This window comes from Streptomyces toxytricini, from assembly GCF_014649915.1.
Taxonomy (GTDB): Bacteria; Actinomycetota; Actinomycetes; order Streptomycetales; family Streptomycetaceae; genus Streptomyces; species Streptomyces toxytricini.
In genome coordinates this window covers 77,778-188,588 of the sequence record NZ_BMTY01000003.1, presented here as the reverse complement: position 1 = coordinate 188,588, position 110,811 = coordinate 77,778, and the positions used below count along the sequence as shown (strand labels likewise).

General features: G+C 71.1%; 119 protein-coding genes and 4 tRNA genes (1 of these 123 cut by a window edge). 30 read left to right on the top strand and 93 right to left on the bottom strand.

Annotated elements, in window-relative coordinates:
• A protein-coding gene (locus IE170_RS05005) for a nucleotide sugar dehydrogenase (RefSeq protein ID WP_189808223.1) crosses the window boundary here: on the top strand, positions 1 to 96 show its 3' portion. Its footprint begins 1,134 nt before the window's first position; only the last 96 of its 1,230 coding nucleotides appear in the window; its start codon lies off the left edge, out of view; it ends in the stop codon at positions 94 to 96.
• An 83-nt stretch (positions 97 to 179) separates the two neighbouring features.
• On the opposite strand, the gene IE170_RS05000 is transcribed toward IE170_RS05005, so the two are convergent.
• The 4 genes from IE170_RS05000 to IE170_RS04985 all read right to left on the bottom strand — a co-directional run bounded on the left by IE170_RS05000 (position 180) and on the right by IE170_RS04985 (position 4,758).
• Positions 180 to 1,304, bottom strand: a complete 1,125-nt coding sequence (locus IE170_RS05000; protein WP_189808048.1) for a GuaB3 family IMP dehydrogenase-related protein — start codon at positions 1,302 to 1,304, stop codon at positions 180 to 182.
• Positions 1,305 to 1,466: 162 nt separating this feature from the next.
• Positions 1,467 to 2,972, bottom strand: coding sequence for an IMP dehydrogenase (gene guaB, locus IE170_RS04995; RefSeq protein ID WP_189808047.1), 1,506 nt, complete (start codon positions 2,970 to 2,972; stop codon positions 1,467 to 1,469).
• A gap of 161 nt (positions 2,973 to 3,133) precedes the next feature.
• Entirely contained in the window at positions 3,134 to 3,763 is a 630-nt protein-coding gene (locus IE170_RS04990; RefSeq protein WP_189808046.1) for a sigma-70 family RNA polymerase sigma factor, read from the bottom strand.
• Positions 3,764 to 4,146: 383 nt separating this feature from the next.
• A complete protein-coding gene (locus tag IE170_RS04985) occupies positions 4,147 to 4,758 on the bottom strand; it encodes a response regulator transcription factor (RefSeq protein ID WP_003948568.1) in 612 nt (203 codons plus the stop codon).
• A gap of 381 nt (positions 4,759 to 5,139) precedes the next feature.
• Here IE170_RS04985 and IE170_RS04980 point away from each other — a divergent pair, with 381 nt between their 5' ends.
• On the top strand, positions 5,140 to 5,466 hold the full coding sequence (locus IE170_RS04980) for a WhiB family transcriptional regulator (RefSeq protein WP_114053777.1): 327 nt from the start codon (positions 5,140 to 5,142) through the stop codon (positions 5,464 to 5,466).
• A 78-nt stretch (positions 5,467 to 5,544) separates the two neighbouring features.
• Here the strand turns inward: IE170_RS04980 and IE170_RS04975 are convergent, their stop codons facing one another.
• A complete protein-coding gene (locus IE170_RS04975) occupies positions 5,545 to 6,477 on the bottom strand; it encodes a LysR family transcriptional regulator (RefSeq protein ID WP_189808045.1) in 933 nt (310 codons plus the stop codon).
• 89 nt (positions 6,478 to 6,566) lie between these two features.
• Between IE170_RS04975 and IE170_RS04970 the strand changes: the two genes are divergently transcribed.
• Genes IE170_RS04970 through IE170_RS04960 form a run of 3 tightly spaced genes read left to right on the top strand, consistent with a single transcriptional unit; the run spans position 6,567 to position 8,808 of the window.
• On the top strand, positions 6,567 to 7,247 hold the full coding sequence (locus IE170_RS04970) for an MOSC domain-containing protein (RefSeq protein ID WP_189808222.1): 681 nt from the start codon (positions 6,567 to 6,569) through the stop codon (positions 7,245 to 7,247).
• Positions 7,248 to 7,291: 44 nt separating this feature from the next.
• Entirely contained in the window at positions 7,292 to 8,065 is a 774-nt protein-coding gene (locus IE170_RS04965) for an SDR family NAD(P)-dependent oxidoreductase (protein WP_189808044.1), read from the top strand.
• A gap of 50 nt (positions 8,066 to 8,115) precedes the next feature.
• Positions 8,116 to 8,808: an ester cyclase gene (locus IE170_RS04960; RefSeq protein ID WP_189808043.1), complete on the top strand. Its 693-nt coding sequence runs from the start codon at positions 8,116 to 8,118 to the stop codon at positions 8,806 to 8,808.
• A gap of 129 nt (positions 8,809 to 8,937) precedes the next feature.
• On the opposite strand, the gene groL is transcribed toward IE170_RS04960, so the two are convergent.
• Both groL and groES read right to left on the bottom strand, forming a co-directional pair.
• On the bottom strand, positions 8,938 to 10,569 hold the full coding sequence (gene groL, locus IE170_RS04955; RefSeq protein ID WP_189808042.1) for a chaperonin GroEL: 1,632 nt from the start codon (positions 10,567 to 10,569) through the stop codon (positions 8,938 to 8,940).
• A gap of 113 nt (positions 10,570 to 10,682) precedes the next feature.
• Positions 10,683 to 10,991 carry a co-chaperone GroES gene (groES, locus tag IE170_RS04950; protein ID WP_114053772.1) on the bottom strand — a complete coding sequence of 103 codons (309 nt, stop codon included), beginning with the start codon at positions 10,989 to 10,991 and terminating at the stop codon, positions 10,683 to 10,685.
• Between the two features lie 373 nt (positions 10,992 to 11,364).
• Between groES and IE170_RS04945 the strand changes: the two genes are divergently transcribed.
• Complete coding sequence (locus IE170_RS04945) at positions 11,365 to 12,783, top strand: FtsW/RodA/SpoVE family cell cycle protein (protein WP_189808041.1); 1,419 nt, start codon at positions 11,365 to 11,367, stop codon at positions 12,781 to 12,783.
• Between the two features lie 11 nt (positions 12,784 to 12,794).
• On the opposite strand, the gene IE170_RS04940 is transcribed toward IE170_RS04945, so the two are convergent.
• A complete protein-coding gene (locus IE170_RS04940; protein WP_268255639.1) occupies positions 12,795 to 14,321 on the bottom strand; it encodes a DHA2 family efflux MFS transporter permease subunit in 1,527 nt (508 codons plus the stop codon).
• Positions 14,322 to 14,416: 95 nt separating this feature from the next.
• Here IE170_RS04940 and IE170_RS04935 point away from each other — a divergent pair, with 95 nt between their 5' ends.
• Complete coding sequence (locus IE170_RS04935; protein ID WP_229884597.1) at positions 14,417 to 15,040, top strand: helix-turn-helix domain-containing protein; 624 nt, start codon at positions 14,417 to 14,419, stop codon at positions 15,038 to 15,040.
• Here the strand turns inward: IE170_RS04935 and IE170_RS04930 are convergent.
• Positions 15,031 to 15,918 (bottom strand): polysaccharide deacetylase family protein, encoded by an 888-nt coding sequence (locus tag IE170_RS04930; protein WP_229884596.1) that lies wholly within the window; start codon positions 15,916 to 15,918, stop codon positions 15,031 to 15,033. The genes IE170_RS04935 and IE170_RS04930 overlap by 10 nt on opposite strands.
• Positions 15,915 to 16,868 (bottom strand): polysaccharide deacetylase family protein, encoded by a 954-nt coding sequence (locus IE170_RS04925; RefSeq protein ID WP_189808039.1) that lies wholly within the window; start codon positions 16,866 to 16,868, stop codon positions 15,915 to 15,917. Before IE170_RS04925 ends, IE170_RS04930 begins: the two co-directional genes overlap by 4 nt.
• Positions 16,869 to 16,969: 101 nt before the next feature.
• On the opposite strand from IE170_RS04925, the gene IE170_RS04920 reads away from it, so the two are divergent.
• Positions 16,970 to 18,172 carry a class I SAM-dependent methyltransferase gene (locus IE170_RS04920; RefSeq protein ID WP_229884595.1) on the top strand — a complete coding sequence of 401 codons (1,203 nt, stop codon included), beginning with the start codon at positions 16,970 to 16,972 and terminating at the stop codon, positions 18,170 to 18,172.
• Between the two features lie 885 nt (positions 18,173 to 19,057).
• Here the strand turns inward: IE170_RS04920 and IE170_RS04915 are convergent.
• The 4 genes from IE170_RS04915 to tsaB all read right to left on the bottom strand — a co-directional run bounded on the left by IE170_RS04915 (position 19,058) and on the right by tsaB (position 21,663).
• Positions 19,058 to 19,333 carry a hypothetical protein gene (locus IE170_RS04915; RefSeq protein WP_229884594.1) on the bottom strand — a complete coding sequence of 92 codons (276 nt, stop codon included), beginning with the start codon at positions 19,331 to 19,333 and terminating at the stop codon, positions 19,058 to 19,060.
• Complete coding sequence (gene tsaD, locus IE170_RS04910; protein WP_189808038.1) at positions 19,330 to 20,454, bottom strand: tRNA (adenosine(37)-N6)-threonylcarbamoyltransferase complex transferase subunit TsaD; 1,125 nt, start codon at positions 20,452 to 20,454, stop codon at positions 19,330 to 19,332. The genes IE170_RS04915 and tsaD overlap by 4 nt, the downstream gene beginning before the upstream one ends.
• Positions 20,447 to 20,938: a ribosomal protein S18-alanine N-acetyltransferase gene (gene rimI / locus IE170_RS04905; RefSeq protein WP_189808217.1), complete on the bottom strand. Its 492-nt coding sequence runs from the start codon at positions 20,936 to 20,938 to the stop codon at positions 20,447 to 20,449. The genes tsaD and rimI overlap by 8 nt, the downstream gene beginning before the upstream one ends.
• A 62-nt stretch (positions 20,939 to 21,000) precedes the next feature.
• Positions 21,001 to 21,663, bottom strand: a complete 663-nt coding sequence (gene tsaB / locus IE170_RS04900; protein WP_189808037.1) for a tRNA (adenosine(37)-N6)-threonylcarbamoyltransferase complex dimerization subunit type 1 TsaB — start codon at positions 21,661 to 21,663, stop codon at positions 21,001 to 21,003.
• Positions 21,664 to 21,820: 157 nt separating this feature from the next.
• On the opposite strand from tsaB, the gene IE170_RS04895 reads away from it, so the two are divergent.
• On the top strand, positions 21,821 to 22,375 hold the full coding sequence (locus tag IE170_RS04895) for a hypothetical protein (protein ID WP_189808036.1): 555 nt from the start codon (positions 21,821 to 21,823) through the stop codon (positions 22,373 to 22,375).
• Positions 22,376 to 22,430: 55 nt separating this feature from the next.
• Here the strand turns inward: IE170_RS04895 and IE170_RS04890 are convergent, their stop codons facing one another.
• The 8 genes from IE170_RS04890 to IE170_RS04855 all read right to left on the bottom strand — a co-directional run bounded on the left by IE170_RS04890 (position 22,431) and on the right by IE170_RS04855 (position 30,452).
• On the bottom strand, positions 22,431 to 22,637 hold the full coding sequence (locus tag IE170_RS04890) for a hypothetical protein (protein WP_189808035.1): 207 nt from the start codon (positions 22,635 to 22,637) through the stop codon (positions 22,431 to 22,433).
• Between the two features lie 153 nt (positions 22,638 to 22,790).
• Positions 22,791 to 23,351, bottom strand: coding sequence for a tRNA (adenosine(37)-N6)-threonylcarbamoyltransferase complex ATPase subunit type 1 TsaE (gene tsaE, locus IE170_RS04885; protein ID WP_373298948.1), 561 nt, complete (start codon positions 23,349 to 23,351; stop codon positions 22,791 to 22,793).
• Positions 23,296 to 24,453 carry an alpha/beta fold hydrolase gene (locus IE170_RS04880; RefSeq protein WP_189808215.1) on the bottom strand — a complete coding sequence of 386 codons (1,158 nt, stop codon included), beginning with the start codon at positions 24,451 to 24,453 and terminating at the stop codon, positions 23,296 to 23,298. The genes tsaE and IE170_RS04880 overlap by 56 nt, the downstream gene beginning before the upstream one ends.
• 62 nt (positions 24,454 to 24,515) lie before the next feature.
• Positions 24,516 to 25,664 (bottom strand): alanine racemase, encoded by a 1,149-nt coding sequence (gene alr / locus IE170_RS04875; protein WP_189808034.1) that lies wholly within the window; start codon positions 25,662 to 25,664, stop codon positions 24,516 to 24,518.
• 257 nt (positions 25,665 to 25,921) lie between these two features.
• Positions 25,922 to 27,325 (bottom strand): NAD(P)H-hydrate dehydratase, encoded by a 1,404-nt coding sequence (locus IE170_RS04870; RefSeq protein WP_189808033.1) that lies wholly within the window; start codon positions 27,323 to 27,325, stop codon positions 25,922 to 25,924.
• Positions 27,326 to 27,360: 35 nt separating this feature from the next.
• Entirely contained in the window at positions 27,361 to 27,729 is a 369-nt protein-coding gene (locus tag IE170_RS04865; RefSeq protein WP_114053760.1) for a holo-ACP synthase, read from the bottom strand.
• A gap of 24 nt (positions 27,730 to 27,753) precedes the next feature.
• Entirely contained in the window at positions 27,754 to 29,601 is a 1,848-nt protein-coding gene (glmS, locus tag IE170_RS04860) for a glutamine--fructose-6-phosphate transaminase (isomerizing) (RefSeq protein ID WP_189808032.1), read from the bottom strand.
• A gap of 113 nt (positions 29,602 to 29,714) precedes the next feature.
• Positions 29,715 to 30,452 carry a hypothetical protein gene (locus IE170_RS04855; RefSeq protein ID WP_189808031.1) on the bottom strand — a complete coding sequence of 246 codons (738 nt, stop codon included), beginning with the start codon at positions 30,450 to 30,452 and terminating at the stop codon, positions 29,715 to 29,717.
• 378 nt (positions 30,453 to 30,830) lie between these two features.
• Here IE170_RS04855 and coaA point away from each other — a divergent pair, with 378 nt between their 5' ends.
• Together coaA and IE170_RS04845 are read left to right on the top strand one after the other, a co-directional pair.
• The gene (coaA, locus tag IE170_RS04850) at positions 30,831 to 31,769 is read left to right on the top strand and encodes a type I pantothenate kinase (protein WP_229884607.1); all 939 of its coding nucleotides are present in this window, start codon (positions 30,831 to 30,833) and stop codon (positions 31,767 to 31,769) included.
• 15 nt (positions 31,770 to 31,784) lie between these two features.
• Positions 31,785 to 32,744 carry a DUF389 domain-containing protein gene (locus IE170_RS04845; RefSeq protein ID WP_189808029.1) on the top strand — a complete coding sequence of 320 codons (960 nt, stop codon included), beginning with the start codon at positions 31,785 to 31,787 and terminating at the stop codon, positions 32,742 to 32,744.
• 209 nt (positions 32,745 to 32,953) lie between these two features.
• Here the strand turns inward: IE170_RS04845 and glmM are convergent, their stop codons facing one another.
• From glmM to rfbB, 44 genes are all read right to left on the bottom strand, one after another.
• On the bottom strand, positions 32,954 to 34,312 hold the full coding sequence (glmM, locus tag IE170_RS04840) for a phosphoglucosamine mutase (protein ID WP_189808028.1): 1,359 nt from the start codon (positions 34,310 to 34,312) through the stop codon (positions 32,954 to 32,956).
• Between the two features lie 125 nt (positions 34,313 to 34,437).
• Entirely contained in the window at positions 34,438 to 34,953 is a 516-nt protein-coding gene (gene rpsI / locus IE170_RS04835; protein ID WP_114053755.1) for a 30S ribosomal protein S9, read from the bottom strand.
• A 42-nt stretch (positions 34,954 to 34,995) separates the two neighbouring features.
• The gene (rplM, locus tag IE170_RS04830) at positions 34,996 to 35,439 is read right to left on the bottom strand and encodes a 50S ribosomal protein L13 (protein WP_125540835.1); all 444 of its coding nucleotides are present in this window, start codon (positions 35,437 to 35,439) and stop codon (positions 34,996 to 34,998) included.
• 238 nt (positions 35,440 to 35,677) lie between these two features.
• The gene (locus IE170_RS04825) at positions 35,678 to 36,964 is read right to left on the bottom strand and encodes a glycosyltransferase family 87 protein (RefSeq protein ID WP_229884593.1); all 1,287 of its coding nucleotides are present in this window, start codon (positions 36,962 to 36,964) and stop codon (positions 35,678 to 35,680) included.
• 36 nt (positions 36,965 to 37,000) lie between these two features.
• The gene (locus IE170_RS04820) at positions 37,001 to 38,638 is read right to left on the bottom strand and encodes an ABC-F family ATP-binding cassette domain-containing protein (protein WP_189808027.1); all 1,638 of its coding nucleotides are present in this window, start codon (positions 38,636 to 38,638) and stop codon (positions 37,001 to 37,003) included.
• Positions 38,639 to 38,705: 67 nt separating this feature from the next.
• Complete coding sequence (truA, locus tag IE170_RS04815; RefSeq protein WP_189808026.1) at positions 38,706 to 39,557, bottom strand: tRNA pseudouridine(38-40) synthase TruA; 852 nt, start codon at positions 39,555 to 39,557, stop codon at positions 38,706 to 38,708.
• A 108-nt stretch (positions 39,558 to 39,665) separates the two neighbouring features.
• A complete protein-coding gene (gene rplQ, locus IE170_RS04810; protein WP_114053751.1) occupies positions 39,666 to 40,142 on the bottom strand; it encodes a 50S ribosomal protein L17 in 477 nt (158 codons plus the stop codon).
• A gap of 132 nt (positions 40,143 to 40,274) precedes the next feature.
• Entirely contained in the window at positions 40,275 to 41,297 is a 1,023-nt protein-coding gene (locus IE170_RS04805) for a DNA-directed RNA polymerase subunit alpha (RefSeq protein ID WP_003956430.1), read from the bottom strand.
• Positions 41,298 to 41,445: 148 nt separating this feature from the next.
• On the bottom strand, positions 41,446 to 41,850 hold the full coding sequence (rpsK, locus tag IE170_RS04800) for a 30S ribosomal protein S11 (protein WP_003956432.1): 405 nt from the start codon (positions 41,848 to 41,850) through the stop codon (positions 41,446 to 41,448).
• 54 nt (positions 41,851 to 41,904) lie between these two features.
• On the bottom strand, positions 41,905 to 42,285 hold the full coding sequence (gene rpsM, locus IE170_RS04795; RefSeq protein ID WP_079429308.1) for a 30S ribosomal protein S13: 381 nt from the start codon (positions 42,283 to 42,285) through the stop codon (positions 41,905 to 41,907).
• A gap of 194 nt (positions 42,286 to 42,479) precedes the next feature.
• On the bottom strand, positions 42,480 to 42,593 hold the full coding sequence (rpmJ, locus tag IE170_RS04790) for a 50S ribosomal protein L36 (protein WP_003956441.1): 114 nt from the start codon (positions 42,591 to 42,593) through the stop codon (positions 42,480 to 42,482).
• Between the two features lie 73 nt (positions 42,594 to 42,666).
• A complete protein-coding gene (gene infA, locus IE170_RS04785; protein WP_003956442.1) occupies positions 42,667 to 42,888 on the bottom strand; it encodes a translation initiation factor IF-1 in 222 nt (73 codons plus the stop codon).
• 127 nt (positions 42,889 to 43,015) lie between these two features.
• A complete protein-coding gene (gene map / locus IE170_RS04780; protein ID WP_189808025.1) occupies positions 43,016 to 43,852 on the bottom strand; it encodes a type I methionyl aminopeptidase in 837 nt (278 codons plus the stop codon).
• A 98-nt stretch (positions 43,853 to 43,950) separates the two neighbouring features.
• Positions 43,951 to 44,598 carry an adenylate kinase gene (locus tag IE170_RS04775; RefSeq protein ID WP_125540839.1) on the bottom strand — a complete coding sequence of 216 codons (648 nt, stop codon included), beginning with the start codon at positions 44,596 to 44,598 and terminating at the stop codon, positions 43,951 to 43,953.
• Complete coding sequence (gene secY / locus IE170_RS04770; RefSeq protein WP_189808024.1) at positions 44,598 to 45,911, bottom strand: preprotein translocase subunit SecY; 1,314 nt, start codon at positions 45,909 to 45,911, stop codon at positions 44,598 to 44,600. The genes IE170_RS04775 and secY overlap by 1 nt, the downstream gene beginning before the upstream one ends.
• A 188-nt stretch (positions 45,912 to 46,099) precedes the next feature.
• Entirely contained in the window at positions 46,100 to 46,555 is a 456-nt protein-coding gene (gene rplO / locus IE170_RS04765) for a 50S ribosomal protein L15 (protein ID WP_114053747.1), read from the bottom strand.
• Positions 46,556 to 46,557: 2 nt separating this feature from the next.
• Complete coding sequence (rpmD, locus tag IE170_RS04760) at positions 46,558 to 46,740, bottom strand: 50S ribosomal protein L30 (RefSeq protein ID WP_005313525.1); 183 nt, start codon at positions 46,738 to 46,740, stop codon at positions 46,558 to 46,560.
• Positions 46,740 to 47,342: a 30S ribosomal protein S5 gene (rpsE, locus tag IE170_RS04755; RefSeq protein WP_179173317.1), complete on the bottom strand. Its 603-nt coding sequence runs from the start codon at positions 47,340 to 47,342 to the stop codon at positions 46,740 to 46,742. The genes rpmD and rpsE overlap by 1 nt, the downstream gene beginning before the upstream one ends.
• 45 nt (positions 47,343 to 47,387) lie before the next feature.
• Entirely contained in the window at positions 47,388 to 47,771 is a 384-nt protein-coding gene (rplR, locus tag IE170_RS04750) for a 50S ribosomal protein L18 (RefSeq protein WP_114053745.1), read from the bottom strand.
• A 4-nt stretch (positions 47,772 to 47,775) separates the two neighbouring features.
• A complete protein-coding gene (gene rplF / locus IE170_RS04745) occupies positions 47,776 to 48,315 on the bottom strand; it encodes a 50S ribosomal protein L6 (protein ID WP_114053744.1) in 540 nt (179 codons plus the stop codon).
• A 20-nt stretch (positions 48,316 to 48,335) separates the two neighbouring features.
• Positions 48,336 to 48,734: a 30S ribosomal protein S8 gene (rpsH, locus tag IE170_RS04740; RefSeq protein ID WP_042812335.1), complete on the bottom strand. Its 399-nt coding sequence runs from the start codon at positions 48,732 to 48,734 to the stop codon at positions 48,336 to 48,338.
• A gap of 218 nt (positions 48,735 to 48,952) precedes the next feature.
• The gene (locus IE170_RS04735; protein ID WP_003956452.1) at positions 48,953 to 49,138 is read right to left on the bottom strand and encodes a type Z 30S ribosomal protein S14; all 186 of its coding nucleotides are present in this window, start codon (positions 49,136 to 49,138) and stop codon (positions 48,953 to 48,955) included.
• Between the two features lie 5 nt (positions 49,139 to 49,143).
• A complete protein-coding gene (gene rplE / locus IE170_RS04730) occupies positions 49,144 to 49,695 on the bottom strand; it encodes a 50S ribosomal protein L5 (protein ID WP_189808023.1) in 552 nt (183 codons plus the stop codon).
• Positions 49,695 to 50,006: a 50S ribosomal protein L24 gene (gene rplX / locus IE170_RS04725; RefSeq protein WP_114053742.1), complete on the bottom strand. Its 312-nt coding sequence runs from the start codon at positions 50,004 to 50,006 to the stop codon at positions 49,695 to 49,697. Before rplX ends, rplE begins: the two co-directional genes overlap by 1 nt.
• Positions 50,007 to 50,008: 2 nt before the next feature.
• On the bottom strand, positions 50,009 to 50,377 hold the full coding sequence (gene rplN, locus IE170_RS04720; RefSeq protein ID WP_003956455.1) for a 50S ribosomal protein L14: 369 nt from the start codon (positions 50,375 to 50,377) through the stop codon (positions 50,009 to 50,011).
• A gap of 103 nt (positions 50,378 to 50,480) precedes the next feature.
• A complete protein-coding gene (gene rpsQ, locus IE170_RS04715) occupies positions 50,481 to 50,762 on the bottom strand; it encodes a 30S ribosomal protein S17 (RefSeq protein ID WP_079429300.1) in 282 nt (93 codons plus the stop codon).
• Positions 50,762 to 50,986 carry a 50S ribosomal protein L29 gene (rpmC, locus tag IE170_RS04710; RefSeq protein ID WP_125540842.1) on the bottom strand — a complete coding sequence of 75 codons (225 nt, stop codon included), beginning with the start codon at positions 50,984 to 50,986 and terminating at the stop codon, positions 50,762 to 50,764. The genes rpsQ and rpmC overlap by 1 nt, the downstream gene beginning before the upstream one ends.
• Positions 50,986 to 51,405: a 50S ribosomal protein L16 gene (gene rplP, locus IE170_RS04705; RefSeq protein WP_125540843.1), complete on the bottom strand. Its 420-nt coding sequence runs from the start codon at positions 51,403 to 51,405 to the stop codon at positions 50,986 to 50,988. The genes rpmC and rplP overlap by 1 nt, the downstream gene beginning before the upstream one ends.
• A 5-nt stretch (positions 51,406 to 51,410) precedes the next feature.
• Positions 51,411 to 52,250, bottom strand: a complete 840-nt coding sequence (gene rpsC / locus IE170_RS04700) for a 30S ribosomal protein S3 (protein WP_114053739.1) — start codon at positions 52,248 to 52,250, stop codon at positions 51,411 to 51,413.
• A complete protein-coding gene (gene rplV / locus IE170_RS04695) occupies positions 52,250 to 52,597 on the bottom strand; it encodes a 50S ribosomal protein L22 (protein ID WP_030201575.1) in 348 nt (115 codons plus the stop codon). Before rplV ends, rpsC begins: the two co-directional genes overlap by 1 nt.
• A gap of 43 nt (positions 52,598 to 52,640) precedes the next feature.
• Positions 52,641 to 52,922 carry a 30S ribosomal protein S19 gene (gene rpsS / locus IE170_RS04690; protein WP_114053738.1) on the bottom strand — a complete coding sequence of 94 codons (282 nt, stop codon included), beginning with the start codon at positions 52,920 to 52,922 and terminating at the stop codon, positions 52,641 to 52,643.
• A gap of 12 nt (positions 52,923 to 52,934) precedes the next feature.
• Positions 52,935 to 53,771, bottom strand: coding sequence for a 50S ribosomal protein L2 (gene rplB, locus IE170_RS04685; RefSeq protein ID WP_114053737.1), 837 nt, complete (start codon positions 53,769 to 53,771; stop codon positions 52,935 to 52,937).
• A gap of 40 nt (positions 53,772 to 53,811) precedes the next feature.
• On the bottom strand, positions 53,812 to 54,135 hold the full coding sequence (rplW, locus tag IE170_RS04680; RefSeq protein WP_114053736.1) for a 50S ribosomal protein L23: 324 nt from the start codon (positions 54,133 to 54,135) through the stop codon (positions 53,812 to 53,814).
• Positions 54,135 to 54,785, bottom strand: coding sequence for a 50S ribosomal protein L4 (rplD, locus tag IE170_RS04675; protein ID WP_125540845.1), 651 nt, complete (start codon positions 54,783 to 54,785; stop codon positions 54,135 to 54,137). Before rplD ends, rplW begins: the two co-directional genes overlap by 1 nt.
• A gap of 4 nt (positions 54,786 to 54,789) precedes the next feature.
• Positions 54,790 to 55,434 carry a 50S ribosomal protein L3 gene (gene rplC / locus IE170_RS04670; RefSeq protein WP_114053734.1) on the bottom strand — a complete coding sequence of 215 codons (645 nt, stop codon included), beginning with the start codon at positions 55,432 to 55,434 and terminating at the stop codon, positions 54,790 to 54,792.
• Between the two features lie 14 nt (positions 55,435 to 55,448).
• On the bottom strand, positions 55,449 to 55,757 hold the full coding sequence (rpsJ, locus tag IE170_RS04665) for a 30S ribosomal protein S10 (protein WP_003948644.1): 309 nt from the start codon (positions 55,755 to 55,757) through the stop codon (positions 55,449 to 55,451).
• 555 nt (positions 55,758 to 56,312) lie between these two features.
• Positions 56,313 to 58,916, bottom strand: a complete 2,604-nt coding sequence (locus tag IE170_RS04660; RefSeq protein WP_189808022.1) for a peptidoglycan recognition protein family protein — start codon at positions 58,914 to 58,916, stop codon at positions 56,313 to 56,315.
• 197 nt (positions 58,917 to 59,113) lie between these two features.
• A complete protein-coding gene (locus tag IE170_RS04655) occupies positions 59,114 to 61,045 on the bottom strand; it encodes a hypothetical protein (RefSeq protein ID WP_189808021.1) in 1,932 nt (643 codons plus the stop codon).
• Positions 61,046 to 61,118: 73 nt separating this feature from the next.
• Positions 61,119 to 62,024: a glycosyltransferase family 2 protein gene (locus IE170_RS04650; RefSeq protein WP_189808020.1), complete on the bottom strand. Its 906-nt coding sequence runs from the start codon at positions 62,022 to 62,024 to the stop codon at positions 61,119 to 61,121.
• A gap of 4 nt (positions 62,025 to 62,028) precedes the next feature.
• A complete protein-coding gene (locus IE170_RS04645) occupies positions 62,029 to 62,430 on the bottom strand; it encodes a DUF2304 domain-containing protein (protein ID WP_189808019.1) in 402 nt (133 codons plus the stop codon).
• Positions 62,430 to 63,116 (bottom strand): glycosyltransferase family 2 protein, encoded by a 687-nt coding sequence (locus IE170_RS04640; RefSeq protein WP_229884592.1) that lies wholly within the window; start codon positions 63,114 to 63,116, stop codon positions 62,430 to 62,432. Before IE170_RS04640 ends, IE170_RS04645 begins: the two co-directional genes overlap by 1 nt.
• 68 nt (positions 63,117 to 63,184) lie before the next feature.
• Positions 63,185 to 64,513 carry a lipopolysaccharide biosynthesis protein gene (locus tag IE170_RS04635; RefSeq protein WP_189808017.1) on the bottom strand — a complete coding sequence of 443 codons (1,329 nt, stop codon included), beginning with the start codon at positions 64,511 to 64,513 and terminating at the stop codon, positions 63,185 to 63,187.
• Positions 64,510 to 65,379 (bottom strand): dTDP-4-dehydrorhamnose reductase, encoded by an 870-nt coding sequence (gene rfbD / locus IE170_RS04630; protein ID WP_189808213.1) that lies wholly within the window; start codon positions 65,377 to 65,379, stop codon positions 64,510 to 64,512. The genes IE170_RS04635 and rfbD overlap by 4 nt, the downstream gene beginning before the upstream one ends.
• A gap of 65 nt (positions 65,380 to 65,444) precedes the next feature.
• A complete protein-coding gene (rfbB, locus tag IE170_RS04625) occupies positions 65,445 to 66,422 on the bottom strand; it encodes a dTDP-glucose 4,6-dehydratase (RefSeq protein WP_189808016.1) in 978 nt (325 codons plus the stop codon).
• An 84-nt stretch (positions 66,423 to 66,506) separates the two neighbouring features.
• Between rfbB and rfbA the strand changes: the two genes are divergently transcribed.
• Both rfbA and rfbC read left to right on the top strand, forming a co-directional pair.
• Entirely contained in the window at positions 66,507 to 67,382 is an 876-nt protein-coding gene (rfbA, locus tag IE170_RS04620; RefSeq protein WP_125540851.1) for a glucose-1-phosphate thymidylyltransferase RfbA, read from the top strand.
• On the top strand, positions 67,379 to 67,978 hold the full coding sequence (gene rfbC / locus IE170_RS04615) for a dTDP-4-dehydrorhamnose 3,5-epimerase (RefSeq protein WP_189808015.1): 600 nt from the start codon (positions 67,379 to 67,381) through the stop codon (positions 67,976 to 67,978). Before rfbA ends, rfbC begins: the two co-directional genes overlap by 4 nt.
• Before the next feature lie 195 nt (positions 67,979 to 68,173).
• On the opposite strand, the gene tuf is transcribed toward rfbC, so the two are convergent.
• The 4 genes from tuf to rpsL form a co-directional block, all read right to left on the bottom strand.
• Complete coding sequence (gene tuf / locus IE170_RS04610) at positions 68,174 to 69,367, bottom strand: elongation factor Tu (RefSeq protein ID WP_114053726.1); 1,194 nt, start codon at positions 69,365 to 69,367, stop codon at positions 68,174 to 68,176.
• Between the two features lie 155 nt (positions 69,368 to 69,522).
• Positions 69,523 to 71,652, bottom strand: a complete 2,130-nt coding sequence (gene fusA / locus IE170_RS04605; RefSeq protein ID WP_189808014.1) for an elongation factor G — start codon at positions 71,650 to 71,652, stop codon at positions 69,523 to 69,525.
• 39 nt (positions 71,653 to 71,691) lie between these two features.
• Positions 71,692 to 72,162 carry a 30S ribosomal protein S7 gene (gene rpsG / locus IE170_RS04600; RefSeq protein WP_114053724.1) on the bottom strand — a complete coding sequence of 157 codons (471 nt, stop codon included), beginning with the start codon at positions 72,160 to 72,162 and terminating at the stop codon, positions 71,692 to 71,694.
• 2 nt (positions 72,163 to 72,164) lie between these two features.
• Positions 72,165 to 72,536: a 30S ribosomal protein S12 gene (rpsL, locus tag IE170_RS04595; protein ID WP_007265893.1), complete on the bottom strand. Its 372-nt coding sequence runs from the start codon at positions 72,534 to 72,536 to the stop codon at positions 72,165 to 72,167.
• Positions 72,537 to 72,998: 462 nt separating this feature from the next.
• Between rpsL and IE170_RS04590 the strand changes: the two genes are divergently transcribed.
• The 7 genes from IE170_RS04590 to IE170_RS04560 all read left to right on the top strand — a co-directional run bounded on the left by IE170_RS04590 (position 72,999) and on the right by IE170_RS04560 (position 81,856).
• Complete coding sequence (locus tag IE170_RS04590) at positions 72,999 to 75,509, top strand: YfhO family protein (protein ID WP_223856160.1); 2,511 nt, start codon at positions 72,999 to 73,001, stop codon at positions 75,507 to 75,509.
• A gap of 79 nt (positions 75,510 to 75,588) precedes the next feature.
• Complete coding sequence (locus IE170_RS04585) at positions 75,589 to 76,311, top strand: Crp/Fnr family transcriptional regulator (RefSeq protein ID WP_189808211.1); 723 nt, start codon at positions 75,589 to 75,591, stop codon at positions 76,309 to 76,311.
• Between the two features lie 97 nt (positions 76,312 to 76,408).
• Complete coding sequence (locus IE170_RS04580; RefSeq protein ID WP_189808013.1) at positions 76,409 to 77,137, top strand: hypothetical protein; 729 nt, start codon at positions 76,409 to 76,411, stop codon at positions 77,135 to 77,137.
• Entirely contained in the window at positions 77,134 to 79,242 is a 2,109-nt protein-coding gene (locus tag IE170_RS04575) for a hypothetical protein (protein ID WP_189808012.1), read from the top strand. Before IE170_RS04580 ends, IE170_RS04575 begins: the two co-directional genes overlap by 4 nt.
• Positions 79,243 to 79,254: 12 nt before the next feature.
• Entirely contained in the window at positions 79,255 to 80,385 is a 1,131-nt protein-coding gene (locus IE170_RS04570) for a hypothetical protein (RefSeq protein WP_189808011.1), read from the top strand.
• Complete coding sequence (locus IE170_RS04565) at positions 80,382 to 80,876, top strand: Pycsar system effector family protein (protein ID WP_189808010.1); 495 nt, start codon at positions 80,382 to 80,384, stop codon at positions 80,874 to 80,876. The genes IE170_RS04570 and IE170_RS04565 overlap by 4 nt, the downstream gene beginning before the upstream one ends.
• A 26-nt stretch (positions 80,877 to 80,902) precedes the next feature.
• Positions 80,903 to 81,856 carry a M48 family metalloprotease gene (locus tag IE170_RS04560; RefSeq protein ID WP_189808009.1) on the top strand — a complete coding sequence of 318 codons (954 nt, stop codon included), beginning with the start codon at positions 80,903 to 80,905 and terminating at the stop codon, positions 81,854 to 81,856.
• A 67-nt stretch (positions 81,857 to 81,923) separates the two neighbouring features.
• Here IE170_RS04560 and IE170_RS04555 read toward each other — a convergent pair whose 3' ends face one another.
• The 10 genes from IE170_RS04555 to IE170_RS04510 form a co-directional block, all read right to left on the bottom strand.
• Positions 81,924 to 85,823 (bottom strand): DNA-directed RNA polymerase subunit beta', encoded by a 3,900-nt coding sequence (locus tag IE170_RS04555; RefSeq protein WP_189808008.1) that lies wholly within the window; start codon positions 85,821 to 85,823, stop codon positions 81,924 to 81,926.
• A 96-nt stretch (positions 85,824 to 85,919) separates the two neighbouring features.
• Positions 85,920 to 89,402 carry a DNA-directed RNA polymerase subunit beta gene (rpoB, locus tag IE170_RS04550; RefSeq protein ID WP_189808007.1) on the bottom strand — a complete coding sequence of 1,161 codons (3,483 nt, stop codon included), beginning with the start codon at positions 89,400 to 89,402 and terminating at the stop codon, positions 85,920 to 85,922.
• A gap of 544 nt (positions 89,403 to 89,946) precedes the next feature.
• On the bottom strand, positions 89,947 to 90,333 hold the full coding sequence (gene rplL / locus IE170_RS04545; protein WP_189808006.1) for a 50S ribosomal protein L7/L12: 387 nt from the start codon (positions 90,331 to 90,333) through the stop codon (positions 89,947 to 89,949).
• A 111-nt stretch (positions 90,334 to 90,444) separates the two neighbouring features.
• On the bottom strand, positions 90,445 to 90,975 hold the full coding sequence (gene rplJ / locus IE170_RS04540; RefSeq protein WP_114053720.1) for a 50S ribosomal protein L10: 531 nt from the start codon (positions 90,973 to 90,975) through the stop codon (positions 90,445 to 90,447).
• Between the two features lie 337 nt (positions 90,976 to 91,312).
• Positions 91,313 to 92,170, bottom strand: a complete 858-nt coding sequence (locus IE170_RS04535) for an SCO4651 family lipoprotein (RefSeq protein WP_223856161.1) — start codon at positions 92,168 to 92,170, stop codon at positions 91,313 to 91,315.
• Between the two features lie 211 nt (positions 92,171 to 92,381).
• Positions 92,382 to 93,110 (bottom strand): 50S ribosomal protein L1, encoded by a 729-nt coding sequence (gene rplA, locus IE170_RS04530; protein ID WP_114053718.1) that lies wholly within the window; start codon positions 93,108 to 93,110, stop codon positions 92,382 to 92,384.
• Between the two features lie 89 nt (positions 93,111 to 93,199).
• Positions 93,200 to 93,634, bottom strand: coding sequence for a 50S ribosomal protein L11 (gene rplK / locus IE170_RS04525; protein WP_189808005.1), 435 nt, complete (start codon positions 93,632 to 93,634; stop codon positions 93,200 to 93,202).
• 165 nt (positions 93,635 to 93,799) lie between these two features.
• The gene (gene nusG, locus IE170_RS04520) at positions 93,800 to 94,672 is read right to left on the bottom strand and encodes a transcription termination/antitermination protein NusG (RefSeq protein WP_189808004.1); all 873 of its coding nucleotides are present in this window, start codon (positions 94,670 to 94,672) and stop codon (positions 93,800 to 93,802) included.
• Positions 94,673 to 94,756: 84 nt separating this feature from the next.
• Positions 94,757 to 95,038 carry a preprotein translocase subunit SecE gene (gene secE, locus IE170_RS04515; RefSeq protein ID WP_114053715.1) on the bottom strand — a complete coding sequence of 94 codons (282 nt, stop codon included), beginning with the start codon at positions 95,036 to 95,038 and terminating at the stop codon, positions 94,757 to 94,759.
• Between the two features lie 105 nt (positions 95,039 to 95,143).
• Positions 95,144 to 95,216: transfer RNA gene (locus IE170_RS04510), tRNA-Trp, on the bottom strand.
• Between the two features lie 192 nt (positions 95,217 to 95,408).
• On the opposite strand from IE170_RS04510, the gene IE170_RS04505 reads away from it, so the two are divergent.
• Entirely contained in the window at positions 95,409 to 96,635 is a 1,227-nt protein-coding gene (locus IE170_RS04505; protein ID WP_189808003.1) for a pyridoxal phosphate-dependent aminotransferase, read from the top strand.
• A 253-nt stretch (positions 96,636 to 96,888) separates the two neighbouring features.
• A complete protein-coding gene (locus IE170_RS04500; RefSeq protein WP_189808002.1) occupies positions 96,889 to 97,908 on the top strand; it encodes an adenosine deaminase in 1,020 nt (339 codons plus the stop codon).
• Between the two features lie 52 nt (positions 97,909 to 97,960).
• On the opposite strand, the gene IE170_RS04495 is transcribed toward IE170_RS04500, so the two are convergent.
• From IE170_RS04495 to IE170_RS04465, 7 genes are all read right to left on the bottom strand, one after another.
• Positions 97,961 to 98,383 carry a hypothetical protein gene (locus tag IE170_RS04495; protein ID WP_189808001.1) on the bottom strand — a complete coding sequence of 141 codons (423 nt, stop codon included), beginning with the start codon at positions 98,381 to 98,383 and terminating at the stop codon, positions 97,961 to 97,963.
• An 18-nt stretch (positions 98,384 to 98,401) separates the two neighbouring features.
• Positions 98,402 to 99,457, bottom strand: a complete 1,056-nt coding sequence (locus IE170_RS04490) for a UDP-N-acetylmuramate dehydrogenase (protein WP_189808000.1) — start codon at positions 99,455 to 99,457, stop codon at positions 98,402 to 98,404.
• Positions 99,458 to 99,545: 88 nt separating this feature from the next.
• Positions 99,546 to 99,974, bottom strand: a complete 429-nt coding sequence (locus tag IE170_RS04485; protein WP_114053710.1) for a MaoC family dehydratase — start codon at positions 99,972 to 99,974, stop codon at positions 99,546 to 99,548.
• A 2-nt stretch (positions 99,975 to 99,976) separates the two neighbouring features.
• Entirely contained in the window at positions 99,977 to 100,429 is a 453-nt protein-coding gene (locus IE170_RS04480; protein WP_189807999.1) for a MaoC family dehydratase N-terminal domain-containing protein, read from the bottom strand.
• A 114-nt stretch (positions 100,430 to 100,543) separates the two neighbouring features.
• Positions 100,544 to 100,708, bottom strand: coding sequence for a 50S ribosomal protein L33 (rpmG, locus tag IE170_RS04475; protein WP_003956487.1), 165 nt, complete (start codon positions 100,706 to 100,708; stop codon positions 100,544 to 100,546).
• 89 nt (positions 100,709 to 100,797) lie between these two features.
• A tRNA-Met gene (locus IE170_RS04470) sits at positions 100,798 to 100,870 on the bottom strand.
• Positions 100,871 to 100,918: 48 nt separating this feature from the next.
• Positions 100,919 to 100,991, bottom strand: a tRNA-Thr gene (locus IE170_RS04465).
• A gap of 481 nt (positions 100,992 to 101,472) precedes the next feature.
• Between IE170_RS04465 and IE170_RS04460 the strand changes: the two genes are divergently transcribed.
• Positions 101,473 to 102,840: an amidohydrolase family protein gene (locus tag IE170_RS04460; RefSeq protein ID WP_189807998.1), complete on the top strand. Its 1,368-nt coding sequence runs from the start codon at positions 101,473 to 101,475 to the stop codon at positions 102,838 to 102,840.
• 54 nt (positions 102,841 to 102,894) lie between these two features.
• Entirely contained in the window at positions 102,895 to 103,551 is a 657-nt protein-coding gene (locus IE170_RS04455) for an SDR family oxidoreductase (protein WP_189807997.1), read from the top strand.
• A gap of 28 nt (positions 103,552 to 103,579) precedes the next feature.
• On the opposite strand, the gene IE170_RS04450 is transcribed toward IE170_RS04455, so the two are convergent.
• Positions 103,580 to 104,020, bottom strand: coding sequence for a DUF3574 domain-containing protein (locus IE170_RS04450; protein ID WP_189807996.1), 441 nt, complete (start codon positions 104,018 to 104,020; stop codon positions 103,580 to 103,582).
• A gap of 5 nt (positions 104,021 to 104,025) precedes the next feature.
• Between IE170_RS04450 and IE170_RS04445 the strand changes: the two genes are divergently transcribed.
• Entirely contained in the window at positions 104,026 to 104,637 is a 612-nt protein-coding gene (locus tag IE170_RS04445) for a maleylpyruvate isomerase N-terminal domain-containing protein (protein WP_223856163.1), read from the top strand.
• A 9-nt stretch (positions 104,638 to 104,646) separates the two neighbouring features.
• A complete protein-coding gene (locus IE170_RS04440; RefSeq protein WP_189807995.1) occupies positions 104,647 to 104,802 on the top strand; it encodes a hypothetical protein in 156 nt (51 codons plus the stop codon).
• Between the two features lie 69 nt (positions 104,803 to 104,871).
• Here the strand turns inward: IE170_RS04440 and IE170_RS04435 are convergent.
• Positions 104,872 to 104,948 (bottom strand) — tRNA-Tyr (locus IE170_RS04435).
• Positions 104,949 to 105,016: 68 nt separating this feature from the next.
• Entirely contained in the window at positions 105,017 to 105,241 is a 225-nt protein-coding gene (locus IE170_RS04430; RefSeq protein WP_189807994.1) for a hypothetical protein, read from the bottom strand.
• A 296-nt stretch (positions 105,242 to 105,537) separates the two neighbouring features.
• On the opposite strand from IE170_RS04430, the gene IE170_RS04425 reads away from it, so the two are divergent.
• Positions 105,538 to 106,311 carry a hypothetical protein gene (locus IE170_RS04425; RefSeq protein WP_189807993.1) on the top strand — a complete coding sequence of 258 codons (774 nt, stop codon included), beginning with the start codon at positions 105,538 to 105,540 and terminating at the stop codon, positions 106,309 to 106,311.
• 129 nt (positions 106,312 to 106,440) lie between these two features.
• On the top strand, positions 106,441 to 107,244 hold the full coding sequence (locus tag IE170_RS04420) for a hypothetical protein (protein WP_189807992.1): 804 nt from the start codon (positions 106,441 to 106,443) through the stop codon (positions 107,242 to 107,244).
• Here IE170_RS04420 and IE170_RS04415 read toward each other — a convergent pair.
• The 3 genes from IE170_RS04415 to IE170_RS04405 all read right to left on the bottom strand — a co-directional run bounded on the left by IE170_RS04415 (position 107,241) and on the right by IE170_RS04405 (position 109,673).
• The gene (locus IE170_RS04415) at positions 107,241 to 107,966 is read right to left on the bottom strand and encodes a creatininase family protein (protein ID WP_189807991.1); all 726 of its coding nucleotides are present in this window, start codon (positions 107,964 to 107,966) and stop codon (positions 107,241 to 107,243) included. The genes IE170_RS04420 and IE170_RS04415 overlap by 4 nt on opposite strands.
• A gap of 18 nt (positions 107,967 to 107,984) precedes the next feature.
• Positions 107,985 to 109,166 carry a helix-turn-helix domain-containing protein gene (locus IE170_RS04410; protein WP_189807990.1) on the bottom strand — a complete coding sequence of 394 codons (1,182 nt, stop codon included), beginning with the start codon at positions 109,164 to 109,166 and terminating at the stop codon, positions 107,985 to 107,987.
• Positions 109,167 to 109,292: 126 nt separating this feature from the next.
• Complete coding sequence (locus tag IE170_RS04405) at positions 109,293 to 109,673, bottom strand: GntR family transcriptional regulator (protein WP_189807989.1); 381 nt, start codon at positions 109,671 to 109,673, stop codon at positions 109,293 to 109,295.
• Positions 109,674 to 110,258: 585 nt separating this feature from the next.
• On the opposite strand from IE170_RS04405, the gene IE170_RS04400 reads away from it, so the two are divergent.
• Both IE170_RS04400 and IE170_RS04395 read left to right on the top strand, forming a co-directional pair.
• Positions 110,259 to 110,522 carry a DUF6284 family protein gene (locus IE170_RS04400; RefSeq protein ID WP_189807988.1) on the top strand — a complete coding sequence of 88 codons (264 nt, stop codon included), beginning with the start codon at positions 110,259 to 110,261 and terminating at the stop codon, positions 110,520 to 110,522.
• Positions 110,522 to 110,794, top strand: coding sequence for a DUF6303 family protein (locus IE170_RS04395; protein ID WP_189807987.1), 273 nt, complete (start codon positions 110,522 to 110,524; stop codon positions 110,792 to 110,794). The genes IE170_RS04400 and IE170_RS04395 overlap by 1 nt, the downstream gene beginning before the upstream one ends.
• The last annotated feature ends 17 nt before the right edge of the window (positions 110,795 to 110,811 follow it).

Sequence of the window (110,811 nt, the reverse complement as noted above, 5' to 3'; positions counted from 1 at the left end):
CACCGCACCTACGACCTCCAGGGCCTGGCGGTCAAGGCGCAGCTGCTCCTGGACACCCGCGGGGCGAGCCCGGCCGGCGCCGCCCACCGGCTCTGACCGGGTACGCCGAAGGGCCGGCCCCCGTCGCGGGGAGCCGGCCCTTGCGCCGTGCCCGGCGTGCGCTGCGGCCGCGGGGCCGGTCAGCCGTGGTGGTGGCTGTCCGCGACGGTGACCTCGACGCGCTGGAACTCCTTCAGCTCGCTGTAGCCGGTGGTGGCCATCGAGCGGCGCAGGGCGCCGAACAGGTTCATCGAGCCGTCCGGGGTGTGCGACGGGCCGGTGAGGATCTCCTCGGTGGTGCCGACGGTGCCCAGGTGGACCTTCTTGCCGCGCGGCACGTCCTCGTGGACGGCCTCCATGCCCCAGTGGTGGCCCTTGCCGGGCGCGTCGGTGGCGCGGGCCAGCGGGGAGCCCATCATGACGGCGTCGGCGCCGCAGGCGATGGCCTTGGGCAGGTCGCCGGACCAGCCCACGCCGCCGTCGGCGATGACGTGCACGTAGCGGCCGCCGGACTCGTCCATGTAGTCGCGGCGGGCGGCGGCCACGTCCGCGACGGCCGTGGCCATCGGGACCTGGATGCCCAGCACGTTGCGGGTGGTGTGCGCGGCGCCGCCGCCGAAGCCGACGAGGACGCCGGCCGCGCCGGTGCGCATCAGGTGCAGGGCCGCCGTGTAGGTGGCGCAGCCGCCGACGATGACCGGGACGTCGAGCTCGTAGATGAACTGCTTCAGGTTCAGCGGCTCGGCGGCGCCGGAGACGTGCTCCGCGGAGACCGTCGTCCCCCGGATGACGAAGATGTCGACGCCGGCGTCGACGACGGCCTTGGAGAACTGGGCGGTGCGCTGCGGGGAGAGCGCGGCGGCGGTGACGACGCCGGAGTCGCGGACCTCCTTGATGCGCTGCCCGATCAGGTCGGCCTGGATCGGGGCCGCGTAGATCTCCTGGAGGCGGCGGGTCGCGGCCTCCTCCGGCAGCTCGGCGATCTCGTCGAGCAGAGGCTGCGGGTCCTCGTGGCGGGTCCACAGGCCTTCGAGGTTGAGGACGCCGAGGCCGCCGAGCTCACCGATGCGGATCGCGGTCTGCGGGGAGACGACGGAGTCCATGGGGGCGGCGAGGAACGGGAGCTCGAAGCGGTACGCGTCGATCTGCCAGGCGATGGAGACCTCCTTCGGGTCCCGCGTCCGCCGGCTCGGGACGATGGCGATGTCGTCGAACGCGTACGCCCTGCGGCCGCGCTTGCCGCGCCCGATCTCGATCTCAGTCACGTGTGGTGGCCTTTCCTCTGGGTCTGCCCGTCCAGTATCCCCGAAGGGCGGGGGCGCGCGTCCCGGCGACCGCTGTGCGGACGCACGCCCGAGGGGCGGGCCCGTTCCCGGACCCGCCCCTCGGCGGTGGCCGGCCCCTGCGGCTCGGCCCCTGCGTGTGTGTCAGCCCTTGCGCGAGTAGTTCGGCGCCTCGACCGTCATCTGGATGTCGTGCGGGTGGCTCTCCTTCAGGCCCGCGGAGGTGATCCGGACGAACCGGCCCCGCTCCTGGAGCTCCGGCACCGTGCGGCCGCCGACGTAGAACATCGACTGGCGCAGGCCGCCGACGAGCTGGTGGACCACCGCGGACAGCGGGCCGCGGTAGGGCACCTGGCCCTCGATGCCCTCGGGGATGAGCTTGTCGTCGCCGCCCACGCCCTCCTGGAAGTAGCGGTCCTTGGAGAAGGACTTGCGGTCGCCGCGGGACTGCATCGCGCCGAGGGAGCCCATGCCGCGGTACGACTTGAACTGCTTGCCGTTGATGAAGAGCAGCTCGCCGGGGGACTCCTCGCAGCCTGCCAGCAGCGAGCCGAGCATCACCGTGTCGGCGCCCGCGACCAGGGCCTTCGCGATGTCGCCGGAGTACTGAAGGCCGCCGTCGCCGATGACGGGGACGCCCGCGGCCTTGGCCGCGAGGGCGGCCTCGTAGATGGCGGTGACCTGCGGGACGCCGATGCCGGCGACGACGCGGGTGGTGCAGATGGAGCCGGGGCCCACGCCGACCTTGATGCCGTCCGCGCCGGCGTCGACCAGGGCCTGGGCGCCGTCGCGGGTGGCGACGTTGCCGCCGATGACGTCGACCGAGGCGTTCGACTTGATCTTGGCGACCATGTCGCCGACGAGGCGGGAGTGGCCGTGCGCGGTGTCGACGACGATGAAGTCGACGCCGGCCTCGATGAGGGCCTGGGCGCGCTCGTAGGCGTCGCCGGCGACGCCGACCGCGGCGCCGACCAGCAGGCGGCCCTCCTTGTCCTTCGCCGCGTGCGGGTACTTCTCGGCCTTGACGAAGTCCTTGACCGTGATCAGGCCCTTGAGGACGCCCGAGTCGTCGACCAGCGGCAGCTTCTCGATCTTGTGGCGGCGCAGCAGCTCCATGGCGTCGACGCCCGAGATGCCGACCTTGCCCGTGACGAGCGGCATCGGGGTCATGACCTCGCGCACCTGGCGGCTGCGGTCGGACTCGAAGGCCATGTCGCGGTTGGTGACGATGCCGAGGAGCTTGCCGGCGGCGTCGGTGACGGGCACGCCGGAGATGCGGAACTTCGCGCACAGCTCGTCGGCCTCGCGCAGCGTCGCGTCCGGGTGGACCGTGATGGGGTCGGTCACCATGCCGGACTCGGAGCGCTTGACCAGGTCGACCTGGTTGGCCTGGTCGGCGATGGAGAGGTTGCGGTGGAGCACGCCGACGCCGCCCTGGCGGGCCATCGCGATCGCCATGCGGGACTCGGTGACCTTGTCCATGGCGGCGGACAGCAGCGGGATGTTGACCCGCACGTTCCGCGAGATGAGGGAGGAAGTGTCGATCTCGTCCGGGGCCATGTCCGACGAGCCCGGCAGCAGCAGGACGTCGTCGTACGTGAGTCCGAGCGCGGCGAATTTGTCGGGCACTCCGTCGGAGTTGACAGTCATGACACCTTCCCAAATGGTCTTGCCCAGCGCGGATGTCCATGCTAACGGGATCGGGAGGCGTCTCATTCCACGAGCGAGATCACTCCCAAGTTTCGTGGATTCCTCCTAGGGAAGCGGCATGCGGCCGACCGTCCGGAAATCCGCCGCCGGCGGCCCGGGCGCTACTGCCCGGCCAGGGCCCTCAGCCTGCTGAGCGCCCGGTGCTGGGCCACCCGGACGGCGCCGGGGGACATGCCGAGCATCTGGCCGGTCTCCTCGGCGGTCAGGCCGACGGCGACGCGCAGGACGAGGAGCTCGCGCTGCGTCTCGGGCAGGTTGGCGAGCAGCTTGCGGGCCCAGGCGGCGTCGCTGCTGAGCAGCGCCCGCTCCTCCGGGCCGAGGGAGTCGTCCGGCCGCTCGGGCATCTCGTCCGAGGGGACGGCCGTGCTGCCGGGGTGGCGCATGGCGGCCCGCTGGAGGTCGGCGACCTTGTGCGCGGCGATCGCGAAGACGAACGCCTCGAAGGGGCGGCCGGTGTCGCGGTAGCGCGGCAGTGCCATCAGGACGGCGACGCAGACCTCCTGCGCCAGGTCCTCGACGAAGTGGCGGGCGTCACCCGGGAGCCGGGAGAGCCGGGTGCGGCAGTAGCGGATGGCCAGCGGGTGCACGAAGGCGAGCAGGTCGTGGGTGGCCTGCTCGTCGCCGTCGACGGCGCGCCGGACGAGGTCGCTGACCGCCCCGGCGCCGCCGCCCTTGGCGGCTCCCGTGGGGCCTGTGGCCGCGGGGGAGCCCATGGCCTCGTCGTCGCGCATCAATCCATGGTGCCTTGGCGCCGGAGCGTTCGCGGCACCGCGGCCCTTGTTGTGCGCCGAAGCGTTATGAGCGGGTGCGCCTGGACTCGTCACTGCACGCTCCCCTCCCGCTCGCCCGAATACTCTCCGAGGCCCCATCCCAGAATGCGCCACACACTCAAGCATGCGGCATCGCGCACGAAGCGACACGTCCCCCGGATGGTGCCCCGCCAATCCCCCGGCCACGCACGGGGTGGGGCCGGGCGGCAGGGCCGGGAGCGGGGCGGCGGACGGCGCGGGGCCGGGCGCCGCGTCGCGGTGTGCGGGCGCGGCGTGCCGGGCGCGCCGCCCCGTCCGCCGGCGGCGGACGGGACCGGCTCAGCGTCCGGCCCGCGGGGGCGCGGTCAGCGGACGAGGCCCCAGCGGAATCCGAGCGCCACGGCGTGCGCGCGGTCCGAGGCCCCCAGCTTTTTGAACAGCCGGCGGGCGTGCGTCTTGACCGTGTCCTCGGAGAGGAAGAGCTCGCGCCCGATCTCCGCGTTGGACCGGCCGTGGCTCATGCCCTCCAGCACCTGGATCTCGCGCGCGGTGAGGGTGGGCGCGGCGCCCATCTCGGCCGAGCGGAGCCGGCGCGGGGCCAGCCGCCAGGTCGGGTCGGCGAGGGCCTGGGTGACCGTGGCCCGCAGTTCGGCGCGCGAGGCGTCCTTGTGCAGGTAGCCGCGGGCGCCGGCGGCGACGGCCAGGGCCACGCCGTCGAGGTCCTCGGCGACGGTGAGCATGATGATGCGGGCGCCCGGATCGGCCGAGAGCAGCCGGCGCACCGTCTCCACACCGCCGAGCCCGGGCATCCGTACGTCCATGAGAATCAGGTCGGAGCGGTCGGCGCCCCAGCGGCGGAGGACTTCCTCGCCGTTGGCAGCCGTCGTCACGCGCTCGACGCCGGGCACGGTGGCAACCGCGCGACGGAGCGCCTCTCGGGCAAGCGGGGAGTCGTCGCAGACGAGGACGGAAGTCATGACCGCCCTCCGGAGCTGCTGATGCGCGTCACCTTGAGCCTCCAGGCTTGGTACGTATCGTCACCTGTGCGGTCGATGCTCTCGGACACCTGTCCGGGAGGTCATTGGTTCAACCGCCTTCGCTCTCTCAACGATGGTCACTCGAAAGAGTTACGGGTCGGACGGACACCTTCGGCACTCTACGTGAGGGCGCGATCACATCGTCGGCGCCACTCGCCGCCTGTCCTCCATCTGGAGCTATGCCCTATTTGGCGGCTTTCCTTCCGTTTCGCCTGTGTCTGAGGCTAGATTCCCAATGAGTCATATTTACATCTACTAGGACAGTAGGTGTGGTGGCTTGGACCGTATCCGTCTCAGTACCGGCACCAACGAGGACTACCCATGGCAGATTTCTCCCGCCTCCCCGGACCGAACGCCGACCTCTGGGACTGGCAGCTGCTGGCCGCCTGCCGGGGGGTCGACAGCTCCCTCTTCTTCCACCCGGAGGGCGAGCGGGGCGCGGCCAGGAGTGCGCGCGAGGCCTCGGCTAAAGAGGTCTGCATGCGATGCCCGGTGCGTTCGGAATGCGCCGCGCACGCGCTGGCCGTCCGCGAGCCCTACGGGGTGTGGGGCGGCCTCACGGAGGACGAGCGCGAGGAGCTGATGGGCCGCGCCCGCCATCGGCTGATCCCCGCGTCGAGCACGATCGGACGGATCACGCCGGACTGAGCCGGATCCGGCGCAGCGAAGAAGGAACGTTTCACCAACCCGCTGCGGGCGCTGCCCGCCGCTCGCTCGCGGCGGGGCTCAGCGCGCCGCGGCCCGCTCCAGCTCGGCGAGGGTCGCGGCGACGGCGGGCACCCGGGCCAGGTCGGGCAGGGTCAGCGCCACGACCTCCCGCTCGACGGCGGGCTCGACGGCCACGGTGCTCACGCCCTTGGCGCGGACGGACTCCACCGCGAGCTCCGGCAGCACCGCGACGCCGAGCCCCGCCCCGACCAGGCCGGCGACGGCCGGGTAGTCGTCGGTCGCGAAGTCGATCCGCGGGGTGAAGCCCGCGTCCTCGCACACCTCGACCAGGTGGCGGCGGCAGCGCGGACAGCCGGCGATCCACGGCTCGTCCGCGAGCTCCGCCATGCGCACGCTGGCGGAGCCGGCCAGCCGGTGGCCCGCGGGCACCAGCCCGACGAGCCGGTCCGTCAGCAGGGGTCGCACGACGAGGTCCTCCCACCCCTCGGCGGCCGGCGCACCGGCCCCGCCGGAGCCCGGGCCGGCCGGGTCGGAGCCGGCGTAGCGGAAGGCCAGCGCCACGTCGCAGTCGCCGTCGCGGAGCATCTCCACCGAGCGCGGCGGCTCCGCCTCGACCAGCGAGATGCGCGTCCCCGGGTGCTCGGCGCGCATCGCCGCGAGCGCCGTCGGCACCAGGGTGGAGCTGCCGCTGGGGAAGGAGACGAGCCGGACCCGGCCGGCGCGCAGCCCGGCGATGGCGGCGACCTCCTCCTCCGCGGCCGTCAGCCCGGCGAGGATTCCCGCGGCGTGCCGTACGAGGGCCTCGCCGGCCTGCGTCAGGCGCATCTCGCGGCCGGCGCGGACGAGCAGCGGCGTGCCCGCCGACTGCTCCAGCGCCTTCATCTGCTGGGAGACGGCGGGCTGCGTGCACCCGAGTTCGCGGGCGGCCGCGGAGAAGGAGCCGGTCCCGGCGACGGCGCGCAGGATCCGGAGATGACGTGCCTCGATCACCCTTCGAGCATAAGCCCGGCTTTGACGGCCGTGCACATATGGGAGGCACGGCTTTGGGGTGCTGGGCTAGCGTGTCTGCCATGGCGCCCATGCATGTGATCTCCGTGAACGTCGGCCGCGCGACCCCCTCCCAGCACACCGACTCGGCGAGCGGGCTGACCGGCATCGGCAAGCGGCCGGTCGCCGGCCCGGTGCGCGTCGCCCCGCCCGGCCCGCGCGGGGTCGGCGGCAGCGGCGTCGAGGGGGACGACATCTGCGACCGGCGCCACCACGGCGGGGACCACCAGGCCGTCTACGCCTACGCCCGCGAGGACCTCGACTGGTGGGAGGCCGAGCTGGCGCGCGAGCTGCCCGGCGGGATCTTCGGCGAGAACCTCACCACCTCGGGGATCGACCTGACCGGGGCCCTGCTCGGCGAGCGGTGGCGGGTCGGCGCGGAGGTCGTCCTGGAGGTCGCCTCGGCCCGCATCCCCTGCCGGACCTTCCAGGGGGTGCTGGGCGAGCGGGCCTGGGTGAAGCGGTACACCGGGGCCGTGCGGCCGGGGGCGTACCTGCGCGTCGTCCGGGAGGGGCGGATCTCGCCCGGCGACCCGATCGAGGTCGTCGCCCGTCCTGACCACGACGTCACCGTGGGGCTGTGGTTCCGGGCCTTCACCACGGAGCGGGAGCTGCTGCCGCGCACGCTGGCGGCGGGGGCGGCGATGGAGCCGAAGGCCCACGAGAAGGTGCAGGCGTACCTGCGCAGGCAGGCGGCGGCGCCCGCGAAGTAGCGGGCCGCCCGGGGGGCGGGGCGGCGACGGGCTAGGTTGCGGTCATGACGACTGCGCTGATCACTGGTTCCACGGCGGGCATCGGCGCCGCCTTCGCCCGCAGGCTCGCCTCCCGGGGCCACAACCTCGTCCTGGTCGCCCGCGACACCGCGCGCCTGCGCGAGCAGGCCACCGAGCTGCACGACCGGCACGGCATCGAGGCCGAGGTCCTGACCGCGGACCTGTCGACGGAGGAGGGCATCGCGGCGGTCGAGGAGCGCCTCGGCGACCGCACCCACCCCGTGGACCTGCTGGTCAACAACGCGGGGTTCGGCAACAAGGGCCGCTACCTCGAGGTCTCCATGGCCGACGAGCTGACCATGCTGAAGGTCCACGTCGAGGCGGTGCTTCGGCTGTCCTCCGCGGCGGCCGGCTCCATGCGCTCGCGCGGCCGGGGCGGCATCGTGAACGTGGCCTCGGTGGCGGCGTTCGTGCCGCGCGGCACCTACGGGGCGAGCAAGGCCTGGGTCGTGCAGTTCACCCAGGGGGCGGCGCGGGACCTGGCGGGCTCCGGGGTGCGGATGATGGCGCTGTGCCCGGGGTTCGTGCGGACGGAGTTCCACCAGCGGGCGGGCATGGGGACGGACAACATCCCCGGCTGGATGTGGCTGGACGCCGACAAGCTGGTGGCCGCCGCCCTCGACGACCTGGCCCGCGGCCGGACCGTCTCCGTCCCCGACCCGCGGTACAAGGCGCTGATGGGCGTGGTGAAGCTGGCCCCGCGCGGGCTGCTGGGCGGGCTGTCCTCCCGTACGGGGCGCAAGTACGGGCCCCAGTAGAGGGCCGCTCTTCCTAAAATGGGGATATTCCACCCAGCCCGGGAGATGCCATGACATTCGTACAGATAGTTGATTACGAGACAAGCAGACCCGAGGCCGTCGGCGCGCTCTTCGACCGGTACCTGGAGCAGTCCAACGGCAGGCGGACGGTGACCCACAGCCTGATCGGCAGGGATCGGGAGGCGGAGACGCACTACGTCGACGTCGTCGAATTCCCCTCTTACGAGGAGGCCATGAGGAACTCTCACCTCCCGGAGACGGACCGGATGTTCCAGGAGATGGTGGCCCTCTGCGACGGGATGCCGCGGTTCACCAACCTGGACGTCGTCCGGGACGACCACTTCAACGCCTCGCTCGCCGACCGGATGTTCGACGACATCGCCGCCAAGGGCGACCTGGGCGCCGTCGCCGAGGTCTTCGCGGCGGACTACCGCCACCACGACGTCATGGGCGCGGCCGGCCGGGCCGGGCGCGAGGCGGTCGTCGAGGACGTGTCCATGTGGCGCGCCGCCTTCGACTTCGACTTCGTACGCGAGGCGCAGACGGCCCAGGACGACTTCGTCACCACGCTGTGGACCTGGAGCGGCCGCCACAAGGGCCCCTTCATGGGGGCCGCTCCGACCGGGAGGACCTGCACCATGACCGGCACGACGGTCTTCCGGTGCCGGGACGGGTTGATCGCCGAGGGCTGGTGGCACTACGACGCCCTGGGCCTGATGCGGCAGATCGGAGCCCGGGGCTGACGGCCCGCCGCAGCCGGCAGCAGGCAGCCGGCGGCGGACACGACGACGGCCCCGGCCGCTCCCGCCTCGCGGCGGTGGCGGCCGGGGCCGTCGCCCGGTGTCCGGCCGGGGGCTCACACCCCCGCGGGATCAGTGGCTGTGGCCGTGGCCGTGGCCGTGCCCGTGGCCGTTGGCCTCTTCCTCTTCCTTCTTCTCGACGACCAGGGTCTCGGTCGTGAGCAGCAGGGAGGCGATGGAGGCGGCGTTCTCCAGGGCGGAGCGGGTGACCTTGACCGGGTCGATGACGCCGGCCTTGACCAGGTCGCCGTACTCGCCGGAGGCGGCGTTGAAGCCCTGGCCCTTGTCGAGCTCGGCCACCTTGGAGGTGATGACGTAGCCCTCGAGGCCCGCGTTCTCGGCGATCCAGCGCAGCGGCTCGACGGCGGCGCGGCGCACGACCGCGACACCGGTGCCCTCGTCGCCGGTCAGGTCGAGGTTGCCCTCCAGGACCTTGACGGCGTGGACGAGCGCGGAACCGCCACCGGAGACGATGCCCTCCTCGACCGCGGCGCGGGTCGCGGAGATGGCGTCCTCCAGGCGGTGCTTCTTCTCCTTCAGCTCCACCTCGGTGGCGGCGCCGACCTTGATGACGCAGACGCCGCCGGCGAGCTTCGCGAGGCGCTCCTGGAGCTTCTCGCGGTCCCAGTCGGAGTCGGTCGACTCGATCTCGGCCTTGATCTGGTTGACGCGGCCGAGGACGTCCTCGGAGGAGCCCGCACCGTCGACGATGGTGGTGTCGTCCTTGGTGACGGTCACGCGGCGCGCGCTGCCCAGGACGTCCAGGCCGGCCTGGTCGAGCTTGAGGCCGACCTCCTCGGCGATGACGGTGGCACCGGTGAGGGTGGCCATGTCCTGGAGCATCGCCTTGCGGCGGTCGCCGAAGCCGGGCGCCTTGACCGCGACGGCGTTGAACGTGCCGCGGATCTTGTTGACGACCAGGGTCGACAGGGCCTCGCCCTCGACGTCCTCGGCGATGATCAGCAGCGGCTTGGAGCCACCCGCCTGGATGACCTTCTCCAGCAGGGGCAGCAGGTCCTGGATCGAGGCGATCTTGCCCTGGTGGATCAGGATGTAGGGGTCCTCCAGGACCGCCTCCATGCGCTCCTGGTCCGTGACGAAGTACGGCGACAGGTAGCCCTTGTCGAAGGCCATGCCCTCGGTGAACTCGAGCTCCAGGCCGAAGGCGTTGGACTCCTCGACGGTGATGACGCCGTCCTTGCCGACCTTGTCCATCGCCTCGGCGATGAGCTCGCCGACCTGCTGGTCCTGCGCGGAGAGCGCGGCGACGGCGGCGATGTCGGACTTGTCCTCGATCGGGCGGGCGGTCGCGAGGAGCTCGGCGGACACGGCCTTGACCGCGGCGTCGATGCCCTTCTTCAGGGCGGCCGGGGAGGCGCCGGCGGCGACGTTGCGCAGACCCTCGCGGACCAGCGCCTGGGCCAGGACGGTGGCGGTGGTGGTGCCGTCGCCCGCGATGTCGTTGGTCTTGGTCGCCACCTCCTTCACCAGCTGCGCGCCGAGGTTCTCGTACGGGTCGTCCAGCTCGACCTCGCGGGCGATGGTGACACCGTCGTTGGTGATGGTGGGGGCGCCGAACTTCTTGTCGATGACGACGTTGCGGCCCTTGGGGCCGATCGTCACCTTGACCGTGTCGGCAAGCTTGTTGACGCCGCGCTCGAGGGCGCGACGGGCGTCCTCGTCGAACTTCAGGATCTTCGCCATGGGAGCGGTTCAGCCCTCTCGAAAACTAGGGTTCAAAGAACCGCGCCCCTCGCCGCCCGGCAATCAGCGGGGTGACCAGGGGCGCAGCTCAAAGCAGTGCTGGGAGAAGTGAATTACTTCTCGATGATCGCGAGCACGTCGCGAGCCGAGAGGACGAGGTACTCCTCGCCGCTGTACTTCACCTCGGTGCCGCCGTACTTGCTGTACAGCACGACGTCGCCGACGGAGACGTCCAGCGGCAGACGCTGGCCGTCCTCGAAGCGGCCCGGGCCCACGGCGAGGACGACGCCCTCCTGGGGCTTCTCCTTCGCGGTGTCCGGGATGACCAGGCCGGAGGCCGTGGTCTGCTCGGCGTCGAGCGGCTGGACCACGATGCGGTCCTCAAGCGGCTTGATGGCAACCTTGGAGCTGGCGGTCGTCACGATCCGACCTCCCCCTTCGGAGATCTCACGGGGTTAACTGTCTGAGGTGGCGACCAGGTGGATCCGTCGTCGCGGGTGCCGGACCTGCCCGTCGCTGTGTTGGCACTCACCGGGGGCGAGTGCCAGGTGCGAGACTATTCCGGCGATTAGCACTCGGTCAAGCGGAGTGCCAACACGCTCCGTCCGCGTACACCTTCCGGCCACTCCGGGGCCGAATCCCGCACCTTCGCGCGGGGCGGCGCCGGGCGCGCGGCGCGCCGGTGCGGCGGGCCCGGGGCCGAGGCAACCCCGGAGCGGCCGGGCACGTCGTAGAAGATATGAAGATAAAGCGCCCGAATGCGGACGGGATCACTCCGGTCGGCCCCGGCGCGCCGTGCGGGGCCTGAAACCCCTCACGCCGGCGGGCGCGCGCCGGCGCACCGAGGCCCTGCTGCTCGCCCTCACCGTCGGCATCACCGCCCTCGGCCACGCGAGCGCCGGCCTTGCGCTGAACGGCGCGCTCCCGGTGGACCTCGCGGCCTTCACGGCCGACATGAGCCTGCTGGCCCTCGTCGCCCACCTGGGCGTGCGCCGGTTCGCGGCGTACGCCGATCCGCTGGTCCTGCCGCTCGCCCTGCTGCTGACGGGGCTCGGGCTGGTGCTGCTGCACCGGCTCGACCACGCGTACGTCGAGCAGTTCGGGGGCGACGCGTACGCGCCCGGCCAGCTCCTGTGGACGGTCGTCGGGGTCGCGGCCTGCCTGCTGGTGCTGGCACTGCTGCGCGACCACCGGCGGCTCCAGCGGTTCATCTACCTCCCGATGGCCGCGGCGCTGGCGCTCCTGGCCGCGCCGGCCTTCTCCCCGGCGGACACGTACGGCGCCAAGCGGTGGATCGTGGTCGGCGGGATGTCGGTGCAGCCCGGCGAGTTCGTGAAGATCATGATCGCGGTGTTCTTCGCGGGGTACCTCGTGGTCCACCGGGAGGCGCTGGCGCTGACGGGCCGCCGGTTCCTCGGGATGCGGCTGCCGCCGATGCGCCGGCTGGGCCCGATCGCCACGGTGTGGATCCTCTCGCTGCTCGTCCTGGTGTTCGAGCGCGACCTCGGGACGTCGCTGATCTTCTTCGGCGTCTTCGTGGTCATGCTGTACGTGGCCACCGAGCGCACCGGCTGGATCGTGTGCGGCCTGGTCATGGCCGCGGGCGGCGCCTTCGCGGTCGGCTCGACCGAGCCGCACGTCAAGGCGCGCGTGGCGGCCTGGCTGGATCCGCTGTCCTACTACCGGGAGCAGCCGCCGCCGGGCGTCACCTCGGACCAGGCGGCGCAGGCCCTCTTCGGCTTCGGCAGCGGTGGCATGTCGGGGACGGGGCTCGGCCGCGGCCACCCCGAGCTGATCAAGTTCGCCGGCCGCAGCGACTTCATCCTCACCACCGTCGGCGAGGAGCTCGGCCTCGCGGGCGTCATGGCCGTCCTGCTGCTGTACGCCCTCCTCGTGCAGCGGGGGCTGCGGATGGCGCTCGGCGCCCGCGACCCGTTCGGGAAGCTGCTGGCGGTGGGCCTGTCGGCGGCACTGGCGCTCCAGGTGTTCGTGGTGGCGGGGGGCGTCACCGGGCTGATCCCGCTGACCGGCAAGGCGCTGCCGTTCCTGGCGAAGGGCGGCTCGTCCCTGCTGGCCAACTGGATCATGGTGGCGCTGCTGCTGCGGATCAGCGACGGCGCGGAGCGGCAGCGCGAGGCCGGCCGGCGCAGGCCGGCAGCGGCCGCCGCCCGCCCGGCGTACGCCCGCCCGGCCCGGGCGGTGCCGGGCCGCTGACCCGGCGGGCCTCAGGCGCCCGGCGCGGCCGCGGCGCGGGAGGCGCGGGCCGCGAGGAGCAGCACGAGCCCGCAGCCCGCCACGAGCAGCCAGCCCGGCCGGGAGGCCCCGGCTAGGGCCGCCGGGGCGGCGTCGGCGACGAGACCGCCGGCGACGGCGATGCCGACCGCGGAGCCGACCTGCCGGGCGGTGGAGGTGATCGCCCCGGCGACCCCGGCCCGCGAGGGCGGCAGCCCGCCGACGGCCGTGTTCGTCAGCGGGGCGTTGGCGAAGCCGAACCCGATCCCGGCGAGCAGGTTCGCCGCGAGCAGCGGCAGTACGCCGGTCCCGGCCCCGGGGCCGACGACGGCCCCGCACAGCCCGCCGGCCGCGGTGAACGCCCCCGCCAGCAGCAGCGGGAGGCGCGGCCCCGAGCGGCCCGCCATGCGGCCGGCCCAGGGGGCGCACACGGTCGCGCCGAGCGCCATGGGCAGGGTCGCGAGGCCCGCGGCGAGCGGCGTCCGGCCGAGGCCGTGCTGGAGGTGGAAGGTGCCGAGCAGGAGGGTCGCGGTCAGGGCGGTGAACACCGCGGCGGCGCCCAGAACGGCGGCGGCGAACGGCGGCCGGCGGAACAGGGCGAGGTCCATCAGCGGCTCGGCCCGGCGGCGCTCGACCGCCGCGAAGCCGGCGGCCGACGCGACGGCCCCGGCGCAGCCGGCGAGCACCCACGGCGAGGTCCAGCCGAGGCGGGGCGCCTCGATCAGGACGCCGACCGATGCGCACAGGGCGAGGATCAGGAGCACCTGGCCGGGCAGGTCGATCGGGCGGGCGCGCTGCCCGCGGGACTCGGGCACGAACAGCGCCACGAGGACGAGCGCGGCGGCGACGACCGGCGCGTTGATCCAGAACACCGACCGCCAGCCGAAGGCGCCGATCAGCGCCCCGCCGGCGACCGGCCCGGCCGCCATGCTCAGCCCGAACACGGAGGCCCAGATGCCGATCGCGCGGGCCCGCTCCCGCGGGTCGGGCATCGCGCTGACCACGATCGCCAGGGCGACCGGGCTGAGCATCGAGGCGCCGGCGCCCTGGACGGCGCGCGCCGCGATCAGGAAGCCGAGGGAGGGCGCGAACGCGCAGGCCAGCGAGGAGGCGCCGAAGAGGACCAAGCCGAGGCGGAAGACGCGCCGCCGCCCGAAGCGGTCCGCGAGCGCGCCGGAGGCGATCAGCAGGCCGGCGAGGACCACGGTGTAGGCGTCCACGGCCCATTCCAGGCCGCGGGTATCGGTGCCGAGGCCGCGGCCGATCGCGGGCAGGGCGACGTTGACGATGGTGGTGTCGACGCCGACCAGGAACATGCTCAGCGCGCACACGGCCAGCACGGTCCAGCGGCGGCGCGCGGCGGCTGCGACGACCGCCCCGGGATCCGGCCCGGCCTGCGGCACCGGGTCCGGCCCGGGACGCCGTACGGGGTCCGGCCCCGGAGGTCGTATCGGAACCGGGGCCGGATGCGGGGCCGGGCGCGGGGCCGGGGCCGCGGCCGGGTTCGGGGTCGTCGTCACGGGGTCCGCCTTCCTTCGGGAGGGTCTGCCGGCCCATGCTCGGACCGGCCCACGCCGCCCGCGGAGGAGTTTTGCGGAGACCGCAAAATGGAGCCGTGGACGCGGACTCGCTGACGGAACTGCTCGACGCCATCGGGCCGCGCCTGCGCGCGCTGCGCCGCGCCCGCGGGCTCACCCTGGAGGCGCTCGCCGCGGACACCGGCATCTCCCCGAGCACGCTCTCCCGCCTGGAGTCGGGCCTGCGCCGCCCCACCCTGGACCTGCTGCTGCCGCTCGCGGCGGCGCACCGCGTGTCGCTCGACCAGCTGGTGGCCGCGCCCGCGACCGGCGACCCGCGGGTCCACCTGACGCCGCGCCGGCGCGAGCCCGGCAGCGTCCTCGTCCCGCTGACCCAGTACCCGGGCCGTGTCCGGGTGTTCAAGCAGGTGCTCGCCCACCGCGAGCCGCGGCTCGTCACCCACCAGGGGTACGAGTGGCTGTACGTGCTCGCCGGCGAGCTGCGGCTGCTGCTCGGGGAGCGGGAGTTCATGCTCCGCCCGGGCGAGGCCGCCGAGTTCGACACCGGCGAGCCGCACTGGTTCGGGCCGGCCGGCCCGGAGGCGGTGGAGATCCTGCACCTGTTCGGCCCGCACGGGGACCAGGCGGTCGTCCGCACCGGCCCGCAGGCCGGGGAGCCGCACGACCCGTGCGGGCAGGGGCCGTCAGGGCCTCAGAGGTAGTCCTCCAGGCGGCCTATGCGGAAGCCCTGCTCCTGGATGCTCCGCAGCATGTTCGCGGTCATCTGGACCTCGGTGGCGCCCTTGAGCTCGGCGGGGCCGCGGAAGTGGGCGAGGACGATGTCGCCGGGTTTGAGGCCGGAGCCCTCGGCGTACTGGAAGTCCTTGATCTGCATCGACGCCCGCCACAGCACGACCCGCGAGATGCCGCACTCGGCGGCGGCCTTCAGCGTGTCGTCGTTGTAGTTGCCGTAGGGCGGGCGGAAGAGGGGCGGCTTGGTGCCGAAGCGCTTCTCCAGGCGCTCCTGCTGACCGCATATCTCCTTCTTCTGCGCGGCGAAGGGCAGGGTCCGCAGGTTCGGGTGGGTCAGCGTGTGGTTGTTCACGGTGCTGCCCGAGCCGTTGTCGCGGAGCTTCTCGAAGTGCCCGTAGTCGGACGAGGCGGCGCTGTCCGTGAGGAACATGCTGATCGGCAGCTTGAGGTCGGCCGCCATCTTCAGGAACTCGGGGTCCTTCTCGGCGCCGTCGTCGAAGGTCAGGAAGACGGTCTTCTCGCCCGGGGGCAGGGGTATTCGGTCCACGACCTGCGCCTTCCCGGGCACTGCGGGCGGCAGGGCCGGCTTCTGCGCCGGCTTGGGGGCGTAGGCCACGGGCGCGGTGAGCCCCCACTTGCGGTACGCCTGGTCGCCTGCCGCGGAGGCCGGGGGGGAGGCGGCCCCCGGCCCGGCCCCCTGGTCCCCGGCCGGGGCGGAGGACTCGGACCGGGCGGTGTTGCGGCCGAGCCGCTCGATCGGGTCCACGCTGTTCCCGCACCCCGTGAGGGACAGCGCCAGCGCGCCGGCAGCGAGTGTGGCAGCCGTCAGCCGGCGCGCGTGCTTCACAGGTAGTCCTCCAAGCGGGCCACGGCGTAACCCTTGTCCGTGACGGTCTTCATGACGTGGCGGATCATGTCGGGCATGGTGCCCTTCCAGTCCTCGCGCCCCCGGAAATGCGTGAGGATGATATCTCCGGGATGCAGGTCCCGGTCCCATTCACGGTAGTCCATCCGGTTCGGGAAGCCTTCGGCGTTCCACAGCGGAACCGCCTTGATCCCGCAGGACTTTGCCGCGCGCAGGGTGTCCTCGTTGTAGTTGCCGTACGGCGGTCGGAAGAGCGTCGGCCGCTTGCCGAAGGTCTTCCGGATGGTGTCCTGCTGGCCGCAGATCTCCTCCCGCTGCTTCTCGTAGGAGAGCGCCGGCATGTACCGGTGGTTGAGGGTGTGGTTGTTCAGGGTGACGCCCGCGGCCTGCATGGCCTTGAAGTACGGGTAGTCGTCGCGGATGAGGTAGTCGCTGACGAACGCCGTGTACGGGATCTTCAGCTCCTGCATCATCTTCAGGAACTCGGGGTCCTTCTCCGCGCCGTCGTCGATCGTCAGGAAGACGACCTTGTCCTCGGTCGGAACGGTCGTGAAGACCGGGGGGAGTTCTTCGTGGCCGTCGACCTCGAAGCCGTCGCGGGTGGTGATCTCCGGCTTCTCCTCGGGGGCCGGAGGGGCCACGAGGGGCGGCTTGTCGAGCTTCCACTTCTTCGCCGCGGCGACGACCGCCAGCCGGGCGGCCTTCTGCTTCTCAGCGTAGGTGCCGGCCGCACCCGCCGCACCCGGCGCCTGGGCGCCCTTGCCGGACTTGGCGGGGGCCGGTGCGCCGGAGTCCTGGGAGGAGCCGCAGGCCGTGCCGAGGGCGGCGACGAGCAGGGCGGCGGCCGCGACCCCGGCCCGGCCGCCGCGGGGGCCGGCCGTCGACCGGCGACCATGAAGCGTCTTTTGTTCCTTTTGTCGTACTAGCTGCATAGCAGCGCATCCTGGCACCGCGCCCGCGCGCCGCCCCGGCGACACCGCGGAGCGGAGGCCGGGCTTCAATCGACTGGCCCACACTGGCCGACAATGAACGGGTGACCCCCGAAGACTTCGCCGCCCTCCTGACCCCGGAGGGCCGCACCCTCCTGGACTCCCTCCGCGACTACGACCCGGGCAAGGAGCTCGCCGTCGCCACCCGGCTGCGCCGCGACCACCCCGCCCCGCTCGTCTCCGCCGCGCTCGGACAGGCCCGGCTGCGGCAGCGCGCGGTGGCCAAGTTCGGGGCGGAGGACGCCTTCCGGATGTACTTCACGCCCGGCGGCGCCGAGATGGCGACCCGCGCCTCCGTGGCCGCCTACCGCGCCGGCCGGCTCGCCGCCCTCGGCGTGCGCAGCGTCGCCGACCTGTGCTGCGGCATCGGCGGCGACGCCCTGGCCCTGGCCCGGCGGGGCATCCGGGTGCTGGCGGTGGACCGCGACCCGCTGACCGCGGCGGTCGCCCGCGCCAACGCCGCGGCGCTGGGCCTGGCCGACCTGGTGGAGGTCCGCGAGGAGGACGTCACGGCCGTCGACACCTCCGGGTACGACGCCGTGTTCGTCGACCCCGCCCGGCGCGGCGGCCGCGGCCGGGTCTTCGACCCGGAGGCCTACTCCCCGCCGCTGTCCTGGGCGGCCCGGGCCGCCGCCGCGACCCCCTGCGGCGCCGTCAAGATCGCGCCGGGGATCCCGCACGAGGCCGTCCCCGCGGGCGCCGAGGCCGAGTGGATCTCCGACCACGGCGACGTGAAGGAGGCCGTCCTGTGGTTCGGCACAGCGGCCGCGGACGCCCTGTCCGGCACCGGTCCCGCCGTACGGGCCACCCTGCTGCCCGGGCCGCGCACCCTGCACGCCGCCGGCCCCCTGCCGCCGCCCCCGGTCGGGCCCGTGGGCCGGTACCTGTACGAGCCGGACGGCGCCGTCATCCGCTCGCACCTCGTCGCCGAGGTCGCCGCACAGCTCGGCGGCCGGCTCATCGACCCGACGATCGCCTACGTCACCGCGGACGAACTGCGCGCGACGCCGTACGCGACCGCGTACGAGATCACCGACGTGCTGCCGTTCGGGCTGAAGCCCCTGAAGGCGCTGCTGCGCGAGCGCGGCGTCGGCACCCTGACGGTGAAGAAGCGCGGCTCGGCCATCGAGCCGGAGGAGCTCCGCAGGAAGGTCAAGCCGCAGGGCCCGAACGCGGCGACGGTCTTCCTCACCCGCGTCGCGGGCGCCCCGTCGATGCTGATCGGGGGGCCCGTCAGCGCCCTGTGAGGGCGTGCACCCGGCGGCGGTGCGCACGCACCCTGGCGCGGCCGGGCGCGGGCGCCCGGCGGCGGTGCGCCGGCCCCGCCGGAGATTCCTGCGCTGCGCGCCCGTCGCGCTCAAACGCCGCGCGGGCTGAAAGTGCCGGATCGGCGGCCGAGGCGGACGCCGCCTCCCGGTCGCGCCGCGCTGTGCGGGCGGACCGGATCCCGGTCGGCAGGGGCCCCCAAGGCCGAGGACGGCGTACACGGGGGCGAAGAGGACCACACAGGGGTCACGCTCCTCGACGGAGGCCACCGCGAGGCCGATCGGCGACCAGCCGACCAGCCCGGCCGCAGCGGCGGCCCCACCCTCCTCGCCGCCGGTGCGGCCGCGGCGGCATCCCGCACGGGCGGGGCCGCGTACACCGGGCTCGTCCAGGGGCTGATCCCGCGCGCCCTACTCGCCGCCGCCGGCCCGTCGGCCTCGGCAGGGTCGCGGGCGCGCCGGGCGCGGAGCGCTTGCCCGCCGCCGGCGGCGGGCTGGGAGCGGCTGCGCCCACGCGCGCCGCGGTGGCCTCGCCGAGGGTGGCGGCGTCGGGGCGGCTCAGCGCCGCGGCGGCGCCGGCGGTTTCGAGCGGTTTCCTGCGGAGCTGGCGGTTTCCGGCGGAGCCGGCACTTTCAGCCTGCGCGGCGTTTGAGCGCGACGGGCGCACAGCGCACGGTCTCCGGCAGCAGCAGCAGCAGCGGCGGCGGACCGGGCCGGCGGCCCGGCGCAGCAGCTCCCACGGATCGGCGGCGTCCTGCGGACCGCGGGCCGGAGCAGCGGACGGACGCCGTGCTGCGTCATGCACATGACCCTAGGTGGACGGCGTGCACGAAGGCCCCGTCCACCGCCCCCGTCCACCGCCCCCGGTCAGCGGCCGGGGACCGCCTCGACCGACTCGAAGCGCCACCGGTGGACCGGACGCCCGATCAGCTCGGCCGGCGGGGCGGGCAGTTCCGGCAGGTCGGCCGCCAGGCCGTCCTCGGTCTCCCACCAGGTGACGACCAGTACGCGGTCCTGCGGCGCCCGGAACACCTCCCGCCGCAGCGGCTCCCCCTCCGCGCCCTGCGCCCGGGCCCAGGCCAGCAGCTCCGGCCCGCGGCCCTCGGCGGCCCGGGCCTCCCACATCAGCGCGACGGTGCTCACTGGTACAGGTTGTCCTTGCTCAGCTCGTGCACGTGGTCGTGGTCGTGGACATGCCCGTGGCTGTGCTCCTCCCCCGCGGTGCCCGGCACGTGCGGGTCCGTCACCGGCAGCGAGGAGTCCGCGGACAGGTCCCAGTCCGAGGCCGGCCGGTTCCGCCGGACCATCTCCGCGCCGAGGGCCGCGACCATGGCGCCGTTGTCGGTGCACAGCTTGGGCCGCGGCACGCGCAGGACGATGCCCGCGTCGTCGCAGCGCTCCTGCGCCAGCGCCCGCAGCCGGGAGTTCGCGGCGACGCCGCCGCCGATCATCAGGTGGTCGACGCCCTCGTCCTTGCACGCGCGGATCGCCTTGCGCGTGAGGACGTCCACCACGGCCTCCTGGAAGGACGCCGCCACATCCCTCACCGGCACCTCCTCGCCCGCGTTCCGCTTGGCCTCGATCCAGCGGGCCACGGCCGTCTTCAGCCCGGAGAAGGAGAAGTCGTACGCGGGGTCGCGCGACCCGGTCAGCCCGCGCGGGAAGTTGATGGCCTTCGGGTCGCCCTCCTTCGCGAGCCGGTCGATGACGGGCCCGCCGGGGAAGCCGAGCTGCAGCACCCGCGCGATCTTGTCGAAGGCCTCGCCGGCGGCGTCGTCGATGGTCGCGCCGAGCGGCCGCACGTCGGAGGTGATGTCCGGGGCGAGCAGCAGCGAGGAGTGCCCGCCGGACACCAGCAGCGCCATCGTCGGCTCGGGCAGCGGGCCGTGCTCCAGCTGGTCGACGCAGATGTGCGAGGCCAGGTGGTTCACGCCGTACAGCGGCTTGCCGAGGGCGTACGCGTAGGCCTTCGCGGCCGACACGCCGACGAGCAGCGCACCGGCCAGCCCCGGCCCGGCGGTGACGGCGATGCCGTCGAGGTCGCGGGCGCTGACCCCGGCCTCCTTCAGGGCGCGCTCGATGGTCGGGACCATCGCCTCCAGGTGCGCCCGGGAGGCCACTTCGGGCACGACCCCGCCGAAGCGGGCGTGCTCGTCGACGCTGGAGGCGACGGCGTCGGCCAGCAGGGTGGTGCCGCGGACGATGCCGACGCCGGTCTCGTCGCAGGAGGTCTCGATGCCGAGGACGAGCGGTTCGTCAGCCATGGGTCTCACCTTGTACGGGTCCGTCCGCGGGGACGGAGTGTGCGGGATCGGAAAGGCGCATCACGAGCGCGTCGACGTTGCCGGGCTGGTAGTAGCCCCTGCGGAAGCCGATCGGCTCGAAGCCGAAGCGCTCGTAGAGCTTCTGTGCGCGGGCGTTGTCCACCCGCACCTCCAGCAGCACCTCGGCGCACTCGAACGCGGTGGCGGCGCGCAGCAGGTCGGTGAGCAGCCGGGCGCCGAGCCCGGTCCCCCACTGGTCGCGGGCGGCCGCGATGGTCTGGACGTCGGCCAGGTCGCCGGCGGCGGCGAGCCCGGCGTAGCCGACGAGGCGGCCGGCGGCGTCCTCGGCGACCACGTAGTGGCGGGTGGCGCGCGGGCCGCGGGAGTGGGCGAGCTCGGACCAGAACATGCCGGCGGACCAGGCGTCCTCGGGGAAGAGGTCCTGTTCCAGTTCCAGCACGGGCCCGATGTCCCACCAGCGCATGGGGCGCAGCACGGCGGAGCCGGCCGGCGCTGCGGGCCGGGGGCCGGGCGACGGGCGGGCGGTCACTGCGGGGTGACCACCTTGTAGTTCTTCGGGACCTGCGCGTCGGGCCGGCGCAGGTACAGCGGGGCCGGCGGCAGGAAGTCCAGGCCGGCCTCCAGCCGGTGCGCGGCCAGCGCGGCCAGCGCGGCGGCGCTCTGGTGCTCCGGGTCGCGGGCGTCGGTGAAGACCTGCGGGTACAGCCGGGCGCCCTGGCCGACGGCGGGCATCCCGGCGACCTGCTCGGCGATGTCGGCCGGGCGGTCCACGGCGGGCTCGCCGACCCGGGTGAGGGGGTCCTCGTAGCGCGCCCAGTAGACCTCCTTGCGCCGCGCGTCGGTGGCGACGGTGAAGGGGCCCCCGATGCCCGCGGCGCCCGCGGCGTACGCGAGCCCGTCGAGGGTGCACAGCCCGTGGACGGGGATGCCGAGGACGGCGGCGAAGGTCGTGGCGGTGGCCAGGCCCACGCGCAGCCCGGTGTAGGGGCCCGGGCCGACCCCGACGACGATGCCGGTGAGGGCGTCGAGCCCCAGCCCCGCCTCGGCGAGGACGCGGTCCACGGAGGGGAGCAGCAGCTCCCCGTGGCGGCGGGCGTCGACCTGGTTCGACTCGGCGACGGTGTCCCGGCCGTCGTGGAGGGCGACGGTGACGGCGGGCGTGGCGGTATCTACGGCGAGCAAGAGCACGCGAACAGCCTACGACTCCCCGGGCCCCGGCCCTTGCGGCCGGTCGGCGGGCACCCCGGCTGCTACCTTCGACGCAGGCATCGGCCGGGACCGGGGGCCGGGGGGCGCGCCCGCCGGCGGGCGGCAGGCCAGGGGAAGCACGGAGAGGTGGAGCAAGGTGGCAAGCAGAAGCTCGGGAATCGTGGCCGGGCTCACCGTCGCGGCGCTGGCCGCGGTCGGCTTCCTCGGCTACCAGGCCTCCGCGACCGCGCCCGCGGCCCCCGCGCAGCCCCCGCAGGCGGCGGCGCCCTCCGCCGGGGCGGTCGCTCCGGCGCCGGGCCCGGAGAAGCCGGCGGCCGTGCCGGCGGACTCCGGCACCGGCGTGCGGGTGGTGTACTCGCTGGGCCAGAAGCGGGTGTGGCTGGTCGGCGAGGACGGCCGGGAGCCGCGGACGTTCCCGGTGATGCCGAGCACGGTCCACCCGAAGACCGGCACCTACCTGGTGAGTTCGCGTTCGGGCGCGGTGACCGGCTCGGACGGCGTGCCCGTCGAGCACGTGGTGCGCTTCGCGAACGCCGACGGCGTCGTGGTGGGCTTCAGCGCGCGCGCCGACGGCGGGATGCCGCAGCCGGACCCGGCGAAGAAGACCGGCGGCATCCGGATGAGCCGGGCCGACGGCGACGCGATGTGGGCGTTCGCGACGATCAACTCGAAGATCGTCGTCGTTCCCTGACCCTGCGCCGGGCGCGGATGCACCCGTTCGGGGGACGGTTCGCGGACCCGGCGGGTCAGGCGGCCTCGGATTCCGGTCCGGGCTGCGCCAGCGGCTCGCGGGCCGCTGCGCCGCGGCCGGGGGCGGCGGCGTCCCGTACGGGCCGGGCCTGCTCGCGGGCGGGCGGCGTGGAGACGGCTGTCGCGGCCGCGCAGGCGGCGAGCAGCCTGCCCATCGGGACGGCGGCAGGGCGGTGGTCGCGGGGTGCTGCTCCTGTCGACATGGCTGCCTCCTGGCCCCGGGCCGGCCGTACTTAGGTAGGCCTAACCTGCCCTCAGTACCATGTCACCACGGGCGCCTCGTCCGGCGCAATATGTTCCCGACAGGTTGTCGGCACGTTTTCCGGCGACCGCCGCCCGACCCGCCCCGCGGGGCCTCAGCCCGCGGCCCCCAGCCCGGCCAGCGCGTCCGGCGCGGCCCAGCGGGCGCCGACCCCGTGCACGGTGACCTCCCGTACGTCGTCGAGGACCTCCTCGTGGCCGACGGCCCGCGCGATCACCACGTGCAGCCGGTCGTCGGAGAGCTCCTCCACCTTGCCGTCGCCCCACTCGACGACGACGACGGACTCGGGCAGCGAGACGTCGAGGTCCAGGTCCTCCATCTCGTCGAGCCCGCCGCCCAGCCGGTACGCGTCCACGTGCACCAGCGCCGGCCCGGACCCCAGCGGCGGGTGGACACGGGCGATCACGAACGTCGGCGAGGTCACCGCGCCCCGCACGCCGAGCCCCTCGCCCAGCCCGCGCGTCAGCGTCGTCTTGCCCGCGCCGAGCTCCCCGGTCAGCAGCACGAGGTCGCCGGGGCGCAGCAGGCCGGCGATGCTCCGGCCGAGGGACTGCATGGCGCCGGGCGAGTCGACGGTGATGCGGGCCCGGGCGGCGGCCTCAGGTCCCTGCGGTCCCGGACCCGGCTGCGGCACCGGGCTGCGGGGGGCTTCCAGCGGTACGTCTTCCATGTCCGCCAACGTTAGCCGCTGCGGGCACCGCGCCGGTGCGGGCGAGCAGCTCCAGGAGCAGCGCCGTCACCGTCTCCGGGTACTCCAGCATCATCAGGTGGCCGGCCCGCTCCAGGACGACGAGCTCCGCGGCGGGCAGGGCGTCCTTGATGGCCTGGCTGTGCGCGGCGGGCGTGATCATGTCGTGGTCGCCGGCGATGACGGTGACCGGGATGTCCCCGAACCGCTGGAGGGCCTCCGTCTTGTCGTGGGCCTGGAAGGCCGGGTAGAACTCGGCGACCACGTCGATCGGGGTGTGCTCGATGAGCCGCTCCGCGAACCGCGCGACCCCGGGGTCCACCTCGCGGGGCGCGCCGAACGAGTACAGCTTGACCATCCCCGCGAAGAGGTCGGCGGTGGCCCTGCGGCCCCGCTCCACCAGCTCGACCTGGGAGCCGAGCACCCTCAGGACGGGCGGCAGGATGCGCCGGACCGCGCCGAGCCCGACGGCGGGCAGCCCGTACGTCACCTCGCCGAGGCGGCCGCTGGAGGTGCCGACCAGGGCGACGCCGACGACGCGGTCGCGGACCAGGTCGGGGTACTGGTCGGCCAGCGCCATGATCGTCATGCCGCCCATGGAGTGCCCCACCAGGATCAGCGGGCCCTCGGGGGCGGCGGCGTCGATGACGGCCTTCAGGTCGCGGCCGAGGCAGTCGATGGTGACGGGCTCGCCGTCGGCCTGGGCGAAGCCGCGGGCGCTGCGGCCGTGGCTTCGCTGGTCCCAGTACACGGCGCGGACCGTGCCGCGCAGCACGGCGCGCTGGAAGTGCCAGGAGTCCTGGGCGAGGCAGTAGCCGTGGCAGAACACGACGGTCGGGACGGGCTCGGTGCTGGGCCGCAGCCCCGGGCGGGCGCGCTTGGCGTCCTGGGCCGGCTCCTCCACCTCGTAGTGCAGCTCGGTGCCGTCCTCGGCGTAGGCGGCACCGGGGGTCCCGCGGAGGGACCCGTAGTCGCCGGCGGCGTCGAGCGCCAGGCGCGCCTTGCGGCGCACGCCGCGCCCGACCGTGATCCGTTCGACGGCCACGCCGGCCGCCGCACCGGCGGCCATCACGCCGATGACGGCCCCGGCCCAGCCGGCCCTGCGCCAGTTCTCGCTCACGCGGCCCCCACTCAGCCGTTGCGGTAGACGCGGGGCACGCGCGCTCCGATGCGGGTGACGATCTCGTAGGCGATCGTGTCCGCCGCCTGCGCCCAGTCCTCGGCGGTGGGTTCGCCGTGCTCGCCGCTGCCGAAGAGGACGGCCTCGTCGCCCGCCCGGACGCGCCGGGGGCCGTGGTCGTGGCCGAGGTCGACGACGAACTGGTCCATGGCGACGCGGCCTGCGACGTGGCGAATCCTTCCTCCGACCGCGACCGGGCCCCGGCCGGAGGCGTGCCGGGGGACGCCGTCGGCGTAACCGGCGGGGATCAGCGCCAGGTCGGTCTCGGCGTCGGTGGTGTAGTGGTGGCCGTAGCTGACGCCCTGCCCCGCGGGCACCGTCTTGACCAGGGCGACGGAGGCCTTCAGCGACATCGCGGGACGCAGGCCCAGCTCCGCGGAGGTGCCGAGCTCGGGCGCGGGCGAGACGCCGTAGACGGCGAGGCCGCAGCGCACCAGGTCGTAGTGGCTCTCGGGGAGGGTGAGCGTCGCCGGGGAGTTGGCGATGTGCCGGACCTCGGGCTCCAGGCCCTCCTTCTCGGCGTACGCGAGCATGTCCCCGAAGGCCGTGAGCTGGAGCGGGATCGACGGGTGCCCGGGCTCGTCGGCGCAGGCGAAGTGCGACCAGATCCCGGTGACGCGGACGGTGCCCTCGGCCTCGGCTGCCGCGGCCGCGCCGACCAGCTCGGCCCAGTCGGCGGGCTGGCAGCCGGCCCGGCCGAGCCCGGTGTCGGCCTTCAGCTGGATCCGGGCGGTGCGGCCCGCGGCCCGGGCGGCGTCCTGCACCTCGCGCAGGGCCCACATCCCGCTGACGGACACGTCGATGCCGGCCTCGACGGCCTCGCGCCAGGGCCCGCCCGGCGTCCACAGCCAGCACAGCAGGGGCGCGTCGATCCCGGCGGCGCGCAGGGCGAGCGCCTCCTGCGGGGTGGCCGTGCCGAGCCAGGCGGCGCCGGCCTCCAGCGCGGCGCGGGCACAGGGGACGGCACCGTGCCCGTAGGCGTCCGCCTTGACCACGGCCATGAGCGCGGCCCGGGGCGCCCGCGCGCGCAGGGCGCGCACGTTGTCCCGTACCGCGTCCAGATCGATCTCGGCGTACACGCGCGTCGGTGTCTCGTTCATCGCCCCCAGTCTCTCAGAGGCCGTCCCGGGCCGACCGCAGGGCGTGTACCGGCCCTGTCACAAGTCGACCCGCCCGGACCTGCGGCGGACCACCCCGAGGGGGCGGCGGCCCGAAGGGCTGCCGGGTCGCGGCGTCCGGTGCCGGTCCACCGCGCGGCGGACCGCACGCGCGTGCGCGGGCCGGCGGCGCGGCGAGGTGCCGGGCCGGCGTCGCGACCCGGCAGCTTCCCGGCCGCGACCCCGGAGCCGACGGCCTTTCAGGACCCGTGCACCGCCCGCCATGCGGCGGGCAGCGCCGCGGCCACCTCCTGGGCGAGCAGCGGGGCGCCGCTCGCCGCGCGCCCGGCGGACAGGCCGTGCAGGTACGCCGCCGCGGAGGCCGCGTCGGCGGCCGGCAGACCGGCCGCGAGGAGGGAGCCGGCGAGGCCGGACAGGACGTCGCCGCTGCCGGCCGTGGCGAGCCAGGGCGTCCCGGTCGGGTTCACCCGGACGGGCCCGCGGCCGTCGCACACCAGCGTCGTCGAGCCCTTCAGCAGCACCACGGCCCCGAAGCGGCCGGCCAGCTCCCGTACGGCAGCGAGCCGCCCCGACTCCACGTCCGCGCGCGGCACGCCCAGCAGCGCGGCCGCCTCCCCCGCATGAGGAGTCAGCAGGGTCGGTGCGGTGCGGGCGCGCAGCACCGCCGGGTCCAGGCCGCGCAGCCCGTCCGCGTCCACCAGGACCGGCACCGGCTCGGCCAGCGCCTGCGCCGCCTCCGCGGCCCGGTCGCCGCCGAGGCCCGGCCCGACCACCCAGGCCTGCACCCGGCCCCGCCCGATCAGCGTCTCCGGGTAGCGGGCCAGCACTTCCTCGTGCGCGGGGCCGACGTAGCGCACGGCTCCGGCGCCGCCGCGCAACGCGCCCGCCACCGCCAGGACGGCCGCGCCCGGGTACTGCGCCGACCCGGCGACGACGCCGACGACCCCGCGGCTGTACTTGTCGCTCGCCGCGCCGGGCCGCGGCAGGATGGTCGCCAGGTCGGCGTCCTCCAGGGCGGCGGCGGCCGGGGTGCCGAGCGCGGCGGGGTCCAGGCCGATGTCCACCAGCCGCACCTCGCCGGCCAGGCCCGCGCCCGGGTCGACGAGGAGGCCCGGCTTGTACGCCCCGAACGTGACGGTCGTGTCGGCCCGTACGGCCGCCCCGGCGACCTCCCCGGTGTCCGCGTCCACGCCGCTGGGCAGGTCCACGGCGACGACGGGCGCGCCGGGCGGGATCCGCTCCGCCAGCGCCGCCGCGGCCGGGCGCAGCCCGCCCCGCCCGCCGATGCCGAGCAGGCCGTCGACGACGAGGTCCGCGCGGTCCGGCACCGCGGCGGACAGCCGGCCGCCCGCGGCGCGCAGCGCCGCCAGCCCGCCCGGGTGCACGCGCCCGGGGTCGGCGGGCACCGCGGTCACCGCGGCGCCGCGCCGGGCCAGCCGGGCGCCCGCGTACAGGGCGTCGCCGCCGTTGTCGCCCGGCCCGACGAGCAGGACCACCCGGGCGCCGTACACCTTCGCCAGCAGGCCCGCGCAGGCGGCGGCCAGCCCGGCCGCCGCGCGCTGCATCAGGGCGCCCTCCGGCAGCCGCGCCATCGCCTCCCGCTCCGCGGCCCGCACGTTCTCCACGCTGTAAGCAGTACGCATGGGCCCAGCCTGCCCGATCGGCGGCGCGGCAGCCGTCAGCCCTCGGCGATGACGACGGCCGAGGCGACGCCCGCGTCGTGGCTGAGCGAGAGGTGGAAGGACTTCACGTTCAGCTCCACCGCCCGCGCCTCGACGGTGCCCCGCACCCGCACCCGGGGCTGCCCCGTCTCCTCCACGTACACCTCCGCGTCGGTCCACAGCATGCCGCCGGGCGCGCCGAGCGCCTTGGCGAGCGCCTCCTTCGCGGCGAACCGGGCGGCGAGCGAGGCGATCCCGCGCCGCTCGCCGCTCGGCAGCACCAGCTCCGACTCGGTGAACAGCCGCTGGGCCATGCCCGGCGTCCGCTCCATCGACACGCCGAAGCGCTCGATCTCCGCCACGTCGATCCCCACGCCGATGATCACGACGGCGACCCCCCGCTCTCTCTCCTACTCCACGGTCACGGACTTCGCGAGATTACGCGGCTGGTCCACCTCGTTGCCGCGCGCCGTGGCCAGTTCGCACGCGAACACCTGGAGCGGGACGGTGGCCACCAGCGGCTGGAGCAGCGTCGGCGTCGCCGGGATGCGGACCAGGTGGTCGGCATAGGGGACGACCGCCTGGTCGCCCTCCTCGGCGATGACGATGGTCCGCGCGCCGCGCGCCCGGATCTCCTGGATGTTCGAGACGATCTTGTCGTGGAGGACGGAGCGCCCGCGCGGCGACGGCACGACCACCACCACCGGCAGGTCCTTCTCGATCAGCGCGATCGGGCCGTGCTTGAGCTCGCCCGCCGCGAAGCCCTCCGCGTGCATGTACGCGAGCTCCTTCAGCTTGAGCGCGCCCTCCAGGGCCACCGGGTAGCCGACGTGCCGGCCGAGGAACAGCACGGTGTTCTTGTCGGCGAGGGACCGCGCCAGCGCCCGCACCGGCTCCATCGTCTCCAGGACGGCGTCCACCGCCCCGGCGATGTCGGACAGTTCGCGGACCACCGCCCCGACCTCGTCGCCCCACTTCGTACCGCGCACCTGGCCGAGGTAGAGCGCGACCAGGTAGCAGGCCACCAGCTGCGTCAGGAACGCCTTGGTCGAGGCGACGGCCACCTCCGGGCCGGCGTGCGTGTACAGCACGGCGTCCGACTCGCGCGGGATCGTCGAGCCGTTGGTGTTGCAGATGGCGAGCACCTTCGCGCCCTGCTCGCGCGCGTGCCGCAGCGCCATCAGCGTGTCCATGGTCTCCCCGGACTGCGAGATGGCCACGACGAGCGTCCGCTGGTCCAGGATCGGGTCGCGGTAGCGGAACTCGCTGGCCAGCTCCGTCTCGCAGGGGATGCGCGTCCAGTGCTCGATGGCCAGCTTGGCGATGAGGCCGGCGTGGTAGGCCGTGCCGCAGGCCACGATCACCACCTTGTCGACCTCGCGGAGCACCGAGGCGGGGATGCGCACCTCGTCGAGGGTGAGGGAGCCGCTCGCGTCGATGCGGCCGAGGAGGGTGTCGGCGACGGCCTTCGGCTGCTCGGCGATCTCCTTGAGCATGAAGTAGTCGTAGCCGCCCTTCTCGGCGGCCGAGGCGTCCCAGTCGACGTGGTAGGCGCGGACCTCGGCGGGCGAGCCGTCGAAGCCGGTGACCGTGACACCGTCCCGGCGCAGCTCCACGACCTGGTCCTGGCCCAGCTCGATGGCGGATCGGGTGTGCGCGATGAACGCGGCCACGTCGGAGGCGAGGAAGTTCTCGCCCTCGCCGACGCCGACGACGAGCGGGGAGTTGCGGCGTGCGCCGACGACCACGTCCGGCACGTCGGCGTGCACGGCGACCAGCGTGAAGGCGCCCTCCAGGCGCCGGCACACCCGGCGCATGGCCTCCGCGAGGTCCCCGGCCGCCGCGTACTCCTCGGCCAGGAGGTGGGCGGTGACCTCGGTGTCGGTCTCCGAGTCGAGGCGGTGCCCGCGGTCTGCCAGCTCGGCCCGCAGCACGGCGAAGTTCTCGATGATGCCGTTGTGGACGACGGCGACCCGGCCCGTGTTGTCCAGGTGCGGGTGGGCGTTGGCGTCGGTGGGGCCGCCGTGCGTCGCCCACCGGGTGTGGCCGAGCCCGGTGGAGCCGGGCGGCAGCGGATGGGAGACGAGCTGCTTCTCCAGGTTGACGAGCTTCCCGGCCTTCTTCGTCGAGGCGAGCTCCCCGTCGGCGACGACGGCGACGCCCGCCGAGTCGTAGCCGCGGTACTCCAGCCGCTTGAGTCCGGCGATGACCACATCGAGCGCCGACTGCGCTCCTACGTAACCCACAATTCCGCACATAGCGCGCAGCGTACGCCCGAGTTGACGCCCCGTCCCGTACCCGGACGAGACGAAAACCCCGCCCCGGCGAATGCGCCGGAGCGGGGTTGACGTGATTCGGACGCGCCTGCGCGTCAGCCGAGCTTCTTGACCTGCGCGTCGACGACGGCCTTCGGCTGCTCGGCGGTGCCCTTCAGGCTGAGCGCCGAGAAGGTCGCGACGGTGTTGGCCTTGCGCACGACGACCAGCTGCGTCGAGATCTTCGTGCCGTCGGAGTCGGCCTCCACGGTGTACGCGAGGGCCTCGTCGCCCGCGGTCACCGGCGTGCCGGGGGCCACCTTGGTGACCTTGGCCGACTCGCCGTCCTGGGTGACGCCGTAGCCGGCGGCGCAGGCCGTGCCCGCGTTCTTCAGCGCGGCGAAGGCCTCCTCGGCGCCCTTGCCGTCGTACGAGGAGAGGGTGACGGCAGTGGCGTTCGCGCCGAGCGCGTCCATGATCGCCTTCATCTTGGCGTCCGGGGTGTCGGCGGCGCCGCCGTCCTTCGGCTTGGCGACGGCCTTGGTCCGCGCGGTCCCGGCCGCCTTGCCCACCGGGGCCATCGACTGGGCCTTGACCAGCGGCAGGCAGTCGGGCTTGTCGCTGGTGGCGGCGGCGCCGGCCGCGGCCTCGGCGGCCGTGGCCTCCTTCACCAGGTGGTCCGGCAGGTCGGCCTGCTTCACGATCACGCCGGCCAGCTCGGCGTCGGTCTTGCCCTTCGCCGGGGCCGCCGAGGAGGCGGCGGGGGCCGGGGCGTCGGCCTTGGCCTCGCCCTTGGAGTCGGACGAGCCGCACGCGGTGGCCAGCAGGGCCAGGGACACGGCGGACGCGGTCATGACAGAACGACGGACGAAGGTGCTGCGCACGGTGGAACTCCCCCGGAAGCGGTTGCGAAAGACGATGCAGGAACCCTCCGGCACGGCGCCACTCCCCGTGGAAACACCCGCCGGAAACGTCCTTGATCGGCAATCTACGCGCCCGCTCCGACAGCACCGCCGGGATTAAAGCCCTGCGACGTGATCGTGACCGCAGCGAGACCGAAAACCCGCCGCTGCGCCACGTGACCGACCCCACCACCCACGCAGGGCCCCCAGCCCCGACAATGGAGTGTGATCACTTCGCCGCCACGAAGCAGCACGCCGGACCCGGACTGCGGGACGGACCGCCCCGGCCGGCCCGAGCGCACCCCGCGCCGGACCGAGGCCTCCCCGTACGTGGACCTGACCCGGGCCGAGTGGAGCGCACTGCGCGAGCGGACGCCGCTGCCCCTGACGGCCGAGGAGGTCGAGCGGCTGCGCGGCCTCGGCGACGTCATCGACCTGGACGAGGTCCGCGATGTCTACCTGCCGCTGTCGCGCCTCCTCAACCTGTACGTCGGCGCCACCAGCAACCTGCGCGGCGCCCTCAACACCTTCCTCGGCGACGCCGGCGGCAACGGCCACGGCAGCCAGCAGGGCACCCCGTTCGTCATAGGCGTCGCCGGATCCGTCGCCGTCGGCAAGTCCACCGTGGCCCGCCTGCTCCAGGCGCTGCTCGCGCGCTGGCCCGAGCACCCCCGCGTCGAGCGCGTCACCACCGACGGCTTCCTCTACCCGATGGAGGAGCTCCGGCGGCGCGGCCTGACCTCCCGCAAGGGCTTCCCCGAGTCCTACGACCGCCGGGCCCTGACCCGCTTCGTCGCCGACATCAAGGCCGGCAAGGACGAGGTCACCGCCCCGGTGTACTCGCACCTGATCTACGACATCGTGCCCGGCGAGCGGCTCGTCGTCCGACGCCCGGACATCCTGATCGTGGAGGGCCTGAACGTCCTCCAGCCGGCCCTGCCCGGCAAGGACGGCCGCACCAGGGTGGGCCTCGCCGACTACTTCGACTTCAGCGTGTACGTGGACGCGCGCGCCGAGGACGTCGAGCGCTGGTACCTCAACCGCTTCCGCAAGCTGCGCGAGACCGCCTTCCAGGACCCCTCGTCGTACTTCCGCAAGTACACCCAGGTCTCCGAGGAGGAGGCCCTGGACTACGCGAAGACGATGTGGCGGACGGTCAACAAGCCGAACCTGCTGCAGAACGTCGCCCCGACCCGCGGCCGCGCCACCCTGGTCGTCCGCAAGGGAGCCGACCACAAGGTGCAGAAACTGAGCCTGCGCAAGCTCTGAGGCTACGGTGCGGGGATGCTGCACCTACGGATGATCACACCGCCCGACCGCACCGACGCCGTCCTGGAGCTGATCGGGCGGACGGTCGGCACCACGCACGTGGCCGTCCTCCCGGGGGCCGCCCGCGAGCCGGCCGGCGACCTCGTGCTGTGCGACGTGGCCCGCGAGGCCGCAGACCAGCTGCTGCACGGCCTGCGCGTGCTCGGCATCGACCGCGCCGGCTCGGTCGCCGTCGAGGACGTCGACCTGACACTGTCCCAGCGGGCCGAGCGCGCGGAGGAGGAGGCCCCGGGCGAGGGCGCCGACGCGGTGCTGTGGGAGAAGCTGACCGAGGCGACGCACGAGGACTCCACCCTCACCATCACCTACCTGTTCTTCCTGGCGCTCGCGACGATGATCGCGGCCTGCGGCGTGGCCCTCGACAACGCCGTGCTGATCGTCGGCGCGATGGCCGTCGGACCGGAGTTCGGGCCCCTCGCCGGGGTCTGTACGGGACTCGTGCGCGGCTCTCCGCGCCTCGCGGCGCGCTCGGCGAACGCCCTCGCCGTCGGGTTCGCCGCGGCGATCGCGGTGACGACGCTGTTCAGCCTCGGCATGACGGCGATCGGCCAGATCGACGCGTCGATGCTGGAGGCCCCGCGCCCCAACACCAGCTTCGTCTGGCAGCCCGACCCGTTCTCCTTCATCGTGGCGCTGCTCGCCGGCACGGCCGGCATGCTGTCGCTGACGTCCGCGAAGGCCGGCGCCCTGGTCGGCGTCGCCATCTCGGTGACCACCGTGCCCGCCGCGGCGAACGCGGCCCTGGCGCTGAGCTTCGGGGACATCCCGCAGATGTGGGGCTCCGCCGTGCAGCTGGCGCTGAACCTGTCCGGGATCGTGCTGGCCGGCACGCTGACCCTGATGGGCTGGAAACTGCTGTGGCGCGCCCGGCGGCACCGGATGACCCGGCCGCCGGGCACGCCACCGCGCCCCTGATGCACCTCCCCCGGCCCCGCCCAGGCGGGGCGGGGCCGGGGGCGTTCCAGGCCGTCTCCTCCGGATCTTGCCTGACCCACGCCGTCCGGTGCCGCGCCTCGCCGCGTTGTCGGGCCGCCCGCGTACCCCGGTACGCGGACGGCCCTCCGCCATGCGATGCACGGCACCGGACGACGCGGGCGTGACCGGCAAGATCCGAAAGAGACGGCCTAGCCCAGCGCGGACTTCACCACGTCGGCGAGGCGCCCGGCCACCGCGCGGGCCTGCTCCAGGTCGGCGGCCTCCACCATGACGCGGACCACCGGCTCGGTGCCCGAGGGGCGCAGCAGCACCCGCCCGGTGGTGCCGAGCTCGCGCTCGGCGTCGACGACGGCGGCGGCCAGCTCCCCGGAGGTCGCGACCTTGGTCCGGTCGACGTCGCGGACGTTGACGAGCACCTGCGGCAGCCGCTGCATGACACCCGCCAGCTCGGCCAGCGGGCGGCCCGTCGCCGCGACCCGCGCCGCCAGCATGAGGCCGGTCAGCGTGCCGTCGCCGGTCGTCGCGTGGTCGAGGATGATCACGTGGCCGGACTGCTCGCCGCCGAGGGCGAAGCCGTGCTCCTTCATCGCCTCCAGCACGTACCGGTCGCCGACGCCGGTCTGCACGACCCGGATGCCCTCGGCCTCCATGGCCAGCTTGAAGCCCAGGTTCGACATCACCGTGCCGACGACCGTGTCGCCGCGCAGCGAGCCGGCCTCGCGCATGGCCAGTGCCAGGACCGCGAGGATCTGGTCGCCGTCGACCTCGGCGCCCGAGGCGTCGACCGCGAGGCAGCGGTCCGCGTCGCCGTCGTGGGCGATGCCCAGGTCGGCGCCGTGCTCGACCACGGCCTGCTTGAGCAGGTCCAGGTGGGTGGAGCCGCAGCCGTCGTTGATGTTGAGGCCGTCCGGCTCGGCGCCGATCGTGACGATCTCGGCGCCCGCCCGGGCGAAGGCCTCGGGCGAGACGCGGGCGGCCGCGCCGTGCGCCTCGTCCAGGACGATCTTCAGGCCGTCCAGGCGGTTGGGGAGCACCCCGATGAGGTGGGCGACGTACTTGTCGAAGCCCTCGTCGTAGTCGCTCACGCGGCCGACGCCGGCACCGGTGGGCCGGTCCCAGGGCGCGCCGGTGCGGTGCTCCTCGTACACGGACTCGATGCGGTCCTCCAGCTCGTCGGCGAGCTTGTGGCCGCCGCGGGCGAAGAACTTGATGCCGTTGTCGGGCATCGCGTTGTGGCTCGCGGAGAGCATCACGCCGAGGTCGGCACCCAGCGCACCGGTGAGATACGCCACCGCCGGGGTGGGCAGCACACCGACGCGCAGGACGTCCACGCCCGCGCTGGCGAGGCCGGCGACGACCGCGGCCTCCAGGAACTCGCCGGAGGCCCGCGGGTCGCGGCCGACCACCGCGGTGGGGCGGTGGCCCTCGAAGGTGCCCGCCTCGCCCAGCACGTGGGCTGCCGCCACGGAGAGGCCGAGCGCGAGCTCCGCCGTCAGATCCGCATTGGCGACGCCGCGTACACCGTCCGTCCCGAAGAGTCGTCCCACAGTTGTCCTCCCACGTTCGCGCTTCGCTTGAGACCGCTAGTTATTCCGCTTGTGGCGGTAAACGAACCGCCCCGGCAGCACGGAGAGTGCTGCCGGGGCGGTTGGTGCTGAACAGCAGGCGCAGATTAGCGCTTGCTGTACTGCGGAGCCTTACGGGCCTTCTTCAGACCGGCCTTCTTACGCTCGACCGCACGGTCGTCGCGGGACAGGAAGCCGGCCTTCTTCAGCGCCGGGCGGTTGTTGTCGACGTCCGCCTCGTTCAGCGCACGGGCGACACCCAGGCGCAGGGCGCCGGCCTGGCCGGAGACGCCGCCACCCGCGATGCGGGCGATGACGTCGTAGCGGCCGTCGAGCTCGAGCAGCTTGAACGGCTCGTTGACTTCCTGCTGGTGCACCTTGTTGGGGAAGTAGTCCTCAAGGGTGCGACCGTTGATCTTCCACTTGCCGGAGCCCGGAACGATCCGGACGCGGGCGATGGCGTTCTTGCGGCGGCCCAGGCCGGCGGCCGGCTGCGGGTCGCCGAAGCGGCCGGCAAGGGACTCGGAGGTGTAGTCGCCCTCGGCGACGACCTCGGACTCGGTGGTGTACTCCTCGACGCCCTCGAACTCGTCGACGGGGGTCTCGGCGGTGGTCTCGGCCACGATGCTCCTCAGAATTCTCTACGTCTTAGGGGGTGGCCGGTACTACTGCGCGACCTGGGTGATCTCGAACGGCACCGGCTGCTGGGCAGCGTGCGGGTGCTGGTCGCCCGAGTAGACCTTCAGCTTCGAGAGCATCTGACGGCCCAGGGAGTTCTTGGGGAGCATGCCCTTGACGGCCTTCTCGACGGCCTTCTCCGGGTTGTTCGCCAGCAGGTCGTCGTAGCGCACGGAGCGCAGACCGCCCGGGAAGCCGGAGTGGCGGTAGGCCATCTTCTGGGTCGCCTTGTTGCCGGACAGGTGGACCTTGTCGGCGTTGATGACGATGACGAAGTCGCCCATGTCCATGTGGGGGGCGTAGGTCGGCTTGTGCTTGCCCTTGAGGAGGGCAGCGGCCTGGGTCGCCAGACGGCCGAGGACGACGTCCTGGGCGTCGATGACGAGCCACTGGCGCGAGATGTCGCCGGGCTTGGGGCTGTACGTACGCACGGTCGTATGCCTTCGCTTCTTCAGTGATGGGTTCTCCCCCGAGCCTCGCGGCCCGAAGGGAAGGGTCCTGACAAGGCCACCACGGACGATCACGACAGCCCTGGTGCACTACGGGGACGCAACCCGTGTGCACCGCTGGTCATCGGCCCGGTGGACCGGCGTAAGGCCCTTTCACGTGAGAATGAGCAAGCCAATACGCATAACGAACCAGCAGAATACCCGCGGTGCCCCGGAAGGGTCAAAACGCAGTCCGGGACCCCGCCTCCGCGGGCTCCGCCGTGCGCTTGGCTCCGGGCCCCGGAGGGGTCCCTGCGATCCGTACGCCCACCAGGTTAACCCGGGCCGGCCGCAGGCACCGCCGCATCAGCGTCCCCGCCAGCACGCACAGCGTGAAGCAGTCCTTGAACGCCCGCCGCTTCGCCTCCAGCTGCGACGGCCACGGCACCCCCGCCACCTGCGGGAACACCGCGACCCAGAACCACGGCGACCGCGGCGCGGACCCCGCCCGCACCGCCGAGGCCAGCAGCAGCGGCACCACCACCAGCAGGTAGTGGTCGAAGGAGGGCCGCGACACCAGGAATGCGGCGAGCATCACCATGCAGGCCGTCTCGGCGAGCCGCAGCTCGCCCCCGTCCCGGTCGTCCTCCCGCCGCCAGCGGCACCGGGCCGCCCACAGGCCGCCCGCGGCCCCGAGCCCGGCGAGGAGCACCGCCACCGGCTCCGGCACCCCCAGCCGGGGCAGCACCGCGATCGGCGACGCGTCCCAGGGCAGCGCGTACGAGTCCTGCCCCCGCAGCAGGAACGGCAGCGTCTTGGTGAAGAACAGCGACGGGCTCGGCATCAGCAGCGCCCCCGCCAGCGACAGGCCCAGCGGCACCAGCACCGCCACCGCCAGCCCCCGCCAGCGCCGGGCCAGCACGAACAGCAGCCCCAGCGGCACCAGCATCGGCTTGCAGGCGATCGCGAGGCCCACCACCAGCCCCGCGGCCGTCCAGGACCGCCGGTGCGCGAGCAGCAGCGCCACCGGCAGCGCGGCCGCCGAGACCGCCGTCCAGTTCCCGATCAGCACGAGGTTCTCGTACGGCCGGAAACCGACCGCCAGCACGGCGAACCCGCCGACCGCGAACCGGGAGCGCCCGGGCACCGAGAACAGCCGCAGCGCGGCCCACCAGCCGGCCGCCAGCAGTGCCGACATCCCCAGCGGGAGCACCCACCGCAGCACCGGCACCGGCAGCAGCGCCTCCGGCACGGCCATGAGGACCGCGCTCGGCAGGTACAGGAACCGCTTGTCCTCGTACGGGGAGCCCCCGGCCAGCAGCGTGTCGGCGGCCTTCACCACGAAGGCGTTGTCCGAGCCCCAGCCCGCCCGCAGGCTCGTCGAGACGGCGATCCCGACGACCACCGCCGCGCAGACGGCGATCCACGGCGGCGAGGCCGGCAGGAGCAGCCGGCGCGCCGCGCGGCGCCGCCCGGCCCGGTCGCGGACGTCCCAATCTCTGAGCCAGGTGCCAGGCCGCAGCCGCACAACGCCTCCCGATCGAGCGCCCGGGGCGGCTGCCCCCTAGCGCTTCCGTTCGACCCTACGTTCGTCCCAGACGGGCTCCTGAGTCTCCCGCACCACACCGTCCGAACCGAAGACCAGGAAGCGGTCAAATGTCCGCGCGAACCACCGGTCGTGGGTGACGCACAGCACCGTGCCCTCGTACGACTCCAGCCCGTCCTGCAGCGCCTCCGCCGACTCCAGGTCCAGGTTGTCCGTCGGCTCGTCCAGCAGCAGCGCCGTGGTCCCCGCCAGCTCCAGCATCAGGATCTGGAAGCGGGCCTGCTGCCCGCCCGACAGCTTCTCGAACGGCTGGTCGCCCTGCCGCTCCAGCTCGTAGCGGCGCAGCACCGACATGGCGCCGCCGCGGTCCTTGGCGTGCTCCGTCCACAGGATGTCCACGAGCGAGCGGCCGTACAGCTCGGGGTGGGCGTGCGTCTGCGCGAAGTGGCCGGGGACCACCCGCGCGCCGAGCTTCCACTCACCCGTGTGGGCGACCGGCCGCTCCCGGTCCCCCGCCAGCAGCCGCAGGAAGTGCGACTTGCCCGAGCCGTTCGAACCGAGGACGGCGACCCGCTCGCCGTAGAAGACCTCCAGGTCGAAGGGCTTCATCAGACCGGTGAGCTCCAGGTTCTTGCAGGTCAGGGCGCGGACACCGGTCCGGCCGCCCTTCAGCCGCATCCGGATCTCCTGCTCCCGCGGCGGCTCCGGCGGCGGGCCGGCCTCCTCGAACTTCCGCAGCCGCGTCTGGGCGGCGGCGTACCGGGAGGCCATCTCATGGCTGACCGCGGCCGCCTGCCGCAGCGTGAGCACCAGCTTCTTCAGCTGGGCGTGCTTCTCCTCCCAGCGCCGCTTCAGCTCCTCGAAGCGCGCGAAGCGCTCCTTGCGCGCCTCGTGGAAGGTGTCGAAGCCGCCGCCGTGCACCCACACGTCCGAGCCGTCCACGCCCGGCTCCACCGCGATGATCTTCTGGGCGGCGCGGGAGAGCAGCTCTCGGTCGTGGCTGATGAACAGCACCGTCTTGCGGGTGGCCCGCAGCTGCTCCTCCAGCCAGCGCTTGCCGGGCACGTCGAGGTAGTTGTCCGGCTCGTCGAGCAGCAGCACCTCGTCCGGCCCGCGCAGCAGGGCCTCCAGCACCAGGCGCTTCTGCTCGCCGCCGGAGAGCGTGCGCACCTCGCGGAACTGCGCCTTGTCGTACGGGACGCCCAGCGCGGCCGTGGTGCACACGTCCCACAGCGTCTCCGCCTCGTACCCCTGGACGTCCGCCCAGTCGCTGAGGGCCTGCGCGTACGCCATCTGCGCGGCCTCGTCGTCGACCGTCATGATCAGGTGCTCGGCTCGGTCGACGGCCCCCGCGGCCTCCCGGATCCGCGGCTGCGCCACCGACACCAGCAGGTCCCGTACGGTCGTCTCGTCCCGTACGGACCCCACGAACTGCGGCATGACCCCGAGGCCGCCGGTGGCGGTGACGGAGCCGCCGTGCGGTTGGAGCTCGCCGGCGAGCAGCCTCAGCAGGGTGGTCTTGCCGGCCCCGTTCGCCCCGACGAGGGCGACGACGGACCCCTCCCCCACCCGGAAGGAGACGTCGGGCAGCAGCACCCGCCCGTCGGGCAGGTAGTACTCCAGGTGGCCGGCTTCGAGGTGTCCCATGCGGGGCATTCTCGCGGCCCCGGGGCGGTCCGCCCAAACGGATTACGGGCGGCCGGCCGCGGCGGTGGACGGGCGCTCAGCAGCAGCCGGCGCCGGGGAGGGTGCGCATGTTGCGGGCCTCCCGGCTGCGGGCGGCCAGCAGCTCGTCGGCCGGGTAGCCGACCTCCTCCAGGGTGAGCCCGTGCGGCTTGACCACGTGCACGGAGGAGTCCCGCACGCCGGCCCGCAGGACCTTGCCCGGCCAGTCGGCGGGCCGGTGCCCGTCCCCGACGTGCAGCAGGGCGCCCACCAGGGAGCGGACCATGTTGTGGCAGAAGGCGTCGGCCCGCACCGTGGCGGTGACGATGCCGTCCTCCCCGCGCTCCCAGGACAGCTGCTGGAGGGTGCGGATGGTGGTGGCACCCTCGCGGCGGCGGCAGTAGGCCGCGAAGTCGTGCTCGCCCAGCAGCTCGGCGGCGGCCTCGTTCATGGCGCCGACGTCCAGCGGCCAGGGGTGCCACAGGACGTGGCTGCGGCGCAGCGGGTCGACGCCGCCCTGGTGGTCGCCGACGCGGTAGGCGTAGCGGCGCCAGACGGCGGAGAAGCGGGCGTTGAACCCGGCGGGGGCCTCGGCGACCCTCCAGACCCGGACGTCGTGCGGGAGGCGGCCCGCGAGGCGCCTCAGCAGCTTGTCCCCGTGCTCGGCCCACACCTCGTCGGCCAGGTCGAACTGGGCCACCTGGCCGCGGGCGTGCACGCCGGCGTCGGTCCGCCCGGCCACGGTCAGCTCGACCGGGTGGGGCAGCCGCATCACGGTCTGCAGGGCCGACTCCAGCTCCCCCTGGACGGTCCGCAGCGTCCGCTGCTTCGCCCAGCCGGAGAACTGCGTCCCGTCGTAGCTCAGGTCCAGCCGTACCCGGACGTGCCCGGGCTCCACCTCGTCACTCACGTGAGCGATCCTCTCAGGCTTCTCTTCACACACATGCAGAAGCGGGCCCGCCCCCGGGAAAGGGGCGGGCCCGCTCGGAGCCGTTCAGGCAGGAGGGATCCCGGAGGATCAGGCCTCCTTGGTCTCCTCGGCGTCGGCGTCGGCGGCCTTGGCCTCCGCAGCCTCGGCCTCCTTGACCGCACGCTTGGTGGCGGCCTCGGCCTCACCGGTGGCCTGCTGGGCCACGGTCAGGGCCTCGACGAGCTCGATGACCGCCATCGGGGCGTTGTCGCCGCGACGGTTGCCGATCTTGGTGATGCGCGTGTAACCACCGGGGCGGTTCTCGAAGCGCGGGGCGATCTCGGTGAAGAGCGTGTGGACGATGCTCTTGTCCGTGATCGTCTGGAGGACCAGGCGACGGTTGTGGATGTCGCCCTTCTTCGCCTTGGTGATCAGACGCTCGGCGACGGGGCGCAGGCGGCGGGCCTTGGCCTCGGTCGTCGTGATGCGGCCGTGCTCGAAGAGCGCCTTCGCGAGGTTCGCGAGGAGAAGCTTCTCGTGCGCGGCGCTGCCGCCCAGACGGGCACCCTTGGCGGGACGCGGCATGGTGTTACTCCTTCGTATCTGCACCGGCCGTGTCAGGTACCGGTGTCAGTTCCCCCGCGGCGGCCGCCGCGGGGAAGTCTTCGTGAAACCGCCGGCGGTCGGGGCGCGGCCCCGGCCGCCGGCGGCGGCAGATCAGTACTGCTCGGTCTCGACGAAGCCGGCGTCGGCGTCGTCGTCCGCGCCGAACGCGTCGGCGGCGGCGGTCGGGTCGAACCCGGGCGGGCTGTCCTTCAGGGCCAGGCCCATGCCGGCGAGCTTCGCCTTGACCTCGTCGATCGACTTCGCACCGAAGTTGCGGATGTCGAGCAGGTCGGCCTCGGAGCGGGCGACGAGCTCACCCACGGAGTGGATGCCCTCGCGCTTGAGGCAGTTGTAGGAGCGGACCGTGAGCTCCAGCTCCTCGATCGGCAGCGCCAGGTCGGCGGCCAGGGCGGCGTCCGTGGGGGACGGGCCCATGTCGATGCCCTCGGCGTCGATGTTGAGCTCGCGGGCCAGGCCGAACAGCTCGACCAGGGTCTTGCCGGCGGACGCCATGGCGTCGCGCGGGCGCATGGCCTGCTTGGTCTCGACGTCGACGATCAGCTTGTCGAAGTCGGTGCGCTGCTCGACACGGGTCGCCTCGACCTTGTAGGTGACCTTGAGCACGGGGCTGTAGATGGAGTCGACCGGGATGCGGCCGATCTCCTGGCCCACCTGCTTGTTCTGGACGGCGGAGACGTAGCCGCGACCGCGCTCGACGGTCAGCTCCATCTCCAGCTTGCCCTTGCCGTTCAGGGTGGCGAGGACCAGGTCCGGGTTGTGCACCTCGACACCGGCCGGGGGCGCGATGTCGGCGGCGGTGACCAGGCCGGGGCCCTGCTTGCGCAGGTACATCACGACGGGCTCGTCGTGCTCCGAGGAGACGACCAGCTGCTTGATGTTGAGGATGAGGTCGGTCACGTCCTCCTTGACGCCCGGCACGGTGGTGAACTCGTGCAGGACGCCGTCGATGCGGATGCTCGTGACGGCGGCACCCGGGATCGAGGACAGGAGGGTACGGCGCAGGGAGTTGCCGAGGGTGTAGCCGAAGCCCGGCTCCAGCGGCTCGATCACGAACCGGGAGCGGTACTCGTCGACGACCTCTTCGGTCAGCGAAGGACGCTGAGCGATAAGCATGTCTTTTCCTTCAGTCGTGGACGCCCACTATTTGACGCCCGACAGGTGCCGTCCCGGAGGACGGCCGGTGCTGCAAGGGTACGGGCGGCACGGCCCCCGAAGGGGTCGTACCGCCCGGACACTCAAGGACGCACAGGCGTCGCCTGCGTCAGACGCGGCGGCGCTTCGGCGGACGGCAGCCGTTGTGCGGGGTGGGGGTGACGTCCTGGATCGAGCCGACCTCGAGGCCCGTGGCCTGGAGGGAGCGGATCGCGGTCTCACGGCCGGAGCCGGGACCCTTGACGAAGACGTCGACCTTGCGCATGCCGTGCTCCTGCGCGCGGCGGGCGGCCGACTCGGCGGCCATCTGCGCGGCGAAGGGGGTGGACTTGCGCGAGCCCTTGAAGCCGACGTGGCCGGCGGAGGCCCAGGAGATCACGTTGCCCGAGGGGTCCGTGATCGAGACGATCGTGTTGTTGAACGTGCTCTTGATGTGGGCGTGCCCGTGAGCGACGTTCTTCTTTTCCTTGCGGCGCACCTTCTTGGCAGCGCCCTGACGACCCTTGGGGGGCATGTCAAACTCCTACGGGAGGTGGTCGGTCCTACAGCGCAAGACCGCTGAACAGGACTACTTCTTGCCCGGCTTCTTCTTGCCGGCGATCGCGCGACGCGGGCCCTTGCGGGTACGCGCGTTCGTGCTGGTGCGCTGACCGTGCACCGGGAGGCCGCGACGGTGGCGGATGCCCTGGTAGCACTGGATCTCGATCTTGCGGCGGATGTCGCCCTGGATCTCGCGGCGGAGGTCACCCTCGGTACGGAGGTTGGCGTCCACGTACTCGCGGATCTTGACGAGGTCCTCTTCGGCCAGGTCACGAACGCGGGTGTTCGGGTTCACGCCGGTCGCGGCGAGGATCTCCTTGGACCGGGTGCGCCCGATACCGAAGACGTAGGTGAGTGCGATCTCCACACGCTTTTCGCGCGGGATGTCGACACCGGAAACGCGTGCCATTCAATGGCTCCTGTGTGTTCGGGGGTCTTCCGCAGAACCGCTCCCGACCGCCGACCGCCGACAGGCAGTGGTACGTCCGGGTCCCCGGCCCCCGCCGGAGGTACCGCCGGCCCTTGCAGGCTGGGCGGGTCCTGCGTATGTACGTTTTCTTACGTCGCGCGAAGAACTGCGAAGTGCAGGTCGGTCGGCGTGCGTCAGCCCTGGCGCTGCTTGTGGCGCAGGTTGTCGCAGATGACCATGACCCGGCCGTGACGGCGGATCACCTTGCACTTGTCGCAGATCTTCTTGACGCTCGGCTTGACCTTCATGTGTCTGAGGTTCTCCGGGTCAGTGCCACCACCCGCACCGGGACCATCGCCCAGGCAGGAGTGAGAGCAAGATCTACTTGTATCGGTAGACGATCCGGCCACGCGTCAGGTCGTACGGAGAGAGCTCCACCACGACCCGGTCATCGGGAAGGATGCGGATGTAGTGCATGCGCATCTTGCCGCTGATGTGCGCGAGGACCTTGTGACCGTTCTGGAGCTCCACCTTGAACATGGCGTTCGGGAGGGACTCGATCACGGTGCCCTCGATCTCGATGGCACCTTGCTTCTTGGCCACGCTTCGCCTTTCGAATCGGCTACCTTGATCGGCCACGGGCATGGAGATGCACGTAAGCCGACGAGTCAGTCTACGTCAGGGCACCCAGAAAGACGAATCCGGAAAGTTTGCCCATGAGTCTAGATCATTAACCGATGGGGTCCGGGGCCGTGGTGACCCCGTACTCCGCCAGCTTCGCCTTGCCGCAGTCCGGGCTGGTCAGGACGATCGGACCGGCCTCCGTGAGGGCCACCGAGTGCTCCCAGTGCGATGACCAGGTGCCGTCCGTGGTGACCACCGTCCAGTCGTCGGCCAGTACCTCCGTCCGGGGGGTGCCCAGGGACACCATGGGCTCGATCGCCAGGCACAGGCCCGGCACCAGCCGGACGCCCTTGCCCCGCTTGCGCGAGACGTAGTTCAGCAGGTGCGGGTCCATGTGCATCTCGGAGCCGATGCCGTGGCCGCCGTAGTCCTCGATGATCCCGTACTTGCCGGAGGCGGGGCGGGGCTGGCGGCGGATGTAGCCCTCGATGGCCTTGGAGATGTCGACCAGGCGGTTGCCGTTCTTCATCGCCGCGATGCCGGCCCACATCGACTCCTCGGTCACCCGGGAGAGCTCGATGAGCTCCGGGGCGTGCCCGGTGCCAACGAAGGCCGTGTAGGCGGCGTCGCCGTGCCAGCCGTCCACGATCGCGCCGGCGTCGATCGAGATGATGTCGCCGTCCTTGAGGACCGTCTTGTCGTCCGGGATGCCGTGGACGACGACCTCGTTGACCGACGTGCAGATCGTGGCGGGGAAGCCGCCGTAGCCGAGGAAGTTCGACTTGGCCCCGGCGTCGGCGATCACCTTGCGGGCGACCATGTCCAGATCCCGGGTCGTGGCGCCCGGCACGGCCGCCTCACGGGTCGCCGCGTGGATGGCGGCGACGACCAGCCCCGCCTCGCGCATCTTCGCGATCTGCTCGGGGGTCTTGATCTGGACCATGGGGCACTTCCACCTTCGGATCTGCTGCTTCGGGGTCACTCAACAGTACGGCCGCGGCGTCCTCGGGACACCGCGGCCGACCTGCACCACAGGGGGTACTACTTCTTCAGGGCGTCCATCGCGCGCTGCGTGACGTCCGCGACCTCGCCCAGGGCCGGGATGGTCACCAGCAGGCCCTGCGCCTTGTAGTAGTCGATGATCGGCTCGGTCTGCGTGTGGTAGACCTCCAGCCGCGTCCGCACCGTGGCCTCGGAGTCGTCGTCGCGCTGGTACAGCTCGCCGCCGCACTTGTCGCAGACGCCCTCGGTCTTCGGCGCCGCGTACACGACGTGGAAGACGTGCGCGGAGTCGTTGCGGCAGATCCGGCGGCCGGCGATGCGCTTGACCACCTCGTCCTCCTCGACCTCCAGGTCGAGGACGGCGTCCAGCTTCATGCCCGCGGCCTGGAGCATGACGTCCAGCGCCTCGGCCTGCGAGACGTTGCGCGGGAACCCGTCGAGCAGGAAGCCCTTCTCGGCGTCCGGCTGCTCCATGCGGTCCTTGGCCATGCCGATGGTGATCTCGTCGGGGACGAGGTCGCCGGCGTCCATGAACGCCTTGGCACGGCGGCCCAGCTCGGTGTTCTGGCTGATGTTGGCCCGGAACAGGTCGCCCGTGGAAATGTGCGGGATCGACAGGTTCTTCGCAAGGAACGCGGCCTGCGTTCCCTTGCCCGCACCGGGCGGTCCGACGAGGACGATACGCATCAGCGGAGGAACCCTTCGTAATTGCGCTGCTGGAGCTGGCTCTCGATCTGCTTCACGGTTTCCAGACCCACACCCACGATGATGAGGATGCTCGTCCCGCCGAACGGGAAGTTCTGGTTCGCTCCGAAGCCGGCCAACGCCATCGTCGGCACTAGAGCGATCAGACCCAGGTACAGCGACCCCGGCCAGGTGATCCGGTTGAGCACGTAGCTCAGGTATTCGGCGGTGGGTCGACCGGCGCGGATACCCGGGATGAACCCACCATACTTCTTCATGTTGTCTGCAACTTCCTCGGGGTTGAACGAAATCGCCACGTAGAAGAAGGCGAAGAAGACGATCAGGAGGAAGTAGGTGGCGATGTAGTACGGGTGGTCGCCCGTGACGAAGTGCTTTTGGATCCAAACCGCCCAGTCTGCGGTGGATCCGCTGAACTGCACGACGAGCGCCGGGATGTAGAGCAGCGACGAGGCGAAGATGACCGGAATCACACCGGCCTGGTTCACCTTGAGCGGGATGTAGGTCGAGGTGCCGCCGTACGCGCGCCGGCCGATCATGCGCTTCGCGTACTGCACCGGGATGCGGCGCTGCGCCTGCTCGACGAAGACCACCAGGGCCACCATCGCGAGGCCCACCAGGATCACCACGCCGAACTCGACCCAGCCGTCGGCGATCTTGCCCTGGAGCTTGATCTGCCACAGCGCACCGATGAAGCCGGCGGCGATCGAGATGAACATCAGGATGGACATGCCGTTGCCGATGCCGCGGTCGGTGACGAGCTCACCGAGCCACATGACGAGGCAGGTGCCCGCGGTCATGGTGACGACCATGACGATGGTCGTGAAGACGGAGCGGTCGGGGACGATCTGCGAGGCGACCGGGCAGCCCTGGAAGAGGGCGCCCGTGCGGGCGGTGGCGACGAGGCCGGTGCCCTGGAGGATGGCGAGGGCGACCGTCAGGTAGCGCGTGTACTGCGTGATCTTGGCAGTACCGGCCTGGCCCTCCTTCTTCAGGGTCTCCAGCTTCGGGATGACCACGGTCAGCAGCTGCAGGATGATGCTCGCCGTGATGTACGGCATGATCCCGAGCGCGAAGATCGTGATCTGCAGCAGCGCACCGCCGCTGAACATGTTGACGAGACCGAAGAGCCCGTTGCTGCTCCCGGCCTGGTCGACGCAGATCTGGACGTTCTTGTAGCTCACGCCGGGTACCGGGATGTGGGACCCGAGCCGGAACAGCACGATGATGCCGAGCGTGAAGAGCAGCTTCTTGCGCAGGTCGGGCGTCTTGAACGCCCGGGCGAACGCGGTGAGCACGGTGCCTCCTGCGACCCCCGCGCTACTGCGTCAGAGGTGACGGTCTGAGGTTCGACGAATACGTACAAGCAAAGGTGCAGGCCACCTTACCGGCGACTGCGCCCCCCGTGGAACGACCAACCGGGGATGCCCCATATGTGAGGCATCCCCGGTCGGGTTTCTAGCTGTGTGTCACGTGGTCGTCTGGATCAGACGAGCTCGGTGACGGTGCCGCCGGCGGCGGCGATCTTCTCCTTGGCGGAGGCGGAAACGGCGTCCACCGAAACCGTCAGCGCCACGGAGATCTCGCCCTGGCCCAGGACCTTGACGAGCTGGTTCTTGCGAACCGCACCCTTGGCGACCAGGTCGGCCACCGTGACCTCGCCACCCTGCGGGTAAAGCGCGGCCAGCTTGTCCAGGTTCACGACCTGGAACTCGGTGCGGAACGGGTTCTTGAAGCCCTTCAGCTTCGGCAGGCGCATGTGGAGGGGCATCTGCCCACCCTCGAAGCGCTGCGGAACCTGGTAGCGGGCCTTCGTACCCTTGGTACCACGACCTGCCGTCTTACCCTTCGACGCCTCACCACGACCCACACGGGTCTTGGCGGTCTTGGCGCCCGGGGCGGGACGGAGGTTGTGGGCCTTGAGCGGGCTGCTTTCAGCCATGATCAGTCAACCTCCTCAACCGTCACGAGGTGGCGGACGGTGTGCACCATGCCGCGGAACTCGGGGCGGTCCTCCTTGACGACCACGTCGTTCAGGCGCTTGAGCCCGAGCGAACGCAGGGTGTCGCGGTGGTTCTGCTTGCTGCCGATGTACGACTTCGTCTGCGTGATCTTGAGGCGGGCCATCACACACCCGCCCCAGCACGCGCACGGAGCAGAGCCGCGGGGGCGACGTCCTCGAGCGGCAGACCGCGGCGGGCCGCGATCTCCTCGGGACGCTGCAGGCCCTTGAGGGCCTCCACGGTCGCGTGCACGATGTTGATCGCGTTGTCGGAGCCGAGCGACTTCGACAGGATGTCGTGAACGCCGGCGCACTCCAGAACGGCGCGCACCGGGCCACCGGCGATAACACCGGTACCGGGGGAAGCAGGCTTCAGCAGGACGACGCCCGCGGCCTTCTCGCCCTGAACCGGGTGCGGGATGGTGCCCTGGATGCGGGGGACGCGGAAGAAGTTCTTCTTCGCCTCCTCGACACCCTTGGCGATGGCCGCGGGAACTTCCTTGGCCTTGCCGTAACCGACACCCACGGTGCCGTCACCGTCGCCCACCACGACCAGCGCGGTGAAGCTGAAGCGACGACCACCCTTCACAACCTTGGCGACACGGTTGATCGCGACAACGCGCTCAACGTAAGCGGTCTTCTCGGCGGCAGCGCCACCGTCGCGACCCTTCCGGTCCCGCCGCTCGCCGCCACCGGCACCGCTGCCGCGGCGCTGGGGTCCAGCCATTGGATTACCTCTCTCTGTTACGTCCGTGAGTCCCGGAACCGGGGCTTAGAACTTCAGCCCGGCTTCGCGGGCGGCGTCAGCCAGAGCGGCAATGCGCCCGGCGTACCTGTTGCCACCGCGGTCGAACACGACGGCCTCGACACCGGCGGCCTTGGCGCGCTCGGCGACCAGGAGGCCGACCTGCTTGGCCTGCGCGGACTTGTCACCCTCGCCGCCGCGGACCGACGCGTCCAGGTGCGACGCCGACGCAAGGGTGTGACCCTTGAGGTCGTCGATGACCTGGGCGGTGATACCGCGGTTCGAGCGGGTCACGACGAGGCGCGGACGCTCCGCCGTACCCGAGATGCTCTTGCGGATGCGGATGTGGCGGCGCGCCTTCGCAGCGCGCTTGTAAGCGTCGCCCTTGGCGATCTTCACACCGTATGCCATGGCTTTACTTACCAGCCTTTCCGACCTTGCGGCGGATGACCTCGCCCGCGTACTTGACGCCCTTGGCCTTGTACGGGTCGGGCTTCCGCAGCTTGCGGATGTTGGCGGCGACCTCGCCGACCTTCTGCTTGTCGATGCCCTCGACCGAGAACTTGGTCGGCGACTCGACCTTGAAGGAGATGCCCTCGGGGGCCTCCACCAGGATCGGGTGGCTGTAGCCGAGCTGGAACTCCAGGGCGGAGCCCTTCGCGGCCACGCGGTAACCGACACCGCTGATCTCGAGCGCCTTGGTGTATCCCTGGGTCACACCGGTGATCATGTTGGCCACCAGCGTGCGGGACAGGCCGTGGAGGGCCTTGTTCTGACGCTCGTCGTTCGGACGGGTGACGTTCAGAACGCCGTCCTCGCCCTTAACGATCTCGATGGGGGCGGCAACGGTGTGGGAGAGGAGACCCTTGGGGCCCTTCACCGCGACCGTGCGGCCATCGATGGTGACGTCCACGCCGGCGGGAACCGGGATGGGGAGCTTGCCGATACGAGACATAGCTTTTCCTCCGTTCCCGACTACCAGACGTAGGCGAGGACTTCCCCACCCACGCCCTTCTTCTGCGCCTGCTGGCCGGTCAGGAGACCGTGGGACGTGGAGATGATCGCCACGCCCAGGCCGCCGAGGACCTTCGGCAGGTTGGTGGACTTCGCGTAGACACGCAGACCCGGCTTCGAGATTCGCTTGATGCCGGCGATCGAGCGCTCGCGGTTCGGACCGAACTTCAGCTCGAGGACGAGGTTCTTGCCGACCTCGGCGTCCTCGACCTTCCAGCCGGTGATGAAACCCTCCTGCTTGAGGATTTCCGCGATGTGCGACTTGATCTTGCTGTGCGGCATCACGACGGAGTCGTGGTACGCCGAGTTAGCGTTACGCAGACGAGTGAGCATGTCTGCGATCGGGTCAGTCATGGTCATGAATCGGCCTTCGGCCTCTCTCGCCGGGGTTTCCTGTATGCGCCATCCCTCTCCCCACACAGGGGCGGGACGGGTGCGGCGCGGGGACCTACGGCGTAGTAAGTCGACGGGCGGCGGACGCCCAACCCCACTAGCCTACGCCATGGGGCTGGGCACTCCGCCGGCCCAGATGCTTACCGAGAGCTTCCGGAACCCTCAACACCCAAGGGGTGAAGGGATTACCAGGAGCTCTTGGTCACGCCCGGCAGCTCGCCACGGTGAGCCATCTCACGGAGGCACACGCGGCACAGGCCGAACTTGCGGTACACGGAGTGGGGACGGCCGCAGCGCTGGCAGCGCGTGTACGCACGCACACCGAACTTGGGCTTGCGGGCAGCCTTCGCGATGAGAGCCTTCTTCGCCATCTCGCTTACGCCTCCTTGAACGGGAAGCCGAGGTGACGGAGGAGCGCGCGGCCCTCAGCGTCGTTGGTCGCCGTGGTCACCACGGTGATGTCCATACCCCGGACGCGGTCGATCTTGTCCTGGTCGATCTCGTGGAACATGACCTGCTCCGTGAGACCGAAGGTGTAGTTGCCACGGCCGTCGAACTGCTTCGGGGACAGGCCGCGGAAGTCGCGGATGCGCGGCAGCGCGAGCGACAGGGTGCGGTCCAGGAACTCCCACATGCGGTCGCCACGGAGGGTGACGTGGGCACCGATCGGCTGACCCTCGCGCAGCTTGAACTGCGCGATGGACTTGCGGGCCTTGGTGACGGCCGGCTTCTGACCGGTGATCGTGGTGAGGTCGCGGATGGCGCCGTCGATCAGCTTCGAGTCACGGGCGGCGTCGCCGACACCCATGTTCACGACGATCTTGACGAGGCCGGGGATCTGCATGACGTTCTCGTACTGGAACTCGTCACGCAGCTTGCCCGCGATCTCCTCGCGGTACTTCGTCTTCAGACGCGGAGTGGTAGCCATCAGATGTCCTCACCCGTGCGCTTGGCAACGCGGATCTTGTTGCCCTCGTCGTCGAAGCGGTAACCGACGCGGGTGACGACCTTCTTGCCGTCCTTCTCCACGACCAGCTGGACGTTGGACACGTGGACGGGGGCCTCGGTGATCACGATGCCGCCGGCCTGGTTCTGCCCAGCCTTGGTGTGCTTCTTGACCCGGTTGACACCCTCGACGAGGACGCGGTTCTCGGCGGGGAAGGCCGCGACGACCTTGCCCTGCTTGCCCTTGTCCTTGCCGGTGATGACCTGGACCAGGTCGCCCTTCTTGATCTTCATGCTTACAGCACCTCCGGCGCGAGCGAGATGATCTTCATGAACTTCTTCTCGCGCAGCTCACGGCCGACGGGGCCGAAGATACGGGTGCCGCGAGGGTCGCCGTCGTTCTTCAGAATGACGGCGGCGTTCTCGTCGAAGCGGATGTACGAGCCGTCCTGGCGGCGGCGCTCCTTGACGGTGCGAACGATGACCGCCTTGACGACGTCACCCTTCTTCACGTTGCCACCGGGGATCGCGTCCTTGACGGTGGCGACGATGACGTCACCGATGCCCGCGTAGCGGCGACCGGAGCCACCGAGAACACGGATGCAAAGGATCTCCTTGGCACCAGTGTTGTCGGCGACACGCAGTCGCGACTCCTGCTGGATCACGTCTATCTCCTGATTGTCTGCCGGTTCCCGGCGGGGGCCTCACTGCGAGGCGGGCCCCCACCGAGCCTGGCGGAACGAACCTGAGGGAAGTCCCCTCAGGTGATTACTTGGCCTTCTCGAGGATCTCGACGATGCGCCAGCGCTTGCTCGCCGACAGCGGACGCGTCTCCATGATGAGGACACGGTCGCCGACACCGGCAGCGTTCTGCTCGTCGTGGGCCTTGAGCTTGTTCGTACGGCGGATGACCTTGCCGTACAGCGCGTGCTTGACGCGGTCCTCAACGGCGACGACGACGGTCTTGTCCATCTTGTCGCTGACGACCAGGCCCTCACGGGTCTTGCGGAAGCCGCGCTCGGTCTTCTCAGTCACGTTCTTCTCGCTCATCAGGCGTTCTCCACCGTCTCGATGCCGAGCTCGCGCTCGTGCATCAGGGTGTAGATCCGGGCGATGTCCTTGCGGACGGCCTTGAGCCGGCCGTTGTTCTCCAGCTGGCCAGTGGCCGCCTGGAAACGGAGCTTGAACAGCTCTTCCTTGGCCTCACGCAGCTTGGCGACGAGCTCCTCGTTGCCCAGCTCGCGCAGTTCCGACGCCTTGGTACCGGCCGCCATCACGACTCACCTGCCTCGCGCTTGACGATCCGGCACTTCATCGGCAGCTTGTGGGCCGCACGAGTCAGAGCCTCACGCGCAATCTTCTCGTTCGGGTAGGACAGCTCGAACATGACCCGGCCCGGGTGCACGTTCGCGATCCACCACTCCGGGGAACCCTTACCGGAACCCATGCGGGTCTCGGCGGGCTTCTTCGTGAGCGGACGGTCCGGGTAGATGTTGATCCAGACCTTGCCGCCACGCTTGATGTGGCGGGTCATCGCGATACGCGCGGCCTCGATCTGGCGGTTGGTCACGTACGCCGGGGTCAGCGCCTGGATGCCGTACTCGCCGAATGCGACCTCAGTGCCACCCTTCGAGACGCCTCCGCGCTTGGGGTGGTGCTGCTTGCGGTGCTTGACCCTACGAGGGATCAGCATGTCGGTCAGGCCTCCGTTCCGGTGCTCTCGGCCGGAGCGGCGGCAGCGGCCTCGGCCTTGGGGGCCTCGGCAGCGGCAGCCTGCTGCGGCTTGCGGCCACCACGGCCGCCGCGCTCGCCACCGCGGCCACCACGGCCGGCGGGACGGTCGCCAGCGCCGGCACCGCGGGCCGGGCGGTTACCCGCGCGGGCCGCAGCGTTCTCGGCGCGAACCTCGGCGATGTTCTTGACGTCGCCCTTGTAGATCCACACCTTCACGCCGATACGGCCGAAGGTGGTCTTGGCCTCGAAGAAGCCGTAGTCCACGTTCGCGCGCAGCGTGTGCAGCGGCACACGACCCTCGCGGTAGAACTCGGACCGGGACATCTCGGCACCGCCGAGACGGCCGCCACACTGGATCTTGATGCCCTTGGCGCCGGCCTTCATGGTGCCCTGCATGCTCTTGCGCATGGCACGGCGGAAGGAGACGCGGGAGGACAGCTGCTCGGCAACGGCCTGGGCAACCAGCTGGGCGTCGAGCTCGGGGTTCTTGACCTCGAGGATGTTCAGCTGGACCTGCTTGCCGGTGAGCTTCTCGAGGTCGCCGCGGATGCGGTCGGCCTCGGCGCCGCGGCGGCCGATGACGATGCCCGGACGAGCGGTGTGGATGTCCACACGCACGCGGTCACGGGTGCGCTCGATCTCGACCTTGGAGATGCCGGCGCGCTCCATGCCGGACGTCATCATCCGACGGATGGCGACGTCTTCCTTGACGTAGTCCTTGTACAGCTTGTCGGCGTACCAGCGCGACTTGAAGTCGGTGGTGATGCCGAGCCGGAACCCGTGCGGGTTTACCTTCTGGCCCATTACCGGGTTCCTTCCTTGCTGCTGACGACCACGGTGATGTGGCTGGTCCGCTTGCGGATCCGGTAGGCACGGCCCTGGGCGCGCGGACGGAACCGCTTCAGGGTCGGGCCTTCGTCAACGAACGCCTCGCTGATGAACAGCGAGGAGGCGTCCGTGTGGTTGTAGTTGTGCGCGGCGTTGGCAATGGCGCTGTCCAGCACCTTGCCGACCGGCACGCTCGCGGCCTGCGGGGCGAAACGCAGGACCGCCTGAGCCTCCGTGGCATCCATGCCACGGATGAGGTCCACCACGCGGCGGGCCTTCATGGGCGTGACGCGGATGTACCGCGCCTGGGCCCTGGCTTCCATGGTTGTCCCTTCGGTGTAAGTCATAGTCGTTCCCACCCCGCTTCTAGCGGCGCTTCGACTTCCGGTCTTCCTTGACGTGGCCGCGGAAGGTGCGAGTCGGCGAGAACTCGCCGAGCTTGTGGCCGACCATGGACTCGGTGACGAACACCGGGACGTGCGTCTTGCCGTTGTGCACCGCGATCGTGTGACCCAGCATGCTGGGGATGATCATCGAGCGACGGGACCAGGTCTTGATGACGTTCTTGGTACCGGCTTCGTTCTGGGCGTCCACCTTCTTCAGGAGGTGGCCGTCAACGAAGGGTCCCTTCTTGAGACTGCGCGGCATCTAAACCCGCTCCTAGCGCTTCTTGTTCGTCTTGCGGCGGCGGACGATGTACTTGTTCGAGGCCTTCTTAGGCGAACGAGTACGACCCTCCTTCTGACCCCACGGGCTGACCGGGTGGCGACCACCGGAGGTCTTGCCCTCACCACCACCGTGCGGGTGGTCAACCGGGTTCATCGCGACACCGCGGACGGTCGGGCGGACGCCCTTCCAGCGCATGCGGCCGGCCTTGCCCCAGTTGATGTTCGACTGCTCGGCGTTGCCGACCTCGCCGACCGTGGCGCGGCAGCGGGCGTCGACGAGACGGATCTCACCGGACGGCATGCGGAGGTGGGCCATGGTGCCCTCCTTCGCAAGCAGCTGCACGGAGGCACCCGCGGAGCGGGCGAACTTCGCACCGCCGCCGGGACGCAGCTCGATGGCGTGGATGGTCGTACCGACCGGGATGTTGCGCAGCGCCAGGTTGTTGCCGGGCTTGATGTCGGCCGTCGGGCCGTTCTCGATCCGGTCGCCCTGCTGGAGGCCGCGCGGCGCGATGATGTAGCGCTTCTCGCCGTCGGCGTAGTGCAGCAGCGCGATGCGCGCGGTGCGGTTGGGGTCGTACTCGATGTGCGCGACCTTGGCCGGCACGCCGTCCTTGTCGTGACGACGGAAGTCGATCACGCGGTAGGCGCGCTTGTGGCCACCGCCCTGGTGGCGAACGGTCACACGACCGGTGTTGTTACGGCCGCCCTTGCTGTGCAGGGGGCGGACCAGCGACTTCTCCGGCGTGGACCGCGTGATCTCGACAAAGTCGGCGACGCTGGAGCCACGACGGCCCGGGGTCGTCGGCTTGTACTTGCGGATACCCATTTCTCAGTCCTCGTCCGATTCCGGACGACTCAGGACTCCGTTAGGAGGCCTGGCCGCCGAAGATGTCGATACGGTCGCCCTCAGCGAGGGTCACGATGGCGCGCTTGGTGTTGGCACGCTTGCCGAAACCGGTGCGGGTGCGCTTGCGCTTGCCCTGGCGGTTGATCGTGTTGACCCCGGTGACCTTGACCGAGAAGACCGCCTCGACGGCCTGCTTGATCTGGGTCTTGTTGGCGCCGGGCGCGACGATGAACGTGTACTTGTTCTCGTCCAGCAGCGCGTAGCTCTTCTCCGAGACAACCGGCTTGATCAGCAGGTCGCGCGGGTCAGTGAAGGTCTTGCTGGTAACGGTCGCCTCGGACATCAGGCGTCGCTCCCTTCGGTCTCATCGGCCTTGGGGCCAGACACGAAGGACTCCAGCGCGGCCTGGGTGAAGACCACGTCGTCGGAGACGATCACGTCGTACGTGTTCAGCTGGCCCGGCTCCAGGATGTGCACCTGGGGCAGGTTGCGGGCGGACAGCCACGCGGCCTCGTCGGCACGCTCGACGACCAGGAGCAGGTTCTTGCGCTCCGTGATCTTGCCGAACAGCGTCTTCGCGGCCTTGGTGGAGACGGCACCCTCGACCACGCCGGTGACGACGTGGATGCGGGAGTGGCGCGCACGGTCCGAGAGGGCACCGCGGAGGGCGGCGGCCTTCATCTTCTTCGGGGTCCGCTGCGAGTAGTCACGCGGCACGGGGCCGTGGACGACGCCACCGCCGGCGAACTGCGGAGCGCGGGTCGAACCCTGACGGGCGCGGCCGGTGCCCTTCTGGCGGTACGGCTTCTTGCCGCCACCACGGACTTCACCGCGGGTCTTGGTCTTGTGCGTGCCCTGACGGGCCGCGGCCAGCTGCGCGACGACGACCTGGTGGATCAGCGGAACGCTGGTCTTCGCGTCGAAGATCTCCGCGGGGAGCTCGACGGTACCGGCCTTGTCGCCTGCCGGCGAAAGGATGTCAATGGTGCTCATTACCTCAAGCCCCCTTGGCCGCGGTACGGACCAGGACGAGGCCGCCGTTCGGACCGGGGACCGCGCCCTTGATGAGGAGCAGACCCTTCTCCGCGTCCACCGCGTGGATGGTCAGGTTCTGGGTGGTGACGCGCTCGTTGCCCATACGACCAGCCATGCGCACGCCCTTGAAGACGCGCCCAGGGGTGGCGCAGCCACCGATCGAACCGGGGGAGCGGTGCTTGCGCTGCACACCGTGACCGGCGCCGAGGCCCCGGAAGTTGTGGCGCTTCATGACACCGGCGAAGCCCTTGCCCTTGCTGTTGCCCGTGACGTCAACCTTGACGCCGGACTCGAACACGGCCGCGGTGATCTCCTGGCCGAGCGTGTACTCGGCGGCGTCGGAGGTGCGGAGCTCCACCAGGTGGCGGCGGGGGGTGACGTCGGCCTTGGCGAAGTGGCCCTTGAGGGGCTTGTTCACCTTGCGCGGGTCGATCTCGCCGAAGGCGATCTGGACCGACTCGTAGCCGTCGGTGTCGTTGGTACGGACCTGGGTGACGACGCAGGGGCCGGCCTTGACGACGGTGACCGGGACGACACGGTTGTTCTCGTCCCAGACCTGGGTCATGCCGAGCTTCTCGCCCAGGACGCCCTTGATCTGCTTTGCCATCTTCTCGACGCCTCTCAGAGCTTGATCTCGATGTCGACGCCGGCCGGAAGGTCCAGGCGCATCAGCGAGTCAACGGTCTTGGGCGTCGGGTCGAGGATGTCGATCAGGCGCTTGTGCGTGCGCATCTCGAAGTGCTCGCGCGAGTCCTTGTACTTGTGCGGCGACTTGATGACGCAGTACACGTTCTTCTCAGTGGGCAGCGGCACCGGGCCCGCGACCGACGCACCAGTGCGGGTCACCGTCTCGACGATCTTCTTCGCCGAGGAGTCGATGACCTCGTGGTCGTAGGCCTTGAGCCGGATGCGGATCTTCTGTCCCGCCATGGCTACTCCGTAGTCCTGTCTCTTGTGGAAACGCTCTGGCCCTCGGCCGGCTGTGGATCCCTCCACCGCTCCTCTCCGACCCCCGCGGTCGGGCGTGTCGCACTCCCTCTGAGAAAATTCCCATACGGAAATTCCCTGTCCAAGGGGGTGCGGTCCCAGGACCGCGATTCGGGGGAGGAACACCCGCCGAGCGCCTGGCCGGCACCGTGCTGACGCTTCCCGGAAGATTCCCGTACTTCCGCCCCATTGCTGCCCCGGGGGGCAGATAAAGGCGACGAGTACCGTGGGACTCGCTTCCGGTCCTCCCGGCGGGAGGCGCGCAGCATCGACACTCAGCCGAGCAACTTGAGTAGTCTGCCATACGAGGTGCACACCTGGCCAATCGGGCCGAAGAGAATACCCCGCGACCCCGAGCGGTCAAACAGCGCCACGCGGCGGCCGCTCCCGGCCGGCCCGGAGGGCCGCGTACGGCGGCGCGCACGGCGGCGGGGGCCTCCCGGAACATCTCCGGAAGGCCCCCGCCGCACCGTTTCCGCGCGGGATCGTTTCCTCAGATCACTGGGCGAAGTAGCCCGTGATGTCGGCGATCAGGTCGACGCGGCCCGAGTTGTTGTAGAAGTTCACCTTGCCGTCCACGACCGGCACCACCACGAGGTTCGGGATGGTGAGGCCGGCGGTGAAGTTCAGGTTCGACGCGCTCGTACGGGTCGTGCCGCTCGGGTAGACCGACACGAAGCTGGAGTCCGTCGGGTTGGTCGCGGTCACGTTCAGCACCACCGCGGTCACGCCGGTCGCCGGGACGCCCTGGACGCCGGCCACCGGGAGGGTGACGGTGCCGCCGGGGCCCACCTGGGCCTTGGGGACACCGAGGCCTTCGCGGGTGTCCATCAGCCGCTTCGGGCCGATGTTGAAGTGGGACGAGCCCGCGGAGCCCTCCGCGAAGTAGCCGGTGATGTCGGCGATCAGGTCGACGCGGCCGGAGTTGTTGTAGAAGTTCACCTTGCCGTCCACGACGGGGACGACCACCAGGTTGGGGATCGTCTGGCCGGCGGTGAAGTTCAGGTTCGACGCGCTCGTACGGGTCGTGCCGCTCGGGTAGACCGACACGAAGCTGGAGTCCGTCGGGTTGGTCGCGGTCACGTTCAGCACCACCGCGGTCACGCCGCTGGCCGGGACGCCCTGGACGCCCGCCACCGGGAGGGTGACCACGGCGCCGCCGGCGACCGGCGCCTTCGGCACGCCGAGGCCCTCACGGGTGTCCATCAGCCGCTTCGGGCCGATGTTGACGTGCGAGGAGCCCGTGGAGCCCGCCGTGAAGTAGCCCGTGATGTCCGCGATCAGGTCGACGCGGCCCTGGTTGTTGTAGAAGTTCACCTTGCCGTCGACCACCGGCACCACCACCAGGTTGGGGATGGTCCGGCCGGCGGTGAAGTTCAGGTTGGAGGCGCTCGTGCGCGTCATGCCGTTCGGGTAGACGGAGACGAAGCTCGCCTCGGTCGGGTTCGTCGCCGTCACGTTCAGCACGACGGACGTGACGCCCGTGGCCGGGACGCCCTGGACGCCCGCGACGGGCAGGGTGACCGTGCCGCCCGGTCCCACCTGGGCCTTCGGCACGCCGAGGCCCTCGCGGGTGTCCATCAGCCGCTTCGGGGCGACCGGCACGAACGTGGCGGGGGCGGCCTCGGCGAGGACGCTCACCGGCAGCGAGGTGGACACGGCGCCGTTCACCGCGGTGGCCCGGACCTCGACCTGGTGGCTGCCGTCGGGCAGCATCGCGCCGGCGGAGCGCGCGCTGCCCGGCACCGTCGCGACCGGGGAGCCGTCGACCAGCAGCTCGAACTTCGCCAGCCGGTCGCTCGGCGTGCTGGTGCTCCACTCCAGGGCGAGCGCCCCGGTGGTCTGGTGGACGGTGCCCGGCTGGACGGGCTTGCCGTTCAGGGTGGTCGCCTTCAGCTGCGCGGCGGGGCCGGCGGCGCGGACCGCGTCGAGCTGCGCGTACAGCCGGTCGCCCGGGCACTGCGTGTTGAAGCCGTCCCGGTGCCCGGAGACCGACTTGAACGGGTAGGCCTGGCCGGCGGTGAAGGACTTGCCGGAGAAGTTGACCTGCGTGGCACCCGCGGTCAGCGTGGTGGTGCCGTTCATGTCGCCGTCGTACTGGCCGTGCTTGTACGCGGCGATCCGGGCGATCGCCGACTGGGCGGCCGGGGTGATGCCGTTGGAGGTGTAGTCGCCGAGGACGGCGATGCCCGCCGACTCGGAGTTCCAGCCGTAGGTGTGCGCGCCGAGGACGGGCTGGTCGACGCCGCCCTGCCGGCCCTCGAAGATCGTGCCGCACTTGTCGACGAGGAAGTTGTAGCCGAGGTCGCGCCAGCCGTTCGTCTTCACGTGGTAGACGTGGATGCCCTGGACGATCGCGGCCGACTGCGAGCAGTCGTACGGCTGGGCGTCGGCGGTGTGGTGGACGAACACGGCCTTGACCCTGCCCTCGGGCAGGTAGATCGGGCCCTCGTTGTTGAGGGACTCGTCGGCGCCCCACTCCAGCCGCGAGACCACGGCCGGCTTCGGGGCGGTCGACGGCGGGCCCGGCTCCGCGGTGGTGGCGGCGAAGGCCGCCGGGTCGGCGTCCAGGGTGCCGCTGCGCCGGGCGGCGCCGGCCTTGCCGCCCGGGTCGACCAGGGTGAGCTCCATGCCGGCGGGGATCGCACCGCCCTTGACGCGGACCTCGGCGCCGTCGGAGGCGCCGACCCACACGGGCTCGGTCGCGCCCTTCGCGCCGGGGCGCGGCCCGTCCATGCCGGGCTTGAGGGGCTCCAGCTCGATCCAGCGCGACCACGTGCCCGTACGGGCGTCGCGGGCGCGGGCCTCGATGGTGCCCTTGACCTCGGCGGCCGGGTCCGTCCAGGAAACGCCGAGGAGGCCGAACGGCTCGGTGTCCTGCCGGGCGAGACCGGCCTCGCCGGCGCCCTTGGCCTTCAGCGCGAGCCGGTGCACCTCGCTCGCGACCGGTCCGCGGGCCTTCGTCTTGCTGCTGTAGGCCGTCGATCTGCCTGTGCCTGCGTCGGCCCCCGGTTCGGCGCCCGCGGTGGCCTGGACGCCCAGGACCGCGGCCGCGCCGAGCACGGCGGCCAGAGCCGTCCCCCGTACACGATTCAGCTTCACGTTGTTGTTCCCACCCCTTGGGTACGTACCGCTTGTTGAAGACATGACTATTGCGGCGGATGCTACTGGTCGGCTCCGACAGCCCCGCGCGCGGGGTCGGGAGGCCTCGTGCGGGCCCCGTGCGGGACGAGCGAAGGCCCCCGGCCCGCCGCGCGCACGCGGTCGGTCCGGGGGCCCTGGCAGCCGTCCGGCAGCGGCTACTTCTTCGCGGACTCGGCCTTCTTGGCGGCCTCCGCCTTCTCGGCGGCCTCGGCCTTCCTGACGGCTTCGGCGAGCTGCGCCATCCGCTCCCGGTCGATGTCGGTCCGCGAGCGGACGCCCTTGGGCGCCCTGTGCCCGCAGACGGAGGGCCATTCGTCGGCCGTGATGCCCGCGCACCAGATGAAGTCCTGGATGGGGGCGGGCTTCCAGTCCCGCTTGTGGATGTCCTCGCACTCCCCCTTGACGGGCGAGTAGCGCGGGCAGGTGCCGTCGCGCTCCTTCAGGGTGTGCGCCCGGTAGGCGTCGATGCCCATCTGGTCGACGTCCTCCGAGGGCATGTAGCGGTTGACCGACCAGGAGGCGCCCATCGCCGCGAACAGGGCGGTCACGCAGATCATGCCGGCGGCGAGCTGGCGCACCACCCGCTGCGGGATCACCCGGCCCGCGGCCGGGCCGCCGGCCGCGGCGGTCCGCGGGCGCAGCGTCCGCTCGATCCAGCCGGAGCCGCGGCCGACGGCGGCCATCATGCCGAGCACGGCCAGGATCATCAGGCAGTACATGATGATCCAGGTGGTGCGGGGGTAGAGCTGGACGGCCTTCTCGTGGGCCATCTGCGAGGCGAACCAGAAGCGGGCGAACCAGGCGCCCGCGAGGACCGCCGCCGCCGTGCGGACCATGATGCTCCGCAGCCCCAGGCCGAGACCGAGGCCCACGGCGAACAGCAGGAGCAGGGCGAAGCCGCTCTGCCCGGCCATCTCGCCGGCGACCGGCCAGGTCTGGTAGGTCAGCGTCCCGGAGCGGTCCGAGACCCAGCCGAGGACGTAGCCGGGGTCGGCGTACACGGAGAGGAAGGCGTACCGGTCGGGGTTCTCCGCGCCCAGCCGCACCATCTGGTACAGCAGCGGCGAGGCGACGACCCCGGCCACGGCCACGGTGGACCCCACGAACAGGCCGGCCTTGCGGGCGGCCCCGCCGCCGCGGCGCCACGGGAAGAGGAACGGCGCGAGGACGGCGATGCCGGGGGCGGCCCACACGTACCAGCCGGAGTACCACAGGAACAGCGCGCCGAAGACGAGCCCGGAGCCGGCCCCGCGCAGCACCAGCTGCCGGGTGGTGCGCCCCTCGGGCCGGCGCATGTGCCGCAGCCAGTACCCCAGCAGCGGCAGCAGCACGATCATGACGACGTGGCTGTAGGGGCGGATCGGGTCGAGGAACAGCACGGCCGCCGGCACGGCGATGAGCAGCGCCCAGAAGGGGCGCAGCAGGGTCCGCCAGGCCAGGTACGCCATCGGGCCGGCGACCGCGGTGAAGAAGATCTGCAGGTCGTGCAGGGCGAACCCGGTCTCGCCGCGGCCGTGGTAGCGGATCTTGGCCCAGAGGGCCATCAGGGCCGGGAAGGCGGGCGGGTAGATGCCCGACATCCCCTCGCGGTGCAGGAACGAGTTGGCCATGTCGATCAGGACGCCGGGGTCGCCGTCCTGCCCGCCGAGCGGGTGGGGCGTGCCGCGCAGGGCGACGACGACGCCGCCGGCGATGACGCCTGTGGCCAGGCCCGCCAGCGCCGCGCACACCAGGCGCTTGGCCAGGGCATGCCGCCGGGCCGAGCCGCGGTAGGCGGTGTAGAGGAGGAGGGCGAGGAGCGGCAGGCCGAGGACGGCCGCGTACTTCTGGAGCGCGGCCAGGCCGCTGACCTGTCCGAGGCGGACGATCGGGTTCACCACGATGTGCCGGCTCAGCAGCACGTAGCCGAGGGCGGCCGCCAGGCTGACCACGGCTTCGGCGAGGGCGCGCACCCAGCGGCGCGAGAACCACACCCGCAGGCGCCCGGCGGCCGCCGCGGCCGGGCCGCCCCCCTTCCTCGTGCTGGTTCCGGTGCCGCCGCGCGTGGCACCGGGCTCTCCGATGGCCTCGGGGGCCAGGTGTGTCATGTCCGTCCAATCCGGATGCGGGTGGAACCGCGCGGCGGGGCCGGGGGGGCCGCGGTCTGGGGTGTGCGGGGTGTCAGTCGGCTCGCTGTCCGGCCGTGAACGCGTGCCGCGCGAGCGTACGCAGGCCATCGCGGTTTCCGCGGCGCAGCGCGCCCGGCAGCATCGTGATCGCGTGCAGGCGGGAGGCGCTGCGGAAGCGGGCCGCCTTGGCGGCCTTGTGCCAGCCGCGGGCGTCCATGCGCGCGGCCACGGCGGAGAAGTACCGCTCGGCCTCGGTGAAGCGGGTGCCGGAGAAGGCCTGGACGGAGGACTCGCTGACGGCGTGGCGGCGGTAGCGGAAGACGGTCGTCGACTCGTCGATGACCATGTCCTCGCCGGCCTCCAGGAGGTCGACGACGAGCGCCAGGTCCTGGATGACGCTGTACTCGTCCCGGAAGTTGATCTTCCGGAGGGCGTCGCCGCGCCAGCAGATCGACGGGAAGTACAGCCAGTTGCCGCGCAGCACGCTGGTGGCGAGCTCCTCGCCGCCCATCACGCGCCGGCCGTCGACCTGCGGGGCGTACAGGCGCCGCTTGGCCTGGTCGGCCAGTCCGTGGGCGGGCCTGCCCTCGCCGTCGATGACCTCGACGCCGGGCTGGACCATGCCGATGCCCGAGTGCTCCGCGAGGATGCCGCGGACGGTCTCCAGGTAGTGGGGGTGCAGCAGGTCGTCGCAGCCCATGATGACGACGTGGTCGGCCTCGGAGAGGTAGACGCACTTCTGGAAGTTCTTGGTGATGCCGAGGTTCTGCTCGTTGCGCAGGTAGGTGACGCGGCGGTCGCCGAGCGACTCGAACCAGCCCGGGACGTCCGGCTCCTTGCCGTCGTCGATGACGACGAGGCGGAAGTCGGGGTCCGTCTGGGCCAGGACGCTGCGGACGGCGTCCTGCATCAGCTGCACGTCCCCGTAGTAGGGGAGCATGAAGTCGAACGTCGCCACGGTGTCAGGCCTTCACCTTCGCGGAGCCGGAGTCGGCGCCCTCCTCGGGCTTGCCGAGGCGCTCGTCGTTGTGGCGGGCGCCCTCGTTGAGCGCGACCGTCCGGGCCAGGTCGGTGATCTTCTTCTCCAGCGAGCGGAAGCGCAGGAAGGTGTTGAGCGTCAGGAAGCCCATCGCCAGCACCATCACGTACAGCACGAGGTCGGTGCCGCGGCCGACGCCGAGCTTGTGGGCGAGCCACGTGACGTCCGTCGGGCGCAGCACCGCGTAGACGTTGACGACGACGAACACGGAGAACGCGATGCGCTTCCACGCCCGGTTCTTGGCCTGGCCCCAGGTCCGTATGAAGACCAGGGCCATCGACAGCGAGCCCGCGATGAGGAGCAGCTGAATCCAGAAGTACTTCATCAGCGGTCACGCTCCCGCATGGTGATGTCGAAGACGATGTTCACGCCGTTGATCAGGGACTGGCCCTTGGCGCGCGAGTACTCGGTGTAGAGGATGTCCACGGGGACCTCGGCGACGCGCAGGTCGGACGCGGCGAGGAAGCCGACGATCTCCGACGCGTGCGCCATGCCGTTCATGGTGATGTTCAGCTGCTCGGCGGCCTTGCGGCTCAGCACGCGCAGGCCGTTGTGCGCGTCCGTCAGCTTCAGCTTGCGGGCCGTCGGGCTGACGGCGGCGGCGGTGCGCAGCACGACCCGCTTGATCCACGGCACCTGGCCGTTCTGCTCGATGAAGCGGGAGCCGAGGACGACGTCCGCCTCGTCGCGGCGCAGGACCTCGACCATCTTCTCGACGTCGGCGGTCTGGTGCTGGCCGTCGGCGTCGAAGGTGGCGAAGTAGCGGGCGCCGGGCTGGGCCAGGGCGTACTTCAGGCCGGTCTGGAGGGCGGCGCCCTGGCCGAGGTTGACCGGGTGGCGCACCAGGTGGGCGCCGGTGGTGGCGATGTGCTCGGCGGAGTCGTCGGTGCTGCCGTCGTCGACGACGACGATGTGGGGGAACGTCTTGCGCGCATCCTCGACGACCCCGGCGATCACCTGGCCCTCGTTATAGGCCGGTATGACCAGCCAGACATCGTCGTATTGGGACACGGTAGCTCCAGCGGAAAGTGGCACGTTCGCGTGCGCGTTGATCGGTGGGACGTCGCGGGCCGGCATGGTCACTCCCCGACCGCCCCGGCGCCCAGCGGGCTTGCGGCGCCCTCGTGCCCGGGCCCCCCGGTTGCGCCCGGAGCCCCGGGGAACCTCAGCCTCAGCACGGCCAGCATACCGAGCACGGTCGCCAGGGAGCCGAGGGCGTAGGCCAGGATGACGCGCAGGGCGACGTCGCCCGGCGCGAAGGTGACGCCCACGAGGACGGCGGTGCCGACGGCCCAGCACAGCAGCTGCAGGTGGTGCCGCTTGAAGACCATCAGCGCCTGGCCGAGCACCATCGCGAACATGTACGCCACGGTGCCGGCGGACAGCAGGAAGAAGTGGAGGCAGCCCAGGACGGGGCGGGCCCCGAAGAGGACCTCGATCAGCCAGGGGCCGAGCGCCGTCGCGGGGATGCCGCCGGCCAGGCCGAGCATGCCGACGACGACGGCGATCCGGCGCAGCATCGCCGAGAACGCCGCCCGGTCGCCGGCGGTGAACGCGGAGGTGAGCCCGCCCAGCAGCGAGGCCTGCAGCGAGCCGAAGACGAACAGCGGCACGCGGGCCAGGACGAGGGCGTTGAGCAGGGCGGCGATCAGCACGCTGTCGGTCGGGGCGAGCAGCTTGGTGCTCATCACCGCGGCGTTGACGACGACCTGTGACAGCAGCGTCGAGACGACCAGCAGGCCCAGACCGCCCGTCAGCTCCCGCCAGGAGACGGCGCCGCCGGGCCCGGCGGCGCGCAGCAGCGGCGGCAGCGTGGCGAGCACGGCGGCGACGGGCGCCAGGGCGAGGACGAGGCTGAAGGCGAGCGCGGAGTCCAGCCCGAGCGCCGCGCAGCCGAAGGCGAGGAGGATCCGCAGGCCGCCGTCGAGGCCGAGTTGGAGCCCGTACGCGCCGAACCGGCCGAGCCCGGCGAGCACGCCGCGGGTCAGGTAGCAGACGGCCATGCCGGTGAAGGCGCCGCCGAGCGCGGCGACCAGGCCGCGGTCGCCCTGGAAGAGGAGGTCGGCGATCGGGCCTGCGCCGAGGGTGAGGACGAGCAGGGTCGCGCCGAGCATCGCCGCGGTCATCAGGGTGGCCCGGCGCAGCACGGGTGCGGCGCCCTGGCCGAGGACCACGCGGGCGGCGACGATCCGGGTGAGCTCCTGCTCGACGGGGAAGAACACGCCGATGCCGACGGACATCACGATCGTCCACAGGACGGAGACGTTCGCCATGGCCTCGGTGGAGAGGCTGTGCCCGGCCACGCCCAGGTGGACGTACGAGGCCGCGCCCAGCACGACGGTGCCGCCGGCCACCGCGACGGTGCCCGGCGGCAGCGCCGCGGTTGCCTTGCCCAGCAGGGCCTTCATCCCGTACTGCCCTCGCGGGCCCCGGCGGCGAGCCGGGTGAACTCGGGCGTGCCCAGCGCCTCGGCGAGCTGCTCGCGCCAGTCGGCGAGCGGGGCCAGGCCGGCCCCGGCCCAGCGGTCGTGGCCGAGGACGCTGAACGCGGGGCGCGCCGCGGGGCGGACGAAGGCCGCGGAGGTGGTGGGGCGGATCCGCTCCGGGTCGAGGCCGGCGAGCCGGTAGGCCTCGCGGGCCAGTCCGAACCAGGTGGTGCGGCCGCTCGCGGTGCCGTGGTAGACGCCGGCCGGGGCGCGGCCCGCGAGGGCGGCGAGGCCCAGCTCGACGAGCCGGTGGGCGAGCGCGCGGGACCAGGTGGGCTGGCCGTGCTGGTCGTCGACGACGTCGAGGGTGTCGCGCTGGGCGGCGAGCTTCAGCATGGTGGCGACGAAGTTCGGCCCGTGCTCGCCGTACAGCCAGGCGGTGCGGACGGTGTAGCCGTCCTGCGGGAGCAGTTCGGCGACGGCGCGCTCGCCCGCGAGCTTGCTGCGGCCGTACGCGTTGAGCGGGCCGGTCTCGGCGTCCTCGGCGTACGGCTCGCAGGCGTCGCCGGGGAGCACGTAGTCCGTGGAGACGTGCAGCAGGCGCGCGCCGGCGTCGGCGCAGGCGGCGGCGAGGACGCGGACGCCGGTGCCGTTGACGGCGGTGGCGGCGTCCTCGGCGGTCTCCGCGCCGTCGACGTCGGTCCAGGCGGCGCAGTTGACGACGACGGAGGCGCCCTCGACGGCGGCCCGGACGGCGGCGGCGTCGGTGACGTCGAGGTCGGCTCGGCGCAGGCCGGCCGCCTCGATCCCGGCGTCCTCCAGTACGGCGAGGAGGTCCCGGCCGAGCATGCCGGCGGCGCCGGTGACGACCCAGCGTCCGGCGGCGGACGGCACGGCGGGGGTGGCGGAGGCGGTCACTTCTGCAGCGCTGCCTTGTCCTTCAGCGGCTCCCACCAGGCGCGGTTCTCGCGGTACCAGGCGATGGTCTGCGCGATGCCGTCCTCGAAGCGGACCTGCGGCTCGTAGCCCAGCTCGGCGTTGATCTTGCTGATGTCGATGGAGTAGCGCAGGTCGTGGCCCTTGCGGTCCTCGACGTGCTCGACCATGTCCCAGCCCAGGCCCGCGGCCTCCAGCAGGACGCCGGTGAGCTCCTTGTTGGTGAGCTCGGTGCCGCCGCCGATGTTGTAGACCTCGCCGCCGCGGCCCTTGCGCATCGCCAGGTCGATGCCGCGGCAGTGGTCGGAGACGTGCAGCCAGTCGCGGACGTTGCCGCCGTTGCCGTACAGCGGGACCTTCCGGCCGTCCATCAGGTTGGTGACGAACAGCGGGATGACCTTCTCCGGGAACTGGTAGTGCCCGTAGTTGTTGGAGCAGCGGGTCACCACGACGTCCATGCCGTGCGTGCGCGCGTACGCCAGCGCCAGCAGGTCGGAGGAGGCCTTGGAGGCGGAGTACGGGGAGTTGGGGACCAGCGGCCACTCCTCGGTCCAGGAGCCCTCGCTGATGGAGCCGTAGACCTCGTCGGTGGAGATGTGCACGAAGCGGCCGACGCCGTGCTTCCGCGCGGAGTCCAGCAGCACCTGGGTGCCGACGACGTTGGTCATGACGAACGGGCCGGCGCCGGCGATGGAGCGGTCGACGTGCGACTCGGCGGCGAAGTGCACCACGACGTCGTGGCCGGGCATCACCGCGTCGACGGCCTCGGCGTCGCAGATGTCGCCCTTGACGAACTTGTAACCGGGGTGGTCCGCGACCGGCGCGAGGTTGGCTTCGACTCCGGAGTAGGTCAGCTTGTCGAAGACCGTGATCTGGGCCGATGCATCCGCACCGAGCTGCTGGCGAACAAATTCTGAACCGATGAAGCCGGCGCCGCCGGTCACGAGGATGCGCATAGTACGAAGAGTCTAGCCGCTTGTCCTACCACCCCACCGGCCCGGAGCGCCTCACTCCGCTTCCTCTCGCATAGGGTTGTGCCCATGCGTGGAATTCTCTTGGCCGGTGGAACCGGATCCCGACTCTGGCCGCTGACCCGGGCAGTCTCGAAGCAGCTGCTCCCCGTCTTCGACAAGCCGATGATCTACTATCCGCTCTCCACCCTGGTCATGGCCGGAATCAGTGAGATTCTCGTCATCACCACGCCGGAGGACCGGGCGCAGTTCGAGCGGTTGCTCGGCGACGGCTCCCAGTTCGGCCTGCGGCTGGAGTACGCGGTCCAGGAGCGCCCCGAGGGCATCGCCCAGGCCTTCGTCCTCGGCGCCGACTTCATCGGCGACGAGTCCGTCGCCCTCATCCTCGGCGACAACATCTTCCACGGCAGCGGCCTCGGCACCCGCCTCGCCGAGCACACCGGCGCCAAGGGCGGCCGCGTCTTCGCCTACCCCGTCGCCGACCCGACGGCGTACGGCGTCGTCGAGTTCGACGAGAAGGGCCAGGCCATCTCCATCGAGGAGAAGCCCGCCAAGCCCAAGTCCCGCTACGCCGTGCCCGGCCTGTACTTCTACGACAACCGCGTCGTGGAGATAGCCAGGGGCCTGGAGCCCAGCGCCCGCGGCGAGTTGGAGATCACCGCCGTCAACGACGCCTACCTCCAGGCCGGCGAGCTCAACGTCACCATCCTCGACCGCGGCACCGCCTGGCTGGACACCGGCACCTTCGTCTCCATGGTCCAGGCCTCCGAGTTCGTCCGCGTCATCGAGGAGCGCCAGGGCTTCAAGATCGGATGCATCGAGGAGGCCGCCTGGCGCGCAGGCCTCATCGACGACGCGCAGCTGCGCACGCTGGCCGAACCCCTGCTCAAGAGCGGCTACGGGCAGTACCTGCTGAACCTGCTCGACGAGGAGGCGGCCAAGTGAAGTTCCGCGAACTCTCCCTCGACGGCGTCTTCGAGGTCACCCCGCAGCTGCACGGCGACCCGCGCGGCCTGTTCACCGAGTGGTACCGCTTCGACAGGCTGGCCGAACTCGTCGGCCACCCGCTGAAGCTGGCCCAGGCCAACCTCTCGGTCTCCTCCCGCGGCGTCGTCCGCGGCATCCACTTCGCCGACGTGCCGCCCGGCCAGGCGAAGTACGTGACGTGCGTGCGCGGCGCCGTGCTGGACGTCATCGTCGACCTCCGGGTCGGCTCGCCGACCTTCGGCCGCTGGGAGGGCGTCCGCCTCGACGACACGGACCGCCGTGCGGTCTACATCCCCGAGGGCATGGGCCACGGCTTCTGCGCCCTCACCGACGACGCCACGCTGTCGTACCTGTGCTCCGAGACCTACAACCCGACCGGCGAGCACTCGGTGCACCCGCTCGACCCGGACCTGGGCATCGACTGGCCGGCCGAGGTCCCGCTGCTGTCCGCGCGCGACGAGGCCGCGCCGTCGCTGGCGCAGGCCGTCGAGACGGGCCTGCTGCCCGACTACGCCGCCTGCAAGGCGTTCACCGAGTCGCTGCGCACGGCCTGACGCCCGCCGCACCGCACGCACAGAGGGCCGCACCCCGCCGGGGGTGCGGCCCTCTTCCGTACGCGCCCCGGGCGGCGGTGCACCCCGCCCGGGAAACAGCCAGGGCCCCTCCCCCGCCGCCGGAGCGACAGGGAAGGGGCCCTGGATGTCAGACACGGAGCCCGCTCGCGCGGACTACCAGGTCAGAACGTGAAATTACTTCACGATCTTGGTGACCTGGCCGGCGCCCACGGTGCGACCACCCTCACGGATGGCGAACTTCAGGCCCTCCTCCATGGCGACCGGCTGGATCAGCTGGACGGACATCTCGGTGTTGTCGCCCGGCATGACCATCTCGGTGCCCTGCGGCAGGGTCACAACGCCCGTCACGTCCGTGGTACGGAAGTAGAACTGCGGACGGTAGTTGTTGAAGAACGGCGTGTGGCGGCCACCCTCGTCCTTGGACAGGATGTAGGCCTGCGCCTCGAACTCGGTGTGCGGGGTGACCGAGCCCGGCTTGATGATGACCTGGCCGCGCTCGACGTCCTCGCGCTTGATGCCGCGGAGCAGCAGACCGACGTTCTCACCGGCCTGGCCCTCGTCGAGCAGCTTGCGGAACATCTCGATGCCGGTGACCGTGGTGGTGGTCTTCTCCGGGCGGATGCCGATGATGTCGACGGTCTCGTTGACCTTCAGGACACCGCGCTCGATACGGCCGGTGACGACCGTACCGCGACCGGTGATGGTGAAGACGTCCTCGACCGGCATCAGGAACGGCTTGTCGGTGTCGCGCGGCGGGGTCGGGATCGACTCGTCGACGGCAGCCATCAGGCCGAGGAGCTTCTCGCCCCACTCCTTGTCGCCCTCGAGCGCCTTCAGCGCCGAGACGCGGACGACCGGGAGCTCGTCGCCCGGGAACTCGTACTCGGAGAGGAGCTCGCGCACCTCGAGCTCGACGAGCTCCAGGATCTCCTCGTCGTCCACCATGTCGGCCTTGTTCAGGGCGACGACGATGTACGGAACGCCGACCTGGCGGGCCAGGAGCACGTGCTCCTTGGTCTGCGGCATCGGGCCGTCGGTGGCGGCGACCACGAGGATGGCGCCGTCCATCTGCGCGGCACCGGTGATCATGTTCTTGATGTAGTCCGCGTGACCCGGGCAGTCGACGTGGGCGTAGTGACGCGCCTCGGTCTGGTACTCGACGTGCGCGATGGAGATGGTGATACCGCGCTGGCGCTCCTCGGGAGCCTTGTCGATCTGGTCGAAGGCCGAGGCCTCGTTCAGGTCCGGGTACGCGTCGTGCAGCACCTTGGTAATGGCGGCCGTGAGGGTCGTCTTACCGTGGTCAATGTGACCGATGGTGCCGATGTTGACGTGCGGCTTAGTCCGCTCGAACTTCGCCTTCGCCACGGGGGTCCTCCTGGAGAGTGGTTCTGTACGCCTTACTCATCGGCGCCAGGTGATCTTTGCTGGAAAGCCGGTCCCCGGGGCAACAGGTTTTTCGGAAGAATCCCCTGCTGCCCCGGAGGTTCCGGTGACAAGCCTAAAGCGTGTGCTCGGGAGAGTTACTCGCCCTTGGCCTTCGCGATGATCTCCTCGGCGACGTTCCGCGGAACCTCGGCGTAGGAGTCGAACTGCATCGAGTAGCTGGCGCGACCCGAGGTCTTGCTGCGGAGGTCTCCGACGTAGCCGAACATCTCCGACAGCGGCACGAGGCCCTTCACGACGCGGGCGCCGTGACGCTCCTCCATGGCCTGGATCTGGCCACGGCGGGAGTTGATGTCGCCGATGACGTCGCCCATGTAGTCCTCGGGCGTGGTGACCTCAACGGCCATCATCGGCTCGAGGAGCACGGGGGACGCCTTGCGCGCGGCCTCCTTGAAGGCCTGCGAACCGGCGATCTTGAACGCGAGCTCGGAGGAGTCGACCTCGTGGAAGGCACCGTCGAGAAGCGTGACGCGGACGCCCGTCATCTCGTAGCCGGCCAGGATGCCGAACTGCATGGCCTCCTGCGCACCGGCGTCGACCGAAGGGATGTACTCCTTCGGCACGCGGCCGCCGGTGACCTTGTTCACGAACTCGTACGCCGGACCGTCGGTCTCGGTGATCGGCTCGATCGCGATCTGCACCTTGGCGAACTGACCGGTACCACCGGTCTGCTTCTTGTGCGTGTAGTCGTGGCGCTCGACCGCCTTGCGGATGGTCTCGCGGTACGCGACCTGCGGCTTGCCGACGTTGGCCTCGACCTTGAACTCGCGCTTCATGCGGTCGACGAGCACCTCGAGGTGCAGCTCGCCCATGCCGCCGAGGATGGTCTGGCCGGTCTCCTCGTCCGAGTGGACGTGGAAGGAGGGGTCCTCCTCCGCGAGACGCTGGATGGCGACACCCAGCTTCTCCTGGTCACCCTTGGACTTGGGCTCGATGGCGACCTGGATGACCGGGGCCGGGAAGTCCATGGACTCCAGGATGACCGGCTGCTTCTCGTCGCACAGCGTCTCACCGGTGGTGGTCTGCTTCAGGCCCATGACGGCGACGATGTCGCCGGCGCCCACCGAGTCGATCTCCTCACGCTTGTTCGCGTGCATGCGGTAGATCTTGCCGATGCGCTCCTTCTTGCCCTTGACGGAGTTCAGCACCGCGGTGCCGGCCTCCAGGCGGCCCGAGTAAACCCGGACGAAGGTGAGCTTGCCGAGGTGCGGGTCGCTCATGATCTTGAAGGCGAGCGCGGCGAGGGGCTCCTCGTCCGACGGCTTGCGCTTCACGACGGTCTCGGCGTCCTTGACGTCGTGGCCCTCGATGGCCTCGATGTCGAGCGGCGACGGCAGGTAGCGGACGACCGCGTCGAGCAGGGGCTGGACACCCTTGTTCTTGAACGCGGTACCGCAGAACACCGCGGTGATCGTCGAGCCATCGCCCTTGCCGGAGCCCAGGATGATGCGGCGCACGGCGGCGTGCAGCTGCTCCTCGGTCGGCTCCTCGCCGTTGAGGAAGAGCTCCATGATCTCGTCGTCGTTCTCGGCGACGGTCTCGACCAGCTTGCCGCGCCACTCTTCGGCGGCCTCGGTGTGCGTGTCGGGGATGTCGACGACGTCGTACATCTCGCCCTTGGTCGCCTCGGCGGACCAGACGAGCGCCTTCATGCGGACCAGGTCGACAACGCCCTGGAAGTCCGCCTCGGCACCGATCGGGAGCTGCATGACGATCGGAACCGCGCCCAGGCGGTCCTTGATCATGTCGACGCAGCGGTGGAACTCGGCGCCGGTGCGGTCGAGCTTGTTGACGAAGCAGATGCGCGGCACGCCGTAACGGTCGGCCTGACGCCACACCGTCTCGGACTGCGGCTCCACACCGGCGACACCGTCGAACACGGTGACGGCACCGTCGAGGACTCGGAGCGAACGCTCCACCTCGACCGTGAAGTCCACGTGGCCCGGGGTGTCGATGATGTTGATGGTGTGGTCGACGTCCTCGAGCGGCCAGTGGCAGGTCGTCGCGGCAGACGTGATCGTGATGCCGCGCTCCTGCTCCTGCTCCATCCAGTCCATCGTGGCAGCGCCGTCGTGGACCTCACCGATCTTGTAGGAGACACCGGTGTAGAACAGGATGCGCTCGGTGGTGGTCGTCTTGCCCGCGTCGATGTGGGCCATGATGCCGATGTTGCGCACCTTGGCCAGGTCAAGCGAAGTGGTAGCCATAAGGCTTCAGTCTTCTCTCGGTCTCGATGTGGGTTGCGACTACCAGCGGTAGTGCGCGAAGGCCTTGTTGGACTCGGCCATCTTGTGCGTGTCCTCGCGCTTCTTCACGGCCGCACCGAGGCCGTTCGAGGCGTCGAGGAGCTCGTTCATGAGGCGCTCGGTCATGGTCTTCTCGCGGCGGGCGCGGGAGTAGCCCACGAGCCAGCGCAGCGCGAGGGTCGACTGGCGACCCGGCTTGACCTCGACCGGAACCTGGTAGGTCGCACCACCGACGCGGCGGGACTTGACCTCGAGCGACGGCTTGACGTTCTCCAGCGCGCGCTTCAGCGTGATGACCGGGTCGTTGCCGGTCTTCTCGCGGAGGCCTTCCATGGCGCCGTAGACGATGCGCTCGGCGGTGGAGCGCTTGCCGTTCAGCAGGATCTTGTTGATCAGGGAGGTGACAAGAGGAGACTGGTAGACCGGGTCGATGATGACCGGGCGCTTCGGGGCGGGGCCCTTACGAGGCATTCTTACTTCTCCTTCTTGGCGCCGTAGCGGCTGCGGGCCTGCTTGCGGTTCTTGACAGCCTGGGTGTCAAGCGCACCGCGGATGATCTTGTAACGAACACCCGGCAGGTCCTTCACACGGCCACCACGCACGAGCACGATCGAGTGCTCCTGCAGGTTGTGTCCCTCACCCGGAATGTAAGCGGTGACCTCGATGCCGGAGGTCAGACGCACACGCGCGACCTTGCGGAGCGCCGAGTTCGGCTTCTTCGGGGTGGTCGTGAACACACGCGTGCAGACGCCGCGGCGCTGGGGCGAAGCCTCGAGCGCGGGCGTCTTCGTCTTCTCGACCTTGTCCTGCCGGCCCTTCCGGACCAGCTGCTGGATCGTAGGCACTACTTCTCCGGTTTCTGTGTGCCGTGTAGTGAAGCTAACCTGGAACGTTCCCCGACCCACGCGGTCGGGTGTGTCGGATCCGGCAGACCCCCGCGCAAGCGCGGGAGGACGTGGATCGCGGCGGCTTGTGCGGCCCGCGTGCGGTTGATGGACACGCACGGGAGCCCAGGCACACCCCAGGCACAAGGTCTGAGCGTACCCACCCCATCCACTCCGGTCAAAACAAAGGCCCCGCGGTCCCCGCGCCTGCGGGCCCGCGGCCCGTGTCCCGCCTGGCCTGCGGCCTCCCGGGCGGCGCCGGGCGCGGGGGTGTGGTATGGGCCGGCCGACCCGCGGCGGCCCCCGCGCCCGTCCCCGCGCCCGTCCCCGGCCGGTCCCCGCGGCCGTCCGGCCGGACCCCGGCGGACCACTACACTGCCGACCGATTCCCCCCGAAAGGCACGACCAGCAGGGAGCGCGACATTGCGGACGGTCACCCCGGAGCCGACGGCAGCGGACAGCCCGGCCCGGCCCCCGGCCGCCGCCCGCAGGCCCCCGGTCCTCGCCCGCCTCCGCGCCCCGCTGACGGCCTTCCTGCTGACCGCGGCCGCCGTCTGCACGGCCTGGGCCGCCCGGGGCGCCTTCCCGTTCGGCAGCCTGGGCCGGGCCGTCAACGACCAGGCCAACCAGTACGTACCGTTCCACCGCGGACTGTGGGACCTCGTCCACGGGGAGGCCGCGGGCGACCTGCTGTTCACCTGGCGCGGCGGCTTCGGACAGCAGTTCCTCTCCGACTACCACACCTACCTCGGGAACCCGTTCTCCTGGGCGGCCGTCCTCGTCTCCCGCGGCAACGTCGACCTCGCCGTCTTCGCGGTCACCCCGCTGACCAGCGGCACAGCCGCCGCGGCCATGGCGGTCTACCTCGGCCGGCTCCGCCCCGGCCCCTGGTGGCAGCGGGGCGTCCTCGGCGCCTGCTACGGGCTGTGCGGCTGGGCCCTCAGCGACGCCTCGTACATCCCCATGTGGCTGTGGGGCCTCGTCGCCCTGCCGCTGCTCGGCATCGCCGTCGAGTGGTGCATCCAGGAGCGCCGCTGGCCCGGCGCCGCGCTGCTCGTCGCGCTCGCCTGGCTGGGCAACTTCTACACCGCGATGATGGCGACGACGGCCGCCTGCGTGCTCCTCGCCGTCCGCCTGGCCACCCTCCACACGACCGGCCGGCAGCGGATGCGCGCGCTGGGGCGCGCCGCCACCGCCGCGGCGACCGGGATCCTGCTGACCCTGCCCCTGCTGCTGCCGTCGTTCCTGTCGAGCGGGGCGGCCCAGCCGACCAAGGCCGCGGCGTTCCAGCCCGTGGGACTGGACGTCCTGCTCTCCGGGATGCTGCCGGCCACGCACCTGTGGGGCGGCCGCCCCCGGCTGTACGTCGCCTCGCTCGGCACGGTCCTGGCCCTGACGTTCCTCTTCCACCCGGCGATCGCCCGCCGCACCCGCCTGGTGTGGGGCGCCGCGACCGTGCTGGTCCTCGCCTCCTTCCAGTTCCCTCCCACCCAGTACGTCTGGCACGGCCTCGCGGTGCCCAACGGCAACCCGTACCGCGAGACGTTCGTCTTCAGCGCCCTGCTGGTGGTCCTGGCCTGGCTCGCCCTGGCCCACCGCCCCCGCCCGCTGCACGCCGCGGCGGCGGCCGCCGTGCTCGCCGCAGCCGCGTTCCTGCTGCGCCACACCGACGACTTCGGCGGCTGGACGTGGCCCGCCGTCCTGGGCGGCGGCGCCCTGTCCGTCCTCGCCGTGGTCCTGCTCCACCACGGCGCGAGGCACCGCCTCCTCATCCCTGCGGCGGCCGTCCTGATGGCCGGCCTGGTCTTCGCCGAGTCCGCGGCGGCCGCCTGGAACGCCGACTTCCGCCGCGCGCGGGAGCGCTGGGCCAAGCCCGCCGCCACCTCGGGCCGCTCGATCGCCGCGCACACCGAAGCCGTCCGCGGGGTGAACGGCTGGCCCGCGTACCGGACCGACTCCGGCGCGCCGCAGACCTCGTACAACGACGCGCTCGCGCTGCGCGCCGAGGGCCCGCAGTACTACAGCAGCTACTTCCCCGAGGCCACGTACAAGGCGCTGGAGCCCCTCGGCTACGGCTTCAAGAACGACGGCCGGACCTTCTTCGGCGCGGACAACCCCGTCCTCGACGCCGTCTTCGCCATCGGCGCCCGCGTCCGCCCCGGCCCCGCCGAGGGCACCTGGACGGCCTCCCGCTTCCCCGCTCCCCCGCTGGTGACGGTCCGCAGCGCCCCCTTCGCGTCCCCCAACCCCGCGGACACCGTGTACGCGCGCCAGGAGAACGCCCTCGGCGCGGCGGTCTACCGGGTCCCGGAGCCGACTGCGGACGGCACGCCGCACCAGCGGACGTACACCGCCCGCTGCACCCCGGGCTCTGAGGCATACTGGTACTCCCCGCGCCTCACCGGAACCCTCTCCCACCCCGGCGGGCAACGCCGGCTGGACGGCCGGACCACGGGCGTGGTCCGGCTCGGCCCGGTACCGGCGGACGGCACGCTCACCGCGATCGTCCGCACCCGGGGAAGGAACACCACGGCGGCGACGGTCCGCGAATCCCACCCGATCGGGTGCCTGGACCGGGCCGCCCTGGACGACGCGGTCGCCCGCCTCACCCGTACGGGCGCCACGGCGGTCCGCACCGGCGGCCACTCCCTCCGGGCCGACCTCCCGCCGGGCACCACGGGCACGGCGGTCGTCGCCACGACGGCGGTCCCCGGCTGGCAGTGCACCGCCGACGGCCGCCCCACCCCCCCGACCCCGTTCCACGGCCTCATGTCCCTCCGCCTCCCCGCGGACACCCGTACCCTCGCCTGCACGTACACCCCGCCGGGCCTCCGCCCGGGCCTGGCCGGCGCCACCCTGGCGGCCCTCGCCCTGACGGCAGCCGCCGCCCTCCCCCCACTCCGCCGCCGCCTCCGCAAGCGCGCGGACGGGTAGAAATCGCGCTGTTCCCGGACCGCGCGAAGCCGTTGTTGAGTACATTGACCGCCCTGATCACCAGGCGGGGGCGATGGCGATGGTCCATGGTGCGAGCACGACCGGCAACGAGGGAGGACTGGACGACCGGGTCCCCTTCCTCGCACGACTGGAGGAAGCGGACGGCGCCGCATTGCGGGCGCTCGGCCGCGAAGCGGTGTACCCGGCCCGCAGCACTCTGCTCCACCAGGACGAGCCGACCACCCATGTCCTCTTGCTCCTGCACGGCTGGACCAAGGTCACCGCCGCTCACCCCAACGGCTACCAGGCATTACTCGCGCTTCGCGGGCCGGGCGACATCATCGGGGAGTCCGCCGCCCTCACCCGACGCCCCCGTTCGGCGACCGTGACCGCCTTGGAGCCCGTCCGCGCCGTCGTGATCGAGCACGAGACCTTCCGCTCCTTCCTCGGCCGCTTTCCCGATGTCGCGTTGCAGCTCCTGGCCCTGGCCTCTGACCGCACTCGGGCGGCGGACCGGCGCAACCTCCAGTTCGCGTCCATGCCCGTCCGGGAGCGGCTCGCGGTCCTCCTGCTGGATCTCGCCCGTATCCACGGCAGGCGCACGGCGGCAGGAGTCGAGGTGTCCGTCCCGCTCACGAAGCAGGAGCTCGCGGGTGCCGTAAGTGCCTCCCGCGAAATGGTGCAGCGGGAGCTCAAGAGTCTGCGGGACAGAGGCGTCATCAGTACCGGCCGTCGGACGCTGGTCCTCGTCCGGCCGGACGTACTGCACCGGATCGCCCAAGCGGAGCCGCCGAGCCCCTAGGCAGCGGCTCCCGATGTGCCCCGTCAGTGCACACGGTCACATTCAGCTGCGTCATCCGCCCTCACCTCATCCCGTCCGTGTCCCCGACGCTGCTGCCATGACACGGCCCGAACCCCTCTCCCGCACATTCCTCCTCATCGACACCGAGCGCTTCAGCGACCGCGACGACGTCCAGCAGGGCTACCTCCGGCGCATGCTCTTCGGAATCGTCGACCGCACCCTGCTCGCCGCGGGCGCCGACCACAGCCTGCGCCGGCGGGAGGACCGCGGTGACGCGGTCATGGAACTGATCGACCCGTCCGTGCCGCTGACCGACATCCTTCGAGCCCTGCTCCGGGACGCCCCCGCCGAGGTGCGGGCCGTGAACCGGCTGGCAGCCCGGTCGGCGCAGATTCGGCTCAGGGCCGTTCTCGCCCACGGGTTCGTCCACATCGACGAATTCGACGGCTGGGTCGGAACGGACCTGAACAACGCCTGCCGGCTCCTCGACGGCGAACCGCTGCGAGAGGCCCTGCGCGACAGCCGGTACGACTACGCGCTGTGCGTGTCGCCGTCCGTCTACTCGGGCGTTGTGGCGCACGAGCACGTCGGCATTCCGAAGGACGAGTTCCACCAGGTGTCCGTCCCCACCAAGAACGGACCGATGGAAGCGTGGCTGTACGGCCCCCTCCGCTCCGCGGCAGCCGTCCCGCCCCCATCGGCGGCCCGGCCGCCGTCCCCTGAGAGCGCCCCGGGCGGATTCGAGTTTCGGGGCACCAACCACGGGGTCGTCGCCCAGCACGTTCAGGGCGGCATCACCTTCGGACCCTCAGGTGAGCGTCCGTGAGCGGGCAGGTGGCGGAGAAGGCACCGGACCCTGCTGCCGAAGGCCAGGCTGACGGCGGCGGCACCGCCGACTCCGAACAGCCGGCCCAGGAGCCCTGGGCGGCCCGCCGCGACCTGGACGCCCACGCGCCCAAGTTCGACTTCCGGGGCGTCAACCGCGGGGTCGCCGCCCAACACGTCATCGGCGACATCATCACCGGCGGCAAGGTCGAACACCACTACACCTTCGGCGGTTTCCGCAACGAGCCGGTCGCGGGCGAGATCCCGGCGGAGACGCTGGAGCGTCTCGCCGAGGACTTCGTTCCCGAGGGCACCGTCTTCGAAGAGCTCTTGGAAAGGCTGCGGCATGAGCGGGTGATCGTCCTGATGGGCAACCCCTTCAGCGGCCGCCGCACCGCGGCCCTCATGCTCCTGCACCGTCTCGGTGCGCTGCCGGTCCGCGCGCTGGACCGTGACGTGCCGCCGAGCGAACTGAGCCTGCGGCTTGCGTCGGGCGACGGTGCCGTCGGGCATGTGCTGCTCGACCTCGAAATCTCCCGCGAGCAGCCGTTGCGAGAGGCCCACCTGCTCGCCTTGCGCGGCCGGATGCGTGAGCGGGGGGCGTACCTAGTGATCACGACCGAGGTGAGCCCGTACGTCGAGAGCACCGTGGCGCTGGCCACCTGGCGTCCTCCCGAGCCGGCTGCCGTTCTCGCCGCCCTGCTGCCCAAGCGCACCGGGGCGGACCGCGCCCGCGAGCTGCTGGTCCTCCCCGCCGTCGCCGAGTTCCTCTCGCGAGAGCGCCAGATCCGGGAGGTCGTCCGGTACGTGGCGGTCCTCGCGGAGGAAGACCGGGAGCGGATCGAACAGTACTCACTGCGGGCGCTGGAACAGCAGGTCCAGGAGTGGTTCGAAGAGGCCGAAACCCCGGTGCAACTGCGGGAGAAGGCCTTCCTGATCGCCCTGGCCGCCTTCGACAAAGGCCCGTACGCACTGACGGCAGAACTGAGCGACACCCTGTACAAAGCCCTGCGCAGCACCGGGGACGACACCTACCAGAAGCCGATCCCGGTCTTCGGCACCCACATCGGCAAGCGGCTGCAGAAGGCACGCGCCCACCGCTATCCCGCCGACGAGACGACCGAGTGGGGGCCTGTCACCCAGGTCAAGGCAGCCTTCCACGACGAGCGAGTGGCGCCCATGGTTCTCCGCGAGGTGTGGACCGGCCACCCTGCGGCACGTCCCGCACTGATCAAGTGGCTGAACGGGCTTGCCGTCGACGGCCGCCCATTCGTACGGACCCGGGCGGCAGCCGCCGTCGCCGTGCTCGCCCTCACCGACCTGCCGTCCGCCATGGCGCTCATCGTCGAACCGTGGGCCGGCGCGAAAGAGTCCCGGCGCCAGCTGACGGCAGTCAGCACCCTCGCACTGGCTCACCGGATCGGCGCCCCCAACATCCCGCGCATCGTCGACGTCTGGAGCACGAGCGTCCAGGACCCCAAGCGCTGCTGGGTCGGTGTCCGCGCACTGGGGCTGATCGGCCCCGAGCGTCCGGCTGAAGCCCTTGACGCCCTGCGAGCGCAGGCCCGGCACCAGTACGACAAGAAGCAGGCGCAGGGGCGGGTCGGAGCAGGCGACGAGCAGGTGGCGGATGAGCTTCCCCAGTCGGTGGCCCTCCTGCTGCTCTCCGAGGCGACGGATGCGGCCGTGACGACCCTGCTGCCCCAACTGGGGGGTCACCCCTCCGCACAGGCACTCGCTTTGGACGGCTTCCTCACCGCCTGTGAACGCCAGGATGCGGACTGGTGCCCTCCCATGCTCGACACCACGGCCCGGTCCGCCGTCGCCTCATCCGCCGTGTCCCGGTTCCTGCGGGCCGCCCTCAACGACCGCAGGACCAACGAGCGCGCCGAAGACGTCCTGCGCCAGTGGCTCCGTGCGGCGGACCGCAACCCGGCGACCGAGAGAGCACTCTCGGAACTGCTCCCCCTGCTCGTCGCCGGCCAGCGGGACGCAGCGCGCCTGGTCCACCTGCTCGACACCCTGCAGGGGCCGGACGGCGGCCCCCGCCCGGCGGTCGCCGAGCGCATGCACACCGCACTCACCCGTCCCCTCGCACACACCTGACAGGAGGCGCACATGGGGAGGCCGACGTACCACTCCACTGACTGGAGGCAGCAGGCCGACCGGCACACGCTGCTGGAGGACCCGGTCCTGGCCGTACACCAGATCGGCGTGCTGGGGCTGCCGGGCGGCCCACCGCCCGGCATCGATCAAGCCCTCGTCTACACCACGAGGGAGGGCGGTTTCGAGGTCTTCCACCCGCCCCACCGACCCCGGCGCGTCCTCCGCCGCTACACGGCCATGTACGAGGTTGACCTGGGCATTCACCCCGTGCGCACCCGCATCGCCCTGCCCAGCTCCCAGGACGCCCACGAGTTCGACGCCACCGTGGAACTCGACTGGCAAGTCACCGACCCAATCCGGTTCGTGCGCAGCGGGCACCGGAACGTCCCCCGCCTACTGCTGGGCGAACTGGAAGAGGCCGCCCGCCCGGCGACCCGCGGGTTTGCGATCACCGACAGCGCGGGCGCCGAGACCGCGGTGACGGCAGCCCTACGCGACGGCAAGCCGCTGGGTGAGCAGGCAGGGCTGCGTGCCGTCTGGAGCGTTCGGCTTCGCCGTGACCAGGAGAACATCGCCCACGCCCGACGCCTTCAGGCGATCGAACACGCCACCGCCGAGGAGATCCTGGCGCAGCAGAGCGGTGCTGCCGCCGACCTCGAAAAGGCCGCCCGCGAAGAGGCGCAGCACCGGCACCGACTGGCCATGCAGAAGTACGAGGCCCAGCGCATCGACTTCTACCGCGAGTACCTCGGCGCCGGCGGGGTCGACGCCTGGGCCCTGCACGTGGCGCAGCACCCGGAGGACTCGGCGAAGGCCATGCAGAGTCTGCGCGATGACCAGCGCGAGCGTCTTCGCGCCCAGATGAGCCTCATCAAGGAAATGCTGAACAAGACCGGTACCGAGCCGTTCGAACTCGAAGGCCCGCGACAGCGCGCTCTCGACGCGTTCAACGCCGTCTTCGGTCACGTCACCGATGAGCCGGACGTGGAGAAGCCTGCCGGTCCGGCCGCACGGGACGCCGTCGCCGAACCCGGGTCCCCGCCCCTTCCTCCGCAGCCGACGGCGGCGGACCTGTCTGCCTGGCTTCCCCCGTTGCCGCCGTTGCCTCCGGAGCCGCCCGCTTCTTCGAGTACGTCCCGATGAGCGCCGCGGACGACTCAGCGGCCCGCCTGCTGGCCGACCTCCGCGTCGAGATCGCCCGGGCCGACAGCAAGGCCGCCTTGCTCGTCGGGGCCCTGGGCATGACGGCAGGAGTGATCGGTGGGGAAGTGCCCGGACCACACCGCTCCCCCGGCTCCTTCTCGGCAGTCGGAATGACGCTGTGGTGGGCGGGAGCAGCAGCCCTCGGGCTGGCCCTGCTGGCTCTGCTGCTCGCCGTCATGCCGCGGTCGCTGCGCTCCGACTGGCATGAGGGAAGCCCGCTGGCCTACTTCGGCGACATATGGGCCGCGGACCGGCAAGGCCGACTCGCCGACGCTCTCGCCGACACCGATCGAGACCCCGGAAGCGCCGTACGCGCCGCCCTTGCCGCCAACAGCCTGATCGCAGTCCGCAAGCACCAGTGGATCCGGGTCGGCCTGGCGGCATACGGCTCCGGCGCACTGCTGCTCCCCACCGCCCTGTTCCTCGGCTGATCCACTCCTGGACCCGGAGACCTCGCATGGACGACACGCCCACACCGCCCGACGACCTCGCCCACATCAAACGCCCCGGTACGCGCGTCACCTACCGGGCCAGCCAGCGCCGTGCGGACCGGACCGTTTGGCTGGGCCTGGTTCTGCACCTTCCGTCACTGCTGGTCAGCATGGTCCTTGTAGGGGCGGCGGCAGCGGTGGTGGAACCCTGGCTGGGTGTTCCCGCCTGGCCGGCCGCCGTTCTCTGGGCGGCATCCGGAGTGCTGGCCTTCCACCGGCCGTCCGAGCGGCTCCTCGCTCGGCACGTACTCCGCCTGCACCACCCACTACCCGAAGAGTTCAGGATCCTGGCTCCCGTCTGGTACGAGGTCACGGCCCGCGCCGGAGTGGACGGCCGGCGGTACGAGCTGTGGGTGGAGGAAAGCGACGACCTGAACGCGTTCGCCGCCGCCGGCCACATCGTCGCCGTGACCAGGCGGGCGCTTCACGAGCTGCCGGCCTCCCGACTGGCCGCAGTCCTCGCACACGAGCTGGGACACCACACGAACGGACACGCATGGGCGGGGATGCTGGCCTGGTGGTACGCGGCTCCCTGGCGCCTGCTCCGACGTTCCCTCGACCGTGCCGCGCCTCCCTTGCTCAGGAGCGCGCGCGGGTGCTCCGTGGCCACCCTGGCCACGGTGGCGGTGATCACCGGGTACCTCGCTCTCGTCACGCTGCAGGCCACGTACGGGCTGCCGCTGCTCCTCGTGGCCGCGCCCTACCTGACGGCGGCGGTCCGCCGGCGGGCCGAGCTGCGAGCCGACGCGCATGCGGCCCGCCTCGGCTTCGGGCACCCGCTGGCCCTCACCCTGTACGAGCACATGAACGCCGAGGCGGCCGGCCCGCACCCCGCGGCGCCATCCGGTCTGGCCGCGCGGCTGCTGTCCGACCACCCCGACTACCGGACTCGGCTGCACCATCTCCAGGCACACCTATGAGCCGCAACGCGCCGCAGGGCGGCCACCCTCTCGGGTGACCGCCCTGCGGTTACTGCTCGTGTCCGACTCAGCCGTTGTACGGGCCGTAGTCGTAGTCCTCCAGCGGGACCGCCTGGCCGGAGCCGGTGCCGAAGGGCGAGTAGTCGATGTCGTCGTAGCCGACGGCCGAGTACATCGCGGCCTTCGCCTCCTCGGTCGGCTCGACCCGGATGTTGCGGTAGCGGGCGAGGCCCGTACCGGCCGGGATGAGCTTACCGATGATGACGTTCTCCTTGAGGCCGATGAGGCTGTCGGACTTGGCGTTGATCGCCGCGTCCGTCAGGACTCGGGTCGTCTCCTGGAAGGAGGCGGCCGACAGCCAGGACTCCGTCGCCAGCGAGGCCTTGGTGATACCCATCAGCTGCGGGCGGCCGGAGGCGGGGTGACCGCCCTCGGTGACCACACGACGGTTCTCGGTCTCGAAGCGAGAGCGCTCGACGAGCTCGCCCGGGAGCAGCTCCGCGTCGCCGGACTCGATGATCGTCACGCGGCGCAGCATCTGCCGGATGATGATCTCGATGTGCTTGTCGTGGATCGACACGCCCTGCGAGTTGTAGACCTTCTGGACCTCGCCGACCAGGTGCACCTGGACGGCGCGCTGGCCGAGGATGCGCAGCACGTCGTGCGGGTTGGTGGCACCCGCGGTGAGCTTCTGGCCCACCTCGACGTGGTCGCCCTCGTGGACGATGACCTTGGCGCGCTTCGAGATCGGGTACGCCGTCTCGTCGCTGCCGTCGTCCGGGGTGATGACGATCTTCTTGGTCTTCTCGGTCTCCTCGATCCGCACGCGGCCGGCGGCCTCGGAGATCGGGGCGACACCCTTCGGGGTACGGGCCTCGAAGAGCTCGACGACACGCGGCAGACCCTGGGTGATGTCGTCACCGGCCACACCACCGGTGTGGAAGGTACGCATCGTCAGCTGGGTGCCGGGCTCACCGATGGACTGGGCGGCGATGATGCCGACCGCCTCGCCGATGTCGACCAGCTTGCCGGTGGCCAGCGAGCGGCCGTAGCAGAAGGCACAGGTGCCCACCGCGGACTCGCAGGTCAGGACGGAGCGGGTCTTGACCTCCTCGACGCCGTTGGCGACGAGGGCGTCGATCAGGACGTCGCCCAGGTCGACGTTGGCCGGCGCGATGACCTTGCCGTCGACGACCACGTCCTCCGCCAGCATGCGGGCGTAGACCGAGGTCTCGACGTCGTCGGCCTTGCGCAGGACGCCGTCCTCGCCGCGCGACGCGATCCTCAGCTTCAGGCCGCGGTCGGTGCCGCAGTCCTCCTCGCGGATGATCACGTCCTGCGAGACGTCCACCAGACGACGGGTCAGGTAACCCGAGTCGGCGGTACGCAGGGCGGTGTCGGCCAGACCCTTACGGGCACCGTGGGTCGAGATGAAGTACTCGAGCACGGACAGGCCCTCGCGGAACGAGGCCTTGATCGGACGCGGGATGGTCTCGTTCTTCGCGTTCGACACCAGACCACGCATACCGGCGATCTGCCTCATCTGCATCATGTTTCCTCGGGCACCCGAGTCAACCATCATGAAGATGGGGTTGGTCTTGGGGAAGTTCGCGTTCATCGCCTCGGCGACCTCGTTGGTCGCCTTGGTCCAGATCGCGATGAGCTCCTGCGTGCGCTCGTCCTTGGTGATCAGACCGCGCTCGTACTGCTTCTGGACCTTCTCGTCCTGGGCCTCGTAGCCCGCGACGATCTCCTTCTTGGCCTCGGGGACCACGACGTCGGAGATGGCCACGGTGACGCCGGAACGGGTCGCCCAGTGGAAGCCGGCCGCCTTCAGGTTGTCGAGCGTCGCCGCCACGATGACCTTGGGGTAGCGCTCGGCCAGGTCGTTGACGATCTCGGAGAGCTGCTTCTTGCCCACCGAGTAGTCGACGAACGGGTAGTCCTCGGGCAGCAGCTCGTTGAAGAGCGCACGGCCCAGCGTGGTCTTCAGGCGGAAGCTGTCGCCCGGCTGGAACTCCTGCTCGCCCTCCTCGGCGACCGGCGGGACCCAGCCGCGCGGCGGGATGGTGCCCACCGGGAAGCGGATGTCCACCGACGCCTGGAGCGACAGCTCGCCGGCGTCGAACGCCATGATCGCCTCGGCCGTGGAGCCGAAGGCGCGGCCCTCGCCCTTGACGTCGCGGAGCTCGCCGTCCGTGGTCAGGAAGAACAGACCGAGGACCATGTCCTGGGTCGGCATCGTGACCGGGCGGCCGTCGGCCGGCTTGAGGATGTTGTTCGAGGAGAGCATCAGGATGCGCGCCTCGGCCTGCGCCTCCGCGGAGAGCGGCAGGTGGACGGCCATCTGGTCACCGTCGAAGTCCGCGTTGAACGCGGTGCAGACGAGCGGGTGGATCTGGATGGCCTTGCCCTCGACCAGCTGCGGCTCGAAGGCCTGGATGCCGAGGCGGTGCAGCGTGGGCGCACGGTTCAGCAGCACCGGGTGCTCGGCGATGACCTCTTCGAGGACGTCGTACACGACGGTGCGGCCGCGCTCGACCATGCGCTTCGCCGACTTGATGTTCTGCGCGTGGTTCAGGTCGACCAGGCGCTTCATCACGAACGGCTTGAAGAGCTCCAGCGCCATGGCCTTGGGCAGACCGCACTGGTGCAGCTTCAGCTGCGGGCCGACGACGATGACGGAACGCGCCGAGTAGTCGACTCGCTTGCCGAGCAGGTTCTGGCGGAAGCGGCCCTGCTTGCCCTTGAGCATGTCGGACAGCGACTTCAGCGGACGGTTGCCGGGGCCCGTGACCGGGCGGCCGCGGCGGCCGTTGTCGAAGAGCGCGTCGACGGCCTCCTGGAGCATGCGCTTCTCGTTGTTCACGATGATCTCGGGGGCACCGAGGTCGAGGAGGCGCTTCAGGCGGTTGTTGCGGTTGATGACGCGGCGGTACAGGTCGTTCAGGTCGGAGGTCGCGAAGCGGCCACCGTCCAGCTGCACCATCGGACGCAGGTCCGGCGGGATGACCGGCACGCAGTCCAGCACCATGCCCTTGGGGCTGTTGCTGGTCTGCAGGAACGCGGAGACGACCTTGAGGCGCTTGAGCGCACGGGTCTTCTTCTGGCCCTTGCCGGTGCGGATGATCTCGCGGAGGCGCTCGGCCTCCTCCTCCAGGTCGAAGGACTCCAGGCGCTTCTGCAGCGCCGCGGCACCCATCGAGCCGTCGAAGTACGTGCCGAAGCGGTCGCGCAGCTCGCGGTAGAGCAGCTCGTCGCCCTCGAGGTCCTGGACCTTGAGGTTCTTGAAGCGGTTCCACACCTCGTCGAGGCGGTCGATCTCGCGCTGCGCGCGGTCGCGGAGCTGCTTCATCTCGCGCTCGGCGCCCTCGCGCACCTTGCGGCGCACGTCGGCCTTGGCGCCCTCGGCCTCCAGCTCGGCCAGGTCGGACTCGAGCTTCTTGGCCCGGCCTTCCAGGTCGGCGTCGCGGCGGTTCTCGATCTGCTGGCGCTCGACGGAGACGTGGGCCTCCAGCGACGGCAGGTCGCGCTGGCGGCGCTCGTCGTCGACGAACGTGATCATGTACGCGGCGAAGTAGATGACCTTCTCGAGGTCCTTCGGCGCGAGGTCCAGCAGGTAGCCCAGGCGCGACGGGACGCCCTTGAAGTACCAGATGTGGGTGACGGGGGCGGCGAGCTCGATGTGGCCCATCCGCTCGCGGCGCACCTTGGCGCGCGTGACCTCGACGCCACAGCGCTCACAGATGATGCCCTTGAAGCGGACACGCTTGTACTTGCCGCAGTAGCACTCCCAGTCCCGGGTGGGGCCGAAGATCTTCTCGCAGAAGAGTCCGTCCTTCTCGGGCTTCAGGGTGCGGTAGTTGATGGTCTCCGGCTTCTTGACCTCGCCGTGGGACCAGGTACGGATGTCGTCCGCGGTGGCAAGGCCGATCCGCAGCTCGTCGAAGAAGTTGACGTCGAGCACTGTGCGTCAATCCCTCTTTCGGGGTCGTGTCTCAATCATGGTCTGAACGGTCCCGGGGACGGCCGGGGCTCTTCGCGGGAGCCCCGGCCAGGCCCGTCAGACCTCTTCGACGCTGCTCGGCTCGCGCCGGGACAGGTCGATACCGAGCTCCTCCGCCGCGCGGAAGACGTCCTCGTCGGTGTCGCGCATCTCGATGGACATGCCGTCCGAGGACAGCACCTCCACGTTGAGGCAGAGCGACTGCATTTCCTTGATGAGCACCTTGAAGGACTCGGGAATGCCCGGCTCGGGGATGTTCTCGCCCTTGACGATGGCCTCGTAGACCTTCACGCGGCCGGTGACGTCGTCGGACTTGATGGTCAGCAGCTCCTGGAGGGCGTAGGCGGCGCCGTACGCCTCGAGCGCCCACACCTCCATCTCACCGAAGCGCTGGCCACCGAACTGCGCCTTACCACCCAGCGGCTGCTGCGTGATCATCGAGTACGGACCGGTCGAACGGGCGTGGAGCTTGTCGTCGACCAGGTGGTGGAGCTTGAGGATGTACATGTACCCGACCGAGATCGGGTCCGGGAACGGCTCGCCGGAGCGGCCGTCGAACAGGCGCGCCTTGCCGGACGGGAGGACCAGGCGGTCGCCGTCGCGGTTCGGGATGGTGTGCTCGAACAGGCCGGCGAGTTCGTCCTCGCGGGCGCCGTCGAACACGGGGGTGGCGACGTTGGTGCCGGGCTCGACGCGGTCGGCGCCGATGGCCTTCAGTCGCTCGGCCCACTCCTCCGCCAGGCCGGAGACGTCCCAGCCGCGGCTGGCGAGCCAGCCGAGGTGGATCTCCAGGACCTGTCCCGGGTTCATTCGGGACGGGACACCCAGCGGGTTCAGGATGATGTCGACCGGGGTGCCGTCCTCGAGGAAGGGCATGTCCTCGATCGGGAGGATCTTGGAGATGACACCCTTGTTGCCGTGGCGGCCGGCGAGCTTGTCACCGTCGGTGATCTTGCGCTTCTGGGCGACGTAGACGCGGACCAGCTGGTTCACGCCCGGGGGAAGCTCGTCGCCCTCCTCGCGGTCGAAGACGCGGACGCCGATGACCTTGCCGATCTCGCCGTGCGGGACCTTCAGGGAGGTGTCGCGCACCTCGCGCGCCTTCTCACCGAAGATCGCGCGGAGCAGGCGCTCCTCGGGGGTCAGCTCGGTCTCGCCCTTCGGGGTGACCTTGCCGACCAGGATGTCGCCGGCGACGACGTCCGCACCGATGCGGATGATGCCGCGCTCGTCGAGGTCGGCGAGGACCTCCTCGGAGACGTTCGGGATGTCCCGGGTGATCTCCTCGGGGCCCAGCTTGGTGTCGCGGGCGTCGACCTCGTGCTCCTCGATGTGGATCGAGGAGAGGACGTCGTCCTGCACGAGGCGCTGCGACAGGATGATCGCGTCCTCGTAGTTGTGGCCCTCCCACGGCATGAACGCGACGAGCAGGTTCTTGCCCAGCGCCATCTCGCCGTTCTCGGTGGCCGGGCCGTCGGCGAGGACCTGGGCCTCGACGACGCGGTCGCCCTCGTTGACGATGACCTTCTGGTTGACCGAGGTGCCCTGGTTGGAGCGGGAGAACTTCGCGACGCGGTACGTGGTGTACGTGCCGTCGTCGTTGGCGACGGTGATGTAGTCGGCCGAGACCTCCTGGACGACACCGTCCTTCTCCGCCTTGATCGAGTCGCCGGCGTCGACGGCGCAGCGGTACTCCATGCCGGTGCCGACGAGCGGCGCCTCCGCCTTGATGAGCGGAACGGCCTGGCGCATCATGTTCGCGCCCATGAGGGCGCGGTTGGCGTCGTCGTGCTCGAGGAACGGGATCATCGCGGTGGCGACGGACACCATCTGGCGCGGGGAGACGTCCATGTAGTCGACGTCCGTGCCGGGCACGTAGTCGACCTCGCCGCCGCGGCGGCGGACCAGGACGCGGCCCTCCTCGAAGCGCAGGTTCTCGTCCAGGCGCGCGTTGGCCTGGGCGATGACGAAGCGGTCCTCCTCGTCGGCGGTCAGGTAGTCGACCTCGTCGGTCACCTGGGCGTCGACGACCTTGCGGTACGGCGTCTCGACGAAGCCGAACGCGTTGACGCGGCCGTAGGAGGCCAGCGAGCCGATCAGACCGATGTTCGGGCCTTCGGGGGTCTCGATCGGGCACATGCGTCCGTAGTGGGACGGGTGCACGTCGCGGACCTCGAAGCCGGCCCGCTCACGGCTCAGACCGCCGGGGCCGAGCGCGGAGAGGCGGCGCTTGTGGGTCAGACCAGAGAGCGGGTTGTTCTGGTCCATGAACTGCGACAGCTGGCTGGTGCCGAAGAACTCCTTGATGGAGGCGACGACCGGCCGGATGTTGATCAGGGTCTGCGGCGTGATCGCCTCGACGTCCTGGGTGGTCATGCGCTCGCGGACGACGCGCTCCATGCGGGCCAGGCCGGTGCGGACCTGGTTCTGGATGAGCTCGCCGACGTTGCGCAGGCGGCGGTTGCCGAAGTGGTCGATGTCGTCGGTCTCGACGACGATCGAACGGCCGGACTCGCCGATGGTCTCGGTCTCGCCCGCGTGGAGCTTCACGAGGTACTTGATCGTCGCGATGATGTCGTCGACGGTCAGGACGCCGGCGTCGAGCGGCTCGTCGGCGCCGAGCTTCTTGTTGACCTTGTAGCGGCCGACCTTCGCGAGGTCGTAGCGCTTGGGGTTGAAGTAGAGGTTCTCGAGCAGCGTCTGCGCGGCCTCACGGGTCGGCGGCTCGCCCGGACGCAGCTTGCGGTAGATGTCGAGCAGCGCGTCGTCCTGGCCCTGGGTGTGGTCCTTCTCCAGGGTGGCGCGCATGGACTCGTACTCGCCGAACTCCTCGAGGATCTGCTCGGTGGTCCAGCCGAGGGCCTTGAGGAGGACGGTCACGGACTGCTTGCGCTTGCGGTCGATGCGGACACCGACCATGTCGCGCTTGTCGACCTCCATCTCCAGCCAGGCACCCCGGGAAGGGATGATCTTGGCGGAGAAGATGTCCTTGTCGGACGTCTTGTCGATGGAGGAGTCGAAGTAGACGCCGGGGGAGCGCACCAGCTGCGACACCACGACACGCTCGGTGCCGTTGATGACGAAGGTGCCCTTGTTGGTCATGAGCGGGAAGTCGCCCATGAAGACCGTCTGAGACTTGATCTCACCGGTCTCGTTGTTCGTGAACTCGGCGGTGACGAAGAGCGGCGCCGCGTACGTGAAGTCGCGCTCCTTGCACTCGTCGACGGAGTTCTTCGCCGGCTCGAACCGGTGGTCGCGGAAGGTCAGCGACATCGACCCGGAGAAGTCCTCGATCGGCGAGATCTCCTCGAAGATCTCTTCCAGACCGGACTTGGTGGGGACATCGAGTCCACTCTCGAGCGCCGACTCGACGCGAGACTTCCAGGCGGCGTTGCCGAGCAGCCAGTCAAAGCTCTCGGTCTGCAGCGCCAGGAGGTTCGGAACCTCGAGCGGCTCCTTGATCTTTGCAAAGGAGATGCGCAGCGGGGCGGTGCTGGCACCGTTGTTCGTATTGGTCGAGGCGTTGCGCGAGGCGGCCAAGAGGGGGTCCTTCCGAGGGCTCGGACTCACTACGCGCGTACCGGTCCCAGCTGACACATAGACCAAAACCCCAGGTCAGGGCGTATCAATCGTGTGTGCTCAAGCGTGGGCATGCCCCTGGCGACGGGCAGGGGGCAGCTAACAGGCAGCGCAAAGGGTCAGTGTAGCCACTCGGCTCACTGATGTCCAGACCAGGTTTCCGGCAACCGGCAACAGGCCTTCCCCTTGTAGATCAACGCCGCGGCTCTCGTACACAGAGCGCGTATCAGTACTGCCCTCTTCGTAGTCGATCCATGCCTCGGATCCCCGACCGGTGCCCCGGACCGCGGATCGAGCTGGCGACGGTCCTGAGAATTGCGCGCCGCGTGCCGTTCGTCAAGGCCCCCTGCTCCGTGCGGATCATCTCGGACACCCGGCACGGGGCAACGATGATCACCCTACTCCCCCACGGGAGCTGGGCAAATCAGGCGCCGCGGGTACGCCGAAGGGCGACCACCCGTGCGGGTGATCGCCCTTGGCAGGGGCCCTGAGGGGCCCCGGGGTGTTACTTGACCTCGACGGAGGCGCCGGCGCCCTTGAGGGCCTCGGCGGCCTTGTCAGCGGCCTCCTTGTTGACCTTCTCGAGGACCGGCTTCGGGGTGCCGTCGACGAGGTCCTTGGCCTCCTTCAGACCCAGGGAGGTCAGCTCGCGCACGACCTTGATGACCTGGATCTTCTTGTCGCCGGCGCCGGTGAGGATGACGTCGAACTCGTCCTTCTCCTCGACGGCCTCGGCGGCCGGGGCACCCGGGCCCGCGATGCCGGCAACGGCGACCGGGGCGGCGGCGGTGACGTCGAACTTCTCCTCGAAGGCCTTCACGAACTCGGCGAGCTCGATGAGGGTCATCTCCTCGAACTGAGCGAGCAGGTCGTCCTGAGACAGCTTCGCCATGATGGGCGATCCTTCCACTAATTCGGCTGGTGCCGAGATGTATCGAAAGGCGGGCGTAACGGCCCGCTACGACCCGCGCACTAGGCGGCGCGGATCAATGCGCGAGCCGAATTACTCGGCACCGCCCTGCTCGTCCTGCTTGGCACGAAGCGCTTCCACGGTGCGGACGAGCTTCGAGGGCAGCGCCTGGAAGAGCGCGGCAGTCTGGGACTGCTTGCCCTTCATGGCACCGGCCAGCTTGGCGAGCAGAACCTCGCGGGACTCGAGGTCCGCAAGCTTCTTGATCTCGTCGGCGGACAGCGCCTTGCCGTCAAGGACACCGCCCTTGATGACGAGCTTCGGGTTGTCCTTGGCGAAGTCACGCAGAGCCTTCGCCGACTCCACCGGGTCACCGGTGACGAAGGCGACCGCGGTCGAACCAGCAAGGTGCTCGTCCAGCGCGGTGATCCCGGCCGAGTTGGCCGCAATCTTGGTCAGCGTGTTCTTCACCACGGCGTACTGGGCGTTCCCACCGAGCGAACGGCGCAGCGTCTTGAGCTGCGCAACGGTGAGCCCCGTGTACTCGGTCAGCACAGCGGCGTTCGAGCTGCGGAACATGTCCTCCAGCTCGGCTACCGCGGCAGCCTTGTCGGGCCTTGCCATAGAGCGTCGGCCTCCTTCCGGGTGATGAGGACCGCGCAGAAGGGGCTGGACAAAACAAAGCGCCCCGGGCGCAGGCGCACGGGGCAACGCTCGACCAGGATCGAAATCCTGGGAGCCTTCCACAGTCACCTGCGCGGGTCGCCCGCTTTCAGCGGATCCTTCGGCCACCGCCCCCTTGCGGGCGCGGCAACGACCAGCGGTCTTTGGCTTCCGTGGAACTGTACGTGACCGCGTCCCGGGAGGGCAAATCGCCCTCCCGGGCTCCCTGCGGGCGCCGCCCCGGGCAGGGCCGGGCGACGGCGGGCGCAGGCGGCGCGGGGCCCGTACGGGCGCCCCGTCAGCCCTCCTGGGCCAGCTGGGCGAGGTCCACGACCTGGTCGGCCGGCGGGGCCGCGATGTCGACCGGCTTGTTGACGTCGAGGAACTTGACGGTGATGTCCATCGGGCCCTCGGTGCCCTCGCCGCGGGTGCGGAACTGCCTGGTCTGGTGGTTCTCGTCGATCCAGATGTCCATGGCCAGGCTCTTGATGCCCTGGGCCTCCAGCGCCTGAAGGTTCTTGCCCCGCCGCTCCTTGGCCTCGGGCGTGCCCGCGGCGGAGGCGGCGCGCAGCTCGTCCAGCGTGACGGTGCCGCTGAGGTGGGTGGTCTTCTGGCCGTCGACGGTCTCCTCGCCGACCTTCTTCAGGTCCTTGGCGGCGCTCATGTCGCCGGCCCTGTCGCCCGGGTTCTCGCCCTGCTGGGCGCCGCCGAGCCGGTCGAGCTTCTTGGCCGCCTCCGGGTCGAGGGACTTGAGGTCGAACTTCAGGTACTTGCCCTCGGAGCCGAGGTACAGGGCGCCGTCGAGGAGGCGGATGTCCACGCTCTCGCCGGGCTTCTGCGGGTTCGCCATCTTCATGGCCATGGCCGCGGTGGGCTTCAGGCGCATGGAGGCCTCGCCGGAGATGGTCTGCCCCCCGGCCGTGCCCGCCATGGTGTAGCGGACGGAGGTGATCTCCGCCGCCTTCGCCTTGGTCTGCTCCAGGAAGGCCGCCGGAGTGACCTCGGCCGGCTTCGGCGCGGCCGGGGAGGGCGCCGCCGCGGCGCCCTCCTTCCCGGCGCCTCCGGCGCCCTTGCCGTCTTCGCACGCCGTGGCGCCGCCGGCCAGCAGCACGGCGGCCAGGACCGCCCCGGCGGCCTTCTTGCGGTACGCGTTCATCTCGTTCCCCACCCCTGATGCAGTGATCGTCGTCTCGCGGGCCTGTCGCACCGGCCGCGAGACAGCAGTGACTCTACGCCACGCGTATGACACTCCTCGCACAGGGATCGAACAGCCGGAAAAGGGAACGGGCCCTCCGCCCCGGTGAGGGGGCGGAGGGCCCGTTCAAGGTGCCACTGGCGGGCCGCATTGCGGCCCGGAGCCGTCAGGCTCAGACCGCGGCCGGGTCCTCCTCGACGAGGAGGTTGCGGGTGCGGTTCGGGTCCAGCTGGATGCCGGGGCCCATGGTGGTGGTCAGGGCGGCCTTCTTCAGGTAGCGGCCCTTCGCGGCGGACGGCTTCAGGCGGAGGATCTCCTCCAGGGCCGCACCGTAGTTCTCGACCAGCTGCTCATCGGAGAAGGAGACCTTGCCGATGATGAAGTGCAGGTTCGAGTGCTTGTCGACACGGAACTCGATCTTGCCGCCCTTGATCTCGGTGACGGCCTTGGCGACGTCCATGGTGACGGTGCCGGTCTTCGGGTTCGGCATCAGGCCACGGGGACCGAGCACGCGGCCGAGGCGGCCGACCTTGCCCATGAGGTCCGGGGTGGCGACAACCGCGTCGAACTCGTTCAGGCGGTTGCCCTTGGCGATCTCGTTGATCAGCTCGTCGTCGCCGACGATGTCGGCGCCGGCGGCAGTCGCGGCCGCAGCACGGTCACCGGTCGCGAAGACCAGGACCCGGGCGGTCTTACCGGTGCCGTGCGGGAGGTTCACGGTGCCGCGGACCATCTGGTCGGCCTTGCGCGGGTCAACACCCAGGCGGAAGGCGACCTCGACGGTGGCGTCGAACTTGGTGGCGGACGTCTCCTTGGCGAGACGGACGGCCTCGAGCGGGGCGTACAGCTTCTCCCGGTCGACCTTGGCGTCCGCAGCGCGGAGGGTCTTGCTGCGCTTCACTTCTGCTCCTGTTTTTTCGCTTCAGGCATGGAGTCGTGGTCCGGGCCAGCGCTTGGCCCTGCCACTTGGTGGTGCGGGAAGGGGGCTGTTCAGCCCTCGACCGTGACGCCCATCGAGCGCGCGGTGCCAGAGATGATCTTCATGGCGGCGTCGATGTCGTTGGCGTTGAGGTCGGGCATCTTCAGCTCGGCGATCTCGCGGACCTGGGCGGCCGTCAGCTTGGCGACCTTGGTCTTGTGCGGCTCGCCGGAGCCCTTGTCCACGCCCGCGTGCTTCAGGATGAGGCGCGCGGCCGGCGGGGTCTTGGTCACGAAGGTGAAGGTGCGGTCCTCGTAGACCGTGATCTCCACCGGCACGACCATGCCGCGCTGCGACTCGGTCGCGGCGTTGTAGGCCTTGCAGAACTCCATGATGTTGACGCCGTGCTGACCCAGCGCGGGGCCGACCGGCGGGGCCGGGTTGGCGGCACCGGCGTTGATCTGGAGCTTGATAAGCCCCGTGACCTTCTTCTTCTTGGGAGGCATTGCTCTCTCCGGGTCCTAGTGAGAGTTTTTCGCCGCCGATCCGGTCATCCGGATGGAGGCATACCGCACCACGATAACGGGTATCGGTGCGGGGCTCGAAACCGAGCAGGTCAGACGAGCCCCGAGGGGGCTGTCTGACCTGTCCGGAAGCTGTGGTTCAGAAGATCAGTTCTTCTGGATCTGGTCGAAGCTCAGCTCGACCGGGGTCTCGCGGCCGAAGATCTCGACGAGGCCCTTGACCTTCTTCGAGTCCGGGTTGATCTCGTTGATCGTCGCCTGGAGGGTCGCGAACGGGCCGTCGGTGACGGTGACCGAGTCGCCGACCTCGAAGTCGAGGACCTCGATGGTGCGCTTGACGGCCGGCGCGGGCAGCCCGGCCTCCTCGGCGGCCTGCTTGGCGGCCTTCTCCTGCGCCTCCGGGGCGAGCATCTTGACGATCTCGTCCAGGGTCAGCGGGTACGGGTCGTAGGCGTTGCCCACGAAGCCGGTGACGCCGGGGGTGTTGCGGACGACGCCCCAGGACTCGTTCGTCAGGTCCATGCGGACGAGCACGTAGCCGGGCAGCTTGTTCTGCCGGACGTTCTTGCGCTCGCCGTTCTTGATCTGGACGATCTCTTCCTCGGGCACCTCGGCCTGGTAGATGAACTCCTCGACGTTCAGCGAGACGGCGCGCTGCTCCAGGTTGGCCTTCACGCGCTTCTCGTAGCCCGCGTAGGTGTGGATGACGTACCACTCGCCGGGCAGCAGGCGCAGCTCGTCGCGGAGCGCCTGGACCGGGTCGACGGGCTCGGCCTCCTCGGCCTCGGCGTCGGCCTCCTCGGCCTCGGCGTCGGCGGCCTCGACCTCGGCGTCCTCGGCCGGGGCGTCCTCGTGCTCGGCGTCGGCCTCGACCTCGTCCTCGGCGTGCAGCGCGGCGTCCTCGGCGCCGGCGAGCTCGGCCTCGTCCGGCTCCACAGCGTCTGCCGCCTCGACGGTGTCGAGCTCGTCCTCGACGGACTCGACGGAGTCGTGGCTCGCGTTCAGGTTCGGGTCAGACACGGTGGCTGCTTCTTCCTGGATACAAAAGGTGGTGGAACATGCGAAAAGGGGCGGCACCCATCAAGGCGCCGCCCTCCGCGGGGATCAGCCGAAGACGAACTTGATGGCTTCCTGGAACCCATAGTCAATCACGGTCACCAGACCGATCATGATGACGACGAAGACAATCACCACGGTGGTGTACGTCGAGAGCTGCTTGCGGGTGGGCCAGACGACCTTGCGGAGCTCCGCGACGATCTGGCGGTAGAAGAGCGCGAGCCGGCCCAGAGGACCCTTCTTGCCGCGCTTGCCGCCCTTGCGGGCCTTCTTCTCGCGGGCTTCGTCCTCGGCGTCAGGCTTGTCGATGGAGCCCAGGGCGTCCGTCACGTCTCTCACCTGAATCCGGGTCGGGGCCGTGGCCGCGCCCGGTTGCGCCGCACGGCGTTGCATCGAAGTACGTACCTGCGCACACATCCGAGAAGGAGTGTGGAGCAGGGCCGGAGGGACTCGAACCCCCAACCGCTGGTTTTGGAGACCAGTGCTCTACCAATTGAGCTACGACCCTATGTGCACCCCAACCTACCGCATCCGGGCGAGTGCACGGAGTGCTCACGCTCTGGAGTGGTCGGCGAGGTCCAACGACAGGTGAGTGTACGTGCTCGAGGCCCTGACGTCGAACGGAGCGCGTGATCCGGCCGGTCCGTCCGGTGTCCGGAACGGTGTGCCGCCGCCGCAGGCCGTCTGGGACGATGGCCGCATGACCTCTGCAACGCCTTCCTCCGAGCGCCGCGTGTCCGCCCGTATCGGCGCCATCTCCGAGTCCGCCACCCTCGCCGTCGACGCCAAGGCCAAGGCCCTGAAGGCCGCCGGGCGCCCGGTCATCGGCTTCGGTGCGGGCGAGCCCGACTTCCCGACCCCGGACTACATCGTCGAGGCGGCGGTCGAGGCCTGCCGCGACCCGAAGTTCCACCGCTACACGCCGGCGGGCGGCCTGCCCGAGCTGAAGAAGGCCGTCGCCGAGAAGACGCTCCGCGACTCCGGCTACGAGGTCGACCCCTCGCAGGTGCTGGTCACGAACGGCGGCAAGCAGGCCATCTACAACGCCTTCGCCGCGATCCTCGACCCGGGTGACGAGGTCATCGTCCCGGCCCCGTACTGGACCACCTACCCGGAGTCCATCCGCCTGGCCGGCGGCGTGCCGGTCGAGGTCGTCGCCGACGAGACCACCGGCTACCGGGTCTCCGTCGAGCAACTGGAGGCGGCGCGCACGGAGCGCACCAAGGTCCTCCTCTTCGTCTCCCCCTCGAACCCGACCGGCGCGGTCTACGGCGAGGAGGACGCGAAGGCGATCGGCGAGTGGGCCGCCGAGCACGGGCTGTGGGTCCTGACGGACGAGATCTACGAGCACCTGGTCTACGGCGACGCGAAGTTCACCTCGCTGCCGGTGCTGGTCCCGGCGCTGCGCGACAAGTGCATCATCGTCAACGGCGTCGCGAAGACGTACGCGATGACCGGCTGGCGCGTCGGCTGGGTCATCGGCCCGCAGGACGTGGTCAAGGCCGCGACGAACCTCCAGTCGCACGCCACCTCCAACGTCTCCAACGTGGCGCAGGCCGCCGCGATCGCCGCCGTCTCGGGCGACCTGGACGCGGTCGCGGAGATGCGGAAGGCCTTCGACCGCCGCCGCCAGACGATGGTCCGGATGCTGAACGAGATCGACGGCGTGTTCTGCCCGGTCCCCGAGGGCGCCTTCTACGCGTACCCGTCGGTCAAGGAGCTGCTCGGCAAGGAGATCCGCGGCAAGCGCCCGCAGACCTCCGTCGAGCTGGCCGCGCTGATCCTGGACGAGGTCGAGGTCGCGGTCGTCCCGGGCGAGGCCTTCGGCACCCCGGGCTACCTGCGCCTGTCGTACGCCCTGGGCGACGAGGACCTGGTCGAGGGCGTGTCCCGCATCCAGAAGCTCCTGGCCGAGGCCAAGGCCTGACCCCCGCTCCGGAGCGGCGCCGTCCCCACGGGGGCGGCGCCGCTCCGTCGTTTTCCGGGGCCCCCGGCGTTGAGGCGCGCGGTCCGGGCGGAGCCCCGGCGGGGTCCGGGGCCGCGGGCCCCGGTTTCGGGAAGGGGCGGGGTGGGGCACGGCTCCGCGCAGCGGCCGGCCACCACCACCGATCCCGCGTTCGGGCGCGACCCCGATCGGGAAAACCCTCCCGCCGAGCGCCGCGGTACGGCAGGATCTCCAGATGGAGCACGTACGCGATCTCACGCTTCTGCCGAAGGCCCACCTGCACCTGCACTTCACCGGGTCCATGCGCCCGTCGACCCTGCTGGAGCTCGCCGACAAGTACGGCGTGCGCCTCCCGGACGCGCTGACCGCCGGGGAGCCCCCGAAACTCCGCGCCACCGACGAGCGCGGCTGGTTCCGCTTCCAGCGGCTGTACGACGCCGCCCGGTCGTGCCTGCGCGGGCCGGAGGACATCCGGCGGCTGGTGCGGGAGGCGGCGGAGGAGGACGTCCGCGACGGGGGCGGCTGGCTGGAGATCCAGGTCGACCCGACCTCGTACGCCCCGCACCTGGGCGGGCTGATCCCGGCGGTGGAGGTGATCCTCGACGCGGTCGAGTCGGCGTCGCGGGACACGGGCCTCGGGATCCGCGTGCTGCTCGCCGCGAACCGCATGAAGCACCCCCTCGACGCCCGTACGCTGGCCCGCCTCGCCGTCCGGTACGCCGACCGGGGCATCGTCGGCTTCGGGCTGTCGAACGACGAGCGCCGCGGCATGGCCCGCGACTTCGACCGGGCGTTCGCGATCGCCCGGGAGGGCGGTCTGCTGGCCGCGCCGCACGGCGGCGAGCTGACGGGCCCGGCTTCGGTGCGGGACTGCCTGGACGATCTGCATGCCGCGCGGATCGGGCACGGGGTGCGGGCCGCGGAGGATCCGGCGCTGCTGCGGCGGCTGGCGGACGCGGGGGTGACGTGCGAGGTGTGCCCCGCGTCGAACGTGGCGCTCGGGGTGTACGAGCGGCCGGAGGACGTGCCGCTGCGGACGCTGTTCGAGGCGGGGGTGCCGATGGCGCTGGGTGCGGACGACCCGCTGCTGTTCGGGTCGCGGCTGGCCGCGCAGTACGAGATCGCCCGCCGGCACCACGGGTTCACGGACGCGGAGCTGGCGGAGCTTGCGCGCCAGTCGGTGCGGGGGTCGGCGGCGCCGCACGAGGTGCAGGACAAGCTGCTGGCGGGGATCGACCACTGGCTGGCGACTTAGGACAGGCCCTGGGGGCCTGTCCGGGCTCCCCCGGGCCCGGCGGGCCCCGGGTTCAGCGGGCGCGGGTGAGCCGGAGGTCGCCCTGCCAGCAGTCGGCGCGCACGCGGGCGCCGTCCTCGAAGGAGAGCTCCAGGCGGGCGCGCCCGGCGCCGGGCGCGGCGTATTCGGCGACGCCGGCGACGGTGGCGCCGACGTGGGGCAGGAGGGCGTGGTCGCCGAGGTCTTCGCCGACGTCGATGCGGCCCCACTCCCCCATGTCGTACGGCTCGTGGGGGGCGGCGGACTCGACGATGAGGCACCGGTCGGAGCCGGTGCTGATGCGGGTGGAGTCGCCTTCGCTGTCGATCAGCCAGACGTCGAGGGGGGCCTCGGAGCGCTCCCCCTCGCAGACGTGCCAGGACGCGACGATCCGCCGGATCGTGCGTCCCACCAGGCGGGCGGGGTCCGTTCCGGCCCCGTGCAGTGGGCAGTGCATGGCGGCGCCGGGGCTCCTTCAGAGGCTGACGCCGACCGTCACCGGCTCGTTGACGAGGGTGACGCCGAAGGCCTCGCGGACGCCGGCGACGACTTCGCGGGCGAGGGCGAGGAGGTCCTCGGTGGTGGCCTCGCCGCGGTTGGTCAGGGCGAGGGTGTGCTTGGTGGAGATGCGGGCCGGGCCGGTGCCGTAGCCCTTGGTGAAGCCGGCCTTGTCGATGAGCCAGGCGGCGCTGGTCTTGGTGCGGCCGTCGCCGGCGGGGTAGGCGGGCGGGACGGTGCCTGTGCCGAGGCGGGCTTCGACGCGGGCGAGGAAGGCGGCGAAGGCCTCGTCGCCGAGGATCGGATTGTGGAAGAAGGACCCGGCGGACCAGGTGTCGTGGTCGTCGGGGTCGAGGACCATGCCCTTGCCGGCGCGCAGCCGCAGGACGGTCTCGCGGGCGGTGGCTGCCGGGACGCGGTCTCCGGCTTCGACGCCGAGGGCGCGGGCGGTCTCCGGGTACTTGATCGGCGCGGACATCCCGCCGGCGTCCTCCAGCTCGAAGCGGACGCGGAGGACGACGTACCGGTCGGGCTCGTGCTTGAAGAGGCTGTCGCGGTACGCGAAGGCGCACTGGGCGGCGCTCAGGGTGACCGTCTCGCGCCGGAGGCGGTCGTATGCGACGACCTCCGTGATGGTGTCGCAGACCTCCTGGCCGTACGCGCCGACGTTCTGGATCGGGGTCGCACCGGCGGAGCCGGGGATTCCGGCGAGGCATTCGATGCCGGCGAGGCCGGCTTCGACGGTGCGGGCGACGGCGTCGGACCAGTTCTCGCCGGCGGCGAGCTCCAGGCGGGTGCCGTCGAGGTGGAAGCCGGTGGTGGCGATGCGCAGGGCGGTGCCGTCGAAGCCGCGGTCGCCGATGACCAGGTTGCTGCCGCCGCCGATGACGAGGAGCGGGGTGCCGCTCTCGTCCGCGGCGCGGACGGTCTCGACCACTTCGGCGTCGGTGGTCGCGGTGACCAGCCGGGTGGCGGGGCCGCCGAGGCGGAAGGTGGTCAGGGGGGCGAGGGGGGCGTCGTGGAGTTCCTGCACGTGGACAAGAGTACGGTCCGTGCCCCCCGCATCCCTGCGGGGCCACGGACCGTACGGGTGCCGGTGCCGGTGCCGGTGTGGCGGCCGGTCAGGCGAGGGCGACGACGGCGCGGGAGCGGCCGAGGACCTTCTGGCCGGCGGCGGTGGCGACGAGGTCGACGCGGACCTGGTTGCCGTCGAGCTTGGCGGCCACCTTGGCGGTGACGTCGATCACGGCGCCGGTGCCGTCGTCGGGGACGACCACGGGATTGGTGAAGCGGACGCCGTACTCGACGACGGCGCCGGGGTCGCCGGCCCAGTCGGTGACGACGCGGATCGCCTGGGCCATGGTGAACATGCCGTGGGCGATGACGTCGGGCAGGCCGACCTCCTTGGCGAACCGCTCGTTCCAGTGGATCGGGTTGAAGTCGCCGGAGGCGCCGGCGTACTGCACGAGGGTGGCGCGGGTCACGGGGAAGGACGCGGCGGGCAGCTCGGTGCCGACCTCGACGTCGTCGTACTTGATCTGCGCGGTCATCGTCAGGCCTCCTCGGGGGCGCGGGAGACGAGCTTCGTCCACGCCGTCACCACGTGTTCGCCGGTCTCGTCGTGGACCTCGCCGCGGATGTCGATGATGTCGTTGCCCGCCATGGTCTTCACGGCCTCGATGGTGGAGGTCACGGAGAGGCGGTCGCCGGCGCGGACGGGGCGGGTGTAGGCGAACTTCTGGTCGCCGTGCACGACGCGGCTGTAATCCAGGCCGAGCTGCGGGTCGGCGACGACCTGCCCGGCGGCGGCGAAGGTGATCGCGAACACGAAGGTCGGCGGGGCGATCACGTCCGGGTACCCGGCGGTCTTGGCGGCCTCGGGGTCGGTGTAGACGGGATGGGCGTCCCCGACAGCCACCGCGAATTCGCGGATCTTCTCCCGGCCGACCTCGTAGGGATCGGTGGGCGGGTAGCTCCGCCCGACGAAGGACTGGTCGAGCGCCATGGCTCCCTACCTCCTGGTTGAACAAGTGGAAATGATCGCGGAAACGACACGAGGCCGCCCCCCTTTGCAGGGGACGACCTCATGACGTTGCCTGAATCGGAGACTTCGCCGGTGTCAGCGGGTCTCGCGGTGCGCCGTGTGCGAGTTGCAGCGCGGGCAGTGCTTCTTCATCTCAAGACGGTCCGGGTTGTTGCGCCGGTTCTTCTTGGTGATGTAGTTCCGCTCCTTGCACTCCACGCAGGCCAGCGTGATCTTCGGGCGGACGTCGGTGGCAGCCACGTGAGTGCTCCTTGACGGACTAATGGACGGATCGAACGCATAAAAGAGTAGCCGATCGGGAGACCGACCCCGCAATCGGCTACTGTGGGTAGCGGCGACCGGACTTGAACCGGTGACACAGCGATTATGAGCCGCTTGCTCTACCGACTGAGCTACGCCGCTTTGATGTGATCGGCTCCCCGCCCTAAGGCGGGGGGCCTCTCTCACCAGAGCCCCAATGCGGAATCGAACCGCAGACCTTCTCCTTACCATGGAGACGCTCTACCGACTGAGCTATTGGGGCGAGCGAGGAAGACATTACACGGTTGCCCGCCGATCGCCCAAATCCATTGCCGGGGCCTGCCCGCGGGGCCCCTGCCGGGCCTTCGCGGACCGGGCCGCGGCCGGGCGCGCAGGGGCCGGAAGGGCATCGCGAAGGGCGTTGCGGAGGGCATCGCGGCGGTTGTCGCGGGCAGCCGCGGGGGTGGGCACGGCGGTACGGCATTGCGCTCCTCCGCGATGCCGGGAGCCCCGCGCCCAGGCCGTCTCTTTCGGATCTTGCCGGTCAAGCCCGCGTCGTCCGGTGCCGTGCACCGCAAGGCGGAGGGCCGTCCGCGTACCGGGGTGCGCGGACGGCCCGACAACGCGGCGAGGCGCGGTGCCGGACGGCGTGGGTCAGGCAAGATCCGGAGGAGACGGCCTAGGCTCGCCGGAACGCGTGATCTTGGGCCGCGGGCCGAGCCGACCGGTCCGGGACCGCCGCCCCGAGCCCCCGCAGGAGCGCGATGTCCGACAGCCAGCCGCCGCAGCCGCCCCCGTCCCCCCGCAACGGCCGCGGCGACGGCGGCGGCCAGGCCCCGCGGCCCCCCGGCGGCGCACCCTCCCCCGACGCCTCCAGGGGCCGCGGGCCCGGGCCGGGACGCCCGCCCGGCCCCGCGGCGGCCGCCGCCGCCGAGTCCGCCGCCCTGCTGCTGGCCGGCGCCCGCCTCGCCGACGGCCGCCTGGTCGACGTACGGCTCGGCGGCGGCCGCATCCAGGCCGTCGGGGCGGCGGGCAGCATGCCCCCCGGCGCCTCGGCCCGCGTCGACCTCACCGGCTGGCTGCTGCTGCCCGCCCCGGCCGAGCCGCACGCCCACGGGGACACGGCCCTGACCGCCGACTGCGCCGGGCCCGTCTCCTACGCCCCCGACGAGGTGCAGCGGCGGGCCACCGAGGCCGCCCTCCTCCAGCTCGGCCACGGCGCCACCGCCGTCCGCTCCCACGTCCGGATCGGCGGGGCGCACGGCCTCGGACCGCTTGAGGCCGTCCTCCAGGCCCGCCGCTCCCTGCGCGGCCTCACCGACCTGACCGCCGCCGCCGTGCCCCGGCTGCTCACCGGCACGGCCGGCGCGGACGGGCGCGCCATGCTCCGGGACGCCGTCCGCATGGGCGCCGCGGTCGTCGGCGGCTGCCCCGACCTCGACCCGGACCCGGCCGGCCACCTCGAAGCCGTCCTCGGCCTCGCCTCCGAGCACGGCTGCCCCGTCGACCTGCACACCGACGGCGGCGACCCGGACCGCCTCGCCCGGATCGCCGCCATGGCCCGCGGGCTGCGCACCGGCGTGGTGATCGGCCCCTGCGGCGGGCTGTCGCGGCTGCCGCTGGAGGCGGCGCACCGGGCCGCCGACCGGCTGGCCGAGGCGGGCGTACGGGTGACCTGCCTGCCGCAGGGCGACTGCGCGGCCCTGGAGCGGCGCGGCCTGCGCACCGCCCCGGTGCGGCTGCTGCGGGCAGCCGGGGTGCGGGTCGCGGCCGGGAGCGGGGCGCTGCGCGACGCCGGGAACCCGGTCGGCCGCGGCGACCCCCTGGAGGCCGCGTACCTGCTGGCCTCCCAGGGCGGGCTGCGGCCCGCGGAGGCGTACGAGGCGGTCGGCTCCGCCGCCCGGGAGGCGATGGGCCTGCCGGAGGTGCGGGTGGAGCCGGGGGCTCCGGCAGAGCTGCTCGCCGTGCGCGGGGACCGGATCGCCGGAGTGCTCTCGCTGGCGTACAGCCGGATCGTGGTGCACCGGGGGCGCGTGGTGGCCCGTACGAGCGCGGTGCGGGAGTACTGCGACTCGGCGGTCGCGGCGGCCCTCGACCTGCCCCGGCAGGGCCGGATGGAGCCGGGCCCCTGAGCGGGCGGCGGCCGTGCGGGGGCGGGCGGGCCCGGGTCGTCGTACGGTCGCCTCATGCGCATCGTCATCGCGGGTGGACACGGTCGGATCGCGCTGCGGCTTGAGCGGCTGCTCGCCGCGCGCGGGTACGGGGTCGCGGGCATCGTCCGCGACCGCACGCAGGAGGACGACCTGCGAGAGGCGGGCGCCGAACCGGTGCTGTGCGACCTGGAGTCGGCCACCGTCGACCACGTGGCGGGCATCCTGGCCGGCGCGGACGTCGCCGTGTTCGCGGCCGGCGCCGGACCGGGCAGCGGGGCCGCCCGCAAGGACACGGTGGACCGCGGCGCGGCGGTCCTCTTCGCCGATGCGGCCGAACGGGCCGGTGTCCGCCGCTTCCTGATGGTCTCTTCGATGGGCGCGGACGCCCGCCACGAGGGCGGTGAGGTCTTCGACGCCTACCTGCGGGCGAAGGGCGAGGCGGACGACCACCTGCGCACCCGCCTCGGCCTGGAGTGGACGGTGCTGCGGCCCGGCTCGCTGCTGGACGAACCGGGGACCGGCCTGGTGGACCTGGCGGCCGCGACGGGCCCCGGGGCGGTGCCCCGGGACGACGTGGCGGCGGTGCTGGCGGAACTGGTGGAGACGCCGGCGACGGCGGGCCTGACGCTGGAGCTGGTCTCCGGCCCGTTGCCGGTGCCGGTGGCCGTGAAGGCGGTGGCGGGCAACTGAAGCCCCGCCCGAAGCACCTGAGAACGGCTCAGAAGTCGGCGGTGACCTTGTCGTCGGACCGCCCGACGGAGTCCTGCGCGAACTGCTCCTCGTAGACGGAGCGGATCCGCTCGATGCGGGCGCTGCGGACGCCTGCGTCCGTCTCCGGGTACAGCAGCACGACCTCGTAGGACTGCTCCCGGATCATGGCGCCGTCGCCGGCGCGCCAGCGGCCGACGCCGTCGAGCACCGTCAGCCCCTCCGGGAACGCGGGGGTGATCTCCCGGTCGAGGAACCGGGTGAACTCCTGCTCGGTGACGGGCGGCAGGCCGCCGGGGCGGTCCGTGCCGAAGTACAGGCGCGTCTCCCGGTACGGCTCGGGCGCCGGCCCGTCCAGGGCCGCTCCTACGATGGCGGGGATGCCTGCGCCGATGAGGGCGGCGAGCACGCCGCCTCCGACCTTCCCGCGGGTGTCTGAGATCCACTTCACGCAGGATGAACGAACAGGGGGCGGGGACGATGCGGCGGTTGCGGGGCTCGGACGTCGAACGGGCGGCGGCCGGCATGGTGTCGGCCCTGTCGCCGCACGGCGGCCGGGACTGGACAGTCCGGGCGGGTTCACTCGACTGGACGTGCCGGACGACCGCGGCGCACGTCGCGCACGACCTGTTCGCCTACGCGGCCCAGGTCGCCGCCCTGCCGGCCGACGGCTACCTCCCCCTGGACCTGCACGTACGGCCCTCGGCCCCGCCTGCGGAGGCGCTGCGCGCGGTGACGGCGTCGGCCCGGCTGCTGAGCACGGCCGTCGACGCGGCGGCCCCGGACGCCCGCGCCTGGCACTGGGGGCCCTGCGACCCGGCCGGCTTCGCGGCGATGGGCGTGGCGGAGGTCCTGCTGCACACGTACGACATCGCGCAGGGCCTCGGCCTGGACTGGCGCCCGCCGGCCGACCTGTCGGCCCTGGTCCTGGCCCGCCTCTTCCCGGACGCCCCCGCCGACGCCCCGCGCCCGGACGCCCTGCTGTGGTCGGCGGGCCGCACGGCCCTCCCGGACCGCCCGCGCCGCACGACCTGGACCTGGCAGGCAGCCCTGCCGCAGGAGGACTAGGCCGAGTCCATGACGGCCTCGACGATGTTCGAGATCCAGTGCCTGATCCGGTGCCACCGGCTGCAGAACCGCTTCGGCCTGCGCCGCCCGCCGTCGACCAGCGGCTTCCCGCACCGCCGGCACAGCCCCGCCCTGTACGTCCTCCCACCCATGCCCCGACCCTAACCCGCCACCCGGGCAACGCAGAACGGCCCCTGATCGCGTTTCCGCAGATCAGGGGCCGTTCCTCCAGTGTGGCGGCGCCAGGATTCGAACCTGGGTAGGCTAAGCCGACGGATTTACAGACTTCTCACCCTGCACCTTGGGCAGCCGGACTGACGTGCAGCGATTGCACTTCGCGAGCCAATCGAGGACCAGCTCGTCCACGTGCCGTCCACGGTCAGTCTGCGGCCTGGCCCTCCCGCGGGATTTCGGCGACGAAGCGGCAAGCTGCCAAGCCGAGGGTCGCCAATCCAAGGAATGCGCCTCCAGCACCGCCCAGGACAACCTTGACCTCGGCGCCCACGACGGAGAGAACGAAGCCGGCGGCGATTGCCGCACAGGCACTGCCCAGCACAACGATCGCCAGCAGCACACCTCGCCCCGCCATGGTGTTCACGCTCATCCGGTCCTCCTTCCCAGCGCCCCTTGGCGCCGAGTCCGACATCGAGACCGGCCTCGTCAGGCCGGAGGAGTAGAAGGTCCCAGACCTAAAACCGCAGGTCAAAAGCCCGAAATAACAGTCCTGCTGGAGAAGTTCAGCCATAGCGATGGACAACGGAAGTGCCCCTGCAGTAGACAATGCGATGCTGCGCTGTAGTCCCCCATCGTCAGCGAAGGCAGGGAAGGAACCGCCTGCCAACTGCAGGGACCCCTGTGCACTGCTGGACCCCCGTCTCGCCTGCAAGAAGGTAAAAAACCTTGCTGACGCCTACTCAGCTTGTCGCCGTCGAGGCCCTGAACGCGGCCGCAAACCGGGCAGCCCGACACGGCAGGGTCTCCTTCGCCCCGAGCTTCGTCAGGTCACTTGCGCCTGACACCCTTCCGCCACTGGCCCGGCTGATCAGAGGCGGCAGAGGGGGCGAGGTTCGGCTGAAGATCTACCTCTGCCTGGTGATGATGGCGACCGCTGATCCGTTCAACATCAAAAACCCGCCTACGCCAACCGCTTGGTGTCGCCGCCTGGCCTTGCCCTCCGACTCCGGGCCACGCCGAGTCACCAGCAATATCAAATGGCTCGCCGAGAATGGATTTATAGAGCTAGGACCGCGCCGCGGGTACGCCCCTCCCTCAATCCAGCTCGTGTCGCTTGAGGAAAAAGGTAAGCCCTTCGAGCGGGCAAGTCTAATGGGCCGGTACGTGGGAATCCCGATCGAGTTCTGGAGGAACGGCTGGATTATTGCGCTATCCCCTACTTCCATCGCCCTGCTCTTTGCCTTGCTGGAGTCTCAGGGCGGATACTCAGAGCCGCGATATGTACCGAAGCAGCGACGCTCCGAGTACGGCTTCTCCCACAACACCTGGACCGAGGCACGGAAGGAACTGGAGGAACACAAATTCCTCACTGTTTCACGCACACCACAAGGGAGCGATTTCGACTACCAGAGGCTCCGAAATTCCTATTGGATCGAGCAGTCCCGGTTCATGGACAAGCCCGGATCGCCACTAAGGTCACACGAGCATGGGACAGACTGAAGCGCACTTCGCTAGACCCCGCAGGCGTGACCGCCCGGACCATCACCCGCCCGCGTGGCGTCCACGGCAAGCGAATCGAGTTTCCGGAAACCACGCCCGCGGGATCGCCACGCGTGCCAGAATCGCCACGTGGATGATTCTCGAACCCTGGACGAAATCCTTCAGGACCCTCAGGGGCTGTCAGAGGCCGAGGTCGAGCGCATACGGCTGGACCGGCTGCTCGGCGTCACAGCGATCCTCCTGAGCCAGCGCGGTCATCACGAGGCCGCCACCTTGCTGGCCGAGGCAGCATCAGCGGAGCGCAACTACCAGGACAAGGACTGGGGCGTTGAGTTCTATGAGGTTGCGCTCGACGTCGACCCCAGCCTCGTGGAGCGATTCACAGAGGATGTGCACGCACTGATCCTCGAAACCATCCAGGAGGCTGTCGAGCGCGAGACTTATGGCGTCAGCGTGCTCCGCATACGCCCAATACTCCCCGCGGTAGAGCCCAACTGGCGTGCAAACGTACGGGCCGACAGGGGAACCCACGTGAGCAACCAGGCACGGAAAGTGCGGTCAGACCCTCAGCACCCCATAGAAGATCGTCTGCACTTCACGAACCTCTGGGAGCATCGGGTCTATCGAACACTGAAAGCAATTCAGGCGACACTCGAAGACAGTGAGACTATCGGCATCGCACCTCTTGCAGGCATCAGAGTTCGCGACCGCGTATTCGAGCCAGACTTTCTGATCACCTACAAAGGTCACGCCGGGGTGATCGAGATCGACGGCCCCTACCATCAAGGGCAAAGTTCAAGCGACAAGAGCCGCGATCGACAACTCCTACACGCTGGTGTGAAATATGTGGATCGCCTTGATGTACGCGACGTGAACTCGGAGACGCAGGTCGAAAAGTTTCTCCGCGATTTCCTCAGAATGCTCGGATCCTAGCGTTCATTATTCACCTTTCCCGCCAGGGTCGCCAGGTGCGCTTGGAAGTCGTTGCTCAAGCTCTGAAGCACCATCCGACCCTTTTCGGCTGTGGAGTGTGAAGGGAATCCAATCACTCCGCTCTTGGTGTATTCCTGCATCCCCAGAGTGAGTAGGAAGGGGCGGTCAGCCGCCTCGTGATCTGCCGCCTCGTAGCCAGGACGCACCAGAGAGGGCTCAGCATGAAGCAGGATCGAGGTTTCGATCTCGCCGGCGTGCATGTCGTCGTGGGCGCTACTGGACAAACCCGCGTGTTCGCGGGCTCGGCTCCACTCCCGGCTCTGGGGGAAGAGACTCATCCGCGGTTCGGTCAGATTAGCTTCCTGGACGATGTTGGAGAGCACGTAATTGCCCCCATGGGCGTTGACCAGGACTAGCTTGTGGATGCCGGAAGCTTCCAAAGAGGCGGCGATGTCCGTGATGACCGCGTGCAGTGTCCGGGCGCTGATGCTGACTGTGCCCGGCCATGTCCCGTGCTCGTGGCTGCACGCGATCGAGATGGGGGGCAGGACCAGGACCGGGTAAGCGGCAGCGATTTCACGGGCGATGATGCAGGCGATGGCCGTGTCCGTGATGAGCGGCAGGTACGGCCCGTGCTGCTCGTATGACCCGACCGGGAGTACGGCCACGCCGGGGGCCTGTTCCTGGACGTCGACGGTCGTGATGTTGGGAAGCAAGGTCACAGCTCTCCTCCGGTCGAGTCAGCTCGCCCTCATAGTGCCCAGAAGCCGGTTCAGTTCAGCAATCTCCACCAGCTTCTTCCACGGTTCGAGGAGCGGCTGAAGGCGGAGTAGCTCCGCCAGGATGCGCGCCGAGCCGGTGGCCTGCGCGATGGCTGCGGCTTGCGATGCGGCGTTCAAGGCGCCTTCGAGGTCTTCGAGGCGTGCGTACGCGGTGGAAAGGCGGGCCAGGCACAGCCCCCGGTCGCGCTGCTGCTCTGCCGGCCACCGCGTCAGGCTCGCTTCGAGTGTCCGCACCGCTTGGTCCGGCCGGCCGAGCTGGAGCGCGCAGTTCGCCGCCTCCATGTCGATGTACGACAGCGAGCAGTACGGGGCGAGTCCCGCGGGGTCCTGCGCCCGGTCGGCAAGGCGCCGCGCTTCATCGAGCGAGCGAGCGCTCTCGTCGCCGTGCCCAAGCAGCGCGTCCGAGTAGGCGCGCGCCCGAAGCGCGACGGCCCGGACGTCGGGGGGTAACTTGCCGGCTTGCCGCAGTGCGGCGTTGGCGAGGCCGAGGGCGTATCCGGCCTGACCGGCTTCCGCGGCGATGTTGCTCCGCCGCTGGAAGACGTAGGCGCTGAGGCCCGGGTCGTCCAGCTCGGCGGCGTAGTCCAGCGCTCGATTCGTCCACAGCATGGCGGCTTGCGAGTCGCCCGTGTCCTGGTGCAACCACCCGAGGAGTTCCGAGTAGCGCGCGCCCACTCGGACCGCGTCGTCACGCAGCGGGCCCTGCGCTTCCTTGCACAGCTCCTCGATCAGCGGCAGCTGACTCTGAACGGCAGGCACAAGGAATCGTGCGCCGACCAGCGGCTCCGCCTGAACGTGCTGGACGAAGACGGCCTTCAGGTAGGCCAGAACCCCCGGACTGGCTTCCGGCGAGGCGGAACGCGGTGCAGGAAGCGACGGCAGGGTGTCCAACTGGGAGGGCGCCACCTCCACAGCAAGGCCCAGCTCCATGCGGGTGGCCTGGTAGACCTCGCAGAAGAGCTGCTGGTAGTCCGACCCGGGCTCACGTCGCCCGTTCTCGAACATGGAGAGCTGTGTCTTCAGGCTGGTCCGGGAAGGCAGCTGGATGCCGAGCCGCGGGGCGGCGTCTTCCATGGCGTCCATCAGCTCCGCCTGAGTCCATCCCGCAGCGGCCCGTGCCGCCTGAAGCTTCGTCTTCATCGCTCCCCCGGTGCCGGTGACGCCCTGGCGCCCATCATGTCCAAGCAGGCTGCTGACGTGGGGAGTTAACAGGTAACAGGGGCTGACTGTTAACCCTGTCCACTGTGGAACGGCGCGAAATGCGGCCTACTGGTTCTCGTCAGACGGGCCCGACCGAGCGGCTTCCAGCCGCTCGACCCGGCCCTGGAGCTCGGAGAGCTGGGAGGTGAGATGAGCAACGTGTTCCTGGAGGTCGCGCAGTCCAAGCGCGGTTTCCCGCGCGGTCGGGTCGCCCTTCTTCGGGTCCAGCACGTACGTCCCGCTGCCCTGCCGGCCGACGACCAGGCCGTCTTCGGCGAGCTGCTTGTAGGCGCTCTGGACGGTCATCAGGCCAACCCCGAGTTGCTTCGCAAGCCCCTTAGCTCCAGGCAGGGGGGAGCCGGTCGGATAGACGCCGGCGCCGATGTCGTTGCGGAACTTCGCGGCGATGTCCTTGGCAGACGGGGGCTTCTCCGGGTTCCAGTCCATGACTAGAGCCTAACCAACCTAGGTCATTTTCAGCACTCGCCGCGGACCGCTTGACCCGACCAAGCGACCTAGGTAACTTCATCTCAGCCGAGTAACCTAGGTAACTCGCACCGGTCTCGCATGCCTGGGACCGCGGATCAAGGCGGGGACGCTGCAATCCCGCTGAAGGCCAGGGGACAGGGCTTAGGCCCGACTGGCGAGGTCGCCCGGTGACCGCGAGCAACGGCCGGAGGGTGGGGACACAGGTCCCCCTTGCAGTGCAACTCATGTGCACATCGTCTTTGGAGGTTCGAAGTGATCCGTTCAAGACCCTTGGCCGCTGACCTGCTGGACCGGCGAGTCAGCGTCGCCCTTCGCGTCTTCCCGATCCGCCGCGCAAGCGCACCGGAAACGCCGGTGATTCGCGGAGTCGGGACGCCGCGGCCGTAGAGCCGCGGCCGGTTGCCTCTTCCGCCCGTCCGTCGCTTCGGCGGCGTACGGGCGGGGTGGGGGAGCTGGAGTCTTCCTGCTTCACGGCGAAGCCCCGGTGCGCGAACACCGGGGCTTCTGTTCGGGCCCGTTCCTGTGTGAGAGGAGCAAGACCCAATGAAGTCCATCGTTGCACGTCAGATGCCCGTTACCGCGCTGCCGCCGGATCTGGAGCCGACGGACGCGGAGCTGGACGCGATCGAGGCCGAGATGCCGGTGGTGCTGGCCGAGGTCGAGTTGTTGGACGCGCTGATTGCGCTGCTGGACCGGCCGGCGTCGGAGTTCGAAGGCCGCCGGATCCGCCGGGCCCGCCGGCGGGTACTGGCGGCCCGGCGGGCCGCGGCGAACAAGGCGCCCAGGTCCGCCGGGGAGGTGGCGTGATGGCGCGGGCGCAGATGGTCTGCCGGTCTGGCCGGTGGCGCCTGTACGTCATCGAGCACGGCCGGCCCGAGTGGCCAACGCACATGTTCACGGGGGCCGTGGTGCCCACGCTCGCGGAGCGCTCCGGGGCCCTGGGGGCCCTGGGCTTCGCGTTGGCGGGCGTGGCGGGGTGGTCGTGGGTGGAGGACGCCGAGCAGTACGGCGACCCGGACTCGCCCGTGCTCCTGATCGCCGCGGCGGACGTCGTCCCGGCTGTCGGGGGTGCGGCGTGAGCGCGGGCCAGGCGCTA

Bases quoted from the DNA above. Each gene is read 5' to 3' on its own strand.
- IE170_RS04880 (WP_189808215.1), bottom strand. From the start codon at position 24,453: ATGGCCGCCGGTGCGGCGGCCGGCGTGGCCGTCGAACGGATCACGGTC.
- rplQ (WP_114053751.1), bottom strand. From the start codon at position 40,142: ATGCCGCGTCCCGCCAAGGGTGCCCGTCTGGGCGGCAGCGCCGCGCAC.
- rplV (WP_030201575.1), bottom strand. From the start codon at position 52,597: ATGGAAGCCAGGGCCCAGGCGCGGTACATCCGCGTCACGCCCATGAAG.
- rpmJ (WP_003956441.1), bottom strand. From the start codon at position 42,593: ATGAAGGTCAAGCCGAGCGTCAAGAAGATCTGCGACAAGTGCAAGGTG.
- IE170_RS04480 (WP_189807999.1), bottom strand. From the start codon at position 100,429: ATGGCGCTCGACCAGTCCTTCGTCGGGCGGAGCTACCCGCCCACCGAT.
- IE170_RS04805 (WP_003956430.1), bottom strand. From the start codon at position 41,297: ATGCTTATCGCTCAGCGTCCTTCGCTGACCGAAGAGGTCGTCGACGAG.
- IE170_RS04990 (WP_189808046.1), bottom strand. From the start codon at position 3,763: ATGCGCGACGACGAGGCCATGGGCTCCCCCGCGGCCACAGGCCCCACG.
- IE170_RS04960 (WP_189808043.1), top strand. From the start codon at position 8,116: ATGACATTCGTACAGATAGTTGATTACGAGACAAGCAGACCCGAGGCC.
- rplW (WP_114053736.1), bottom strand. From the start codon at position 54,135: ATGTCCGAGGCGACCGTTACCAGCAAGACCTTCACTGACCCGCGCGAC.
- IE170_RS04410 (WP_189807990.1), bottom strand. From the start codon at position 109,166: ATGAAGACGAAGCTTCAGGCGGCACGGGCCGCTGCGGGATGGACTCAG.
- rplO (WP_114053747.1), bottom strand. From the start codon at position 46,555: ATGGCTGAAAGCAGCCCGCTCAAGGCCCACAACCTCCGTCCCGCCCCG.
- rplF (WP_114053744.1), bottom strand. From the start codon at position 48,315: ATGTCTCGTATCGGCAAGCTCCCCATCCCGGTTCCCGCCGGCGTGGAC.
- IE170_RS04965 (WP_189808044.1), top strand. From the start codon at position 7,292: ATGACGACTGCGCTGATCACTGGTTCCACGGCGGGCATCGGCGCCGCC.
- rpsG (WP_114053724.1), bottom strand. From the start codon at position 72,162: ATGCCTCGTAAGGGCCCCGCCCCGAAGCGCCCGGTCATCATCGACCCG.
- rpsK (WP_003956432.1), bottom strand. From the start codon at position 41,850: ATGCCCCCCAAGGGTCGTCAGGGCGCTGCCAAGAAGGTGCGCCGCAAG.
- IE170_RS04570 (WP_189808011.1), top strand. From the start codon at position 79,255: ATGGGGAGGCCGACGTACCACTCCACTGACTGGAGGCAGCAGGCCGAC.
- IE170_RS04820 (WP_189808027.1), bottom strand. From the start codon at position 38,638: ATGCCCCGCATGGGACACCTCGAAGCCGGCCACCTGGAGTACTACCTG.
- rpmD (WP_005313525.1), bottom strand. From the start codon at position 46,740: ATGGCCCGCCTCAAGATCACGCAGACGAAGTCGTACATCGGCAGCAAG.
- IE170_RS04445 (WP_223856163.1), top strand. From the start codon at position 104,026: ATGAACGAACAGGGGGCGGGGACGATGCGGCGGTTGCGGGGCTCGGAC.
- IE170_RS04565 (WP_189808010.1), top strand. From the start codon at position 80,382: ATGAGCGCCGCGGACGACTCAGCGGCCCGCCTGCTGGCCGACCTCCGC.
- IE170_RS04855 (WP_189808031.1), bottom strand. From the start codon at position 30,452: ATGACCGCGTCCGCCGTGTCCCTGGCCCTGCTGGCCACCGCGTGCGGC.
- IE170_RS04580 (WP_189808013.1), top strand. From the start codon at position 76,409: ATGACACGGCCCGAACCCCTCTCCCGCACATTCCTCCTCATCGACACC.
- IE170_RS04635 (WP_189808017.1), bottom strand. From the start codon at position 64,513: ATGAAGGCCCTGCTGGGCAAGGCAACCGCGGCGCTGCCGCCGGGCACC.
- rpsE (WP_179173317.1), bottom strand. From the start codon at position 47,342: ATGGCTGGACCCCAGCGCCGCGGCAGCGGTGCCGGTGGCGGCGAGCGG.
- rpsJ (WP_003948644.1), bottom strand. From the start codon at position 55,757: ATGGCGGGACAGAAGATCCGCATCCGGCTCAAGGCCTACGACCACGAG.
- rplD (WP_125540845.1), bottom strand. From the start codon at position 54,785: ATGAGCACCATTGACATCCTTTCGCCGGCAGGCGACAAGGCCGGTACC.
- rpmC (WP_125540842.1), bottom strand. From the start codon at position 50,986: ATGGCGGCCGGTACCAAGGCGTCGGAACTGCGCGAGCTGGGCAACGAG.
- rfbA (WP_125540851.1), top strand. From the start codon at position 66,507: ATGCGTGGAATTCTCTTGGCCGGTGGAACCGGATCCCGACTCTGGCCG.
- rplJ (WP_114053720.1), bottom strand. From the start codon at position 90,975: ATGGCAAGGCCCGACAAGGCTGCCGCGGTAGCCGAGCTGGAGGACATG.
- IE170_RS04460 (WP_189807998.1), top strand. From the start codon at position 101,473: ATGTCCGACAGCCAGCCGCCGCAGCCGCCCCCGTCCCCCCGCAACGGC.
- IE170_RS04890 (WP_189808035.1), bottom strand. From the start codon at position 22,637: ATGTCGACAGGAGCAGCACCCCGCGACCACCGCCCTGCCGCCGTCCCG.
- map (WP_189808025.1), bottom strand. From the start codon at position 43,852: ATGGTCCAGATCAAGACCCCCGAGCAGATCGCGAAGATGCGCGAGGCG.
- IE170_RS04500 (WP_189808002.1), top strand. From the start codon at position 96,889: ATGGAGCACGTACGCGATCTCACGCTTCTGCCGAAGGCCCACCTGCAC.
- IE170_RS04455 (WP_189807997.1), top strand. From the start codon at position 102,895: ATGCGCATCGTCATCGCGGGTGGACACGGTCGGATCGCGCTGCGGCTT.
- IE170_RS04870 (WP_189808033.1), bottom strand. From the start codon at position 27,325: ATGCGTACTGCTTACAGCGTGGAGAACGTGCGGGCCGCGGAGCGGGAG.
- rpsC (WP_114053739.1), bottom strand. From the start codon at position 52,250: ATGGGCCAGAAGGTAAACCCGCACGGGTTCCGGCTCGGCATCACCACC.
- rimI (WP_189808217.1), bottom strand. From the start codon at position 20,938: ATGCGCTGGTGGGACATCGGGCCCGTGCTGGAACTGGAACAGGACCTC.
- rfbD (WP_189808213.1), bottom strand. From the start codon at position 65,379: ATGCTCGGCCGGGACCTCCTCGCCGTACTGGAGGACGCCGGGATCGAG.
- IE170_RS04505 (WP_189808003.1), top strand. From the start codon at position 95,409: ATGACCTCTGCAACGCCTTCCTCCGAGCGCCGCGTGTCCGCCCGTATC.
- IE170_RS04405 (WP_189807989.1), bottom strand. From the start codon at position 109,673: ATGGACTGGAACCCGGAGAAGCCCCCGTCTGCCAAGGACATCGCCGCG.
- rfbB (WP_189808016.1), bottom strand. From the start codon at position 66,422: ATGCGCATCCTCGTGACCGGCGGCGCCGGCTTCATCGGTTCAGAATTT.
- rpsM (WP_079429308.1), bottom strand. From the start codon at position 42,285: ATGGCACGCGTTTCCGGTGTCGACATCCCGCGCGAAAAGCGTGTGGAG.
- rpsQ (WP_079429300.1), bottom strand. From the start codon at position 50,762: ATGAGCGAGAAGAACGTGACTGAGAAGACCGAGCGCGGCTTCCGCAAG.
- IE170_RS04440 (WP_189807995.1), top strand. From the start codon at position 104,647: ATGACGGCCTCGACGATGTTCGAGATCCAGTGCCTGATCCGGTGCCAC.
- rplL (WP_189808006.1), bottom strand. From the start codon at position 90,333: ATGGCGAAGCTGTCTCAGGACGACCTGCTCGCTCAGTTCGAGGAGATG.
- IE170_RS04925 (WP_189808039.1), bottom strand. From the start codon at position 16,868: ATGCAGCTAGTACGACAAAAGGAACAAAAGACGCTTCATGGTCGCCGG.
- glmS (WP_189808032.1), bottom strand. From the start codon at position 29,601: ATGTGCGGAATTGTGGGTTACGTAGGAGCGCAGTCGGCGCTCGATGTG.
- IE170_RS04970 (WP_189808222.1), top strand. From the start codon at position 6,567: ATGCATGTGATCTCCGTGAACGTCGGCCGCGCGACCCCCTCCCAGCAC.
- IE170_RS04400 (WP_189807988.1), top strand. From the start codon at position 110,259: ATGAAGTCCATCGTTGCACGTCAGATGCCCGTTACCGCGCTGCCGCCG.
- rplE (WP_189808023.1), bottom strand. From the start codon at position 49,695: ATGGCTACCACTCCGCGTCTGAAGACGAAGTACCGCGAGGAGATCGCG.
- IE170_RS04980 (WP_114053777.1), top strand. From the start codon at position 5,140: ATGGCAGATTTCTCCCGCCTCCCCGGACCGAACGCCGACCTCTGGGAC.
- IE170_RS04985 (WP_003948568.1), bottom strand. From the start codon at position 4,758: ATGACTTCCGTCCTCGTCTGCGACGACTCCCCGCTTGCCCGAGAGGCG.
- IE170_RS04535 (WP_223856161.1), bottom strand. From the start codon at position 92,170: ATGAACGCGTACCGCAAGAAGGCCGCCGGGGCGGTCCTGGCCGCCGTG.
- tsaD (WP_189808038.1), bottom strand. From the start codon at position 20,454: ATGGCTGACGAACCGCTCGTCCTCGGCATCGAGACCTCCTGCGACGAG.
- rplX (WP_114053742.1), bottom strand. From the start codon at position 50,006: ATGAAGATCAAGAAGGGCGACCTGGTCCAGGTCATCACCGGCAAGGAC.
- guaB (WP_189808047.1), bottom strand. From the start codon at position 2,972: ATGACTGTCAACTCCGACGGAGTGCCCGACAAATTCGCCGCGCTCGGA.
- IE170_RS04655 (WP_189808021.1), bottom strand. From the start codon at position 61,045: ATGACACACCTGGCCCCCGAGGCCATCGGAGAGCCCGGTGCCACGCGC.
- IE170_RS04430 (WP_189807994.1), bottom strand. From the start codon at position 105,241: ATGAGCGTGAACACCATGGCGGGGCGAGGTGTGCTGCTGGCGATCGTT.
- fusA (WP_189808014.1), bottom strand. From the start codon at position 71,652: ATGGCTACCACTTCGCTTGACCTGGCCAAGGTGCGCAACATCGGCATC.
- rplR (WP_114053745.1), bottom strand. From the start codon at position 47,771: ATGGCATACGGTGTGAAGATCGCCAAGGGCGACGCTTACAAGCGCGCT.
- alr (WP_189808034.1), bottom strand. From the start codon at position 25,664: ATGAACGAGACACCGACGCGCGTGTACGCCGAGATCGATCTGGACGCG.
- IE170_RS04495 (WP_189808001.1), bottom strand. From the start codon at position 98,383: ATGCACTGCCCACTGCACGGGGCCGGAACGGACCCCGCCCGCCTGGTG.
- rplP (WP_125540843.1), bottom strand. From the start codon at position 51,405: ATGCTGATCCCTCGTAGGGTCAAGCACCGCAAGCAGCACCACCCCAAG.
- rplC (WP_114053734.1), bottom strand. From the start codon at position 55,434: ATGGCAAAGCAGATCAAGGGCGTCCTGGGCGAGAAGCTCGGCATGACC.
- IE170_RS04585 (WP_189808211.1), top strand. From the start codon at position 75,589: ATGGTCCATGGTGCGAGCACGACCGGCAACGAGGGAGGACTGGACGAC.
- IE170_RS04845 (WP_189808029.1), top strand. From the start codon at position 31,785: ATGCTGCACCTACGGATGATCACACCGCCCGACCGCACCGACGCCGTC.
- rplB (WP_114053737.1), bottom strand. From the start codon at position 53,771: ATGGGTATCCGCAAGTACAAGCCGACGACCCCGGGCCGTCGTGGCTCC.
- rpsH (WP_042812335.1), bottom strand. From the start codon at position 48,734: ATGACCATGACTGACCCGATCGCAGACATGCTCACTCGTCTGCGTAAC.
- IE170_RS04735 (WP_003956452.1), bottom strand. From the start codon at position 49,138: ATGGCGAAGAAGGCTCTCATCGCGAAGGCTGCCCGCAAGCCCAAGTTC.
- groL (WP_189808042.1), bottom strand. From the start codon at position 10,569: ATGGCGAAGATCCTGAAGTTCGACGAGGACGCCCGTCGCGCCCTCGAG.
- IE170_RS04775 (WP_125540839.1), bottom strand. From the start codon at position 44,598: ATGCGTATCGTCCTCGTCGGACCGCCCGGTGCGGGCAAGGGAACGCAG.
- rplK (WP_189808005.1), bottom strand. From the start codon at position 93,634: ATGCCTCCCAAGAAGAAGAAGGTCACGGGGCTTATCAAGCTCCAGATC.
- IE170_RS04485 (WP_114053710.1), bottom strand. From the start codon at position 99,974: ATGACCGCGCAGATCAAGTACGACGACGTCGAGGTCGGCACCGAGCTG.
- IE170_RS04395 (WP_189807987.1), top strand. From the start codon at position 110,522: ATGGCGCGGGCGCAGATGGTCTGCCGGTCTGGCCGGTGGCGCCTGTAC.
- IE170_RS04560 (WP_189808009.1), top strand. From the start codon at position 80,903: ATGGACGACACGCCCACACCGCCCGACGACCTCGCCCACATCAAACGC.
- IE170_RS04645 (WP_189808019.1), bottom strand. From the start codon at position 62,430: ATGAAGTACTTCTGGATTCAGCTGCTCCTCATCGCGGGCTCGCTGTCG.
- rpsS (WP_114053738.1), bottom strand. From the start codon at position 52,922: ATGCCGCGCAGTCTCAAGAAGGGACCCTTCGTTGACGGCCACCTCCTG.